Source organism: Arthrobacter sp. NEB 688, from assembly GCF_013201035.1.
In the GTDB taxonomy this organism is placed as follows: domain Bacteria; phylum Actinomycetota; class Actinomycetes; order Actinomycetales; family Dermatophilaceae; genus Phycicoccus.
This window is the reverse complement of the sequence record NZ_CP053707.1, coordinates 2,550,973-2,664,027: the sequence shown is the minus strand read 5'-3', so window position 1 is coordinate 2,664,027 and position 113,055 is coordinate 2,550,973. Positions and strand designations below refer to the sequence as shown.

At 72.9% G+C, this 113,055-nt stretch carries 111 protein-coding genes and 4 tRNA genes (2 of these 115 cut by a window edge); 50 read left to right on the top strand and 65 right to left on the bottom strand.

Annotated features, from left to right (window positions below):
- Positions 1-826, bottom strand: partial view of an acetyl-CoA C-acetyltransferase gene (locus tag HL663_RS12490; RefSeq protein WP_216842561.1) — the 5' portion only. It extends 458 nt beyond the left edge of the window; only the first 826 of its 1,284 coding nucleotides appear in the window; it begins with the start codon at positions 824-826; the stop codon falls past the left edge of the window.
- Positions 827-923: 97 nt separating this feature from the next.
- On the opposite strand from HL663_RS12490, the gene HL663_RS12485 reads away from it, so the two are divergent.
- The gene (locus HL663_RS12485; RefSeq protein ID WP_286175601.1) at positions 924-1,538 is read left to right on the top strand and encodes a TetR/AcrR family transcriptional regulator; all 615 of its coding nucleotides are present in this window, start codon (positions 924-926) and stop codon (positions 1,536-1,538) included.
- Positions 1,539-1,544: 6 nt separating this feature from the next.
- Here the strand turns inward: HL663_RS12485 and HL663_RS12480 are convergent, their stop codons facing one another.
- The 9 genes from HL663_RS12480 to HL663_RS12440 form a co-directional block, all read right to left on the bottom strand.
- The gene (locus HL663_RS12480; RefSeq protein WP_173028684.1) at positions 1,545-2,804 is read right to left on the bottom strand and encodes a class I SAM-dependent methyltransferase; all 1,260 of its coding nucleotides are present in this window, start codon (positions 2,802-2,804) and stop codon (positions 1,545-1,547) included.
- Between the two features lie 18 nt (positions 2,805-2,822).
- Positions 2,823-4,205, bottom strand: a complete 1,383-nt coding sequence (locus HL663_RS12475; RefSeq protein WP_173028683.1) for an FAD-binding oxidoreductase — start codon at positions 4,203-4,205, stop codon at positions 2,823-2,825.
- Positions 4,202-4,546: a hypothetical protein gene (locus tag HL663_RS12470; RefSeq protein WP_173028682.1), complete on the bottom strand. Its 345-nt coding sequence runs from the start codon at positions 4,544-4,546 to the stop codon at positions 4,202-4,204. Before HL663_RS12470 ends, HL663_RS12475 begins: the two co-directional genes overlap by 4 nt.
- A 69-nt stretch (positions 4,547-4,615) precedes the next feature.
- Positions 4,616-4,692: transfer RNA gene (locus HL663_RS12465), tRNA-Val, on the bottom strand.
- 78 nt (positions 4,693-4,770) lie between these two features.
- The gene (locus HL663_RS12460) at positions 4,771-5,214 is read right to left on the bottom strand and encodes a TIGR02611 family protein (RefSeq protein WP_173028681.1); all 444 of its coding nucleotides are present in this window, start codon (positions 5,212-5,214) and stop codon (positions 4,771-4,773) included.
- The gene (locus tag HL663_RS12455) at positions 5,211-6,056 is read right to left on the bottom strand and encodes an aminotransferase class IV (protein WP_173028680.1); all 846 of its coding nucleotides are present in this window, start codon (positions 6,054-6,056) and stop codon (positions 5,211-5,213) included. The genes HL663_RS12460 and HL663_RS12455 overlap by 4 nt, the downstream gene beginning before the upstream one ends.
- Complete coding sequence (locus HL663_RS12450; RefSeq protein ID WP_173028679.1) at positions 6,053-7,093, bottom strand: chorismate-binding protein; 1,041 nt, start codon at positions 7,091-7,093, stop codon at positions 6,053-6,055. Before HL663_RS12450 ends, HL663_RS12455 begins: the two co-directional genes overlap by 4 nt.
- A gap of 81 nt (positions 7,094-7,174) precedes the next feature.
- Positions 7,175-9,028, bottom strand: a complete 1,854-nt coding sequence (locus HL663_RS12445) for a phosphoenolpyruvate carboxykinase (GTP) (protein ID WP_173028678.1) — start codon at positions 9,026-9,028, stop codon at positions 7,175-7,177.
- Between the two features lie 232 nt (positions 9,029-9,260).
- Positions 9,261-10,055 (bottom strand): lysophospholipid acyltransferase family protein, encoded by a 795-nt coding sequence (locus HL663_RS12440; protein WP_173028677.1) that lies wholly within the window; start codon positions 10,053-10,055, stop codon positions 9,261-9,263.
- A gap of 78 nt (positions 10,056-10,133) precedes the next feature.
- Here HL663_RS12440 and HL663_RS12435 point away from each other — a divergent pair, with 78 nt between their 5' ends.
- Positions 10,134-10,814, top strand: a complete 681-nt coding sequence (locus HL663_RS12435) for an alpha/beta hydrolase (protein WP_173028676.1) — start codon at positions 10,134-10,136, stop codon at positions 10,812-10,814.
- A gap of 9 nt (positions 10,815-10,823) precedes the next feature.
- Here HL663_RS12435 and HL663_RS12430 read toward each other — a convergent pair whose 3' ends face one another.
- The 3 genes from HL663_RS12430 to HL663_RS12420 are packed head-to-tail and all read right to left on the bottom strand — an operon-like array spanning position 10,824 to position 15,564.
- Entirely contained in the window at positions 10,824-11,051 is a 228-nt protein-coding gene (locus HL663_RS12430) for a hypothetical protein (RefSeq protein WP_216842559.1), read from the bottom strand.
- Complete coding sequence (locus HL663_RS12425) at positions 11,048-12,496, bottom strand: glycosyltransferase family 2 protein (RefSeq protein ID WP_173028675.1); 1,449 nt, start codon at positions 12,494-12,496, stop codon at positions 11,048-11,050. The genes HL663_RS12430 and HL663_RS12425 overlap by 4 nt, the downstream gene beginning before the upstream one ends.
- Complete coding sequence (locus HL663_RS12420; RefSeq protein WP_173028674.1) at positions 12,493-15,564, bottom strand: bifunctional diguanylate cyclase/phosphodiesterase; 3,072 nt, start codon at positions 15,562-15,564, stop codon at positions 12,493-12,495. Before HL663_RS12420 ends, HL663_RS12425 begins: the two co-directional genes overlap by 4 nt.
- 351 nt (positions 15,565-15,915) lie before the next feature.
- Between HL663_RS12420 and HL663_RS12415 the strand changes: the two genes are divergently transcribed.
- The 6 genes from HL663_RS12415 to HL663_RS12390 all read left to right on the top strand — a co-directional run bounded on the left by HL663_RS12415 (position 15,916) and on the right by HL663_RS12390 (position 22,086).
- Positions 15,916-16,863 (top strand): sulfate ABC transporter substrate-binding protein, encoded by a 948-nt coding sequence (locus HL663_RS12415; protein WP_286175599.1) that lies wholly within the window; start codon positions 15,916-15,918, stop codon positions 16,861-16,863.
- 164 nt (positions 16,864-17,027) lie between these two features.
- Entirely contained in the window at positions 17,028-17,765 is a 738-nt protein-coding gene (gene cysT / locus HL663_RS12410; RefSeq protein WP_286175597.1) for a sulfate ABC transporter permease subunit CysT, read from the top strand.
- The gene (locus HL663_RS12405) at positions 17,762-18,571 is read left to right on the top strand and encodes a sulfate ABC transporter permease (protein WP_173028671.1); all 810 of its coding nucleotides are present in this window, start codon (positions 17,762-17,764) and stop codon (positions 18,569-18,571) included. Before cysT ends, HL663_RS12405 begins: the two co-directional genes overlap by 4 nt.
- The gene (locus HL663_RS12400) at positions 18,568-19,572 is read left to right on the top strand and encodes a sulfate/molybdate ABC transporter ATP-binding protein (RefSeq protein WP_173028670.1); all 1,005 of its coding nucleotides are present in this window, start codon (positions 18,568-18,570) and stop codon (positions 19,570-19,572) included. Before HL663_RS12405 ends, HL663_RS12400 begins: the two co-directional genes overlap by 4 nt.
- On the top strand, positions 19,569-20,087 hold the full coding sequence (locus tag HL663_RS12395) for an RrF2 family transcriptional regulator (RefSeq protein ID WP_173028669.1): 519 nt from the start codon (positions 19,569-19,571) through the stop codon (positions 20,085-20,087). The genes HL663_RS12400 and HL663_RS12395 overlap by 4 nt, the downstream gene beginning before the upstream one ends.
- 121 nt (positions 20,088-20,208) lie before the next feature.
- Positions 20,209-22,086 (top strand): methyl-accepting chemotaxis protein, encoded by a 1,878-nt coding sequence (locus tag HL663_RS12390; protein ID WP_173028668.1) that lies wholly within the window; start codon positions 20,209-20,211, stop codon positions 22,084-22,086.
- Here HL663_RS12390 and HL663_RS12385 read toward each other — a convergent pair.
- Both HL663_RS12385 and HL663_RS12380 read right to left on the bottom strand, forming a co-directional pair.
- Positions 22,083-23,363, bottom strand: a complete 1,281-nt coding sequence (locus HL663_RS12385) for a competence/damage-inducible protein A (protein ID WP_173028667.1) — start codon at positions 23,361-23,363, stop codon at positions 22,083-22,085. The two genes, HL663_RS12390 and HL663_RS12385, sit on opposite strands and share 4 nt — an antisense overlap.
- A gap of 86 nt (positions 23,364-23,449) precedes the next feature.
- Positions 23,450-23,638, bottom strand: a complete 189-nt coding sequence (locus tag HL663_RS12380) for a hypothetical protein (protein ID WP_173028666.1) — start codon at positions 23,636-23,638, stop codon at positions 23,450-23,452.
- Positions 23,639-24,385: 747 nt separating this feature from the next.
- Here HL663_RS12380 and HL663_RS12375 point away from each other — a divergent pair.
- From HL663_RS12375 to HL663_RS12365, 3 genes are all read left to right on the top strand, one after another.
- Positions 24,386-24,766, top strand: a complete 381-nt coding sequence (locus HL663_RS12375; RefSeq protein WP_173028665.1) for a hypothetical protein — start codon at positions 24,386-24,388, stop codon at positions 24,764-24,766.
- 364 nt (positions 24,767-25,130) lie between these two features.
- The gene (locus HL663_RS19165) at positions 25,131-25,808 is read left to right on the top strand and encodes a hypothetical protein (protein WP_216842558.1); all 678 of its coding nucleotides are present in this window, start codon (positions 25,131-25,133) and stop codon (positions 25,806-25,808) included.
- A 214-nt stretch (positions 25,809-26,022) separates the two neighbouring features.
- On the top strand, positions 26,023-27,291 hold the full coding sequence (locus HL663_RS12365) for an IS110 family RNA-guided transposase (protein WP_173028664.1): 1,269 nt from the start codon (positions 26,023-26,025) through the stop codon (positions 27,289-27,291).
- Between the two features lie 1,195 nt (positions 27,292-28,486).
- Here HL663_RS12365 and HL663_RS12360 read toward each other — a convergent pair.
- Positions 28,487-29,290, bottom strand: a complete 804-nt coding sequence (locus tag HL663_RS12360; RefSeq protein ID WP_173028663.1) for a TIGR02569 family protein — start codon at positions 29,288-29,290, stop codon at positions 28,487-28,489.
- 59 nt (positions 29,291-29,349) lie between these two features.
- On the bottom strand, positions 29,350-30,177 hold the full coding sequence (locus tag HL663_RS12355; protein ID WP_173028662.1) for an IS5 family transposase: 828 nt from the start codon (positions 30,175-30,177) through the stop codon (positions 29,350-29,352).
- Positions 30,178-30,374: 197 nt separating this feature from the next.
- Between HL663_RS12355 and HL663_RS12350 the strand changes: the two genes are divergently transcribed.
- From HL663_RS12350 to HL663_RS12340, 3 genes are all read left to right on the top strand, one after another.
- On the top strand, positions 30,375-30,746 hold the full coding sequence (locus tag HL663_RS12350; RefSeq protein WP_173028661.1) for a hypothetical protein: 372 nt from the start codon (positions 30,375-30,377) through the stop codon (positions 30,744-30,746).
- A 317-nt stretch (positions 30,747-31,063) separates the two neighbouring features.
- Positions 31,064-31,753 carry a TIGR02391 family protein gene (locus HL663_RS12345; protein ID WP_173028660.1) on the top strand — a complete coding sequence of 230 codons (690 nt, stop codon included), beginning with the start codon at positions 31,064-31,066 and terminating at the stop codon, positions 31,751-31,753.
- Between the two features lie 108 nt (positions 31,754-31,861).
- A complete protein-coding gene (locus HL663_RS12340) occupies positions 31,862-32,677 on the top strand; it encodes a hypothetical protein (RefSeq protein ID WP_173028659.1) in 816 nt (271 codons plus the stop codon).
- Positions 32,678-33,079: 402 nt separating this feature from the next.
- Here the strand turns inward: HL663_RS12340 and HL663_RS12335 are convergent, their stop codons facing one another.
- The 9 genes from HL663_RS12335 to HL663_RS12295 form a co-directional block, all read right to left on the bottom strand.
- Complete coding sequence (locus HL663_RS12335) at positions 33,080-33,418, bottom strand: DUF7668 domain-containing protein (RefSeq protein ID WP_173028658.1); 339 nt, start codon at positions 33,416-33,418, stop codon at positions 33,080-33,082.
- 446 nt (positions 33,419-33,864) lie between these two features.
- On the bottom strand, positions 33,865-34,128 hold the full coding sequence (locus tag HL663_RS12330; protein WP_173028657.1) for a DUF7660 family protein: 264 nt from the start codon (positions 34,126-34,128) through the stop codon (positions 33,865-33,867).
- A gap of 522 nt (positions 34,129-34,650) precedes the next feature.
- Positions 34,651-34,947: a putative quinol monooxygenase gene (locus tag HL663_RS12325; protein ID WP_173028656.1), complete on the bottom strand. Its 297-nt coding sequence runs from the start codon at positions 34,945-34,947 to the stop codon at positions 34,651-34,653.
- 608 nt (positions 34,948-35,555) lie between these two features.
- On the bottom strand, positions 35,556-35,798 hold the full coding sequence (locus tag HL663_RS12320; RefSeq protein WP_173028655.1) for a helix-turn-helix domain-containing protein: 243 nt from the start codon (positions 35,796-35,798) through the stop codon (positions 35,556-35,558).
- Between the two features lie 505 nt (positions 35,799-36,303).
- A tRNA-Val gene (locus tag HL663_RS12315) sits at positions 36,304-36,378 on the bottom strand.
- A 17-nt stretch (positions 36,379-36,395) separates the two neighbouring features.
- Positions 36,396-36,466, bottom strand: a tRNA-Cys gene (locus HL663_RS12310).
- Positions 36,467-36,488: 22 nt separating this feature from the next.
- Positions 36,489-36,561 (bottom strand) — tRNA-Gly (locus HL663_RS12305).
- 108 nt (positions 36,562-36,669) lie between these two features.
- Positions 36,670-37,791: a YihY/virulence factor BrkB family protein gene (locus HL663_RS12300; RefSeq protein ID WP_173028654.1), complete on the bottom strand. Its 1,122-nt coding sequence runs from the start codon at positions 37,789-37,791 to the stop codon at positions 36,670-36,672.
- Positions 37,792-37,855: 64 nt separating this feature from the next.
- Positions 37,856-38,827 carry a polyphosphate kinase 2 family protein gene (locus HL663_RS12295; RefSeq protein ID WP_173028653.1) on the bottom strand — a complete coding sequence of 324 codons (972 nt, stop codon included), beginning with the start codon at positions 38,825-38,827 and terminating at the stop codon, positions 37,856-37,858.
- A 39-nt stretch (positions 38,828-38,866) separates the two neighbouring features.
- Between HL663_RS12295 and HL663_RS12290 the strand changes: the two genes are divergently transcribed.
- The gene (locus HL663_RS12290; protein WP_173028652.1) at positions 38,867-39,613 is read left to right on the top strand and encodes a dihydrofolate reductase family protein; all 747 of its coding nucleotides are present in this window, start codon (positions 38,867-38,869) and stop codon (positions 39,611-39,613) included.
- 25 nt (positions 39,614-39,638) lie between these two features.
- Here HL663_RS12290 and HL663_RS12285 read toward each other — a convergent pair whose 3' ends face one another.
- Both HL663_RS12285 and HL663_RS12280 read right to left on the bottom strand, forming a co-directional pair.
- Positions 39,639-40,823, bottom strand: coding sequence for an alpha/beta hydrolase family protein (locus tag HL663_RS12285; RefSeq protein ID WP_286175595.1), 1,185 nt, complete (start codon positions 40,821-40,823; stop codon positions 39,639-39,641).
- On the bottom strand, positions 40,820-42,988 hold the full coding sequence (locus HL663_RS12280; RefSeq protein WP_173028651.1) for an ATP-dependent DNA ligase: 2,169 nt from the start codon (positions 42,986-42,988) through the stop codon (positions 40,820-40,822). The genes HL663_RS12285 and HL663_RS12280 overlap by 4 nt, the downstream gene beginning before the upstream one ends.
- Positions 42,989-43,069: 81 nt before the next feature.
- On the opposite strand from HL663_RS12280, the gene msrB reads away from it, so the two are divergent.
- Complete coding sequence (msrB, locus tag HL663_RS12275; RefSeq protein WP_173028650.1) at positions 43,070-43,501, top strand: peptide-methionine (R)-S-oxide reductase MsrB; 432 nt, start codon at positions 43,070-43,072, stop codon at positions 43,499-43,501.
- A 137-nt stretch (positions 43,502-43,638) separates the two neighbouring features.
- On the opposite strand, the gene HL663_RS12270 is transcribed toward msrB, so the two are convergent.
- The 3 genes from HL663_RS12270 to hemG form a co-directional block, all read right to left on the bottom strand.
- Complete coding sequence (locus HL663_RS12270; protein WP_173028649.1) at positions 43,639-44,559, bottom strand: type IV toxin-antitoxin system AbiEi family antitoxin domain-containing protein; 921 nt, start codon at positions 44,557-44,559, stop codon at positions 43,639-43,641.
- A gap of 201 nt (positions 44,560-44,760) precedes the next feature.
- Positions 44,761-45,486: a hydrogen peroxide-dependent heme synthase gene (gene hemQ / locus HL663_RS12265; RefSeq protein ID WP_173028648.1), complete on the bottom strand. Its 726-nt coding sequence runs from the start codon at positions 45,484-45,486 to the stop codon at positions 44,761-44,763.
- On the bottom strand, positions 45,483-46,955 hold the full coding sequence (hemG, locus tag HL663_RS12260) for a protoporphyrinogen oxidase (protein ID WP_173028647.1): 1,473 nt from the start codon (positions 46,953-46,955) through the stop codon (positions 45,483-45,485). The genes hemQ and hemG overlap by 4 nt, the downstream gene beginning before the upstream one ends.
- Positions 46,956-47,128: 173 nt before the next feature.
- Between hemG and HL663_RS12255 the strand changes: the two genes are divergently transcribed.
- Entirely contained in the window at positions 47,129-48,091 is a 963-nt protein-coding gene (locus HL663_RS12255; RefSeq protein ID WP_173028646.1) for a DUF4349 domain-containing protein, read from the top strand.
- A gap of 4 nt (positions 48,092-48,095) precedes the next feature.
- Here HL663_RS12255 and HL663_RS12250 read toward each other — a convergent pair whose 3' ends face one another.
- From HL663_RS12250 to HL663_RS12235, 4 genes are read right to left on the bottom strand one after another with little or no spacing between them, the layout of a single operon-like run.
- Entirely contained in the window at positions 48,096-48,605 is a 510-nt protein-coding gene (locus HL663_RS12250) for a GNAT family N-acetyltransferase (RefSeq protein ID WP_286175594.1), read from the bottom strand.
- A gap of 4 nt (positions 48,606-48,609) precedes the next feature.
- Positions 48,610-49,065, bottom strand: coding sequence for a DinB family protein (locus HL663_RS12245; RefSeq protein ID WP_173030147.1), 456 nt, complete (start codon positions 49,063-49,065; stop codon positions 48,610-48,612).
- Positions 49,066-49,097: 32 nt separating this feature from the next.
- Entirely contained in the window at positions 49,098-50,156 is a 1,059-nt protein-coding gene (gene hemE / locus HL663_RS12240) for a uroporphyrinogen decarboxylase (protein ID WP_173028645.1), read from the bottom strand.
- Between the two features lie 47 nt (positions 50,157-50,203).
- Positions 50,204-51,028: a DMT family transporter gene (locus tag HL663_RS12235; protein ID WP_173028644.1), complete on the bottom strand. Its 825-nt coding sequence runs from the start codon at positions 51,026-51,028 to the stop codon at positions 50,204-50,206.
- A 435-nt stretch (positions 51,029-51,463) separates the two neighbouring features.
- Here HL663_RS12235 and HL663_RS12230 point away from each other — a divergent pair, with 435 nt between their 5' ends.
- Together HL663_RS12230 and HL663_RS12225 are read left to right on the top strand one after the other, a co-directional pair.
- Positions 51,464-52,048, top strand: a complete 585-nt coding sequence (locus HL663_RS12230) for a DUF3000 domain-containing protein (protein ID WP_173028643.1) — start codon at positions 51,464-51,466, stop codon at positions 52,046-52,048.
- Positions 52,049-52,103: 55 nt separating this feature from the next.
- Positions 52,104-53,312 (top strand): HRDC domain-containing protein, encoded by a 1,209-nt coding sequence (locus tag HL663_RS12225; protein WP_286175593.1) that lies wholly within the window; start codon positions 52,104-52,106, stop codon positions 53,310-53,312.
- A 30-nt stretch (positions 53,313-53,342) separates the two neighbouring features.
- Here HL663_RS12225 and HL663_RS12220 read toward each other — a convergent pair whose 3' ends face one another.
- Entirely contained in the window at positions 53,343-53,978 is a 636-nt protein-coding gene (locus HL663_RS12220) for a pyridoxamine 5'-phosphate oxidase family protein (protein ID WP_173028641.1), read from the bottom strand.
- Between the two features lie 130 nt (positions 53,979-54,108).
- Between HL663_RS12220 and HL663_RS12215 the strand changes: the two genes are divergently transcribed.
- The 5 genes from HL663_RS12215 (at position 54,109) to HL663_RS12195 (ending at position 59,780) form a co-directional block, all read left to right on the top strand.
- Entirely contained in the window at positions 54,109-55,320 is a 1,212-nt protein-coding gene (locus HL663_RS12215) for a thiolase family protein (RefSeq protein ID WP_173028640.1), read from the top strand.
- A gap of 3 nt (positions 55,321-55,323) precedes the next feature.
- Positions 55,324-57,450 carry a 3-hydroxyacyl-CoA dehydrogenase NAD-binding domain-containing protein gene (locus HL663_RS12210; RefSeq protein ID WP_173028639.1) on the top strand — a complete coding sequence of 709 codons (2,127 nt, stop codon included), beginning with the start codon at positions 55,324-55,326 and terminating at the stop codon, positions 57,448-57,450.
- Positions 57,451-57,591: 141 nt separating this feature from the next.
- The gene (locus HL663_RS12205) at positions 57,592-59,133 is read left to right on the top strand and encodes a helix-turn-helix domain-containing protein (protein ID WP_286175592.1); all 1,542 of its coding nucleotides are present in this window, start codon (positions 57,592-57,594) and stop codon (positions 59,131-59,133) included.
- Between the two features lie 10 nt (positions 59,134-59,143).
- Positions 59,144-59,485: an antibiotic biosynthesis monooxygenase family protein gene (locus tag HL663_RS12200; RefSeq protein WP_173028637.1), complete on the top strand. Its 342-nt coding sequence runs from the start codon at positions 59,144-59,146 to the stop codon at positions 59,483-59,485.
- Between the two features lie 52 nt (positions 59,486-59,537).
- On the top strand, positions 59,538-59,780 hold the full coding sequence (locus HL663_RS12195) for a hypothetical protein (protein WP_173028636.1): 243 nt from the start codon (positions 59,538-59,540) through the stop codon (positions 59,778-59,780).
- Between the two features lie 20 nt (positions 59,781-59,800).
- On the opposite strand, the gene HL663_RS12190 is transcribed toward HL663_RS12195, so the two are convergent.
- The 3 genes from HL663_RS12190 to HL663_RS12180 form a co-directional block, all read right to left on the bottom strand.
- The gene (locus HL663_RS12190; RefSeq protein ID WP_173028635.1) at positions 59,801-60,250 is read right to left on the bottom strand and encodes a hypothetical protein; all 450 of its coding nucleotides are present in this window, start codon (positions 60,248-60,250) and stop codon (positions 59,801-59,803) included.
- A gap of 273 nt (positions 60,251-60,523) precedes the next feature.
- A complete protein-coding gene (locus HL663_RS12185) occupies positions 60,524-61,033 on the bottom strand; it encodes a hypothetical protein (protein WP_173028634.1) in 510 nt (169 codons plus the stop codon).
- A 224-nt stretch (positions 61,034-61,257) separates the two neighbouring features.
- Positions 61,258-61,920: an NAD(P)-dependent oxidoreductase gene (locus tag HL663_RS12180; RefSeq protein ID WP_173028633.1), complete on the bottom strand. Its 663-nt coding sequence runs from the start codon at positions 61,918-61,920 to the stop codon at positions 61,258-61,260.
- Between the two features lie 77 nt (positions 61,921-61,997).
- Here HL663_RS12180 and HL663_RS12175 point away from each other — a divergent pair, with 77 nt between their 5' ends.
- Positions 61,998-62,411 (top strand): winged helix-turn-helix transcriptional regulator, encoded by a 414-nt coding sequence (locus tag HL663_RS12175; protein ID WP_173028632.1) that lies wholly within the window; start codon positions 61,998-62,000, stop codon positions 62,409-62,411.
- A 119-nt stretch (positions 62,412-62,530) separates the two neighbouring features.
- Here the strand turns inward: HL663_RS12175 and HL663_RS12170 are convergent, their stop codons facing one another.
- On the bottom strand, positions 62,531-63,202 hold the full coding sequence (locus HL663_RS12170; RefSeq protein ID WP_173028631.1) for a DsbA family oxidoreductase: 672 nt from the start codon (positions 63,200-63,202) through the stop codon (positions 62,531-62,533).
- Between the two features lie 174 nt (positions 63,203-63,376).
- Entirely contained in the window at positions 63,377-63,898 is a 522-nt protein-coding gene (locus HL663_RS12165) for a hypothetical protein (protein WP_173028630.1), read from the bottom strand.
- Positions 63,899-64,061: 163 nt separating this feature from the next.
- Here HL663_RS12165 and HL663_RS12160 point away from each other — a divergent pair, with 163 nt between their 5' ends.
- The 5 genes from HL663_RS12160 to HL663_RS12140 all read left to right on the top strand — a co-directional run bounded on the left by HL663_RS12160 (position 64,062) and on the right by HL663_RS12140 (position 66,241).
- On the top strand, positions 64,062-64,427 hold the full coding sequence (locus HL663_RS12160; protein WP_173028629.1) for a hypothetical protein: 366 nt from the start codon (positions 64,062-64,064) through the stop codon (positions 64,425-64,427).
- A 61-nt stretch (positions 64,428-64,488) separates the two neighbouring features.
- Positions 64,489-64,857: a hypothetical protein gene (locus HL663_RS12155; protein ID WP_173028628.1), complete on the top strand. Its 369-nt coding sequence runs from the start codon at positions 64,489-64,491 to the stop codon at positions 64,855-64,857.
- 76 nt (positions 64,858-64,933) lie between these two features.
- Complete coding sequence (locus HL663_RS12150; RefSeq protein WP_173028627.1) at positions 64,934-65,500, top strand: hypothetical protein; 567 nt, start codon at positions 64,934-64,936, stop codon at positions 65,498-65,500.
- 86 nt (positions 65,501-65,586) lie between these two features.
- Positions 65,587-65,817 (top strand): hypothetical protein, encoded by a 231-nt coding sequence (locus HL663_RS12145; protein WP_173028626.1) that lies wholly within the window; start codon positions 65,587-65,589, stop codon positions 65,815-65,817.
- Between the two features lie 112 nt (positions 65,818-65,929).
- The gene (locus tag HL663_RS12140) at positions 65,930-66,241 is read left to right on the top strand and encodes a PLD nuclease N-terminal domain-containing protein (RefSeq protein WP_173028625.1); all 312 of its coding nucleotides are present in this window, start codon (positions 65,930-65,932) and stop codon (positions 66,239-66,241) included.
- 57 nt (positions 66,242-66,298) lie between these two features.
- On the opposite strand, the gene HL663_RS12135 is transcribed toward HL663_RS12140, so the two are convergent.
- The gene (locus tag HL663_RS12135) at positions 66,299-66,538 is read right to left on the bottom strand and encodes a hypothetical protein (protein WP_173028624.1); all 240 of its coding nucleotides are present in this window, start codon (positions 66,536-66,538) and stop codon (positions 66,299-66,301) included.
- A gap of 89 nt (positions 66,539-66,627) precedes the next feature.
- Here HL663_RS12135 and HL663_RS12130 point away from each other — a divergent pair, with 89 nt between their 5' ends.
- Together HL663_RS12130 and HL663_RS12125 are read left to right on the top strand one after the other, a co-directional pair.
- Positions 66,628-67,095 (top strand): helix-turn-helix transcriptional regulator, encoded by a 468-nt coding sequence (locus HL663_RS12130; protein ID WP_173028623.1) that lies wholly within the window; start codon positions 66,628-66,630, stop codon positions 67,093-67,095.
- A 22-nt stretch (positions 67,096-67,117) separates the two neighbouring features.
- Complete coding sequence (locus HL663_RS12125; protein WP_173028622.1) at positions 67,118-67,561, top strand: VOC family protein; 444 nt, start codon at positions 67,118-67,120, stop codon at positions 67,559-67,561.
- A gap of 28 nt (positions 67,562-67,589) precedes the next feature.
- Here the strand turns inward: HL663_RS12125 and HL663_RS12120 are convergent, their stop codons facing one another.
- Positions 67,590-68,174 (bottom strand): DUF1349 domain-containing protein, encoded by a 585-nt coding sequence (locus HL663_RS12120; RefSeq protein WP_286175590.1) that lies wholly within the window; start codon positions 68,172-68,174, stop codon positions 67,590-67,592.
- 67 nt (positions 68,175-68,241) lie between these two features.
- On the opposite strand from HL663_RS12120, the gene HL663_RS12115 reads away from it, so the two are divergent.
- On the top strand, positions 68,242-68,580 hold the full coding sequence (locus tag HL663_RS12115) for a putative quinol monooxygenase (protein ID WP_173028620.1): 339 nt from the start codon (positions 68,242-68,244) through the stop codon (positions 68,578-68,580).
- Here the strand turns inward: HL663_RS12115 and HL663_RS12110 are convergent.
- Genes HL663_RS12110 through dxs form a run of 4 tightly spaced genes read right to left on the bottom strand, consistent with a single transcriptional unit; the run spans position 68,570 to position 72,478 of the window.
- Positions 68,570-68,899, bottom strand: coding sequence for a VOC family protein (locus tag HL663_RS12110; RefSeq protein WP_173028619.1), 330 nt, complete (start codon positions 68,897-68,899; stop codon positions 68,570-68,572). The two genes, HL663_RS12115 and HL663_RS12110, sit on opposite strands and share 11 nt — an antisense overlap.
- Positions 68,896-69,900 carry a hypothetical protein gene (locus HL663_RS12105; RefSeq protein WP_173028618.1) on the bottom strand — a complete coding sequence of 335 codons (1,005 nt, stop codon included), beginning with the start codon at positions 69,898-69,900 and terminating at the stop codon, positions 68,896-68,898. Before HL663_RS12105 ends, HL663_RS12110 begins: the two co-directional genes overlap by 4 nt.
- A gap of 53 nt (positions 69,901-69,953) precedes the next feature.
- A complete protein-coding gene (locus HL663_RS12100; RefSeq protein WP_286175588.1) occupies positions 69,954-70,601 on the bottom strand; it encodes a class I SAM-dependent DNA methyltransferase in 648 nt (215 codons plus the stop codon).
- 8 nt (positions 70,602-70,609) lie between these two features.
- The gene (dxs, locus tag HL663_RS12095; protein WP_173028617.1) at positions 70,610-72,478 is read right to left on the bottom strand and encodes a 1-deoxy-D-xylulose-5-phosphate synthase; all 1,869 of its coding nucleotides are present in this window, start codon (positions 72,476-72,478) and stop codon (positions 70,610-70,612) included.
- A gap of 200 nt (positions 72,479-72,678) precedes the next feature.
- Between dxs and HL663_RS12090 the strand changes: the two genes are divergently transcribed.
- Together HL663_RS12090 and HL663_RS12085 are read left to right on the top strand one after the other, a co-directional pair.
- Positions 72,679-73,311 carry a thioredoxin-like domain-containing protein gene (locus tag HL663_RS12090; RefSeq protein ID WP_286175587.1) on the top strand — a complete coding sequence of 211 codons (633 nt, stop codon included), beginning with the start codon at positions 72,679-72,681 and terminating at the stop codon, positions 73,309-73,311.
- Complete coding sequence (locus tag HL663_RS12085) at positions 73,308-73,922, top strand: DUF305 domain-containing protein (protein WP_216842556.1); 615 nt, start codon at positions 73,308-73,310, stop codon at positions 73,920-73,922. Before HL663_RS12090 ends, HL663_RS12085 begins: the two co-directional genes overlap by 4 nt.
- Before the next feature lie 335 nt (positions 73,923-74,257).
- Here HL663_RS12085 and HL663_RS19380 read toward each other — a convergent pair whose 3' ends face one another.
- Positions 74,258-74,716, bottom strand: coding sequence for a hypothetical protein (locus tag HL663_RS19380; RefSeq protein WP_286175586.1), 459 nt, complete (start codon positions 74,714-74,716; stop codon positions 74,258-74,260).
- Positions 74,717-74,824: 108 nt separating this feature from the next.
- Here HL663_RS19380 and HL663_RS12075 point away from each other — a divergent pair, with 108 nt between their 5' ends.
- Positions 74,825-76,534 carry a nitrite/sulfite reductase gene (locus HL663_RS12075; RefSeq protein WP_173030145.1) on the top strand — a complete coding sequence of 570 codons (1,710 nt, stop codon included), beginning with the start codon at positions 74,825-74,827 and terminating at the stop codon, positions 76,532-76,534.
- Complete coding sequence (locus HL663_RS12070) at positions 76,531-77,256, top strand: phosphoadenylyl-sulfate reductase (RefSeq protein WP_173028614.1); 726 nt, start codon at positions 76,531-76,533, stop codon at positions 77,254-77,256. The genes HL663_RS12075 and HL663_RS12070 overlap by 4 nt, the downstream gene beginning before the upstream one ends.
- 25 nt (positions 77,257-77,281) lie before the next feature.
- Here HL663_RS12070 and HL663_RS12065 read toward each other — a convergent pair whose 3' ends face one another.
- Both HL663_RS12065 and HL663_RS12060 read right to left on the bottom strand, forming a co-directional pair.
- Complete coding sequence (locus HL663_RS12065) at positions 77,282-78,556, bottom strand: NupC/NupG family nucleoside CNT transporter (protein ID WP_286175585.1); 1,275 nt, start codon at positions 78,554-78,556, stop codon at positions 77,282-77,284.
- A gap of 82 nt (positions 78,557-78,638) precedes the next feature.
- Positions 78,639-80,747, bottom strand: coding sequence for a glycogen debranching N-terminal domain-containing protein (locus HL663_RS12060; protein WP_173028613.1), 2,109 nt, complete (start codon positions 80,745-80,747; stop codon positions 78,639-78,641).
- A 92-nt stretch (positions 80,748-80,839) separates the two neighbouring features.
- Between HL663_RS12060 and HL663_RS12055 the strand changes: the two genes are divergently transcribed.
- Genes HL663_RS12055 through HL663_RS12040 form a run of 4 tightly spaced genes read left to right on the top strand, consistent with a single transcriptional unit; the run spans position 80,840 to position 85,230 of the window.
- Positions 80,840-81,859: a LacI family DNA-binding transcriptional regulator gene (locus HL663_RS12055; protein ID WP_173028612.1), complete on the top strand. Its 1,020-nt coding sequence runs from the start codon at positions 80,840-80,842 to the stop codon at positions 81,857-81,859.
- A 43-nt stretch (positions 81,860-81,902) separates the two neighbouring features.
- Positions 81,903-83,153, top strand: a complete 1,251-nt coding sequence (locus tag HL663_RS12050; RefSeq protein ID WP_173028611.1) for an extracellular solute-binding protein — start codon at positions 81,903-81,905, stop codon at positions 83,151-83,153.
- Positions 83,150-84,307, top strand: coding sequence for a carbohydrate ABC transporter permease (locus HL663_RS12045; protein WP_286175584.1), 1,158 nt, complete (start codon positions 83,150-83,152; stop codon positions 84,305-84,307). Before HL663_RS12050 ends, HL663_RS12045 begins: the two co-directional genes overlap by 4 nt.
- A complete protein-coding gene (locus HL663_RS12040; protein WP_173028610.1) occupies positions 84,304-85,230 on the top strand; it encodes a carbohydrate ABC transporter permease in 927 nt (308 codons plus the stop codon). Before HL663_RS12045 ends, HL663_RS12040 begins: the two co-directional genes overlap by 4 nt.
- An 85-nt stretch (positions 85,231-85,315) precedes the next feature.
- On the opposite strand, the gene HL663_RS12035 is transcribed toward HL663_RS12040, so the two are convergent.
- From HL663_RS12035 to HL663_RS12020, 4 genes are all read right to left on the bottom strand, one after another.
- Positions 85,316-88,096, bottom strand: a complete 2,781-nt coding sequence (locus HL663_RS12035; protein WP_173028609.1) for an aconitate hydratase — start codon at positions 88,094-88,096, stop codon at positions 85,316-85,318.
- 147 nt (positions 88,097-88,243) lie between these two features.
- Positions 88,244-89,089 (bottom strand): alpha/beta hydrolase family protein, encoded by an 846-nt coding sequence (locus HL663_RS12030; protein ID WP_173028608.1) that lies wholly within the window; start codon positions 89,087-89,089, stop codon positions 88,244-88,246.
- Positions 89,086-90,381 carry a class I SAM-dependent RNA methyltransferase gene (locus tag HL663_RS12025; protein WP_173028607.1) on the bottom strand — a complete coding sequence of 432 codons (1,296 nt, stop codon included), beginning with the start codon at positions 90,379-90,381 and terminating at the stop codon, positions 89,086-89,088. Before HL663_RS12025 ends, HL663_RS12030 begins: the two co-directional genes overlap by 4 nt.
- Complete coding sequence (locus HL663_RS12020; protein ID WP_502709025.1) at positions 90,381-92,387, bottom strand: APC family permease; 2,007 nt, start codon at positions 92,385-92,387, stop codon at positions 90,381-90,383. Before HL663_RS12020 ends, HL663_RS12025 begins: the two co-directional genes overlap by 1 nt.
- A gap of 88 nt (positions 92,388-92,475) precedes the next feature.
- Here HL663_RS12020 and HL663_RS12015 point away from each other — a divergent pair, with 88 nt between their 5' ends.
- Both HL663_RS12015 and HL663_RS12010 read left to right on the top strand, forming a co-directional pair.
- Entirely contained in the window at positions 92,476-93,138 is a 663-nt protein-coding gene (locus HL663_RS12015) for a potassium channel family protein (protein ID WP_173028605.1), read from the top strand.
- A gap of 17 nt (positions 93,139-93,155) precedes the next feature.
- On the top strand, positions 93,156-93,848 hold the full coding sequence (locus HL663_RS12010) for a potassium channel family protein (RefSeq protein WP_173028604.1): 693 nt from the start codon (positions 93,156-93,158) through the stop codon (positions 93,846-93,848).
- Between the two features lie 24 nt (positions 93,849-93,872).
- Here HL663_RS12010 and HL663_RS12005 read toward each other — a convergent pair whose 3' ends face one another.
- From HL663_RS12005 to HL663_RS11975, 7 genes are all read right to left on the bottom strand, one after another.
- Positions 93,873-94,589 (bottom strand): DUF3159 domain-containing protein, encoded by a 717-nt coding sequence (locus tag HL663_RS12005; RefSeq protein ID WP_173028603.1) that lies wholly within the window; start codon positions 94,587-94,589, stop codon positions 93,873-93,875.
- Positions 94,586-94,945 (bottom strand): OB-fold nucleic acid binding domain-containing protein, encoded by a 360-nt coding sequence (locus tag HL663_RS12000; RefSeq protein ID WP_030528994.1) that lies wholly within the window; start codon positions 94,943-94,945, stop codon positions 94,586-94,588. The genes HL663_RS12005 and HL663_RS12000 overlap by 4 nt, the downstream gene beginning before the upstream one ends.
- Positions 94,945-95,694 carry a DUF3710 domain-containing protein gene (locus HL663_RS11995; RefSeq protein WP_173028602.1) on the bottom strand — a complete coding sequence of 250 codons (750 nt, stop codon included), beginning with the start codon at positions 95,692-95,694 and terminating at the stop codon, positions 94,945-94,947. The genes HL663_RS12000 and HL663_RS11995 overlap by 1 nt, the downstream gene beginning before the upstream one ends.
- Before the next feature lie 35 nt (positions 95,695-95,729).
- Positions 95,730-96,200 (bottom strand): dUTP diphosphatase, encoded by a 471-nt coding sequence (gene dut, locus HL663_RS11990; protein WP_173028601.1) that lies wholly within the window; start codon positions 96,198-96,200, stop codon positions 95,730-95,732.
- Between the two features lie 14 nt (positions 96,201-96,214).
- On the bottom strand, positions 96,215-96,514 hold the full coding sequence (locus HL663_RS11985) for a DUF4193 domain-containing protein (RefSeq protein WP_173028600.1): 300 nt from the start codon (positions 96,512-96,514) through the stop codon (positions 96,215-96,217).
- A 158-nt stretch (positions 96,515-96,672) separates the two neighbouring features.
- On the bottom strand, positions 96,673-97,527 hold the full coding sequence (locus HL663_RS11980; RefSeq protein ID WP_353654100.1) for an inositol monophosphatase family protein: 855 nt from the start codon (positions 97,525-97,527) through the stop codon (positions 96,673-96,675).
- An 11-nt stretch (positions 97,528-97,538) separates the two neighbouring features.
- The gene (locus HL663_RS11975) at positions 97,539-98,645 is read right to left on the bottom strand and encodes a ferrochelatase (protein ID WP_173028598.1); all 1,107 of its coding nucleotides are present in this window, start codon (positions 98,643-98,645) and stop codon (positions 97,539-97,541) included.
- A gap of 108 nt (positions 98,646-98,753) precedes the next feature.
- Here HL663_RS11975 and sepH point away from each other — a divergent pair, with 108 nt between their 5' ends.
- Positions 98,754-99,893 (top strand): septation protein SepH, encoded by a 1,140-nt coding sequence (sepH, locus tag HL663_RS11970; protein WP_173028597.1) that lies wholly within the window; start codon positions 98,754-98,756, stop codon positions 99,891-99,893.
- A 309-nt stretch (positions 99,894-100,202) separates the two neighbouring features.
- Here the strand turns inward: sepH and HL663_RS11965 are convergent, their stop codons facing one another.
- The 4 genes from HL663_RS11965 to HL663_RS11950 are packed head-to-tail and all read right to left on the bottom strand — an operon-like array spanning position 100,203 to position 105,332.
- The gene (locus tag HL663_RS11965; protein WP_173028596.1) at positions 100,203-100,880 is read right to left on the bottom strand and encodes a thymidine kinase; all 678 of its coding nucleotides are present in this window, start codon (positions 100,878-100,880) and stop codon (positions 100,203-100,205) included.
- A gap of 11 nt (positions 100,881-100,891) precedes the next feature.
- On the bottom strand, positions 100,892-102,025 hold the full coding sequence (locus HL663_RS11960; RefSeq protein ID WP_173028595.1) for an alkaline phosphatase family protein: 1,134 nt from the start codon (positions 102,023-102,025) through the stop codon (positions 100,892-100,894).
- A gap of 3 nt (positions 102,026-102,028) precedes the next feature.
- A complete protein-coding gene (locus HL663_RS11955; RefSeq protein ID WP_173028594.1) occupies positions 102,029-102,619 on the bottom strand; it encodes a DUF5998 family protein in 591 nt (196 codons plus the stop codon).
- A gap of 49 nt (positions 102,620-102,668) precedes the next feature.
- On the bottom strand, positions 102,669-105,332 hold the full coding sequence (locus tag HL663_RS11950; RefSeq protein ID WP_173028593.1) for a bifunctional acetate--CoA ligase family protein/GNAT family N-acetyltransferase: 2,664 nt from the start codon (positions 105,330-105,332) through the stop codon (positions 102,669-102,671).
- Positions 105,333-105,386: 54 nt separating this feature from the next.
- Between HL663_RS11950 and HL663_RS11945 the strand changes: the two genes are divergently transcribed.
- From HL663_RS11945 to HL663_RS11920, 6 genes are all read left to right on the top strand, one after another.
- The gene (locus HL663_RS11945; protein WP_173028592.1) at positions 105,387-105,992 is read left to right on the top strand and encodes a nitroreductase family protein; all 606 of its coding nucleotides are present in this window, start codon (positions 105,387-105,389) and stop codon (positions 105,990-105,992) included.
- A 95-nt stretch (positions 105,993-106,087) separates the two neighbouring features.
- Positions 106,088-108,532, top strand: coding sequence for a DNA gyrase/topoisomerase IV subunit A (locus HL663_RS11940; RefSeq protein WP_173028591.1), 2,445 nt, complete (start codon positions 106,088-106,090; stop codon positions 108,530-108,532).
- 171 nt (positions 108,533-108,703) lie between these two features.
- Complete coding sequence (locus tag HL663_RS11935) at positions 108,704-110,077, top strand: ABC transporter substrate-binding protein (protein WP_173028590.1); 1,374 nt, start codon at positions 108,704-108,706, stop codon at positions 110,075-110,077.
- A gap of 90 nt (positions 110,078-110,167) precedes the next feature.
- Positions 110,168-111,187, top strand: a complete 1,020-nt coding sequence (locus tag HL663_RS11930) for a carbohydrate ABC transporter permease (protein ID WP_173028589.1) — start codon at positions 110,168-110,170, stop codon at positions 111,185-111,187.
- Positions 111,188-111,190: 3 nt separating this feature from the next.
- On the top strand, positions 111,191-112,141 hold the full coding sequence (locus tag HL663_RS11925) for a carbohydrate ABC transporter permease (RefSeq protein WP_173028588.1): 951 nt from the start codon (positions 111,191-111,193) through the stop codon (positions 112,139-112,141).
- 73 nt (positions 112,142-112,214) lie between these two features.
- Positions 112,215-113,055, top strand: the 5' portion of a protein-coding gene (locus HL663_RS11920; RefSeq protein WP_286175583.1) for a LacI family DNA-binding transcriptional regulator. Its footprint extends 128 nt past the window's final position; 841 of the gene's 969 nt are visible here — the first part of the coding sequence; it begins with the start codon at positions 112,215-112,217; the stop codon falls past the right edge of the window.

Here is a 113,055-nt window from a genome sequence, read left to right as displayed (position 1 = left end):
ACTCCTCGGAGCCGAGCAGGACCGCCGACGCCCCGTCCGAGAGCGGCGTCGAGTTGCCGGCGGTCATCGTCGCGTCGGGCCCGGAGCCGAACGCCGTTCGCAGCGAGGCCAGCTTCTCGAGGGTGGTGTCGGGCCGCAGGTTCTGGTCGCGCGTCAGGCCGAGGTACGGGGTCACGAGGTCGTCGAAGAAGCCGCGCTCGTACGCCGCGGCCAGGTGATGGTGGGAGGCCAGCGCCAGCTCGTCCTGCGCCTCGCGCGTGATGCCCCAGCGGGCGGCGGTGACGGCCATGTGCTCGCCCATCGACATGCCGGTGCGCGGCTCGCTCGCCACCGGTACCTGGATGCCGAGGTCGGTGGGGCGCAGGGCGATCGCCGCGCGGGCGCGGTCGGCCGGGGTCTTGGCCCGGCTGAGGCGCAGCAGCTTGCGGCGCAGCTTCTCGGGGACGACGACCGGGGCGTCGGACGCCGAGTCGACACCACCCGCGATACCCGAGTCGGCCTGCCCGAGCGCGATCTTGTTCGCGACGAGGATGGTGGCCTCGAGGCCGGTGCCGCAGGCCTGCTGGATGTCGTACGCGGGGGTCGCGGGCGCCAGGCTCGAACCGAGCAGGGCCTCGCGGGTGAGGTTGAAGTCGCGGCTGTGCTTGATGACGGCGCCGGCGACGACCTCCCCGACGCGCTCCCCCGCGAGCCCGTGGCGGGCGACCAGGCCCTCGAGCGCGGCGGTGAGCATGTCCTGGTTCGAGGCCTCCGCGTAGGGGCCGAACTGGCGGGCGAACGGGATGCGGTTGCCGCCGAGGACGGCGGCGCGGCGGGTGGTGGTCACCGGGTGGCTCCTGGGTGTGCCGGGCGACGGGGGCCCCGTCGCTGTATCCGGTACCGAAGGTAACAGGTACCGCCGGTCCCTGCTACCGTCGGGTCCCGTGACCTCGACCGCACCCCCCGACGGCCGCAGCGCCCGCTGGGACGAGCACCGGCTCGCCCGGCGACGCGAGCTGGTCGAGGCGACCGTGCGCGCCGTGCGTCGCCACGGGGCCCAGGTGGGGATGGACGAGATCGCGGCCGAGGCCGGGACCTCCAAGACCGTCGTCTACCGCCACTTCACCGACCGCGCCGGCCTCTACGCCGCGGTCGCGGACCGGGTCGACGGCACGATCATCCGCGGCATCACCCGCGCCGCCGGCGACGCGGGCAACGTGGCGCCCACCCGCGACGTCGTCCGCGCCGTCATCGGCGCCTACCTCCACCTCGTCGAGGACGACCCCGAGGTCTACCGGTTCATCGTCAACGCGCCGATCCTGCCGGCGGGCGAGCGGCCCACCGGTGACGTCGCCGCGGGGATGACCGGCCGGATCGCCGACCACGTCGCGGGCATCGTCGGCGCCGGGCACCTGTGGGGCGTGGCGCTCGTCGGGATGGTCCGGGCGACCGCCGACGCGTGGCTCGCCGACGGAGCGGCCTCGGCCGGTCGCACCGCCGACGAGCTGTCGGACGACCTCACCGACCTCGTGTGGGACGGGCTGCGTCCCCGCGTCTGACCGCTCTCAGGCCGACCACCACGGGCGCAGCGGCAGGTCGTGCCGTCCCTCGGCGTCGGTCTTGACGGCGAGCACGTGGTGCAGCTGGATCTCGTTGCGCTCGAACCCGAGCCGCGACCCGGCCATGTAGAGGCCCCACACCCGGGCCGTGCCCTCCCCCACCTCGGCGACCGCCTCGTCCCAGTGCTCCACGAGGTTGGCGCACCAGCCGGCCAGCGTCAGGGCGTAGTGCTCGCGCAGGTTCTCCTCGTGGAGCACCTCGAGCCCGGCGTCCTGCACCTCGCTGACGATCCGGCCGGAGCCGGTCAGCTCGCCGTCGGGGAAGACGTACCGGTCGATGAACGCGCCGGTCTCGGTGCGCCGGTTGTGCGGACGGGTGATGCAGTGGTTGAGCAGCCGACCCCCGGTGCGCAGCCGGTCGCGGACGAACCCGAAGTAGGTCGGGTAGTTGCGCACGCCGATGTGCTCGGTCAGGCCGATCGAGGACACCGCGTCGAAGCCCGTGTCGCGCACGTCGCGGTAGTCGCAGTGCCGGACCTCGGCGAGGTCCGCCAGCCCCTCGTCGGCGATCGCCTTCTGCGCCCACAGGGCCTGCTCGCGCGAGAGCGTCGCGCCGACCACGGTGACCCCGCGCCGGGCGGCGTAGCGGACCATCCCGCCCCAGCCGCAGCCGAGGTCGAGCAGCCGGTCGCCCGGCTGGAGGCGCAGCTTGTCGAAGACGAGCCGGTACTTGTTCTCCTGCGCCTCCTCCAGCGTCGCGTCCGCCGTGGGGTAGCACGCGCAGGTGTAGGTCATCGAGGGCCCGAGGACCATCTCGTAGAACCGGTTCGAGACGTCGTAGTGGTGGTGGACGGCGTCGGCGTCGCGCACCGCCGAGTGCCGCAGCCCCTCGGCCAGCCGGCGCCACCGCGGCAGGCTCTCCTGCGGCGGCGGGGGTGGCGGCGTGAAGCCCTTGACGCCGAGCATCCGCGACAGCTCGAGGACCTGCTCGCGCCCCGGGCGGCGGAAGCGGATGCTCGACATGGCCGCGAGCACGTCGTACGGGTCGCCCGGGTGCACGCCGTGCACCGTGAGGTCGCCGGTGACGTAGGCCCGCGCCATGCCGAGGTCCCCGGGCGCGGTCGCGAGGTAGGACATCCCCCGCGGGTTCTCGATGCGCAGCCGGACGTCGGCGCCGAGGGGCCCCACGCTGGACCCGTCGTACGCCTCGACGCGCAGGGGCAGGGGTCCGTCGACGACGGACTCGACGATCTGGGCGATGCTCACGCTTCTCCTCCGAGGTGGTCAGGCACCGCGCACGGCCTTCGCGTAGAGGTCGGGCAGCCGGTGGCCGGGGTCGTAGCGCTCCTTGAGCGCCGGGTAGTGGTCGCCGCCGTAGTGGCGCCAGAAGGTCTCCTCGTCGTAGAACGCCTCGGAGTACAGCGACTTGTGGCCGCCGAGGGCGTCCACGGCGTCCTCGATGCGGCGGTTGGCCGCTCCGCGCGGCTGGGTGGGGTCGACGGGCACGGTGGACCAGAAGCCGACGTTGACGTACCGCTCGCCGGGCCGCAGCGGGTACAGCGTCCAGGTGCGCTCGTCACGGAGCTGCAACGGGCACAGCCAGATCGGCTCGATGGGGACCTCCCGCAGGAACCACCGCAGGAACTCGGCGGTGCGCCCGAGCGGGATCTCGACGTCCTGGACGACCCGCTCGCGCGCCGGCCGCCCCCGGCGGGCCTCGAGCCGGTCGGCGACGTCGAGGCGGCGGTCGAGGGCGACGAGCCGCCAGTAGGCGCTCGAGCGCAGCCAGCGTCGGGGCCAGACGCGCCGCAGCGCGGGGTGCTGGGCGCCGAAGGCCCGCGAGCACCAGAACCAGTCGGTGTCCCAGCGCCAGAGGTAGTCGAGGGTGCTCAGGGTGTCGCGGGTCGGGCGCGGGCGGTCGTGCCGGATCGACCGGTAGAAGACCTGCTGCCCGGTGTAGTCGCTCGTCGGCCCGGGCTCGTCGCTGCGCCGCCCGAGGACGAGGTAGGACTCGGCGGCGCTGAAGACGACGCCGTCGACGTAGTCGACGTCCTCGCCGTCGTACGCACGGTTCGTCATCACCTCGTCGACCGCCGCGAGGAGGGCGTCGAGGTCGTGGAAGCGGACGTGGCGCAGCGAGACCGTGCGGCCGACGGGCTCGAGCTCGATGCGCAGGCGGGTGGCGTAACCGAGCGTGCCGTAGGAGTTGGGGAACCCGTGGAAGAGGTCGGGGTGCCGGTCGGTGGCGTCGCAGGTGAGGACCTCTCCGCTGCCGGTCAGCACGTCCATCTCGAGCACCGACTCGTGCGGCAGGCCGTTGCGCCACGAGGCCGACTCGATGCCCAGCCCGGTCACGGCCCCGCCGAGGGTGATGGTGCGCAGCTGGGGCACGACGAGCGGGGTGAGCCCGTGCGGGAGCGTCGCGTCGACGAGGTCCTCGTAGGTGCACATGCCCTGGACGTCGGCCGTGCCGGCGTCGGGGTCGACCGACACCACGCCGCCGAGGCCGCTGGTGTCCAGGCCCGGGACCCCGGTCGGGGTCCGCCCGCGGAAGAGGTTGCTCGTGCGCTTGGCGAGGCGCACCGGCGCGCCCGCGGGAATGGCCCGGTGGCTCGCGAGGAGCCGCTCGACCCCCGCGTCGTGCGCGGTGACGGCGACCGTGCTCACGCGTCGTGCTCCACGAGCTCGACGACGTCACCCACCCGGACCGTGCCGACGCGGCCGACCGCGGCGTAGAGCCCGGCGCACGCGTTGCCGGTGCCCTCGACCGCGAGGAGGGTGTCGCCGATCCGGACGACGGCGCCGGCCAGGCCCTCGACGTCGGCGGTCGGCGCGCTGAGGACGAGGTTGGCGCGGGTGTGCGGGGAGTCGTGGCCGACGATCGAGACGGCCGCGCGCTTGCGCCGGTCCCCCTCGAGGCCGTCGGCCGCCACGGCGACGGCGTCGTGCTCGACCGCTGCGCCACCCCGCTCGGGGAAGGTGTGGATGGCCCGGACGTTCAGCTGCATCCTCCATGGATACACCCGGACGCCGACGTCGGGCCCCTCCGTTTGTCACGGGTCGTGCGGTCGTGCTGGTGGTGGATGTGGAGGGGCTCGAACCCCCGACCTCTCGCGTGTGAAGCGAACGCTCTGACCAACTGAGCTACACATCCGCGCCGTGCGGCCTGCCGAGGATACCCGGCGCCGGGCGCCCGGCGGAAATCGGGGTGGGGCCGGGCCGCGGCGGCCCCTCAGAGGGCCAGGTGACCGTGGATCCAGGCCTCGAGACCGTCGGGCAGGAACGTCGGGACCCCGGTGAGCCGGAACGTCACCCAGAGGACGGCGACGACGAAGAGGAAGGTCGCGAGGGCCACGAGCGCCTGCACCCCGCGGGACTGCCGGCGCATCCACTGCTCCCACCGGCGCACCTGGCGCTTGACCCACTCGAGGAGGTCCGACGCCGGCTCGATCTCGGAGGCCCACACCCCGAGCCCGAGGATGACGATGAGCCAGCCCGGGCCGGGCAGCGGGACGAGCGCGAAGCCCCCGAGGACGAGCACGAGACCGACGACGGCGACGACGAGGCGCAGGGCGATGCGCGTTCCCGGGTTGGCCCGCAGGCGGGCGCGCCACGCCCACTCGTCGTGGTCGTCGGCGGGGCGGAAGAACGGGCCGCGGGTGCGGGTCTCGGTCACGGGTCGACTCCTTCGGCGGCGGCGTGACGGGCCCAGGCGGCCCGGACGGCGGTGGTCAGCGGGCCGGGGGCCGGCAGCGGCCGGCCGTCGACCGCGGAGACGGGCATGACGTCCTTGACGGACGAGGTGAGGAAGAGCTCGTCGGCCTCGGTGAGCACCGACAGGGGCAGGTCCTCCTCGCGCACCTCGACCCCCTCGGCGCGGCACCACTCGAGGACGAGCTCGCGCGAGATGCCGGCGAGGCAGCCGCTGGAGAGCGGCGGCGTGCGCACGACCCCGTCGGTGACGACGAAGACGTTGCTGCCGGTGCCCTCGCACAGCTCGCCCCGGGTGTTGGCGAAGAGGGCCTCGACGGCTCCCTGGGCCTGCGCGCGGGCGAGGGCGACGACGTTCTCGGCGTACGAGGTCGTCTTGAGGCCGGCCGTGGCCGAGCGCTCGTTGCGGACCCACGGCACGGTGACGACCGCCCCGGTGGCGGGCGGACGCGCGTGCTCGACGGCGGTGACGATGTACGTGAGGCCGGCGTCCAGCCGGTCCGACCCGAGCGGGCCACGGCCACCCGTCACCGTCCAGCGCAACCGCCCGAACGGGATGGCCGGGCCGTCGAGCACGGCGGCGATGCCCTCGCGGACGCGGCCGTGGTCGGCCGGGGGCAGCCCGAGCCCGGCGAGCGAGCGGTCCATCCGGGCGAGGTGCCGGCTCACCGCGTACGGCGTCCCGGCGTCGATCTTCGCCGTCTCGAACGCGCCGTCGCCGACGGTCACGCCGTGGTCGACGGCACTGACGGCGGGACCGTCGGCCGCCACCCGGGCACCGTCGACCCACACGCGGATGTCGTTCATGCGCACACTGTCCCAGACGGGAGCGGCCCCCCGCCCGCAAGGGCGACGAGACGCGCCGCCTTGAGCTCGGTCTCGGCCCACTCGCCCTCCGGCGAGCTCCCCCACGTGATGCCGGCGCCGGTGCCGAACCTCAGCACGCGACCCCGCGTGCCGGTGCGGGCGGCCCAGAAGGTGCGGATGCCGACCGCCAGCTCGGCCTCGTCGCGGTCGGCGTCGACCCAGCCGACCGCGCCGCAGTAGGGGCCCCGCGGCACGGGCTCGAGGTCCGCGACGGCCTGCAGCGCCGTGTGCTTCGGTGCGCCGCTGACCGACCCGGGCGGGAAGGTCGCCGCGAGCAGCTCGCGCCACCCGGTGCCGGGCCGCAGGCGGCCCGCGACGTCGGAGGTCAGGTGCACGAGCCCGGGGTGCTGCTCGAGCCGGCACAGCGCCTCGACGTCGACCGTCCCCGGGCGGCAGACGTGGCCGAGGTCGTTGCGGACGAGGTCGACGATCATCACGTTCTCGCTGTAGTCCTTCGCGAGCAGCGCGTCGGCGGTCGGTGCCGTCCCCTTGATCGGCCCCGACTGCACGAGGTCACCGCGCCGGTGCAGGAACAGCTCCGGTGAGGCACAGGCGATCTCGAGACCCGCCTCGGGGAGGTCGAGCGTCGCCGAGAACGGCGCGGGGTTGCCCCGCTCGAGCAGGGCGCCGAGCGCGAGGACGGAGGCGTCGTCGGGCAGATCGTGCTCGAGCACCCGGCAGACGTTGACCTGGTAGACCGTCCCGGCCGCGATGCGTCGCCGCACCTCCTCGACCGCCGCGACGTAGGCGGCACGGTCCAGGCTCGTGCGCCACTCCCCCGCCAGCCCGGTCCAGGCACCCGCCGCCGGCTCCGGCGCGTCGCGGCGGACCTCCCCCATCCGGACCGCGGTCAGCTCGCCCTCGAAGGTCACGACGACGGCCCAGAAGCCGCTCGTCAGCTCGCCGGGGTCGTGGACGACGGCCTCGACGCCCAGGGCCTCGAGGCCTGCGAACCGCGCGACCGCCACGCCGAGCATCGTAGGGGCGCACGCAGCGGGCCCGAGACCGGTGGGGTGCTCACCCCACCGGTCCCGGGCCCGTCGTGCGTCGTCGGCGCGTCAGGCGCGGACGGTGGCGTCCGCCTCGAGGGCCGCGGCGACCCGGCGGTGCGCCTCCCAGATCTCCTCGGGCAGGTTCGCGAACTGCTTGAGGTGCTCCTCGCGGTGGCCCATCTCCTCGCGCCAGCGCTGCACGTCGACGTCGAGGATGGTGTCGAGGTCGTCCTCGTCGATCTCGAGCCCGGCGAGCTCCAGCTCGTCCTTGGTCGGGATGATGCCGACCGCCGTGCGGCGACCGGTGACCTCGCCCTTCTTCAGCTGCACGAGCCAGAGGAGGGCGCGCAGGTTCTCGCGGTAACCGGGCCAGAGGAAGTGCCCGTCCTCGTCGTCGCGCTGGAACCAGTTGACGTGCGCGAAGATCGGCTGGTCCTTCGCGGCGCCGACGATCTTCAGCCAGTGCGCGGCGTAGGGGCCCTCGGGGTAGGACATGAAGGGGCGCATCGACATCGGGTCGTAGCGCAGCTTGCCGTCGACGCCCTCGGCGGCGAAGGTCGCCTCGGCGCCGAGCGTCAGGCCGTCGTAGACGCCCTCGGCGAGGTCGGTGATCGCGCGGACCAGCGGCTCGCGGTCGCGGGTGCGGCCGCCGAAGATGATGGCGTCGATCTTGACGCCCTTCGGGTCCTCGAAGTCCGGCGCCACGTTGGGCACGTTCGCGAGGGTCGTCGTGAACCGCGAGTTCGGGTGCGCCCAGGGGTCGCCCGCCTCGTCGGGGCTGCGGTCGGCGATGACCTCGCCCTTCCAGTCCCGCCAGCCGGTGACGTCGGCGGGGCGCTCGGGGGTCTTGCCCTCCCACCACACCTCGTGGGTGCTCTCGTTGTACGCGACGTTGGTGAAGAGCGCCTGCGTGCCCTCGGCGATGGAGTCCAGCGCCGTCGGGTTGGTCTTCTCGTTGGTGTCCTTGGCGACGCCGAAGACCCCGTTCTCGGGGTTGAGGCCGTAGAGCTGGCCGTCGCTCGGGTCGACCCAGAGCCACGCGATGTCGTCGCCGTAGAAGCTGACGTGGTAGCGGTCGCCGAGCGCGTCCGGCGCCAGCGTCATCGCGAGGTTGGTCTTGCCGGAGGCGCTGGGGAACCCGCCGCAGACGTGGTGGGTCTCGCCGGTCTCCTTGTCGGTGATGCCGAGGAGCATGAACTGCTCGCCGAGGAACTCGCCGGACGCCCAGCCGTCGTAGGCCGCCTGGCGCAGGCCGTGGGCGATCTTGCCGAGGAGGGCGTTGCCGCCGTAGCTGCTGCCGAAGTGGAGGATCGTGCGCTCGTCGGCGACGGTCACGAAGTAGCGCTTGTCGTCGGGCGTGCCCTGGCCGAGGTTCGGCAGGTCGCCCGTCACGTGGACGGCGCGGACGAACATCTCCTGGTCCGCGAGCGAGTTGATGTGGTTCACGCCGACCCGCGCCATCCGGATCATGTGGAGGCACACGGTGCGGTTGTCGGTGATCTCGACGCCGGCCGCGAACCGCTCGAGCGGGCTGCCGGGAGGCGCCATGAGGTAGGGGATGACGTACATGGTCTTGCCGGCCATGGCGCCCTGCATGTGGCCCTCGACGACCGGGCGGATCTCGTCGCTGTGGCGCCAGTTGTTGTAGACGCCCTCGTCCTCGGGGCGGCTCGTGGCGACGATGGTGCGCTCCTCGGAGCGGGCCGTGTCCTTGGAGTAGCTGCGCGAGTAGTAGAGCCCCTCCCCGGCCGGCTCGATCTCCCCGGCCTCGAGGGCCTCCCGCACGAGGCGGGCGTCGTCGGACGCGGAGACCACCTCGATGCGCTCGGCGCCGAGGAAGCCCGCCCAGTGACGGACGTACTCCCGGACGCTCTCGTTGGTCAGTCCCGCTTCATCCAGGGACTTCTCCAGGTCGGCCACAATGCTCACCCTTTTCGGTCGTCACGCAGGTCGGCCCGAGGGCGGCACCACGACACCGTGCATCCCGCCCTGCGAGACAGCCATTGCACCGTAGGCCCCGGTGGCTGGTCCACGGTCGAAGCGTTTCGACGCGGGAGTCCTTCGTCACATCCGCCGACGCACCAGAGATCCTGCTCACACCTACCGGTCGGTTACGTGTGATGTAAACGATTTCGCCTGTGCGACAACGATGTCAGCGGCGTCGCGCGAGCCGGCGGGCCGCGTGGTCGTCGGCCTCCGCGATGGCGTCGCGGTCGAGACCGGCAGCGGTCGTCGCGTCCGGCGCCCCACCCCCACGGACCGCAGGCCACCACCATGCGGACGCCGGGTCCGCCGGCGGGTCGGGGTAGCGGTCGACGAGCTCCTCCACGAGGGCCGCCAGCCGGGCGTGCAGGCGGTCGGTCAGCTCCTCCTCACCCTCGCCCGGCAGCGGCCGCAGCGGCTCGCCGACGACGACACCCACCCACCGCCCGCGCCGCAGCGAGAACCGCCCGCCGACCGTCAGCACCCGGTGCAGGCCCCAGTGCGCGACGGGCACGAGCGGCGCCCCGGTCTCCAGCGCCAGCCGGGCCGCTCCCGGTCGCAGGTCGGCGCGCTCCTTGAGCGTGAAGGCGTGGCCGATGGTGGCCTCGGGGTAGACGCCGACGACCTCGCCGGCGCGCAGCAGCCGCAGCGCCCGCACCGCGGCGGCCGCACCGGCCCGCCGGTCGACGGGCACGTGCCCCATGGCCCGCATCAGCCACCCGGCGAGCGGCGCCCGGAAGACCGACTCCTTGGCGAGGAAGCGCACCAGCCGCCCCCGGCGCACGGCGGGCAGGCCGACGACCGCGAAGTCGGCGAAGCTCTGGTGGTTGGCCGCGACGACGACGGGCCCCGAGACCGGCAGGCGCTCGGCGCCGCGCACCTCGACCCGCAGGCCGAGCACGCGGAAGAGCACCTGCGCCGTGGCGACCACGGCGCGGTAGGGACGGTCACGGCGGGCGCTCACGCAGGAGGTTCGTCCCGACCGGGCCGGTCGGATCGCCCGGCACGCGTGCGGGGTCCCCCACCCGGGTAGACAAGACCCGTGACCGACGTGCGCAGCCGCCTCGAGGAGACGACCACCCCCGACCACCCCGAGGGGGCCGTCGTCGTCCTGCACGGCGGCGGGAGCCGGGCCGCCGACGTGCCCGTGAGCCCGACGCAGCTCTCGGTCCTGCGGATGGTGCCCGTCGCCGGGCGCCTGGCCGCTGCCGGACGTCGGCGGCTCGCGGTGTGGCGGCTGCTCAACTCGACGCGCGGCTGGGCCGGCCGGCCGAACCCCGTCGACGACGCCCGCTGGGCGCTCGACCGCGTCACCGAGCGGCTCGGGGACGTGCCCGTCGCCCTCGTCGGCCACAGCCTCGGCGGCCGGGCCGCGCTGCTCGCCGCCGACGACGAGCGCGTGCGGGCCGTCGTCGGGCTCGCGACGTGGCTCGCACCCGGCGACCCCGTCGGCCCGCTCGCGGGCCGCGACGTCCTCCTCGTCCACGGCGACGCCGACCGGGTGGCCCGCCTCGCCCCGGCGCGCGAGGTCGCCCGCGCGCTCTCTCCCGAGGCGCGCGGCGGCCTCGTCACGGTCCCCGGCGGCAGCCACTCGATGCTGCGCCACCTGAGCACGTTCGACGGCCTGGCGGCCCGCTGGGTGACGGCCTCGCTCCTGCGCGACGACCCCGGCCCGACCCTCGCTCCCCTGCTCGAGCGCCGCGAGCGCGAGGTCACCGCCTGAGCGCGCCGCTCAGGCCTGCGGCGTGCCCGACCGGCCCTCGGCCACCTCGGGGTGGATGCTGCGCGACTGGGCGCGCTCGTAGCGCCGGGGCAGCCACTCGCGGGGGTCGACCTTCGGGAGGATCTTCGCGATCGCCAGCGCCACGTACATGACGGTGTTGAGCGCGACGAACACGCTGAGCACGCCGAACCACGTGGAGAAGATGGTCTCCTGGGGGAAGAGGATGCCGGTGGTCATCGGCCGTCCCCGCCCGTGACGAGGACCTTGCCGTCGGCGGTCCGGGTGACGTGCGACCACTGGGCCTGGCGCCCGACGAGGATGTCGGCCACGCCCTTGAGGAACACGAGGGTGAGGAAGGTCGCGTAGACGAGCTCCGGGAAGAGGGTGAGGGCGACCAGGCGCGCGCGCCATCCGCCGCGCCACGCGGTGACGACCCGCTCGACGACGAACAGCCCACCGACCCCGAGCCAGAACGGGAACCAGACCCACTCGTCGAGCGACATCGCCATCGTGAAGATCGCGGCGTAGTAGCCGAGCAGCGCGACGGCGCCGTACCCGATCCCGAACTGCTGCACCCAGTACCGCGAGGTCTGCGGCGTGATGCCGTAGGCGCCGAGGTTCTCGAGGGCGCCGCGCTGCCAGCGCAGCCGCTGGTGCCAGATGGCGCTCCAGGTCGGCATCACCTCGGTGACCACCGTGCACTGCTCCGGGGAGGTCATGAGGGCCCCGAGGGACTTGAGCGCGAGCGTCAGCTCGTTGTCCTCCGTCAGCGCGACCGTGTCGTAGACGTCGCCGGGCACGCCCGGCAGCAGCCGGCCGCGCTGGTCCGCGACCTCGCGCAGGGCGGCCGAGCGGAAGACCGACGCCGTCCCGGTGAGGACGAAGAGGCGCCCCCGACGCCGGCGGATGTCGCGGCTGTAGCGGATGTACTCGTTGCGCTGGAACTGGCCGAGGAGGCCGTGGCCGTCCTCGCCCATGAACAGGCCGCCGATGGCCATGAGCGCGCGGTCGTCGGTCATCCGCCGCTTGGCGGTCTCGATGTACTCCCGGCCGATGACCGTGTCGGCGTCCATGACCATGACGGTGTCGTTCTCGCCGAGCTCGGGCAGGTAGCGCGTGAGCGCCTGGTTGAGGCCGCCGGCCTTCTTGAGGGTGTTGCCGACCGTCGCGAAGACCTCGACGCCCGCCGCGCGGGCGAGCTCCTCGGTGGCGTCGGTGCAGTTGTCGGCGACGACGACGACCCGGTCGGGACGGGTCGTCTGCTCCTGCAGCGACGCGAGGGTGGCGACGATGCGGTCGGCCTCGTTGTGCGCGGGGATGAGGACGGTCACCGTGACCGGCCCGTGGAAGACCCCCTTGGTGCGGGCCATGACGAGCTTGGGCGCCAGCGGCGTCTCGCCCGAGTTCTCCGAGCGCCGGTAGCGCTTGGTGATCCGGCTCTCGACCAGGGCGACCCCCGCGGCCAGGAGCAGCGCCAGGGCCACCGCGGCGACGAGCAGCTGGGTCGACGGGGCCTGGGTGTCGTAGAGCACCTGCCACACGCCGAAGACGGCCCCCTCGGTCGGCGGGCGCCGCGCCGCCGGGTCGGTCAGCGTCAGGGCGAACCACAGCATCCCCGCCGCGGCCGCCGCCATGAGCACCACGAAGATGCCCGTCCCCCGCTGCAGCCGGTTGCCCTTCATCGGTCGTCCCTCCCGTGGGTGGCCGCGTCCGCGGCCCGTGTCGTCACTCCTGCGGTGCTCCGGGCAGCGACGGCCGGGGACGTGAGGTCCAGCAGGTGCCTCGCGACGAAGTCGTCGAACGGGACCGGCTCTCCGAGAAGGAAACCCTGAGCGTAGTCGATGCCCAGGTCACGGACCACGTCGAGCGTCTCCCAGCGGCCGACGAACTCGGCGACCGTGCGCTTGCCGAGGAAGTGCGCGATGCGCACGATCGACTCGAGGATCGCGCGGTCGGTGTCGCTCTGGTCGGAGTCGGCGACGAACTCGCCGTCGATCTTCACGACGTCGAAGCGCATGTGCTTGAGGTAGGAGAACGACCCGAAGCCCGTCCCGAAGTCGTCGAGCGCGAACCGGACCCCCAGCGCCCCCAGGCGGGCGGCGAACGCCCGGGCGGCGGGGACGTCGGAGACCGCCGCCGTCTCGGTGACCTCGATGACGAGCGACCCGGCGTCGATGGCGTGGAGGGCCAGCCCCTCGACGAGCTCGGCCTCGACCCCCGGGTCGCCCATCGAGCGCCCGGAGAGGTTGACCGCCAGCGTCATGCCGGGAGCGGCGTCCTGGAGGCGCCGCAGCATCGCGATGCCGTGCCGGACCACCCACGCGTCCATGAGGGGGGCGAGCCCCGTCCGCTCGGCGATGTAGACGAAGCGCCCCGGCGGCACCGGCTCCCCCTCGTCGACGAGCCGCAGCAGCGCCTCGGCCCCGGTGACGCGGTTGGTGCGGACGTCGACGATCGGCTGGAGGTGGAGCTCGAAGAGGTCGTGGTCGATGGCGTTCTCGAGCCGGGAGCGCCACGCCAGACGGGCACCGGAGCGCGGCTCCGACCGGGCGGACTGGCCGAGCAGGACGTACCGGTTGCGCCCGTCGTCCTTGGCGTCGTACATGAGCATGTCGGCCAGGGCGAGGATGTCGGAGTCCTGGCTCGCGGCGTCCGCGAACGTCACGACCCCGACGCTCGCGGTGACGCGCCGGTTGACGCCGTCGAGGGTCGAGGTGTGCGCGCGCACCCGCTCCACGATGTCCGCGGCGACGCGCTCGGCGGCCTCGCGGTCGGCGTCGGGCAGGAGCACCGCGAACTCGTCGCCTCCCAGCCGGGCGACGAGGTCGGACGCCGGCACCGTGGCCCGCAGGACATGACCCGTCGAGACGATGAGCTGGTCGCCCGCGGCGTGGCCGAGGGTGTCGTTGACGTCCTTGAAGTTGTCGAGGTCGAGGAGGATGAGCGCGCCCGTCGGCCCGTAGCGCTCGCAGCGGCCGTGCTGGCGCTCCAGGTCCTCCTCGAAGCGACGGCGGTTGGGCAGCCCGGTCAGCGCGTCGTGCTCGGCGAGGTGGGTGAGCCGCTGCTCGTAGCGGTGCCGCTCCGAGACGTCGATGACGTTCATGACGACGACGCCGTCGGCCTCGTCGCGCTCCTCCCCGGCCGAGAGCACCCGGCTGGTGAGGCCCACGCGCACGTCGACGCCGTCGGGCCGCGTGAGGACCCACTCGTCGCGCACGAGCCGCCCGTTCTCGTGCACGACCCGCTCGAGGTGGCGGGCCACGTCGTCCGGGTGGCGGGGCGAGAGCCGGTCGACCGGCAGGCCGACGAGCTCGTGGAGGGCGTGGCCGGTCACCTCGGCGAGGCTGTCGTTGGCGCGGAGGATGCGCCCCTCGCGGTCGAGGACCGCGATGCCGTGGGGTGCGTCGGCCACCAGCCGCTCCGAGCGCTCGCGGGCGGCGTCGAGCTCGGTGACGCGGCGGTGCTCCTCCGTGCTGTCGTGCAGGACGACGAGGGCGCGGTCGGGGGCGCGGGTGTCGAGGTCGCGCAGCGGGACGGCGTGCACGGTGACCATGCGCGGTTCGCCGCTCTCGACGTCCTCGAGGATGACGAGCTCGTCCACGACCCGCTCGCCGCGCAGGGCACGGCCGGGGGCGCCCGGGTCGCCGGAGACGCCGCCGTCGGTGAGGGCCGCCGGCGGGCGCGCCGCGAACCCGTCCGGCAGCGGCGGGCCGAGCCAGCGCTGGGCCGCCGTGTTGAGCGGACGCATCCGACCCAGGCGGTCGACCACGGCGAGGGCGTCCGGGATGGTCTGGGTGATGGTCACGAGGTCGGCCGCCTGGATGCGCGCCGACCGCCGCGAGACCGAGAGCGACTCCAGGAGGCGGTCGCGATCGGCCTGCACGGTCGCGACGACCACGGCGAGCCCGGAGGCGAGGATCATGTACGCCTGCAGCACGAGGGCCCGTGCGGCGTCGTCCTCGATCGCCCCGAACGGCCCGCCGCCGGCGAAGCGGACGAGGAAGAAGGCCCCGAGGGCGACGACCGCCCCGTGCGCTCCCGCGAGGGGCACCGGCAGCCGCAGGCCGCTCCAGAGCAGGAGGGCCACGGGCAGGAAGGCCAGCGGGAGGGTGTGGTCGGTCCCGAAGACGGCCCACACGACCGGCAGCGTCACCGCGACGACGACGGCGAACTCGACGAGCTGGGCGTAGCTGACCCGACGGCCCAGCCGCCGCATCGTCAGCCCCGGGCCGGTGAGCACCGCGATCGCGGCGCCGTTGCGCAGCACCCACGCGAGCGCCGTCGACACCGTGACGGACGACGCGTCCCCGAGGTGGAGGGCGAGGACCGCGACGAGCGCGCTGACCACCGTGGCGACGAACCCGGCGAGCAGGAGGCGCCAGAAGTCCGACAGGCCGACGTAGCGCTCGGCGCCCCAGCGCTCCCCCGCCCCGGCTCGGCGACTCGTCCGGACACGCGTCTCGCTGAACGCCAGCCGCGTGCCCACCGCGACGACCGCGTTGGCCACCCCGAGCCCGAGGGCGGTCGGCCACGCGAACCCGGTGAGCCCGTTGCCGACCGCGGCGACGACGCCCGCCACGACACCCACGAGGGCCAGCTCGCGCCGGTCGCGGGCCAGCAGCCCCCACAGGGCGCCCACGCCGGCGGCCGGCCAGAACAGCGCGAGACCGGTCGCGGGGTCGACGGCGCCACGTCCGAGCACGGTGGCCACCAGGTAGGCGGCACCGAAGGACAGGGACCGGAGCAGCATGCAGGACCTCGGGAGACAGGGAGACGAGGGTCGGGCCCATCATGGCCCGACACGGCCGAGTCGGCAGGTCGGGGCGCGCGGGCCTCCCGCTCCTATCGGGCGCGGGGCGCCGGACCTGAGGCCGTCGGAGCCGCCGTCCACGACGTGACCGCACCCCCTCGATCTCATTCTCCGAAAGCGCTGCGCGAAGTCCTAGCAAACCAATAGGCTTTGTATGGCGGGCAGGGGTCCGCAACCACACGAGCTGTGCAGGAGCAGATGATGACGAGCCGACGTACCGCGATTGCCGCAGCCCTCACGGGGGTCACCCTCCTGGCGAGTGCCTGCGCCGGGGGCGGTGCCAGTGACACGGTGGGCGCCGCCGGCGACGCCGGTGGGGGTGGGGCCGCCACGACGACCCTCAACCTCTACGCCTACGCCGTCCCCAAGGTCGGCTACGACAAGCTGATCCCCGCCTTCCAGGCGACCGCCGCCGGCAAGGGGGTGCAGTTCCAGCAGTCCTACGGCGCCTCCGGCGACCAGTCGCGCAAGGTCGCCGCCGGGGCCGAGGCCGACCTCGTCAACTTCTCGGTCGAGCCGGACATCACCCGGCTCGTCGACGCCGGCCTCGTCGACAAGGGCTGGAACGCGAACGAGCACCAGGGCATCCCCTTCGGCTCCGTCGTGACCATCGTCGTGCGCAAGGGCAACCCCAAGGGCATCAAGGACTGGGACGACCTGCTCGAGCCGGGCGTCGAGGTCGTCACCCCCAACCCGTTCAGCTCGGGCTCGGCCAAGTGGAACCTGCTGGCGCCGTACGCCGTGAAGAGCAACGGCGGGAAGGACGTCCAGGCCGGCCTGGACTACGTGGGCTCGCTCGTCAAGGAGCACGTCAAGGTCCAGCCCAAGTCCGGTCGCGAGGCCACCGAGACCTTCCTCCAGGGCAGCGGGGACGCCCTGCTCAGCTACGAGAACGAGGCGCTGTTCATCGAGCGCAACGGCGACCCGGTCGAGCACGTGACGCCCCCGCAGACCTTCAAGATCGAGAACCCGGTGGCCGTGCTCAGCACGAGCAAGAACGCCGCGAAGGCGCAGGCCTTCGACGACTTCCTCTACACGCCGGAGGCGCAGAAGCTCTGGGCCGAGGCCGGGTTCCGCCCGGTCGACCAGACCGTCGCGGCCGACTTCGCCGCGGACTTCCCGACGCCCGAGAAGCTCTGGACGATCGCCGACCTCGGCGGGTGGAGCACGGTCGACAAGGCCCTGTTCGACAAGGAGAAGGGCTCCATCGCCACGATCTACAACGACGCGACCCAGTGAGCTGAGCCGTGTCGACCACCACCCAGCCGGTCGGGGCTCCCCCGACACCGGCTCCACCATCGGCCGCCCCGGCCGGCGCCCCCCACCAGGGAGGGGGGCGCCGCCGGGGCGGTCCCGGGGGCCGCGGCCTCGGGCTCGGCGTCGTGGGGCTGTGGCTCAGCGTCATGGTGCTGCTGCCCCTCGCTGCGCTCACCGTCCGCTCCTTCGACGACGGCCTGTCGGGCTTCTGGGACGCCGTCACCGCCCCGGCCGCGCTCGCGGCGCTCGAGGTCACCCTCGGCGTCTCCGTCGTCGTCGCCCTCGTCAACGCCGTGATGGGCACGCTCGTCGCCTGGGTGCTCGTCCGCGACACCTTCCCCGGGCAGCGCGTGGTCAACGCCCTCATCGACCTCCCGTTCGCGCTGCCGACGATCGTCGCGAGCATCGTCCTGCTCTCCCTCTACGGGCCGAACAGCCCGGTCGGGGTGCACCTCAACGCGACCCGCTGGGGTCTGGGGGTCGCGCTCGCGTTCGTCACGCTGCCGTTCGTCGTCCGGTCGGTCCAGCCGGTCCTCATCGAGCTCGACCGCGACGTCGAGGAGGCGGCGGCCTCCCTCGGGGCCTCCAACGTGACGATCTTCCGCCGGGTCGTGCTGCCCTCGCTGGGCCCCGCGCTCATCTCGGGCACCGGGCTGGCCTTCGCGCGGGCCGTCGGCGAGTACGGCTCGGTCGTCCTCATCGGCGGCAACATCCCGCGCGAGACGCAGGTGGTCTCGCAGTACATCCAGCAGCAGATCGAGATCGACAGCCCGGTCGCCGCGGCCGCGGTCTCGGTCGCCCTGCTGTCGGTCTCCTTCCTCACCCTGTTCGTCCTGCGGCTGTGGGCGACGCTGAGCCAGCGACGGGAGGCGAGCACCGCATGAGGACCTCACGCCGCGCCACGCTCACCCTGCGCACGCTCGCCCTCGTCTACCTCGTCGGGCTCCTGGCGGTGCCGATCGTCGTCATCCTGTGGCGCACCTTCGGCGAGGGGGTCGGGGCGTTCCTCGGCTCGATCCAGACGCCGGCCGCCGTCTCCGCGCTCAACCTCTCGCTCCTCATCGTCGCGATCACGGTCCCGCTCAACGTCGTCTTCGGCGTCGTCACGGCCATCGCCCTGGCCCGCTGGCGGGTGCCGTTCCGCGGCGTCGTCCAGGCCGTGGTCGACCTGCCGTTCGCGGTGTCCCCCATCGTCGTCGGCGTCTCGCTCATCATGCTGTGGGGCGCCGGCGGGTGGTTCGGGGGTCTCGAGGCGAGCACCGGCATCAAGGTGATCTTCGGGCTGCCCGGCATGGTCATCGCGACCGTGTTCGTCACGCTGCCGTTCGTCGTCCGTGAGGTGGAGCCCGTGCTCCACGAGATCGGCACCGAGCAGGAGCAGGCCGCCGCGACCCTCGGTGCCACCGGCTGGCAGACGTTCTGGCGGATCACCCTGCCGGCCATCCGGTGGGGGCTCACCTACGGCGTCGTCCTCACCGTCGCCCGCGCGCTCGGCGAGTTCGGCGCCGTGATCATGGTGTCCTCCGGCTTCCCCGGCGTCAGCCAGACCCTCACCCTGCTCGTCCACTCGCGCTACATCGACGACCACAACACCTACGGCGCGTACACCGCGGCGACCCTCCTCATGGGGCTCGCGCTGCTCACGCTGCTCGGCATGACACTGCTCGACCGGAAGAGGACCTCCCGATGATCACCGTGACCGACGCCCGCAAGACCTACGGCGACTTCGTCGCGCTCGACTCCGTCGGGCTCGAGATCCCGGCCGGCTCGCTCACCGCCCTCCTCGGGCCGAGCGGGTCCGGCAAGTCGACGCTCCTGCGGTCGATCGCCGGGCTCGAGGACCTCGACGGCGGCGTGGTGCGGATCAACGGCGAGGACGTCACGCACCAGCCGCCGCAGCGCCGCGGGATCGGGTTCGTCTTCCAGCACTACGCCGCGTTCAAGCACATGACCGTCCGCGACAACGTCGCTTTCGGCCTGACCATCCGCCGGCGCCCCAAGGCCGAGGTGGCCCGCAAGGTCGACGACCTCCTCGAGATCGTCGGGCTCGACGGCTTCCAGCACCGCTACCCGGCCCAGCTCTCGGGCGGCCAGCGGCAGCGGATGGCGCTCGCCCGGGCCCTGGCCGTCGACCCCCAGGTCCTCCTCCTCGACGAGCCGTTCGGGGCGCTGGACGCCAAGGTGCGGGCCGACCTGCGCCGCTGGCTGCGCCGCCTCCACGACGAGGTGCACGTGACGACCGTCCTCGTGACCCACGACCAGGAGGAGGCGCTCGACGTCGCCGACCGGATCGCGGTGCTCAACAAGGGCCGGATCGAACAGGTCGGCGACCCGGTCACCCTCTACGAGCGGCCCGAGAACGACTTCGTCATGTCCTTCCTCGGCGCGGTGTCACGGCTCGGCGACCGGCTCGTGCGGCCGCACGACATCGTGCTCGAGCGCGACCGCGCGACCGCCCTCTCGCGGCAGGCCGCCGAGGGGGCCACCGGGCCCGTGGTCGAGGCCCGGATCGAGCGGGTCGTCCGCCTCGGCTTCGAGGTGCGCATCGAGCTGACCGCGGCCGACGGCGAGCGGTTCGTCGCCCAGGTGACCCGGGGCGAGGCCGAGCACCGGCGCTTCGCGGCGGGCGAGGACGTGCTCGCGTGGGCCCTGCGCAGCGAGGAGCCGGTCGGGGCAGAGCCCGTGGCATGACGGAGGGCCTCTGTGCAGGGACGCCTCGTCCCGCCCGCCACAGCGCGGTCCTCGGCATCTCGGCGCGCACCGACTACGCCGTCCGGGCGATGCTCGCCCTCGCCGACGCGCGGGCGGAGGGCCTCGCCCGGACGAGCGCGGAGCAGCTCGCGCAGGGGCAGGGCCTCCCCCGCAAGTTCCTCGAGGCCATCCTCCTCGAGCTGCGGGTCGCCGGTCTCGTCACGAGCCGGCGCGGGCCGCGGGGTGGCTACGTCCTCGCGCGACCCGCACCGGACATCACGCTCGGGGACGTCTTCCGGGCGGTCGACGGCCCGCTCGCCGAGGTGCGCGGGCTGCGACCGCAGGACACCGCCTACGAGGGCGTCGCCGAGCACCTCCCGGCCCTGTGGGTCGCGGTGCGCTCCAGCCTGAGCGGCGTGCTCGACGGGACGTCGCTCCAGGACCTCCTCGACGGCGACCTCCCGCCCCACGTCGCGCGCCTCGTCGAGCAGCCCGACTCCTGGGGCGGCCGCTGACCGGGACCCGGCCTGAGCGGATCTTGACCGAACCTTTCTGGAGCGGGGCCGGCGACGGTCGATGAGGTAGCGACCCCACCGGCACGGGCCGTCGTGGGGCACCAGCAGAGGGACGGACCCCATGAGCGCTGCACCGCTGACGTCGACGAGCACCCGAGGCCTCGGCTCGGTCCTGCTCGCCCCCGTGGTGGCGGTCGTCGGTCGCCTGCGCCTGGCCTCGCGCCTGCTCCTGCTCACGGCGGTGCTGCTCGTGCCGACCCTGCTGCTCGGCCACTCCTACCTCGCCCTGAGCGGTCCGGACATCACCTTCGCGCAGGCCGAGCGCGAGGGCGCCGCGGTGCTGCACCCGGCCCTCGAGATGATGGCGCAGCTGGCGAGCGGTCAGCGGCCCGACGTCACGGCCCTGCGCAGCGCGGTGGCCGAGCACCCCGGGCTGGACCTCCAGGACGAGATGGCCGCGGTCGACGCCAAAGTCGCCGCGGCGGCGACCCCGGCGGGGGCGGCCGCGGCCGCGCAGGCGCTCGCGGAGCTGGTCGACTCGACGCTGACGTCCTCGTCGGCCCTCCTCGACCCCGACCTCGACTCCGCCACCCTCGTGGACGCCACCTTCGTCGAGCTGCCCGACCTCCTGCTCGAGGCGACGCAGGCCCGGGTGCCGGCCCAGGGCTCGCTCGACGAGCGCGTCGCCGCGCGGGCGCTGCTGGCCGGGGCGCTGCGCAAGCACGCCAAGGACCTGCTCGACGACGTCGAGACCGTCCTCGCGAGCACCGAGCGCACGACGCTGTCCCGGGAGGTCCAGGGGCTGCGCGACGTCGCCGCGGCGGCGGACGCCCTCGGACGGGCCGTCGCCGGCGACCTCGAGAGCGAGTCCGCCGTGGACGTCGCCACGCTCGCCGCGACGACGACCGGTGCGGTGGGGCCGTCGGTCGACGCGTTCGACGCGCTGCTGGCCACCCGCCTGCAGGAGCTGTCCACCGCCCAGCGCGAGGACCTCGTCGCCACCGTCGCCTCCCTCCTCCTCGCCCTGTGGCTCGTGGCCGGCACCACCGTCCTGACCCGCCGCGAGGCCGGCCGCACAGTCCGCGCCGTCCAGGCCCTGGCCGACGGCGACCTGCGCCCCCAGACCCTGCCCGAGGGCCGTGACGAGTTCGGCGACGTCGGCCGCTCCCTCGAGGCCGCCGTCACCCGGCTGCGCACCATGATCGGCTCCATCAGCGAGGACGCCGTCACCCTCGCCGCCGCCAGCGAGGAGGTCTCCGTCGCCTCCGCCTCCATCGCCTCCGCCGCCCAGCACACCAGCGCCCGCGCCCAGGTCGCCTCCGGCGCCGCCGCCGAGGTCTTCGCCCACATCGACTCCCTCTCCGCCGCCTCCACCGAGTTCGGCGCCTCCATCGGCGAGATCTCCCACTCCGCCTCCGAGGCCGCCCGCGTCGCCCAGCAGGCCACCGACCTCGCCCACCAGACCAGCACCACCGTCGAGCAGCTCGGCCGCTCCTCCGCCGAGATCACCGACGTCATCGGCCTCATCCGCGCCGTCGCCGAACAGACCAACGTCCTGGCCCTCAACGCCACCATCGAGGCCGCCCGCGCCGGCGAGGCCGGCCGCGGCTTCGCCGTCGTCGCCGGCGAGGTCAAGGACCTCGCCCAGAAGACCGCCGCCGCCACCGCCGACATCACCGACCGCGTCCACCAGATCCAGACCGACGGCGCCGCCGCCGCAGCCGCCATCGGCCAGATCACCACCGTCGTCGCCCAGATCACCGACCACCAGACCGCCATCGCCGGCGCCGTCGAGCAGCAGAGCGTCACCGCCACGGAGATCAGCCAGCGCGCCGTCCAGGCCGCCACCCGCTCCGGCGACATCACCGACTCCGTCGGCGTCGTCGCCGAGACCGCCCAGGTCACCAGCGGCTCCGCCGCCGACTCCCAGACCGCCTCCCTCGAGCTCGCCCGGATGAGCACCCAGCTGCAGACCCTCGTCGCCCAGTTCCAGCACTAGGACGACACGGCGTCGCCGAGCACCTCCCGCAGGAGGTGCAGGCACTCGGCGACCGTGCGGGCGCGCACGGCGTCGCGCGAGCCGCCGAGGAGCAGCCGGCGGTGCTCCGTCCGACCGGCGCTGCTCGCGCAGACGTGGACGAGGCCGACCGGCTTCTCGGGGGTACCGCCACCGGGGCCGGCGACACCGGTGACCCCGACGCCCCACGTCGTCCCGAGGCGTTCGCGGGCCCCGCGGGCCATCGCCTCGGCGACCTGCGGGCTCACGGCGCCCACTTGCCGCAGCAGGTCCTCGGGCACCCCGACGAGGGCGGTCTTGGCCGCGTCGGCGTAGGTGACGAAGCCACCGACGAGGTGGGCGGAGGAGCCCGGGACGTCGGCCACCCGTCCCGCGAGCAGCCCGGCCGTGCAGGACTCGGCGAGGGCCAGCGTCGCGCCCGTGCTGCCGAAGAGATCGAAGACGACCTCGTCGACGGTGCGCCCGTCGGTGCTGTAGACGGCGCCCCCGAAGGCGGCGACGAGGGCCCGCTCGAGGGCGTCGTAGGCGGTCTGGGCGTCGGGTGCGTACCGCGTGACGACCTCGAGCTCGCCCTCGCGCAGGCAGGTCGTGATCTCCAGGCCGTCCAGCCCGTCGGCGTCCTCGTGCCCGCGCAGGACCTCGGCGAGCTCGGCCTCGGGCGGACCCCAGATGCGCACCGTCGCCTGCCGCAGCTCCTCGCGACCGCCGAGCGCCGCGAGGACGAGGGCGTCGCCCACGGCGTCCTCCCACATCGGGCGCAGCTCGCCGGGCGGTCCCGGCAGGACGAGCACCGGCGGGCCGTCCTCCGCGGGCACGACCAGCCCCGGCGCGGTGCCGACCGGCTCGAGGACGCGCGCACGCTCGGGCACCATCGCCTGCTTGCGGACGCCCCGCGCCATCGTCTCCGACGGGGTGCCCCACCCCCGCGCCGCCGTCAGCGACGCCACCCGCGCGGCGATGCGCGCCTCGAGGTCGGGGTCCAGCCGCAGCGGCCGGCCCTGCACCTCGGCGACCACCTCGGCGGTGAGGTCGTCGGCGGTCGGGCCGAGCCCACCGGTCGTGATGACGAGGTCGTGGCCCACCGCCAGGTGGCGCAGGGCGGCCGCGAGATCCTCGCGGCGGTCCCCCACGACGACGACCTGGCCGACGTCGACCCCGAGCAGCCGCAGCCGCTCGGCCAGCCACGGACCGTTGCGGTCGGTGACCCGGCCGGTCAGCACCTCGGTGCCCGTGACGACGATGCCCGCGCGCGCTCCCATGCGCCCGAGCCTACGTGCGCGTCACCCGGACCAGGACGGCTCACGCCGGCGTGCGACGGCTCCGGCCGGGTCGAGGTGACCGGTCGTCACCGGGCGACGACGGGCGGCTCCGCGTCGACCTGCCGCTGCTCCAGCACACCGCTCTCGGCGCTGAGGACGGTCGCCTCGAGCCAGAAGGCGTACGCCTGCCCGCTCGCGAGGCCCGTCAGGCGGGTCGTCACGCGTCGGCAGCCCGCGCCTGCCGTCATCGTTCGCCAGCGGACGAGCGGCTCCATGAGTGGGTCCTTGGCCCGCCGCGGACGTTGCCCGATGCCGCAGCAGGTGCCACGCCATCGTGCAACGTCTCCGGCATCACGGTCATGGCGCGGACGTCGGCTGGTGACGGGGATGCAACCCCGCCATCTACCGCTTTCCCCGCCATCACTGAGATGACGCGGAAGTTCCCGCACCAAGGCATGAGCGCTGAGCTCAGCCTGCCCCTTTCGCCTCGACCCGGATCAGCCGACCGCTCGGATACGCGGACAGCTCCCCGCCGCGATCCGTCGCCGCAGAGTCTTGACGCTCACCCCCGTCGTCCGGCCGGCCGCCGTGGCCAGGGACTCCAGGCGTCGATGTGCAGTGATGGGCACATGGCCACCTCCTCGCTCACCGAGGCACCGGGCCAGGTCCGGGTGGACCTCGGCGCCCCGACGACGACGCCGAGCCCCGGGACGGTGTTCCGCGCAGATCGGGTCATGGTGCTCGGCTCGGTTCGACACGGATCCGACGAAGAACGGCCCTTGACCTGCATCTCTGCAGGTCAAGGGCCGATCTCTTTCAGAGCGACATCCTCGAGCAGCTCCCCATCAACGAACGGTGACGGCGGCGGCGATCGTGAGCCGCCCCGGGGTTGATGGAGGGTCTGAATCCGCGAAGGATGATGACCATGCCAGCACCGAGGAAGTACCCGCAGGGGCTGCGAGAGCGAGCGATCAGGCTCGTGAGCAGGACCCTGAGCTGTCGGTCAACGTAGCGGTGTGGCGATGTCGGTCCCCGCCGGTTCACAGGCCGCCACCGGGTTCTACCTCACCGGCTGCCTCGACTTCTCGTCCGGCATCTGCCGCCTCGGTGTTCCCGCTCCCTCAAAGCCGGCTCTGTTCATGGCCACCGACCCGGAAGGGCACCCGGCGACCGGACTCATGTTCCAGACGCTCGGACAGAGCGGGCAGGCCAGCCTTCCGCTGCAGCAGCCAGCCAACGGCCCCGAGCACAACCCCGCCGCCGCTACCCTGAGCATCAGCGGGAACAACGTCACCCTCGACACCACCTCCGGATTCCAGCCAGCCGACACCATCGACGCCTGGCTGGTCTCCCACGGCACCGCCGTCCAAGCCCGCTCGATCAAGGTCGGCGGCGGCAACTGACCTCGCAGACACTCGTGCCTGTCGCCCAGCACCATCAACCCCTCCAATGTCGCGGCCAGCCCCACTCCGACGCACGTCGCGTCGCGCCCCGCCACCGTCACACCGAACGCCGCCAAACCCAGCCGGGTCTCCGGACCGGCAAGAGGCAGCTCATAGGCAAGTCCGCGATGAACTAAACGCCGTCCCCTTTGGGCGCCCACGTCGAGACTTGATCGAGTCGGCCAACGGGCCGGGGCGGAACACCATCGTCAGCCGCGATGAGTTCGACCGGCTGGCTTGCGAGACCGAGTGACAAGGTCCCGGAACTCATCCGCCGGGACGCGCAACGCGGCATGAGCGGACGCGGTCATGGTGTGATTTGCCGGTGATCAGCTCTGCCGACGAGTACAAGGAGTGGTTCGACGCACCGGCGTCGGATGAGCGGGTCAGGAAGCTCAGGGAGCCGGCCACGCAGGAGACCTGGCTTGAGGTGATCGAGCGGTTTCCCGAGTGCCGGGCAGAAGTAGCGCGGAGTCGCGAACTGCCGCTCGCTGCGTTGGAGATCTTGCGACACGACGAAGACGAGAACGTTCGTTGGCGTGTTCGGATCTGCGCCTCGTGGCTCGAGGCCCACCCGGACGACGGTGAGCCCTGGAACGACGACCCCAGCACTCCGATTCAGTTCCGCTTGTCGGATGACGAAAGAGCTCTGCTCCGCTTCGGCCTCAGCGAGTGGGGAGGCCCAGCAGATTGCACCGAGGAGTTTGCGGTTGCGATGGGTTTCGACAACGTTGCCGACCTGTTCGCCAGCGGCACCCGGATCGGCGAAGCTATCGCGGCTGGAGTGCCACTGAGCAGAACCGACTGGACCCGGGCTCTGCTCGCGACAGAGGTCGTCTTCGCAAGCGACGTCATTGGCTCTGGTGGAGATTGGCAGATCACCACTGGCTTCGGCGATGAAGCCACGCTCGGGATGTTGCGGTCACTTCAACGACGCATGGTCATGTGCCGCGGAGTCGTCGGCAAGGTCTTCGGGACGCGGCCCGCTCGGCCCCACGCGTAGGTATCCACTCATCGGCAAAGCCGATCTCAACGCGGCATAGGAAGACGTTGAGCGTCTTCGGTCTGGCGTGGCGAACGTCCTCCTGATGCGCTTGTTCGGGCTTGGTGTCCCAGAGCGCAGAAGGAGGACGTTCATGAGCAACGGTAGTAGTGGTGTCTCTCGAGGGGACCGGAACCGCAACGCGAGGCTGGCCCGGTTGCGAGCAGCGGTGCCGGTGTCGAACGCGATCGTCGGGATCGACCTCGCGGACAGGAAGCAGATGGTCGTGGTGACTGACCACGACTCGAAGGTGCTGGCTCGTCGCACGTTCCGGGTGAAGGCGTGGGAGCTTGGGGCGGCGTTGGACTGGGCCGCCGAGCGCGCTGGCAAGGACGGGTTCGTGGGGGTGACGGTCGCGTGTGAGCCGACCGGTCACCGTTGGCAGGTTCTGGGCCAGCTGGCTGCCGACCGTGGTATGCCGTTCGTGTGCGTGCAGCCGGCCGCGTCGGCGTACGCCCGCCGCGCTGAGGACCTCACCTTGGACAAGACAGACGACAAAGACGCCGTCCTGATCGCCCGCCTGACCGCGCAGCTGACCTGCTACCTGCCCGAACCGCTGGATGCGACCTGGGCCCGGCTGCGGCACCTGGGCGCCCGCCGAGAGCAGCTGGTCGAGGAACACGTCGCGTGCGTGCAGCAGGTCCGCGACCTGCTGGAGTGCGTGTGGCCCGCAGCCCTGGAGACCGCGAAGCAGCCGTTCCGCTCCAGCACGTGGGTCGCCGCGCTGGCCGTGGTCGTCGGCCGCGACGGCGGAGACCTCGCTCGCACGCGCCGCCTGGGAGCGGCCCGGTTCGAGAGCGCGGTCCGGCGTGAGGTCACCCGCCGCGGCGGGGCCCGGCCGTGCCTGCGGATCGCGCGCCGCCTGTTCGCCGCACTGACCGACCCGGCCGGGGTCACCACCCACCGCACGGCCACCTTCGAGCGGGTCGCGTGGGTGCTGCAGGACTGGGACCACGCCCGCACCCGCCTGGTCGAGGTGCAGGCGCGAATGGTCGCCGTCCTGGACGAGCTGGAGCTGACCGCCTTGGCGACCTCGATCGATGGGCTGTCCGCGGTCGGTGCTGCGGCGATCCTGGCCGAGACCGGCGACCTGACCCGGTTCACCTCCGCCCGGGCCGTGGTCAAACACGCCGGCCTTGCCCCCAGGGAACGCAAGTCCGGGGCGTTCACCGGCCGGGCCCGCCTGTCCGGCGCCGGCCGACCACGGCTGCGGGTCGCGGCGTGGCGGGCAGTGTGGGGGTGCCTGCAGACCAACCGGGTGTACGCCGCCCGCTACCGGTACCTGACCACCCGCGAGGACAACCGGCTTACCCCGACCCAGGCCCAGAGCGCGGTCGCCGGGGCCATCCTGCGCCAGCTCCACCACGTCATCACCCACCGCCAAGCGTGGGATCCGACCGTCGCCGCCCACGGCGCCCCGATCGTCGAAGTGGTTGCGGCATAGGCTGATTCGACTCACTAGCGCTCCACGCTGACGCGTCCCCAAGGGCTGGGGCGGGGCGAGCCTTCCGCGGCATCGAGAACCAAACCGGTATCTCGTCGCTCATCACAGGCCGCCCCGTCCCGTCGTCGACACAACCCGATCACACGCTGCCGAGCCCACCTCGATTAGCTATGCAGGGACCGACGACGGAAGACACCGGGCACCCGCCCACCCCTTGACGCTAAACACCTCACGCTGATGAGCGGTCACTCGGCCAGTAGGTTCTCTCGCATGGAGAGCCCGACTCCCCGCATGCTCGCCAACCTCATCCGAGCAGTCGCTGTCTTGTCTCTCCCCGCTGCTGATCAGGTGGCTTGGATCGACTCCCTTGGGGTGGGTCCTGCAGTGGATGAGCTCGCCCTGGAACTGGGCGATGGCGTGCTGCTGGCCCCTCAGTTCGTAAAGTCGGGATGGTTAGGTGCTGATGTCCTGCCGCCCTTGCGAGTTCTGGATGCGCTTCTCCGCGACATGAGCGGACCCGAGAACGCCCAGCTGTGGCACACCTCGTCACTGGCATCCTCACCTCGTTGGGCCGCAGCCCGGGCGCAGGCGAATGAGGTCCTCCGCGCGATCCGTTAAGAGCGTGGGCTAACGCTCTGCGGCATGAGCGATCGATGCCCTGGCAGGTCCACGAGGGCGCTGCGCATCCCATGAGGCGCGAAGAGCTGCGCCCCGTATTCGATGACGAGCCAGACATCGTGTGTCACGATGCGGCAGGTCGATAGGAAGCCCACGAGGAGCCGAAGAGCGTGCAGTCAAGTTCCGGGGCAACGCGCCTTAGTCGGATTGCCCTCGCGGTAGCGACCTTGTTGGCGGTCGCCCTCGTGTTCACCCGACCGGATCTACGCGACGACTGGCTCTTGGCCTATGACTCCGTTTTGCTCTTCGCGATCTTAGCTTTGATGGCCCTCGCGACGGACCGAGCGGCCCTCCTATTAGCTGCTGGTGTCACTGGGGTCGTGGGGGTCGCAACCATTCTGGCGCTCCTGGGGATTGAGGCAGTCAGCGTTCGTTGGCCTGCAGCCATTCTCTTGCTCGCTGTCTGGCTTGGGGTTGCGGCAGGATGGCGGCTCCGCGATCAGCGTGCAGTTACTGGGTGTGTCCCATTTGGTCGGGCGTGATGGTGGCGGGTGTGTTCGTTGAAAGCGCGGGAAGGTCAGAGCCCGATGGCTGCGGCCGCGTGGTCGTACCGCCTCAGGTCGGCTTCCACATCGCCGCGGGCTCTTCCGGCGGATGCGGCCTGACTGGTCGTCGCCATGCGGAAGAGTAAGGCGCGGGCGACCGCCGCCACGGACACGCCTGCCTCGTCCAAGAGCGATGCTTGCGCGCTGTGCCAGCACAGCGCGTCAGCAACAACGACACCTTCGGCGTACTCCGGTGGACGCCAATAGGGCGAAATGTCGATGACGGCAGGCGGCAGCGTGGGACTGAACATCACGTTGCCCGTCAGATCTCCGTGCACGATTTGCGACGCTCCAAGCGGCTCAACTGCGCCGTGCAGCCGTCTGCCAAGGGCCGCGAACTCGGGGCGGAACCGGATGTTGTGCTCGCCCCATGCGACTCGATCCGCGATCGCCCACCAGTCATTGCGCGCGTGAAGACAATCCGGTCGGCGCAGGTGCGCAACTGCTTGGTGGAACGCCCGCCCGGCTTCGATGATCTTGAGCCAGGTCGACTCCTTCGTTTGGTCGGGCTCGGTGCCTTCGACCCACTGGGTCGCTGACCAGCCGTCCCAGGACCATGTGCCGTGGATGGTCCGGACAGGAGTCGCAAGACGGAACTCCGCGGCTGATACACCCTCAAGCCCCTCGCCCAGCCACGCGTGAATGGGACCGCTGCCCGGCTTGAGCACCAGACCACCGGAGCGCCACGATGTGCCCTGCCCGCCAGTCAGGAGCCGCGGTGGATCGTCCGCACCGAAAGCTTCCAGCACACTCGCTGGCACGTGTTCAGCGGTCACAGAGGCACGGTAAGACACCGGGGCCATGCCGTCGGTATGCATCTAGCGCGATACAAGGTTCATGATGCGGCTGCCAGCACCAGCGCGCGCGTCCGGGCGCTGGCGATGTGCCGCAGAGTGGTGGCGATGCAGACGACCTGGAGCCAGCCGGTCGCTGAGGCGGTGGTGTTCTCGAAGGACTTGGCGAGTCGGCGGCTGCGGCCCAGACGTCCGTGGGCCACCTCGACGCGCCAGGCGTGCCGGATAGGGCGAAAGACCGGCTGCTTGTCATCCCACCCGACCCGGCGAACCTCCACACTGTGCCGACGGCCCAACTTGTCCGCCGCCCGCGCGCTCACGCCACGGTCGACCAGGACCAGCTCCAGCCGCTCGGTCACGCCCTGCCGGGCGAGGTGGTCGAGCACGACCCGGGTGGTCTCGTTCTCGTGCATGGAGGCCGGCACGACCAGCCCGGTCACCGGCAGCCCGGTGACGTCGACCGCGACGACCCGCTTGGCACCCTTCGTCCGACCGAACGGGCCGCCCCGGTCGTGAAACGTCGCCCCGCCGTTGGACCCGCCGCGGGCCAAGTGAGTGTCGATGACCACCATCGACGGCGTGGCCTCGGCGCGTCCCTCGGCCTTGCGGGCAGCGGTGTGCAGCACGGTCAGCGCGCGGGCCCAGGTGCCGTTGCGTGACCAGCGGCGAAACTGCGACCAGACCCGGGTCCAGGGTCCGAACGACTCGGGCAGGTACCGCCACTGGCAGCCGGTCTGCGCGATGTACAGCATCGCGTCCACCACCAGGCGCAGGTCGTCACCGTGCTTGCGGCCCCGCTTGCCCGGAGCGTTGAGCACCGGCTTCAGCAGCGCCCATTGCTCATCGGTCAGGTCACTTGGATACGCCATGCCGCGCACCGTGCCGACCAACGGCCGGGCGGCAATAGGGACACACCCAGTTAGCACCTGGGTGGGCCGCGTCTAGTCCCTGGGCGTGGTTATGGCGCCCAGGCGACCCCTTGGTTGTAATCGCCCGAGCAGCGGCATGAGCGAACGTTCGTGACTAATGCGGCTTTCAGTCCGGGCTGTCGGCGAGGATTACTGCCATGCAGATCAGGGTCTTGCGAGTCGGGGAGCCACCGCCACTCGTTGTCGATTGCGACGGCCCCGGTGGTCGGCTGATCGGCGAGTGGCGGGGCGACGCCGCGCCGGCCGTCGGTGATCTCCTCGATGTCGAGATCGACCTCCTCGGTGACCTCTCCTGGGATGGGCATGCACATCCCACGACGGAGGGCGAGGGCTTCGATGGGCACGTGGCGATCGGTGTCGTGGAGGACGTCCTTGCTGAGTGCGTCACCCTCCGAGTCGCAGGAAGCGTCGTCCTGTTGGAGGCGGCTGGAACTCCGCCCGCAGACGTAGTTGGCCAGCGCATAGCTTGGGTGACGCAGGGCTTCGCTCTCTGGCCTACCGGTACTTAGCTCTGCCACTCGCGGCATGAGTTGACGTGTCCTGGGCCGTTGGGTCCCGCGGAACTCATGCAGGACCTCAGTCAGTCTCGCGGACGTGGCGGTGACCCAACGGGAACCAGAGATGCACCGGTGACCTCGTCGTCACGGGCACCATCCACGGTCCCCGACAACGCCACCGACAGGAAGACCTTGGCGCAGTGAGCGGACGGGTGTGCATGATGCGCGGCAGCGATGGGCCCGTGCCGTCGGGTAGCTCCTCCGCCCATCGGACTCCGGCCGCTACCCACACCGGCCCTGAGCCAGTCGGGTTAGGGAAGACTCGCCACATGCAGGAGTGGACGCTGGAATCCGACGCCATCATTGGCCTTCCTATCGATGATCTAGCCATGCGCGTTCTCGATGACGCGAAGGCCAACGGTGAGTGGAACTGGAGGAACTGGCTGCTGAGTGCGCAGCAGACCTACGGCAAGAACTCGCAGGCGATGCTGGCTCTAACGGAGGCTTGGGCATGGCTCGCGAATCGCGGCTTGATCGTTGCGGACGTGAACCAGTCGGCGGAACAGGCCTTCTTGATCAGTCGTGCAGGGCATCAGGCACTCGAGGAGGGACTGCCTTGGCTGCGTGCCGTTCAGAGACTGGACGTTGAGCTGGTCATGGAGCTCGAGGCGCGAGCCCGTCCGCAGTTCCTTCGCGGCGACTTTGAAGCTGCGGCCTTCATCGCCATGAAGGAGGTGGAAGTTCGAGTCCGTGAGCTGTCCGGCCTACCGAACGAACTTGTCGGCGTGGACTTGATGCGGCAGGCATTTCGCCCGGGGCGAGAGGGCAAGGAGGGGGGCCCTCTTTGGAAGGAGGAAGGGCACGCGGGCGAAGCCGTAGCCGTGATGGAGCTGTTCGCCGGGGCTCTCGGGCTCTTCAAAAACCCTGCCAGCCACCGACGCGTCGACTTCAGCGATCCGACTGAAGCAGCTGAGGTGGTCCTCCTCGCGGACCTTCTCTTGCGACAACTCGCGAAGTAGCTCAGCCCGTTGGGCACGATCTCAGAGTGCCGGGCTGCTAGGCGCGACCACCTCGCGGCATGAGCGGAAGTGCCTACTGGTCCACCTCGGTTCGTGGAGGATGTGATCGTGGACAACGTGGTTGAGGACGCCTGCGCTGTGATGACAGCAGCGTTCGACGGCCTCTTGGTGGCATTGGACACCGATGGCGACGTCGCTACGGCGGCCCGAACGGCAGAGGACGGGCTGGAGTTTCTGCACATCGTTCTCGAGCAGCGCTACGGGATGGGCCTCATCTCCGATTGGACAGACCCGGACGATAGACCCTTCGATGGGCCGGTAGTCCGAGTTCGTCTGGTGCTCGATGTGGTCGATGAAGAGCATCGCGACGGCGTGATGAGCTCCGTCGACGAGGAACTTTGCCATGCGTTAGACGAAGGCAGGTTCAGGATCCTGTCCACTACCCGGGTCTTCCCCGGCGCCCGAGGCAGTGCCGCAGACAACGTCGGTGGCGAGGCCGCTGATGTGCCAGCCCTGTCATATGGCGGTCCGGTCCCGGTCCCGGCGCCGGAGCTCAGCGGAAAGCTCGAGCGGCAGCGACAGCGTCTCGCACACGCCCTGCAACGGCTTCTCGGCGCGCTCGCCACGGACGGCGAGAGCCCTCGAAACAAGAATCGACGCCGGGTCTACGAGCGCCAAGAACGATTCGAGGCACGAGTCGAGTGGCTCCACCGGAGGGTGCTCCGTCGCTCGGGCGCACCGCTCGTGACGAGTTGGGCGTATATGTGGGACGACCTGCCTTGGACTGGCCCAGTGGTTCTTCGAACCGTCTTCGACGTGAACGACGAGGCCCGCGAGGACCTGCTACCGGCTATCGAGCGGACGCTCGACGGGCTTGCGCCGGCGAGCTTCAGGCTCGTCTCCGCTGCCGCCACTGCGCAGTAGCCCGATCCGCGGCATGAGCGCACGTTGGATCCGGCCCGTGTAGACGGTGAGCACTCACTACGGTTCTGCCATGGCCTGGACATAGACCCATGTCTTCATGGATCCACTCGTGGACCTGCGATCGAAGCCGGACCGTGCCAATGCCCTTGCCGCGGAGCTCCTGTGTGAGATTGGCCGAGGTCATGTGCTGGATGGGCAGCTATGGAGGATGGTTGCCGAAGCCATCCCGCAGGATGAAGTGCTGGTCGCGCTGGGGAGACAGCCTTCCTCGTTCACCTCACGTGGACTGGGCACGCTGAAAGCCCGCCGTGGCCTGCGGCGGAGCGCGTCGACAGCGCTGAGGCGCTCGAGCGTCTCATGGAGTTCAGGTACTGAGGAAACGCGGCATGAGAGAACGAATCGTCAGGGCACGTAGGCCAGTTCGACCGTGAACCGAGGTCCGTCTACTTCCTCGCGCACGCTGACCTCCAGAACGAGGTCGGAACGGCCCTCTTGAGTGGTCCACAGGTCGATGTGGCAAAACCACCGTTCGCCCCGCCGCTGGCAGACCGACGTCTCCCACGAAGTCGCCGGAAGGGAGATGAAGTCGACGTCGCCATAGTCCTCGAGCGCGTCGCGACACTGCGACCAGACGACGTCCGAGACTGGCTCCAGTCTCTTGATGTGGCGACCTTGGCTTCCGTCCCCTCGCACGAGCTGGTCAACGATCTCGCCCAGCGCTGGCCGCCAAGCAGCAGGCACGGAAGTCACCTCGGCCCCGTCGTCCAGTCCCCTTGGAAGCATGACCCGACGATAGGGCGAACTGTCTATCGACTCTTTCTCAACCAGACTGTTAGCGGCACGTGAGTGCGGATCGGGTGGCACTCTGCAGCCGTGGCGAGGCGGTGGTTCAAGCGGCGTTGGGATGAGTCGCGCGGCGACGAGTTTGATTCGTGGGGTGGGTCGACGTGGTTCTTCGAGGTCGGCGACGATGGCTGGCCGACGCGCCAAGTCGAGGTTTACGACGATGGCCCGATCCTGCGATACGGACCGGGCCGCACTGAGGACGAGTACGGGGGGCTAGGAGCCGCCCGACTGGATGCCCTCGAGGACTGGACTCGTTGGGTCATATCAGCAGCAGAGTTCGAGGAAGCCTGGTCCTCCGCTTCCTGACGCAGAACCGCGCTTGATGCCGCATGAGCGGGTGCTCACTCGTAGCCAGTAGCCGCCACGATCATCTCCGCGAACAGCCGCCAGCTGGCATCGTCTTGGTCGTCACGGCCGACCACGCGGGCCTCGGCGAACGCGGCCAGGGCTCCCAGAAAGGCCGCGAGGCTCGAGTTCTCCCACTCAAGTTCCCCGCCGCCGACTTGAAGATCACCTAGCACGGCCTCGAGAAAGTCCCCGAAGCTATCCCGGTCGGTGACCGACGCCGGATCCGCGGTCGTCGAGCGTCCGGTCTCGTAGTCCATGTCGGGGATGCTGTCATGGGTGACAGCGGACGCGAGCTCATCGACCGGAAGGGCCATCACCCGATCTGCGGCATGAGCGCTCCTTTCCGCTACCGTTCCCGCATCCCGACAACAGGTTCCCAGGGGAGCCCGAGGCGAAGAGCCGAAGCGGCAGGCGTAAAGGGCGGCAGGCGGGAGGCCCGCGCGACGAGGTCAGCGATCGTGACCCCAGGTAGTCCCTGCCGCACCCTGGCCCCCTTACCGCGGCGACAAGGCCCCACTAAACGCGGCATGAGCGGGCCCGTCGGCCCGCCGCGGACGTTGCACGATGCCGCAGCAGTTGCCAGGCCATCGTGCAACGTCGCTGTCGTCACGGTCATGGCGCGGACGTCGGCTGGTGACGGGGATGCAACCCCGCCATCTGCCGCTTTCCCCGCCATCACTGGGATGTCGGGGAACCTCGCGCTCATCGGCATGAGCGATGACTTGCAACTGCGTCATTTCGCCGCGATCGGGCGACGACCCAGCCGAGCGGACGGATCGCTATTTGACCGCGAGCACGTCGATCGGTGAGATCACGGCATCCTCAGCCAGCAGGTCTGAGGCGACATCCTGAAGTGCCGCCGGGATCTGGCCGTTGACGTGGGCCTGACGAGCGTCTTCGCTCTCGAAGGTGTCGAAGATCCCGTACGTCGTATCGTCGAGTCGGAACGCGTACCAGGTGACAGTGCCATCCTCCTGGACTGCCAGCTCTCGGCCTTCCCTCAGGAACTGTCCTAGCTCATCCCCCTTGCCGGGCTTGGCCTTCAACGTCGCCAATAGTCCTCGGTCGACAGCCATGTCTTGGTCCTCTCCTCGAGATACCCCGCAACCGGCGGTGCGATGTCGAGTGTGGCATCGCTACTCGGCGGGATTTGACCGTACGCCCTCAGACACGCACGAGACCTCTCACGAGCTCGCGGGTCCATGCCACCAACGGGTCGTGCCCCGGCGACGCTGATCACACGATGTGCCTCCCCCGCCGGACCGCAAGCGCCTGCGCGACCGGACTGGTCCTTGACGCAAATTGGGACCATCGGCTGATCGATGCGTCAGGCGTTCGGCGCTGTGCAGCGGCACAGGGGTGTGCGACGGGCTCACCCGGCCGGACTGCCGTCGAGCTTGATCACTAGGTGGTGGTCCATGGCTTCCTGCAGTGCATCGCCCGAACTCACGAGACCGCCCCTAGCGACGCTGTCCAAACGCACGCTCATGGGCTGAGAGAGCGGACACGGCCACCTGCGTCATACCGCCGCCTTCTGTCGCGGTGCAGGGAGGCTTGGCCCCGGATGGTGCAACCAAAGCGCCCCACGATGCCTTCGCGCGCCGCCCACGCTCGAGCGGCGTCGAGCTTGCCGCGCGAGCGCCGTCGCCGGCGCCGGCATCCCAGGGATCGCCCGCGACCGTTGCTAGGCCGTCGAGCCCCGCGCGTCGCTCCAGCGGACAGGCTGAACGTCCCGCACCGAGCGAAACGTGGGGATCTGGACGAACAGGGCGTCTACGTCACTCGCCTCGACCCGGATCAGCCGTCCGCTCCGGTAGGCGGACAGCTCCCCCGCCGCGATCCGTCGGCGCAGGGTTTTGACGCTCACCCCCGTCCGGTGAGCAGCCGTGGCCAAGGACTCCAGGTGTCGATCTGCAGTGATCGGCATACGACCACCTCCTCGCCCCCCAAGGGACCGCACCAGGACCTGGGTGGACCCCGGAGTCCCCATGAGGCCATCCAGGGCGCCGGAGACCGGCAGGGCCCCACTAGGGACGCCAGACGGCAGCGGCGCGCCCCGACGCTCCGACACGGTTGACATCTGAGTCGGCGACCGTGCCCAGCGTCACGGGGGAAGTCCTCGATCCCACAGACGGGTCTATCGGGCCATTGAGATGGCCCTAGGCCGGCAGAGGCCTCGCTCAGAAGGTCCCGGGCCATCGTCGCCGGCCCAAAGCAACTCCGAGCTCGTGGCCAGCGCATCGGTGCGCCGATAGCCGCTGTTTCCTCGGAGTGTCAGGTCAACATCGAGACCCAAGGCGGTGGACGACGCAGAGCGTCGGGTCAACCCACGGCGTGCGTGCGATGTCCGGAGCGGATAGCACGCGGATCGCACGGGTCGAGATGAGAACGGCCCCTGCCCTGCATCTCTGCAGTTCAGGGGCCGTTTCTCGTGGTGGGCGATACTGGGTTTGAACCAGTGACCTCTTCCGTGTCAAGGAAGCGCGCTACCGCTGCGCCAATCGCCCGTGTCGGGTCCTACTCGAGGTGGAGACGGGATTTGAACCCGTGTACGCGGCTTTGCAGGCCGCTGCCTCGCCTCTCGGCCACTCCACCATTGGGGGCGGCTAACCCTCCGAGCGGATGACCGGGTTCGAACCGGCGACCTCAACCTTGGCAAGGTTGCGCTCTACCAACTGAGCTACATCCGCGCGCGACGGAAGCGATCCCTTTCGGCATCCCCTCTCGGCGTGCTCCGAAACAGTATCCGACCCGTGCCGCGAACTCCAAACCGGGGCCGGAGGAGGCGAGCCGGAGCCTCAGCGGTCCTTCTCGGAGCCCGCGAGGACCTCGCGCGAGGCCGGCGTCTCGGCGGGCTCGGCGGCGTTGGCGAGCGGCGTCAGCGGCTGCTGCGCCGCGGTCCGCAGGCTGCGCAGGTCGAGCTCGTCGGTCTCGCCCGTGCGGCGGTAGTCGCCGAACGGGTCGTGCGGCGCGACCGGGGCCGGCACGGCGCGGTGCCGGATCCGGTCGAGCAGCCGGGTGTGCAGGGCGCGCCGCTCGTCGGCGGGCCACAGCTCGCGGATCGCGCCGTTGAGGGCGGCCCCGATGAGCACGGCGATGGCGAGCGCGTAGAGCCAGATGAGGATGACGATCGGGGCCGAGAGCGGGCCGTAGATCGAGGTCCCCCCGAGCGAGGCGGCGATCGAACCGCGCACGACGAAGGACGCCAGCGCCCAGATGACGAGGGTGAGCACGGCGCCGGGCACGTCCCGGGTCCACGGCGACCGGTGGGGGGTCGACACGTGGTACAGGCTCGTGAGGCCGCCGACGGTGAGCAGCGTGACGAGCGGCCAGTACAGCAGCGTCAGCGGGTGCCACGCCGTCGGCAGGAGGTCGCCGAGCAGCGTCGGCCCGAGCAGGACGAGCGGGATGGTGACGATGCCGAGGAGCAGGGCCACGACGTACAGGGAGAAGGACAGGGCGCGGGTCTGGATGATGCCGCGCACCCCCGACTGCCCGTACATGATCGAGATGGTGTCGACGAAGACGTTGACGGCGCGCGAGCCGGACCAGAGGGAGAGGACGAAGCCGATCGAGAGCAGGTCGAAGCGGCCACCGCGCAGGACGTCGTCGACGGTCGGCCCGAGCACGCTGTCGATGACCTGGGGTGTGAGGAACTGCGTGGCGTAGCGCAGGATCGCGACGCGGACCTCGTCGACGGTGTCCGGGCCGAGCGCGCCCCCCAGGTAGCCCAGGCCGCCGAAGAGCCCGAGGACGAGCGGCGGGAGCGAGAGCAGCGCGAAGAACCCGGCCTCGGACGCCAGCCCGGTCACCCGGTAGCGCAGGCAGATCCGGGTCGTCACGACCGTGAGCCGGGCGACCGCCAGCGCCCCCGGGACCTGCGCGAGGGCCCGGCGCACGCGGCGCTTCGCGTCGGTCATGCGGCCCACGGTATCCGCCGTACCCGGCATCGGGGTGCACCCGCGACGCGACCGACCGTCCGCGTCAGGGGCTGAGCTCGAGCCGCTCGCGCTCGGCCTCGACGTCGAAGTCGGCGGCGGGCCACTGCGGGTCCATCCGCTCGAGCGCCTCGAGGAGCAGGTTGGTGACGGCCAGCCGCGCGTACCACTTGCGGTCGGCGGGGACGACGTGCCAGGGCGCCGCGTCGGTCGAGCAGCGCTCGAGGGCGACCTGGTAGGCCTCCATGTAGTCGCTCCAGCGGGCCCGCTCGTCGAGGTCGCCCGGGTTGTACTTCCAGTACTTGTCGCCGCGCGAGAGCCGCTCGCCCAGGCGCGCCTTCTGCTCCTCGGGCGAGAGGTGCATCATCACCTTGACGACCGTCGTGCCGTCGGCGACGACCTGCTCCTCGAACCGGTTGATCTGGCCGTACCGGCGCGACCACGTCGTGCGCGGCACGAGGTCGTGGACGCGCACGATGAGCACGTCCTCGTAGTGCGAGCGGTCGAAGACGCCGATGAGTCCCGGCGTCGGCAGCGCGCGACGGATGCGCCACAGGAACGGGTGGCGCCTCTCCTCGGCGCTCGGGGCCTTGAAGGACGTGATGCGCACACCCTGCGGGTCCACGGCGCCGACGACGTGGCGCATGATGCCGCCCTTGCCGGAGGTGTCCATCCCCTGGATGACGAGGAGCACCGAGCGCGTGCCGCCGCCCTTGGACTCCGCGAAGAGCCGCTCCTGGAGGTCGGAGAGCCGCTGCTGGAGCTCGCCCATGACCTCCTCCCCCTCGGCCTTCTTCCCGTCGAAGCCCGGCGTCGAGCGGGGGTCGAGGTCGACGAGGCGGAAGCCCGGTCGCACCCGCAGGGCCTGCGACCACGACGCCGCCTCGACGGCCTCGTCGGCGCGCGCCTGCGCGGCGGCCTCCCGCTTCCGGCGGGCCTTCGTCGCGGCCTTGCCCTCGAGGTCGGCCGCCTCGACGGTCCGCGCGGCCTTGGTCCCCTTGCCCTTGCGCTTGCCCATGGCGGCATCCTCGCAGAGCAGCCCTGCTTGGATGACGGGATGCGCGTGCTCATCGACCCCCGCCGCCCCGCCTCCCCCGGAGGGCGCGTCGCGGCCGCCGACCTCGTCGGCCTCTACGCCCCGCCGGCGCGACGGCGCTGGGTGCGCTCCAACATGGTGACGACGCTCGACGGCTCGGCGACCGGCGCCGACGGGCGCAGCGGCTCGGTCAACACCCCCGCCGACCACCGCGTCTTCGCCGTGCTGCGCGACCACGCGGACGCCGTCCTCGTCGGGGCGGGCACCGTCCGCGACGAGGGTTACACCCGCGTCCGTCCGACCCGCGGCTCCCCCGTCCCGGCCGCGCTCGTCGCCGTCACCCGCAGCGGCCGCGTGCCGGAGGGTCTGCGCACGCCGACCGAGGGGCGGGGCGCCGGCCTGCTCGTGACGTGCGCGTCCGCCGGGGACGCCGCGCTGGCCCGGGCCCGGTCCGTGCTCGGCGAGGAGTCGGTGCTCGTCTGCGGCGACGCCGAGGTCGACCTGGCCGACGCCCTCGACCGGCTCGCCGAGCGCGGGCTGCGCCACGTCCTGCTCGAGGGCGGGCCGTCGCTGCTCGGCACGGCGCTGGCGGCCGGGGTCGTCGACGAGATGGCTCTGACCCTCGCCCCCGTCGTCGTCGGCGGCGGCGACTTCCCGCGGATCGTCGGCGGCCCGCCGCTGGCTGCCCCGGACGGGGTGGCCCTCAGGCCGCACCTGCTGCTCGAGGAGTCCGGCACGATGCTCGGTCTCTGGCGCGTCCGCTCCTGACCGCCCGGCTCGTCACCGGTTCGCCTCAGCCGGAGGCGAACTCCCCGACGAGGCGCTCCCAGCGCTCGGGGTCGGTGTTCCACTCCTTGCAGTGCCGGGCCAGGCGCCACTCGTGGAACTCGACGAGGTCCGGGCGGGCCTGGGCGAGGGCGAGCGAGGGGCCGAAGGGCACGAACTCGTCGTCGGCCGAGTGGATGAGGAGCACCCGGTGGTGCAGCTCGTCGGAGCGTCGGACCCAGTCGGTGAGGGCCAGGTCGACCCCCTCGTGCACCCCGACGAGCCGGTGGCCGAGGCGGTGGCGCATCAGGAGGCGCGCGAGCGAGCCGACCGGCGGCGGGATGTGGTGCTGGTGCGCGTGGTGGGCGAGCACGTGCCCCCAGTCGACGACCGGCCCGTCGAGGACGACACGGCTGACGAGGTCGGCGCGCGGCGAGCGGTCGAGCGCCTGGAGCACGATGGCCCCGCCCATCGACCAGCCCACGAGCAGCAGCTCCTGGGCACCCCGCTGCACCGCGTGGCCCATCGCGGCGTCGATGTCGCGCCACTCCGAGAGCCCCAGCGCGTAGCGCCCGTCGGGCCCCGCGGGGACGCCCTCGTCGTTGCGGTAGGTCGGCGCGAGGCAGGTCCATCCCGCGGCGAGCAGCGGTGCCAGCGCCCGGACGGTCTCCTCGCGCCGGGCGCCCCGGCCGTGGACGAGGACCGCCCACCGCGTCGTGGGCCGGCCGTCGGGCGCGACGACCCACGCGGGCATCGGCCCGAGCTCACCGTCGTAGGTGACGTGCACCGTCGGCAGGTCGAGGCTGTCGTCGGGCGCGCTGCCGAAGTAGTACGGGTTGAAGCGCGCCGTGCCCGGGCCGAGGACACCGCGGTCGACCCCGAGCAGCTCGCGCCGGACCTGGCCGGCCGTCGCGTCGAGCTCGAGCACCTCGCCGTACCGGGCGTGCCCCAGCCCGCCCTCGAGCCAGAGCCCGTAGCGGCCCGGCACGACGGTCTCGGCGGTCGTGCCGAGAACGACGGTCCGGGAGTCGGCCGAGTGGACGACGACGTCGTCGGGACGGGCGCGCTCCGGCGTGACGACCCGTCGGGCGAAGTAGGCCGCGGCGGCCACCGAGCCGCCACCCGACGCGAGGGCCGCCGTCCCGCCGACCGCGGCGCCGGCCAGGGCGAGGCGGCGGGCCCGACCGGCGCGGGCGGGGTCGCGCTCGCTCACGTCGGCTCCCCCGCGAGGACGGCCGACAGGTCGTAGGACACCGGCTCGTCGAGCTGCGTGTAGGTGCAGTCGGCGGGGTCCTTGTCGGGGCGCCAGCGCACGAACTGGGCGGTGTGCCGGAACCGGACCCCCTCCATGTGGTCGTAGCGCACCTCGACGACGCGCTCGGGCCGCAGCGGCGTGAAGGACAGGTCCTTGCCCGCGGCCCACCGGCTGCCGGCGGAGCTCTGGGGGGTCCGGTGGCCCTCCTCCTGCTTCGCCCAGGCCCACGGGTGCTCGTCGAAGTCGGTGACGAGCGGCTGCAGCTCCGCGAAGAGCTCCTGGCGGCGGGCCATCGGGAATGCACCGATGACCCCGACCGACACGAGCGTGCCGTCGGCGTCGTGGATGCCGAGGAGCAGGCTGCCGATGACGTCGTCGCCGGACTTGTGGGTGCGGTACCCGGCGACGACGCAGTCGGCGGTGCGCTCGTGCTTGATCTTGAGCATCGTGCGCTTGTCCGGCTCGTACGGCCCGTCGGCCGGCTTCGCGACGAGACCGTCAAGCCCCGCCCCCTCGAACTCGGTGAACCACCCGGCGGCGACCGCGGGGTCGCGCGTCGCGGGGGTCAGGTGCACCGGGGCCTGCGCGTCGGCGAGGGCCTCCTCGAGCAGCGCTCGGCGCTCGGCGAAGGGCCGGCCGGTCAGGTCGTCGTCCCCGAGCGCGAGCAGGTCGAAGGCGACGAACCGGGCCGGCGTCTCGACCGACAGCTTCGTGACCCGGCTGGTCGCCGGGTGGATGCGCTGGCTGAGCAGCTCGAAGTCGAGCCGGTCCTCCCCCGGCCGGACGACGATGATCTCGCCGTCGACCACGCAGCGCTCGGGCAGGTTGGCGAGGGCGGCCTCGACGACCTCGGGGAAGTAGCGCGTCATCGGCTTCTCGTTGCGGCTGCCGATCTCGACGCGGTCGCCGGAGCGGAAGACGATGGAGCGGAAGCCGTCCCACTTCGGCTCGTAGACGACCTCGGTGTCGTGCAGCACTTTCGCGTCGAGGCCCTTGACCGGCTTGGCGAGCATCGGCGCGACCGGGGGCACGACGGGCATCCCCCACTCCTCGCGCGCCGCGGCGTCGCGCTCGGCCTTGGGGGCCATGTACTCGGCGTCGGCCTTGTCCTGGCGGCGCTTGCTCGGCTGCACCCGCGGCGGCTCGCCGGGCATCTTCGGGTAGTCCGGCGGGAAGTTGAGCTCGCCGAGCCCACGCTCCTCGACATCCCTGTCCCACAGGGCGATCGCGGTGGTCACGTCGCCCACGGCGTCGTCGATGCCCGCCCAGGCGTCGCCCCGGTCCTCGAGGACGTCGGGCACGGTCAGCACCGTGAAGTCCCCCGGCGCGACGGTGCTCAGCTCCTCCCACGTGACCGGCATCGAGACGGGGGCGCCGGGCAGCGGTCGCGGGCTGTACGCCGACGCGATGGTGCGGTCGCGGCAGGCCTGGTTGAAGTCGACGAAGACGCGCTCGCCGCGCTCCTCCTTCCACCACGAGGAGGTGACGAGGTCGGGCAGGCGGCGCTCGAGCTCGCGGGCGATGCCGATGACCCCGTGGCGCACGTCGAGGAACTCGTGCGTCGGCGCGACCCGCGCGTAGACGTGCACGCCCCGGTTGCCGCTCGTCTTCGCCCAGGCCGTGAGCCCGAGCTCGCCCATGAGGTCGCGCAGCGCGAGGGCGGCCTCGACCGCGTCGGGGAACCCCCGTCCGGGCTGCGGGTCGAGGTCGATGCGCAGCTCGTCCGGCCTGTCCGTGTCGGCGGTGCGCACCGGCCACGGGTGGAAGGTCACGGTGTTCATCTGCACGGCCCAGACGGCGGTGGCGACCTCGTCGACCACGATCTGCGGGTGGCGCCGCCCGCTCGGGTAGCGGCAGCCGACCGTGCCGACCCACTCGGGCATCCCCTTCGGCGGGTTCTTCTGGTAGAACTCCTCGCCCTCGATGCCCTCGGGGAAGCGCTGGAGCGTGACCGGGCGGTCGCCGATGTGGCGCACGAGGCAGTCGCCCACGGCCTGCACGTACCCCGCGAGGTCGCCCTTGGTGATGCCCGCGTCGGGCCACATGAGCCGGTCGGGGCTGCTCAGGCGGACCTGCCGGACGCCGTGCGGCCCCTCGACCTCGACGATCTGTGCATCGGCCATGTCCCGGAGCCTAACGACGGGCTCCGACGGACGGGCGGAGGCGACGGGAACCATCGGGGCGCGCGTGGTGTTGGGACGGACATGACGATGAAGCCCACCGGTCACGAGTACACCGTCCGCAAGACCGACGCCGAGTGGCGCGAGCAGCTCTCCCCCGCCGAGTACCAGGTGCTCCGCGAGGCCGGGACCGAGCGCCCTTGGGTCGGGGAGTACACCGACAGCAAGACGACCGGCGTCTACGCCTGTCGGGCGTGCGGCGCCGAGCTCTTCGAGTCCGACACGAAGTTCGAGTCGCACTGCGGCTGGCCGTCGTTCTGGAGCCCGCTCGCCGGCGAGTCGGTCGAGCTGCTCGAGGACCGCTCGATGGGCATGAAGCGCGTCGAGGTGCGGTGCGCCTCGTGCGGCAGCCACCTCGGGCACGTCTTCGAGGGCGAGGGCTTCGACACCCCGACCGACCAGCGCTACTGCATCAACTCGATCAGCATGACGCTGCGCCCCGCCACCGACGCCTGACCCGAAGCGCGTCACCAGACCCCACGTCTCGCCTGATCCCACGCGTCACACGCGTATCGGGTCACCCGATACGGCCTCGCTTCACCCGAGTTCCGTTCTCGGGTGAAGCGCGTTCTTGTCCGGGAAGGCGCGTCGCGTCAGACGTCGGGCCAGCGCTCGGCCCGTGCTCGCGCCGCCACGAGCCGTGGCCCGAGCACCGCGGGGGCATCGAGCTCGGACCAGATGATCCGTTCGAAGAGGTAGCCGGCCCGCCGGCCGCGGTCCTCGCGACGCTTCTCCTTCCAGAGGGCGTCGGGGTCGCTCGCGTACTTGACGCGACCGTCGAACTCCAGGACGAGCAACGTGCCGTCGACGCCGAGGTCGCCGTAGCCGAAGACCCCGCCGGCGTCCCGCAGCGGCAGCTGCGGCGTGACGCTCCATCCCAACCCGACGACGAAGAGGCGGGCGAGCGTCTCGCCCACCGACTCGGAGCGTCCGTCCATGAGGGCGAGAGCGGTCCGCACCCGCCCCGACTCGGGCCATCCCTCGACGCGGTCGGCGACCGCGGTGATCTGCTCCCGGGTCACCAACCGATGCTGCAGCGCGTGGTCGGCGGCCACGACCGCCGCGACGTGCCCGTGGTCGAGCGCGGACTGCACGACGGCCGCCGCGATCCTCGTCGATGCGTCCGGCGCCGGCTCCAGGGTCCGGAGGGCGGGGTGCGGCGGGCGGATCCGGCAGAGGTCGGTCAGCACCTCACGATGGACGGGCCGGACCACGTCCGCGCGGTCGGAGGGCACGCCGTGCACGGGGGCACCCGCGAGGACGAGGGCCGACACCCCCACCGCCCGGGCGTCGGGGTACAGCGCCAGCGCCGCGCGGGTCCGCACGAGGAGCCGGGCATCCAGCCGGCCGTCCCGCCAGGGGCTCGTGCTCGACACCGAGCGAGCCACCGTGTGCACCTCGCGGTCACGCCGCAGGCGCGCGAGGCCGCGGTCGCCCACCCCGACGCGTCGCGCCTGGGTCGTCGTGAAGACACCGCCCTGGGCGTCGGCCAGCGATCGGAGTGCGTCGTTCATCGGGCCAGCGTCGGCTGATGGGCGGCGGCTCGTCACCGGGCCCGGACAGATCTGTGGACGGCGCCATCCCAGGACCGGCCCTGTGGATGACCGCCGTCGCCCCGGACAACGCTGCGCCTCACCCGACAACGGTTCCCGGGTGAGGCGCGGTCGTATCGGGTGACCCGATACGCGCGTGACGGGTGGTGCTCGCGGAACGGGTCAGCGCAGGCGGGCGACGAGGTCGGGCACCGCGACGAGGGGGCCGGTGTAGAAGGGGATCTCCTCGCGGACGTGCAGGCGCGCCTTGGACGCCCGCAGCTCGCGCATGAGGTCGACGATGCGGTGCAGCTCCTCGGCCTCGAAGGCCAGCACCCACTCGTAGTCGCCGAGGGCGAACGCCGCGATCGTGTTGGCGCGGACGTCGGGGTACTCACGCGCCATCTGCCCGTGCTCGACGAGCATGTCGCGGCGCTCCTTGTCGTCCATGACGTACCACTCGTACGAGCGGACGAAGGGGTAGACGCAGACGTACTTGCCGGCCTCCTCGTCGGCCATGAACGCCGGGATGTGGCTCTTGTTGAACTCGGCCGGGCGGTGCAGCGCCGCCACCGACCACACCGGGTCGAGGTGCTGGCCGAGCTCGGTGCGCAGCAGCGCGTGGTACGCCTGCTGCAGCGCCTCGATGGTCGAGGCGTGCCACCACACCATGACGTCGGCGTCGGCGCGCAGGCCGGCCACGTCGTAGACGCCGCGGACGACGACGTCCTCGGCGCCGAGCGAGGCGAACAGCTGCTCGACCTCGTCGGCGAGGTCGGTGCGGTCGGCGTCCCCGAGCGGCTCGGCGAGGGCGAACACCGACCACATGGCGTAGCGGATGGTGTCGTTGATCTCGCGGATGCGGCTCGCGCCGGGCTTGCTCGGGGCGGGACGGCTGGGGGTGCTCATCGCGACTCTCCTCGGGGTGCTGCGGTGCTCGCCGCGCCTGCCGCGGCGGAGGTCAGGTGCGCGACGACGCCGTGGGCGGCGGTCGTGGCGGAGGCGATGACGGCGGGGACGCCGACACCGTCGTAGGTGGCGCCCGCGACCTCGACGCCCGCGAGGTGCGCGACGTCCTCACGCACGGCGGCGACGCGGTCGACGTGGCCGACGGCGTACTGCGGCAGCGCACCGCCCCAGCGCTGGACGTGGTGGTCGACGACGGGGGTCAGCGGCGCCCCGAGCGCCTCGCCGACGTCGGCGACGGCGAGCGTCACGAGGTCGGCGTCGTCGCGCTGGAGGACGGCCTCCTCGCCGGCGCGGCCGAGCGAGGCGCGCAGGTGGACGACGTCCGGGGACAGCGAGCCGACCCAGGCCCACTTGTTCGCGCTGAAGGTGCTCGCCTTGATGGACCGCCCGTCGACGGGCGGCACGAGGAAGCCCGAGCCGGGCAGGTCGGGCAGGCCCTCGCGGCGGACGGCGAGGGTGACGACCGCCATCGACGCGGTCTCGACCTCGCCGAGCAGCCGCGCGGTGGCGGGGGCGAGGTCGGCGAGCAGGCGGGCGGTGGGGGCGGGCGGCAGGGCGAGGACGACGGCGTCGGCCTCGAGGGTGACGGGGTCCGCCGCCGAGCCGACGACCAGGCGCCACCGGGCGCCGTCGCGCTCGAGGCCCCGGACGACGGCCCCGGTGCGCAGCAGGGCGCCGCGCGTGCGCAGGGCCTCGGCGACCTCCTCGGGCAGCCGGCCGATGCCCCCGCGGATGCCCGCGAAGGGCTGGCGCGGCGCGGCGGCCGGGGCGTCCGGGCCGGGCTGCTGCGCGGAGGGCGGCGCCGTGGGCAGCCCGCCCGCGACGGCGCGCAGCCAGAGCGCCGGCATGGTCGCGCGCAGCGAGAGGCGGTCCGCGTGACCGGCGTACACGCCGCCGAGCAGCGGCTCGACGAGCCGGTCGACGACGGCGCGACCCATCACGTGGCCGACGTAGTCGCCGACGGAGACGTCGTCCGTCACCCCGCCGCCGGGCCAGGGCTGCGGGTCGGCGGCGCGGGCGACCTCGTCGTCCGACAGCACGCCGCGGGCGGAGGCCGGGTCGGTCGGGACCCCCATGAGCGTGCCCTGCGGCAGCGGGCGCAGGACGCCGCGCGACCAGAGCGTGGCCGACGTGGTCGCCGGCGTGACGAGGTCGTCCTCGGCGATGCCGACCCGGCGGGCCAGCGCGAGAGCCTCGGGACGGACGGCCAGGAGCGACTCGGCGCCGACGTCGACCCGGTGCCCCGCCACGGCGTCGGTGCGCAGCTTGCCCCCGAACCGGTCGCCGGCCTCGAGCACCGTCACGTCGGCGTCCGGCAGCGCGTCGAGGACCTCGAGGGCCGCGGTGAGGCCGCCGATGCCGCCTCCGACGACGGCGACGTGCGGCCGGGTCGTGGGGGCGTCGGGCATGCCCTCAGGTTCTCACGCGGCCCCGGCGCGGACCTGCGCGGGTGCCGGGCGGCCGGCCTCCCGACGAGACCGGGCCGATGCGCACCCGTGACCACATCGAGACCGCACGCCGGGAACTCCGGCCCGCGGCGACGCGCCCCAGCGGAGACCGAGCCACCGACGAAGGAGTCACCGTGCCCACCACCTCCCTCCCCCCGTCCCGACGCCTCGCCGCCGCCCTGGCCGCGGGCGTCGTCTGCGTCACCGCCCTGGCCGCGTGCAGCGGGTCGGACTCCGGGGGCGCGTCGTCCGTCACCGGGGGTGTCGCGGCCGACTCCCCGGCGGGCGACGCGAAGGCTCGCGACGAGGCCTCCGTCACCCCCGAGCAGCAGTCGGGGGGCGACCGGGCCGCGACGTCCGGCGGGACGGCCGCGGTCGTGGCGGCCGTCGCCCAGCGGAAGCTGGCGCGCCGGGCCGACGTCTCGCTCGAGGTGAAGGACGTGACCCGCGCGGCGTCGGACCTGCGGGCGATTGCAGCCCGTCAGGGGGGTCTGGTCGTCGCGGAAGAGGTGTCGAGCGACCCTGCGGCGCAGAGCAGCTGGGGCACCATCACGATCTCGGTGCCGACCGCCAAGCTGGACGCGACGCTCGACGAGGTCGCCAAGGCCGGGAAGGTGCTGTCGCGGCAGACCAGCACCGACGACGTCACCGCGCAGTACGTCGACACCTCCGCCCGCGTCGAGACGATGAAGGCCAGCGTCGAGCGGGTGCGCCTGCTCATGGGGCGGGCCGACCGGCTGGCCGACATCGTCAGCCTGGAGTCGGAGCTCTCGCGCCGGCAGGCGGACCTGGAGTCGATGGAGCAGCAGCTGGCCGGTCTGGACGACCGGGTCACCCTCTCCCCCGTCACCGTCCGGCTGGCGACGGGCGACGTCGCCGCGCCGACCGAGGAGCCGACCGGCTTCGTCGCCGGCCTCGCGGCGGGCTGGGGTGCGTTCACCCGCTCGGTGCAGCTCGTGCTGACCCTGCTCGGCGCGGTGCTGCCCTTCGGTGTCGCCGTGGCCGTCGTCCTCGGACCGCTCCTCGCCTGGCTGCGTCGGCGCCGTCCGGCCGTCGTCGCGACGTCCTCGACGCCGCCGGTCGCCCCCTCGGCCTGAGGCGTCAGCGGCCCGGGACCTCCAGGGACCAGCGGGTCTCGCCGTCGACGACGACGTCCGTCGGCCCCATCCCGAGCGACCGGGCCACCGCCTCCGACGGCGCGTGGCCCGGTCGTACGTGGGCGACGACCGTGCCGACGCCGCGGCGCGTGACCTCGGCGAGGACGAGCGCGGCCGCCCGCCGCGCGATGCCCCGGCCCTGCCACGGCGTGCCGACGACCCACGCGAGCTCGGCGCACGCTCCGTCGCCCGTCAGCGTCGCCTGGACGAACCCGACGAGGGGCCCGTCGTCGCCGTCGCGGACGACCCAGGTGCACCACTCCTCGTGGGGGTCGTCGGGGCCGCGCAGCTGCCGGGTGTAGCGCTCGCGCAGCTCGTCGGTGCTGGCGGGCCGCCCGCCGGTCACCGTGTGGAGGGCGGGGTCCGCGAGGGCGAACGCCATCACGTCGGCGTGCTCGACGCGCAGCGGCTCGAGGGTCAGCCCGTGGCCGGCGAGGACGCGGTCGGCGGGCACGGGGTCAGGCGTCCCGGGCGTCCGCGGCGAGCACCTGCTCGCGCAGGATGTCGGCGTGGCCGGCGTGCTGGGCGAGCTCGCGCAGCAGGTGCAGCTGCACCCAGCGCATCGGGAGCGGGCCGCGCCGGTTCCCCAGCACGGTGTCGTCGAGGTCGACGGTCGCGGCGATGGACCGGGCTGCGGCACAGGCCTTCTCGTGGTCGGTCAGGACCGAGACGACGGTGTCGTCGTCCGCGAGCTCGAAGGTCTCGTCGACGCTCGCCGGCAGACCGATCCCCGTCCGCGGCCGGCGCAGCACGGCCTCCTCGGACCACACCCGCTCGACGAAGGTCACGTGCTTGAGCAGCCCGAGCAGCGTCGTGGCCGACGGCACGAGCCGCCGCCGCGCCTGCTCCTCGGTGAGCCCGGCGAGCGCCTCGCGCAGACCGGCCCGGTGTTCGTCGAGGAACGCGTCGAGCATCGCCCGCTCGCTCGCCGCCGGCGCCGGGTCGGTCACCGGGCCGAGACCTCGTGGACCAGCTCGACGACGCGGGTGAGCACGTCGGGGTCGGTGTGCGGCAGGACGCCGTGGCCGAGGTTGAAGACGTGCCCGGGCGCGGCGCGGCCCTCCTCGACGATCTCGACGACGCGACGCGAGAGGGCCTCCCACGGGGCGAAGAGCAGCGCGGGGTCGAGGTTGCCCTGCAGCGGCCAGCGTCCGCCGGTGCGCTCGAGGGCGTCGGTCAGCGACACCCGGTAGTCGACCCCGACGACGTCCGCGCCGGCCTCGCCCATGAGGGTCAGCAGCTCGCCGGTGCCGACCCCGAAGTGGATCCGGGGCACGCCGAGGTCGGCGACGGACGCGAGCGCGGCGGCGGAGTGCGGGGCGACGAAGCCCTCGTAGTCGGCGCGGCTGAGGAAGCCGGCCCAGGAGTCGAAGAGCTGGAGGGCCGAGGCGCCGGCCTCGCCCTGCACCCGCAGGAACGCGCCGGAGATGCGGGCGAGCCGGGCGCACAGGTCGTGCCACAGCCCGGGGTCGCCGTGCATGAGGGCCTTGGTGTGCTCGTGGTTCTTCGACGGCCCGCCCTCGACGAGGTAGGACGCGAGGGTGAACGGCGCGCCGGCGAAGCCGATGAGCGGGGTGGTGCCGAGCTCGGCGGTGAGCATCCGGACCGACTCGGTGATGTCGGGGACGTCCTCGGGGACGAGGTCGCGCAGCCGCTCGAGGTCGGCGCGGGTGCGCACCGGCTCGGCGACGACCGGGCCGACCCCGGCGACGATGTCGAGGTCGATGCCGACGGCCGCGAGCGGGACGACGATGTCGGAGAAGAAGATCGCCGCGTCGACGCCGTGGCGGCGCACCGGCTGGAGCGTGATCTCGGTGACGAGGTCGGGGCGCCGGCAGGACTCGAGCATCCCGACGCCCTCGCGGACCTTGCGGTACTCCGGCAGCGAGCGGCCGGCCTGGCGCATGAACCAGACGGGGGTGTGCGGCACGGGCAGGCCGCGGGCGGCCCGCACGAGGGCGGAGTCGGAGGCGGGCGCGGCGGCCGGGCTCGGGGAGGTCGTCACGGCTCGACATCCTCCCACCCGCCGGGGGTGCGTCCGTCCGCCGGCGGCTACAGGGCGATGAGCACGGCCCCGCCGACGGCGAGGACGACGCCGGCCTGCTGGACGCGCCGCAGCCGCTCCTTGATGACGACACGCGCCAGGACGATCGTCACGACCGGGTAGAGCGACCCGAGGACCGACGCGATGCTCACCTCGCCGCGCGAGGACGCGATGCCGAAGAGGAAGTTGGCGCCGAGGTCGCCGCAGCCGATGAGCAGCAGGCCGGGCACCTCGCGCGGGGTGACGCCTCCGGTCGAGCGCACGAGCAGCGCGACGACGAGCAGGATGCTCACCGACGTCAGGCGCATCCCCCAGAGCGTGAGGAGCGCGGAGTCCCGGGCGCCCCGGTCGATGCAGTACAGGGCGAGGCCGAAGCCGAGGGCCGCGACGGAGGCGAGCACGACCGGGCGCGGCGAGACGTCGCCGGTCAGCTCCGGCCCGCTGGCGAGCGTCACGCCGACGATCGCGACGAGCATCCCGACCCACGCCCACGGCGAGGGCGTGTCGCCGCCGGCGACGCCGAGGACGACCGGGACGACGACGCCGAGCGCGGCGATCGGCGCGACGACGCCCATGGTCCCGGCGGACAGGGCCGAGTAGAAGCAGACGAGGCCGGACATCCCGGCGAGGCCGGCGGCGACCGACCACAGGGGCCAGCCCTCGAAGGTGACGGTGTCGCGCCGGAGGAGGACGATGACGGAGACGACGAGGAGGGCCAGGCCCTGCGTCCAGCCGACGACCGCGACCGGCGGCCGGCGCCGCGAGGCGAGGCCGGCGAAGAAGTCCGAGGTGCCCCAGACCGCCGAGGAGGCGAGGGCGAGCAGGCTGACCACAGCCGCAGGCTAGGCCAGCGACGGGTTGGGTCGGGGCGGCGTCCCGCGGCGCGGCCGGCGGACGGGTCGAGGTATCAGGCCACCGTCCGGCGACGGCCGGATACCTCGAACGGCTCGCACCAGCGGGGTCGAGGTGAAACGAGACCGCCTCGTGGTCGGACATCACCTCGAACGGGCGGAGGGCCGGTCGGGTCGAGGTGAGACCCGACCACCTCGCTGTCGGACATCACCTCGACCCAGCCGCCCCGCCCACGGGAGGTTTTCCTGCACCGGCGCAACCACACGGTTGCCGCGCGGGAGGTTTCCCTCCCACCACGGGAGGGATTCATCGTGCAGCGGAAGGAACACCGTGCGCAGCGGGAGGGGTCGACCGGACGGCTGCTGATCGGCGCGCCCTGCCGCGCTGGGGCGGGCGCGCGTCCTACTGTGCTCCACGTGGCGCGCAGCACCGTGACCGGGAAGGATTCCCCGGACTTCACCCAGGCACTCGACGAGCTGCACCGTGCCCGCCTGCGGCCCGAGGTGCGGCTGACCGAGGTGCCCGCGCCCCAGCGGATCGCCCCGCACGCCGTCGCGCTGACCGCCGACGTCATCGACCCGCACGACCCCGACTCCGAGCTCGCCTCCGGTCGGTTCGTCCTGCTCCACGACCCCTCCGAGCCCGAGCCGTGGGGCGGCGCCTGGCGCGCCGTCACCTTCGCGCGGGCCGAGCTCGAGGAGGAGTTCGCGACCGAGCCGCTGCTCGGCGAGGTCGGCTGGAGCTGGCTGACCGACGCCCTCACCGCGCGCGGCGTGCCGTTCATCGCCGAGGCCGGCACCGTGACCCGCGTGGTCTCCGAGAGCTTCGGCGGCCTCGCCGACCGGCCCGCGAGCGTGGAGATGGAGCTGCGCGCGTCCTGGACCCCGCTCGGCCCCGAGGCCGGCGAGCACCTCCTCGCGTGGTCCGACCTCCTGTGCACGATCGCCGGGCTGCCTCCGCTGCCCGATGGCGTCGTCGCCCTCCCGGGCCCCCGACGGTGACCGCCGGATGAGCCAGGAGACCCCCAGCACCGACCCGATCCCGGAGGATGACCACGTGTCCGCCAGCCCCGTCGCGGAGCCCGTGCCCCTCGAGGAGCCGGCCGAGGGCGTCCCCGCCGTCGTCGAGTCCGAGCGGGCGCTCGACCGGGCCGCCGCCGCGATCGCCGCCGGCGTCGGGCCGGTCGCCATCGACGCCGAGCGCGCCTCCGGCTACCGCTACGGCCAGCGCGCCTACCTCGTGCAGCTGCGCCGCGAGGGCTCCGGCACCTGGCTCATCGACCCCGTCGCGGTCCCCGACCTCACCCCCGTCAACGAGGCCATCGGCGCGGCCGAGTGGATCCTCCACGCCGCGACCCAGGACCTCGCCTGCCTCGCCGAGGTCGGCCTGCGCCCGCGCCAGCTCTTCGACACCGAGCTCGCGGCCCGCATTCTCGGCCTGCCCCGCGTCGGCCTCGCCGCCGTCGTCGAGCACTACCTCGGGCTGCGCCTGGCCAAGGAGCACTCGGCCGTCGACTGGTCCACGCGCCCCCTGCCCGACCCGTGGCTGCGCTACGCGGCGCTCGACGTCGAGGTCCTCGGCGAGCTGCGCAACCTCATGGGCGTCGACCTCGCCGCGCAGGGCAAGGACGAGTGGGCGCGCCAGGAGTTCACCGCGCTCCTCACCTGGACCCCGACCGAGCGCGTCGACCCGTGGCGCCGGACCTCCGGCATCAACACGCTGCGATCGCGCCGGGCCGTCGGGGTCATCCGCGAGCTCTGGTACGCCCGCGACGCCATCGCCCGCGAGCGCGACACCTCGGTCGGCCGCGTGCTGCCCGACGCCGCGCTCGTCGACATCGCGACCGCCCTCCCCCGCGACACCGGCGCCCTGCCCTCGGGCCACCGCGCGATCAAGCGCTACGGCCGGCAGTGGGTCGAGGCGGTCGAGCGGGCCGTCGCCCTGCCGGAGGACGCGCTGCCCCCGCGCACCCTCCCCTCGGACGGCCCGCCGCCGCCGCGGGTCTGGGCCGACAAGAACCCCGCCGCCGCAGCCCGCCTGTCGCAGACCCGGGCCGCGCTGACCGAGTTCGCAGAGGAGCACAGCATCCCCGTCGAGAACGTCTGCTCGCCCGACCCGCTGCGCCGCGTCGTGTGGACGCCGCCGGAGCAGCGCGACCTCGAGGGCTTCTCGGCCGCGCTCGCCGCCTACGGCGTCCGCCGCTGGCAGTCCGACGTCCTCGCCCCGATGCTCGTCGCGGCGTTCGAGGCCCACCCCGACGCCTGAGCGGCGACCGCCGGCCTTGAGCCGCGGCGCTCAGCGGTACAGGCCCTCGGCGTACGCGGGGCCGTAGTAGGCGTCGAGCTCCTCGAGGGTGCGCCCGTCCGGCTCGACGTCGTGGGCGATGGCCGCCCGCCGCGGCACCTCGTCGAAGGGGCGCCACGTCTCCGGCTCCCAGAGGCCGGCGCGCAGGAACGCCTTGCTGCAGTGGAAGAACACCTGCTCGACCTCGACGACGAGGGCGAGCAGCGGGCGGTGGCCGCGCACGGTCATCTCGTCGAGGAACGGCGCGTCCGACACCAGCCGGGCCCGGCCGTTGACCCGCAGCGTGTCGCCGCGTCCGGGCAGCAGGAAGAGCAGCCCGACGTGCGGGTTGGCCAGCACGTTGCGGTAGCCGTCGACGCGGCGGTTGCCGGGCCGCTCGGCGACGGCGAGGGTGCGGCGGTCGATGACGTGGACGAGGCTCCCGGCGGGGTCGCCCTTCGGCGAGGCGTCGCACGCGCCGTCGGCGTCCGCCGTCGCCAGCACGCAGAACGGGGACGCCGCGAGCCACTCGAGGTCCACGTCCAGCAGGTGGTCGCGCTCCTTCTCGACGGCGCGCCGGGCCGGCTCACCGACGAGGGCGGCCAGCGCCTCGGCGTCGTCGACGGTCGTCCATCCGCGCTCGTCCATGGCGCTCAGGCTACGACGCGTGACCCCGGTCACCCCGGGACCTCTCGATGACTGAGCGCTTGCTTAGTACGATCGACGCAGCCCGGTCCCCGCCGGGCGGTCCCACGTCCCCGACCAGGGAGGCCACCTCGTGCCCCGTGAGCTCCAGGAGGTCGTCTTCGTCGACGGCGTCCGCACCCCCTTCGGCAAGGCCGGCGAGAAGGGCATGTACGCCCAGACCCGCGCCGACGACCTCGTCATCAAGTGCGTCCGCGAGCTGCTGCGGCGCCACCCCGAGCTGCCGACGGAGCGCGTCGAGGAGGTCGCCATCGCGGCGACCACGCAGATCGGCGACCAGGGCCTGACCCTGGGCCGGATGACCGCCCTCCTGTCCGGGCTGCCGAAGTCGACGCCGGGCTACTCCATCGACCGGATGTGCGCCGGCGCGATGACCGCCGTGACGACCGTGTCGTCCGCCATCGGCGTCGGGGCCATCGACATCGCCGTCGCCGGCGGCGTCGAGCACATGGGCCGCCACCCGATGGGCGAGGGCGTCGACCCCAACCCGCGCATCGTCGCCGAGCGCCTCGTCGACGAGTCCGCCCTCGTCATGGGCAAGACCGCCGAGAACCTCCACGACCGCTTCCCGCAGCTGACCAAGGAGCGCTGCGACGCGTTCGCCGTGGGCAGCCAGCGCAAGCTCGCCGCCGCCTACGAGGCCGGCAAGGTCCAGCCCGACCTCGTCCCCGTCGCGACCCGCCACGCCGAGAAGGGCTGGGGCCTGGCGACCACCGACGAGCCGCCGCGCCCGGGCACGACGCTCGAGGAGCTCGCCGCCCTCAAGACCCCGTTCCGCCCCCACGGCAACGTGACCGCCGGCAACGCCGCCGGTCTCAACGACGGTGCCACCGCTTGCCTCCTCGCGAGCCAGTCGGCCGCCGACGAGCTCGGCCTCCCGGTGCGGATGCGCCTGGTCTCGCACGCCTTCGTCGGCGTCGAGCCCGAGGTCATGGGCATCGGCCCGGTCCCCGCGACCGAGAAGGCCCTCGCCAAGGCGGGGCTGACCATCGACGACATCGGCCTCTTCGAGCTCAACGAGGCCTTCGCCGTCCAGGTCCTCTCCTTCCTCGACCACTTCGGCATCGCCGACGACGACGAGCGCGTCAACCCGTGGGGCGGCGCCATCGCCACCGGCCACCCGCTCGCGTCCTCCGGCGTGCGCCTCATGACCCAGCTCGCCCGCCACTTCGAGGAGCACCCCGAGGTGCGCTACGGCCTGACCGCGATGTGCATCGGCATCGGGATGGGCGGCTGCGTCATCTGGGAGAACCCGAACCATGCGGACTACCGGAAGGACGCCTGAGCCATGACCACCACCACCCAGGCCCCCGCGCTGCCCGCCGAGGTCGTCACCCGCACCCCGGTGCAGGACGTCGCGCTCCCCGGCGGCGCCGGCACCCTCGCCCTCGTCACGCTCGACAACGGCAAGGACCACACCCGCCCGAACACCTTCGGGCCCGAGGGCGTCGCCGGTCTCCAGGCCACGCTCGACACCCTGCGGGCGCGCGCCGAGGCCGGCGAGATCCAGGCCGTCGGCGTCACCGGCAAGCCGTTCGTCTTCGCCGTCGGCGCCGACCTGTCCGGAATCCCCTACGTCACCGACCGCAGCCAGGCCGTCGAGATCGCGCGGGCCGGCCACCGCGCCTTCGCGACCCTCATGGACCTGCCCGTGCCGACGTTCGCGTTCGTCAACGGCGCGGCGATGGGCGGTGGCGTCGAGCTCGCGCTCGCGGCCGACCACCGGACCATCTCGGCCGGCGTCCCCGCGTTCGCCCTGCCCGAGACCTTCCTCGGGCTCGTCCCCGGCTGGGGCGGCTGCTGGATGCTGCCGAACCTCGTCGGCGCCGAGGCCGCGCTCAAGGTCATCATCGAGAACCCGCTGTCGCAGAACCGGATGCTCGCCGCCAAGGACGTCGCCGCGATGGGCATCGCCGACGTCCTGCTCCCCCCGGCCGACTTCCTCGAGGACTCGCTGCGCTGGGCGGCCGCCGTGCTGACCGGTGCCGTCACGGTCGACCGTGACGAGGTCGACCGGTCCGCCGAGGCGTGGGACGCCGCGTGCGACCGCGCCGGCAAGGTCGTCGTCGCCAGGACGGGTGGCCGGGCCCCCGGCGCCCTGCGGGCGGTCCAGCTCGTCCGGGCGGCGCGCACCGCGTCGCGCGAGGACGCCTTCGCCGCCGAGGACGAGGCGCTCGGCGACCTCATCATGTCCGACGAGCTGCGGGCCGGCCTCTACGCCTTCGACCTCGTCCAGAAGCGGGCCAAGCGTCCCGCCGGCGCCCCCGACAAGGCGCTCGCCCGCCCGGTCACCAAGGTCGGCGTCGTCGGCGCCGGGCTGATGGCCAGCCAGCTCGCGCTGCTCTTCGCCCGCCGCCTCGGGGTGCCGGTCGTCATGACCGACCTCGACGAGGACCGCGTGACCAAGGGCGTCGACTACGTGCACCACGAGGTCGACCAGCTGCTCGCCAAGCGCCGCGTCTCCCCCGACAAGGCGTCCTTCCTCAAGGGCCTGGTCACCGGCTCGACGTCCAAGGACGGCTTCGCCGACGCCGACCTCGTCATCGAGGCCGTGTTCGAGGAGATGTCGGTCAAGCAGCAGGTCTTCGCCGAGGTCGAGGCCGTCGTCTCCGCCGAGTGCGTCCTCGCGACGAACACCTCGTCGCTCTCGATCACCGAGATGGCCAGCGGCCTCGCCCACCCGGAGCGGGTCGTCGGGCTGCACTTCTTCAACCCGGTCGCGGTCATGCCGCTGCTCGAGGTCATCCCCGGCGAGCGCACCGACGAGGCGACCCTCGCCACCGGCTTCGCGGTCGGCAAGGGCCTGAAGAAGACGTGCGTCCGGTCCAAGGACTCGGCGTCGTTCGTCGTCAACCGCCTGCTCGGCCGCTTCATGGGCGAGTACTCGCGCATCGTCGACGAGGGCACCCCGGTGGCCGTCGCGGACCGCGCCGTCGCCGGCCTCGCGCCGATGCCGCCCTTCGTCCTGCTCGGCCTCGTCGGCCCGGCGATCGCGCTGCACAACAGCGAGACCCTGCACCGCGCCTTCGGTGACCGGTTCTTCGTCTCGCCGACGCTCCGGCGCGTCGTCGAGGCGGGCAAGCGCGGCTTCTACGCGACCGACGAGCGCGGCCGACCGGTGCCCGACCCCGAGGTCGAGGCGATGCGCGAGCAGCCCGCCGAGCCGGTCGAGCTCTCCGTCGACGAGGTGCGCGAGCGGGTGCTCGGCGCCATCGCCGAGGAGGTCGGGCTGATGCTCGCCGAGGGCGTCGTCGAGGCCCCGATGGACATCGACCTCGCGATGATCACCGGCGCCGGCTTCCAGTTCTGGAACGGCGGGATCATCCCCCTGCTGGACCGCGAGGGCGTGACCACCCGGGTGCTCGGCCGCCGGGTCCTCCCCCACGGCGTCGCGAGCGTCCCGGCCACCGCCTGACCGCCCGCACGACCCTCACGACGACGGCACGGACCCCACGGTCCGTGCCGTCGTCGCAGGTCACGGGCATGCCTGAGAGAGCCCCCAGGACGCGCGGCTCCGGACGTCGCGATATCTCATATCTGATCTACCATGGGTGACGTGACGACCTCCACCGACACCTACCTGACCCGGATCGGCACCCTCATCCGGGACGCCCGCCGCCACCAGGGGCTGACCCAGAGCGAGCTCGCGGAGCTCCTCGGCACCAGCCAGAGCGCGGTCGCCCGGATCGAGCAGGGCAAGCAGAACCTCTCGCTCGAGATGCTCGCCCGCGTCGGCGAGAAGCTCGACAGCGAGTTCGTCTCGCTCGGCCACTCCGGTCCCCAGCACCTGCGGATCGTCGGGGGGCGCAAGCTCTCCGGCTCGATCCCCGTCAAGACGAGCAAGAACGCCGCCGTCGCCCTCCTGTGCGCCAGCCTGCTCAACAAGGGCCGCACGACGCTGCGCAACCTCGCGCGCATCGAGGAGGTCAACCGGATCATCGAGGTCCTCACCTCGATCGGCGTCAAGGTCCGCTGGCTGCCCGACAGCAACGACCTCGAGATCGTGCCGCCGGCGCGCCTGGACCTCGACGGCATCGACATCGACGCCGCCCGCCGCACGCGCACCGTCATCATGTTCCTCGGTCCGCTGCTCGCCGAGTACGACGCCTTCCAGCTGCCCTACGCCGGTGGCTGCGACCTCGGCACGCGCACCGTCGAGCCGCACCTGTCGGCGCTGCGCCACTTCGGGCTCGACGTCACGGCGACGCACGGCTTCTACGAGGCCGCGGTCGACCGCAACCGCCACCCGAAGCGCGCCATCGTCCTCACCGAGCGCGGCGACACCGTGACCGAGAACGTCCTCCTGGCCGCTGCCCGGTACGAGGGCACGACGGTCATCCGCAACGCCTCCCCGAACTACATGGTCCAGGACCTGTGCTTCTTCCTGCGCGGCCTCGGGGTCGAGATCGACGGCATCGGCACGACGACCCTCACCGTCACCGGTGTCGGCAAGGTCGACACCGACATCGAGTACTTCCCCTCCGAGGACCCGATCGAGGCGATGAGCCTCATCGCGGCCGCCGTCGTCACCGAGTCGACGATCACCATCGAGCGCGTGCCGATCGAGTTCCTCGAGATCGAGCTGGCGACCCTCGAGGAGATGGGGCTGACGTTCGACCTCACCGAGGAGTACCTCGCGAACAACGGGCACACCCGCCTCGTCGACCTGACGATCCACCCGGGCCCGCTCACCGCGCCGGTCGACAAGATCGCGCCGATGCCCTTCCCGGGCCTCAACATCGACAACCTGCCGTTCTTCGCGCTCATCGCCGCGTGCGCCGAGGGCACGACGATGATCCACGACTGGGTCTACGAGAACCGCGCGATCTACCTCACCGAGCTGACGAAGATCGGCGCCCAGGTGCAGCTGCTCGACCCGCACCGGGTGATGATCAGCGGCCCGACGCCGAAGTGGCGCGCCGCCGAGGTCATGTGCCCGCCGGCGCTGCGTCCCGGCGTCGTCGTGCTCCTCGCGATGCTCGCCGCGCCCGGCACCTCGGTGCTGCGCAACGTCTACGTCATCAACCGCGGGTACGAGGACCTCGCCGAGCGCCTCAACGCCCTCGGCGCGACGATCGAGACCTTCCGCGACATCTGAGGGTCCTCCCGTGACCGGCGTCGAGCGCCCGCTGCCGGGCCAGGTGGTGACGGTCTTCCGCAACCGCCTGCGCCCTGAGCACGAGGGCGCCTACCGGGACGAGCTCGCCGTCGTGGCCGAGCTCGCCCGGTCGATGCCGGGGTTCGTCGAGACCAAGACCTTCGTCGCCGACGACGGCGAGCGGGCGACGATCGTCACGTTCGCCGACGCCGCGTCGCACCGGGGGTGGCGTGACCACCCGCGCCACCGCGAGGCGCAGCGGCACGGCATCAGCGACTACTACGCCGAGTACTCCATCGCCGTCGGCGAGACGTCGTACGCGTCGTCGTTCACGCACCGCACCGACGCCTGAGCGCTGCCTCGCCCTCTCGACAGGGACCGCTCCCCCGGCGCACACTGCGGGGATGGAGCGCTCCGTCCCCGGTCGCAGCGCGGTCGTCCCCGACGCCCGCGGCGAGGGGCGTGCGCTGCGCGTGACGTGGCACCCCGAGGCCGGCGTCGTCGTCCTGTCGGTGTGGCGCGACAACGTCTGCGTCGCGACGACCCGGCTCTCGCCCGACGAGGCCGCCGGGCTGGTCGAGGTGCTGGCCTCCGGCCTCGCCGACGGCTACGACGGCGTGCCGCAGGCGCATCCCGAGGCCGGCTGAGCCCTTCCCTCGACCCGTCGTCAGGGGAAGTCGGGCCCGGCCTCCAGCCGCAGCCGGAGCAGCACGTCGAGAGCGACCGAGTCGCCGTCCCGTCCGCCGGCGCCGACCTGGAGCGGGGCGTCGGTCGGCTCCACGTGGATGCCGGTCAGCCGCCCCCGCAGGCTCGGGGCGACGACGAGGACGTACCAGCGGCCGTCGGCGCCGACCGCGGCCCGGTGGTCCCGACGCACGTACCAGCCCTCGACGTCGGTGCGCAGCGTGCCGCTGCCGCTGTACGGGTGGGCCCGCAGCCGGATCGGCTCGACGCCCGCCGCGCGCATCGCCTCGGCGAACTCCGCCACCATCGGGGCGGTGCGACGCGCCTCGGCCTCGGCCGCGCGGGCGGCGGCCGCGTGGTGGTACTCGGCGTTCTCCCGGGCCTGCCGGCGGCGCTCGGCAGCAAGGTCGGTCGGGTCGCTCTGCGAGGTCACCGTCCGATCATCGCAGCGCTGTGCGCAACCACGGCGTCGGCGGCGGGTCGGATGCAGGCCGAGCCTGCGCGCATCCGTCCTCTCCTGCCGAGGAGCGCGAGGTTCCCCGTCATCCCAGGGATGGCGGGGAAATCGGCTGGTGACAGGGTTGCATCCCCGTCACCAGCCGACTTCCGCGTCATCACTATCACGACGCGGTTGCTCGGCCGCCCGTCCTCATCTGCCGCCGGCCGTGCAGGACGAGCGCCTTCGAGCGCGGTGTCGTTGAGCCGGTCAGGTCCGCTCGGGCCACGGCCACTCGACCGTCATCGACCTACCGACGTCGAGCGCTCGCCATTGCCGTGACAGCACGTCGAGACGCTCGAACGCCCGGTCGAGCTCGCTGGCCGTGAGGTCGGTCGCCGGTGGGTCCTGGCGCACGGAGTGACTGCCCGGCACGTGACCGCTGTGGCGCAGCCAGCGCGGGTAGACCTGCGCCGCGAGGTCCTCCGAGCGCCCCATGTCGCCTCCGGTGGACCTGTTGCGTCGCTCGACCTGACGTGCCCACGCCTTGGTCCGCAGCTCCTGGGTCGGCACGAAGGTCCCGGCGTTGCCGCCCGCGGCGAGCTGGCCGAAGATCCCCTGCCGCAGACCGATCTCCTGCTCAACCACGAGGTGCACCAGGTCGTGAGGGATCAGGTCGGAGTAGCCCGGCGCGGGGTCCAGGCGGAGGTCTCCGTGCAGCGTGCGCAGGACGGCGACCGCGTACCGCCGGTGGGCGGTGCGCTCGAACCTGACCTCCATGCCGGTCACGCTAGCTCTCCGACACAGCCCGTCCCAACAGCATTTCGGCGCTGCTGCAGCACGGGCGAGATCGCCCGCGTCTGTCGTCCCAGACCACAGGATGCGGCGCGCGCCCAGCAGCGCATCGTCCGGTGCGCGCCTCCACGGTCAGCGCCTCACCATGCTCCGAAGGCCCTCCCCGGCCGGCGCCGACGACCTCGGATCCCGCACGGCCATCCCCGGCGTCACCGACGGGCGTTCCAGACGAGCGGCGCCCGGCGGACCCAGGCGTCGTTCTCGACGGTATCGACGAGAAAGCCTGCGAGGTCGCTGCGGTTGACGAACCGCCCCGGCTTCCCCGTGCCCGGGACAGCGGCATGCAGGGGTCCGCGGGCGGGTCTGTCGGTCAGGGCGACGGCGCGGGCGAGGGTCCAGTCGACGTCCGAGGCGCGCAGGGCTGCATCGACGCCGTTGTGGTCGGCGAAACCCACCTTGATGTTGGAGTGGGTGATCAGGCCGCGCATCAGCGGGCTGATCCGCCGCCAGTCCTCCGCGACACCCTGGCTTGAGGTGGCCACGATGCGGGTGATGCCCTGCTCGCCCATGACGGTGAGGGTGGAGCGGGCCGCGTCGGTCATGAAGGTCGGCGGGCTGACGGGCGCGGCCCACGGGTTGTCCGAGGCACGGCCGTTGTTGAGGACGCTGATGACCGCGTCCGCGCCTTCGGCGGCTCGGCGGATGTCGTCGATCCTCGCGGGGGTGCCGGTGATCAGCTGCACCCCCTCCGGTGCGGCCACCCGGGAGGGGTCGCGGACCAGCGCCCGGACGTGGTGACCGCGGGCGACGGCGTGCGCGAGGACGTGGATGCCGGTGCGGCCGCTGCCGCCCAGCACGAGCAACGTGCTCATGGAGGGGCTCCTTCTGGGGGATGGTGACGGGTTGCCGTTGGTGCGGTAACAGTCGTCGGTGTGTGAATCGAGTGGTCATGGCGGTTCGGCGGAAGCTCTCGGGCCCGTGCACGGCCTGGCCGGAGGACAGCGCGTTCATCCGGGAGGTGCTGGACCGCATCGGCGACAAGTGGACGGTGCTGGTGATCAGCACCCTGGCCTCGGGACCGCTGAGGTACTCCGACCTGCACGCGAGCGTGCCGGGAATCTCGCAGCGCATGCTGACCGTCACGGTCAAGGAGCTCGAGCGCGACGGACTCGTCACCCGGACCGCCTACCCCGAGGTGCCTCCACGCGTGGTGTACGAGCTGACCGAGCTCGGCCAGTCGCTGCGGGAGGCGGTGCTGGCCCTCGCCGGCTGGGCGGCCGGCCACCACGAGGCGGTCGCCGCCCACCGGGCGCAGCACGTGCTCACCGGCGTGGGTCGGGCCGCGGCTGCGGGACCTCGCTGAGCTCCGTGGCCGGCTCCGCGCGAGCCGGCCCCGCCGGAGCGGGGACGACGCACTGACCGGTCCCGGGGTGGCAGACGCCGACGGGATCGCCCGCGATGACGACAAGGGGCTGCACCCGCTCAGTCACGGGCCGCCGCCTCGGACGACGGGCCGGCGACCTGATCGAGGAGCTCGCCGTACACCCCGGCCGGCTGCGCACCCGGCACCGCCACCCGTCGGTCGACGACCACGAAGGGGACTCCCGTCAGCCCCAGCGCGGCACCCTCGCGGCGGTCGGCACGAACGGCCTCGGCGTACTCGCCACCGGCCAGGACGCGCCGGACCCGCTCGGCGTCCAGACCCACCGACTCCGCGACCCGGGCCAGCTCGTGGCCGTCGAAGGGGTTGACCGCGCCGGCGAAGAACTGGTCCTTGAGTGCGGTGAAAAGGACTGTCCCGAGGCCCTGTTCGCCGGCGTGGTGCAGGAGGCGGTGGACGTCGAACGTGTTGGCGTTCAGCCGGTCGAGCGAGAACGCCAGCCCCTCGCTCCGGGCGAGCGCCTGGATGCGTCGTTCGGCCTCCAGCACGACCGAGGCGTCACCGCCGTGGGAGCGAATGAACGCGCTCTCGATGGTCTCCGGCTCCCGCGGCGCGTCCGGGTTCAGCTCGAAGGACCGCAGTCGCACCTCGAACCGGTCCGCATCGCTCCGCCGGTCGATCGCCGCGCGGAGCCGGTGCGTGCCGACGTAGCACCACGGGCAGCCCAGGTCGGTCCACACCTCGACCACCACCGACGCGTCCTGCACGCCCATCCGTCGCTCCTCCCACGCTCGTCACGAACGACTGGTTCGTCACGCCATCGTGCGCGACCTCGGGAGGGCGTACAAAAGGCACCTCGGCGTTCGTCGGCCGACGCCGTCAGCGCTCACCCGCGCACACGAGATGCCGGTGCGACTCCTCGACCGACCTCGACGTCCGGAGCGAGCTCACTCGTCGCTCTCGCACAGGACCGTGACGTCCGCGACGCACACGGCGACGTGGACGTCGAACCGCTGGGAGCTGCGTTTCCCGTCGACGAGGTAGTCCACGACCAGACCGTCCGAGGACCATCGGCCCTCTCGCAGACCGGTGACGACGAGGACCAGCCCCCACCGGTGACCGGCCCGGATGACCACCCCCGCCGGCTCGGCCAGCGTCCAGCCGCCGGGGACTCCCGACTCCCTCCCGTCCAGCTCGTCCGCGGTGATCGCACCGATGCCGCCCGCTGGGCCGACCTCGTAGGCCCGGACCCCGTCGTTGCGAGCCACCCGCGGGTCCATCCCCGAACCCTCCACCCGAGCCCCCAGCAGCTGCACCCGCCGCCCCGGGTCGGCCAGCACCAGCTGATCCAACCCGAGCACGACGGTGTCGCCGACAGGGCGCGTGAACCCGACCCCGCCCTCACCGCCCACCGAGAAAGCCAGCGGCGCCGACTGCGTCACCACCAACCAGCCGGTCAGCAGGACCACCGCTGCCGACACCACCCGCCTCCGCCGCAACGACGCCCACCCCATGCGGCATTCATAGCGCCTTCACGAGCACGTGCGCTGGTGAACACGACGACGGGACGGCAACGCCACCCTGAACGCCTGGGCGCGGCCGGGTCGGCCTCTGCCCGAGTACCGTCGGCACGTGGCCGACCCCGAGGTCTCGAAGGTCAAGCTCGCGCTGGGACTCGTCCTGGGTCTGGCGGGTGCGGTCTTCGTCGCCCTGTTGTTCGGCGTGGGCGAACAGCACACCGGCATCAACGGGGTCGGGGGTCGGCCCGACTCCACGCGCTTGGACCTCGCGGTGGAGAGCTGCAACCAGAGCCCACGGGTCGAGGTCGTCGAGACCGAGTCGCAGGTCAGCGTGAGCGCGTTCATCCGCCGGCCCGGCCTGCTGGATGGTCGAGGCGACTGCCTCGACCTCGTGCGCGTGACGCTGGACTCCGAGCTCGGTGACCGCACGGTCGTCGACACCGCCTCCGGACGGCAGCTGGTGCCGCAAGCCGAATAACAGGTTCGAACTGCACCGCATGACCGCGCTCCTCGTCCTGGGCGCTGCAACACTTCCTGCCGTGACCGTCACCGCTGCCGTCGTCGCCACGCTCGTCCTCGTCGCGATCTCCGGCGTCCAGGTCGCAGCGGCAGCCGGGCGACCCGTGGGCCGCTTCGTGTGGGGCGGACAGCACGAGGTCCTGCCCCACAGGCTGCGGGTCGGCAGCGCCGTCTCGGTCGTGATCTATGCCGGGATGGCGATCGTGCTCATCGCTCGAGCGACCGGGAGGCACGGGGCGTTCGGGGTCATCACCTGGGTGCTCGTCGGCTACTTCGCACTGGGCGTCGTCATGAACGCACTGTCCCGGAGCCGGTCGGAGCGCCTGGCCATGACGCCGGCCTGCGCCGTCCTCTCGGGCTGCTCCGTGCTGGTGGCCCTGGGCGCCTGACCTCCTGCGGCCCGGACCAGCCCGCGGCTCCGGCGAATCCCACAACGCTGCGCACGCGCCGTGCCACAGTGGACGGGTGCACAGGGGACGGATGCTCGCGGCGTTGGCGGCAGTCCTCGTCCTCGGAGGTTGCGGCAGCGGAAACACAACGGAACCCGTTGGCCCGCAGAGCAGCTCGACGACCGGCTCGACGAACGAGACATCGGCGGACGGCGCGGACCTTCCCGACGCCGACCCGGCCTTCGCCGAGCACTTCACCGACCCGGTGTACGACGACCCGGCAGGAGAGTTCGCACCGTTCGGGACGGACGAGGGATTCGATCTCGTGTGGGAATGGTCCGACCGGCGGGACGAGCTGGGACCGACGACCACGGTCGCCGACCTCGTGGACGGCAGTGGTCTCGCCGATGTCGCGTCGCAGCTCGACGTCCCGGAGCGCGCCGGCATCCCTGCAGCCGGCGGACAGGTGGACGCGGCCACCATCACCATCGGCGCCGGCTTCTCCCTGCTGCGCCTGACCGGACACATCGACGACGACGGACGTCGCCGGACGCTCCAGGCACTCGACGTGCTCATCGACCGCTACGACGCCCCCGTCGAGCTCGTCCACCAGCGAGCGGACCTGGAGTCCTGGCCCACCTGAGCAGGACCGGACTCCAGCGCATCGCGACGACCCCCATCCGCATCGAACGGGCCACGGACGGACCGCGCGCCGCCTACGCTCCGACCATGGCCGGTTCTGTCGAAGGGGACGAGTCGCGCGTGCTCGACGCCGCGGACTCGCGCATCTACGGCGTCGTGTGGCTCGGGCTGCTGGCCGCCGCCGTGGGGACGGTGATCGGCCTGTGGCTGGCCCTCTCCGACGAGGGCTCCCTCGCGATCGGGGCTGCGGTGACCGCCACGTCCGTGGCCCTCGGCGCACTCGTCTACCTGGTCAGCAAGGTGCTCGACCGGCTCTGAGGCCGCGGCTCCTCGGCCGGGCCCGGCCAGGGCCGGGACGGAAATCGGCGTCCCCGTCGGCCTCTCCCCCGATCGCGTGACGCCGCACCCGCCGAGGTGCGACGATGCCGCGATGATCCGCTACCTGCCGGTGCTGCTCGAAGTGGCGTTGACGGTCTACTGCCTCATCGACGCCATCCAGACCGACGAGCTGGTCATGCGCAACCTGCCGAAGATGGCGTGGATCCTCATCATCCTGCTCTTCCCGATCGTCGGGGGCGTGGCGTGGCTGGTCGCCGGCCGACCCACCCGGGACACCTGGACGGGACGCACCCAGCAGCAGCGCTGGGAGGACCACCGTCTCGACCAGGAGTGGCGCCGCGAGCAGGAACGACGCCGCTCCCGCGGGCCGGACGACGACCCGGACTTCCTCAAGGGCATCTAGGGTCCGGACTCGTCGACCGGGCGGGAGCACAGTGGACACCGCCCGACCTCCGCTGCGTCAACCGGTCGGTGCGGCTCGTGAGGACGAGGCCCGGGCGAGAAGACCGGTGACCAGCCCGCCGACGAATCCGAGCAGGCAGGCCGGCACACCGACCTCGAGGACGGCGAACCACGCGGTGGGTGGGTAGGCGACCAGGCCCAGGACGAGGCCGACCAGGGCTCCGAGCAGACCGACGACCACTGCGCCGGTGACGGCGTGGCGAGCCGGGGTGGGGAGCGCTCGCAGTGCGTCGACCATCTCGATACCCCTCTCGTTCGGCCCTCCCAGTGTGGACCGCGCGCCGGTCGGGCGGAAGGCCCCACCATCTCCGCCGTACGGTGGTGCGTGTGGCGAAGGAGCAACGGCGGGTCCCGGGCGACGCGCTGGTGCACCTGCGCCGGGCGCGCGACGTCATCGACCGGCGCTTCGCCGAGGACCTCGACCTCGAGCTGCTCGCCGCGACCGCCCTCATGAGCAAGTTCCACTTCGTGCGCAGCTTCGCGGCCGTGTACGGCACGACGCCGGTGGCCTACCTCGGCGAGCGCCGCGTCGAGCGGGCGCAGGACCTGCTGCGCACGACGAACCTCACGGTGACGGAGGTCTGCCACGCCGTCGGCTACTCGAGCCTCGGGTCCTTCTCGGCGCGATTCCGCGAGGTCGTCGGCGAGACGCCCCGCGACTTCCAGAGCCGCTACGCCCGCGAGGGGGCTCCGCGCATCCCGGGGTGCTGGGTGTTCATGACCGGCCTCGTCGAGCGGCGCGAGCCGACGGGGGCGAGACCGAGGACGAGCAATCCGGGAGAAGCGTCGGGCTGACGTCGGCTCGTAACGTCGAGCCATGATCACCAACGTCTCCCTCGTGTCCGTCTGGGTCCAGGACCTCGACGAGTCCCTCGCCTTCTACACCGACGTCCTCGGGTTCACGCCGCAGGACGACATCACCCTCGGCGAGGACTTCCGCTGGGTCACCGTGACCCACCCGTCGCAGCCCGAGCTCTCCCTGCACCTGACGACCCCGAGCAAGCCGCTGTCCGACGAGCTCATCGCCGCCATGCAGCGGGCCCAGCGCGACGGCGGCCTCCCGGGCGTCGGCCTGCAGGTCGACGACTGCCGGCGGACGGTGGAGGAGCTGCGGGCCAAGGGCGTCGAGTTCCTCCAGGAGGCGCAGGAGCGCCCCTACGGCGTGGAGGCGCTCATGCGGGACAACTCGGGCAACTGGATGGTCCTCGTCGAGCCTCGCGAGTTCACGCCCGAGGACTTCGAGGGCTCCGGCATCGGCTGAGGTCTCCCCCATCAGCCCTGGCGCCGAGTCAGTGCAGGGTGGCGTCCGCCGGGGTGACGCGCCACGCGTGGAGGCGGACGGTGAGCCCGGGGCGGGTGGGCGCGCAGACGAACGGACCCGCCTCCACCGCCAGGTCCTCGTCGAGCGGCAGCACCCGGATCATGACGAAGGGCTCGCCCTCGACCTTCGCGCGGACGGTGACCGCGTCCCCGGTTCGGCTGGCGCGCACCGTCACCCGGCGCCCCGCCCAGTCGGGGACCGGGAAGGCGGACCAGTCCGAGCGGTCGCGGGTGGCGACCACCCCGACGCACGGGACGCCGTCGACGAACTCGACCCCGGCCTTGACCCACTGCGTCGGTGAGGCGCGCAGGAACACGCCGGCCTGGTCGAACTGGTCGGTGAAGGCCACCGTGAAGGTCACCTCGACCGCGCGGTCCGGGTCGAGGGGACGCAGGAGGGCGTGCTCCGAGTCGTGGACGAACCCGTACGAGGTGGTCCGCCACGCGTCCGACCCCTCGGACGCCGTCACGAGGAGGTCCTGGCCGTCGACCTCGGCGCGCACGGGCTCGTGGGTCCACGACCCCTCGGACCACGGGATGCTCACGGTCGACACGGCCCCAGTCTCCCCCGTGCGGCGGTGCTCGGACGTGAGAGGGTCGGTGCGTCCCGAGGAGGAAGACATGACCCAGTACGCCCTGGTCGTCCGTTTCGCGCTCCGGCCCGGGCGGGCCGCGGACTTCGACGCGATGATGCGCGACACGGTCGCGGGCATCGCGGCCCACGAGCCCCGCACGCTGGCCTACGCGGTGCACGAGCCGGTCGGCGAGCCCGACGTCCGCGTCTTCTACGAGCTGTACGCGGACGAGGACTCCCTGGCCGAGCACGAGTCGCAGCCCACGACGCGGGCCTTCCTCGACCGGGTCGACGACGTCGTCACGGGCGTCGAGGTCCAGCGCCTGCACCTCGTGACGGCCACCGGCGTCGGCGGCGCCGACCCGTCCCGGCGGACTACCGGCTGACGTCGACGACGCAGAACAGCGTCCCCGTGGGGTCCGCGAGCACGACGAAGTCGGCGTCCTCGGGGTAGTCCCACGGCACCCGCTCCGCCCCGAGCCCGACGAGGCGCTCGACCTCGGAGCGCTGCTCGGCGGCGCTGTCGACCCACAGGTCCAGGTGCGTGCGGTCCGTGCCGTCGAGGTGCAGACGGCTCGCCCCACCCTCTCGAGGAGCGAGGAAGTCCGGGTTCGACCCGCGCTCGTAGTCGAGCGCCTCACCCCAGAACGCGCCGGCCCGAGCGGTGTCGGCGGTGTGCACGACGATCGCCCCGATGCGGATCATGGCGTCGCCGAGGTGGTGGCCGGCCCGTCGGCCGCCAGCAGCTGCTCGACCGCGTCGTGCACGAGCCCGCCGCCCCCGGCCGGGCACGCGGCGCCGTCCGGCATCGCGAGCGCCAGGGTGACCCAGTAGGGGTCCGGGACCCCTGCGCCGGAGCCCTCGTCGACGCGTCCCACGGCCGTGCACTCGGACTCGTCGACGAGCACCTCGCCGTCGCGGGGTCGCTCCTCCCGCGTGTACTTCTGCAGGGACAGCGGGCCCAGACCGGTCCCCAGGGTCAGGACGGCCCCGGTGGACGTGCGGGCCTCGCACGCCCGCGAGTCCGCGGTCGTCGGCCGGACCGTGTCGGCCACCCCCGCACCGAGCTCGGTGGCGGTCGCGAAGCGCCGGCAGAGGTCATCGACCGAGACCGACCCGGCGGGCGTGCTCCGTCGCGGCGGACCCGCGGAGAGCGAGGCGCGGACGGCGTCGGTGACGGTCTCGAGGATCGCGCAGCCGCCGCTGACCACCGGCGGGGTGTCGACGGCGATGACGTAGCCGCCCGAGACGACGTGGGCCTGCCCGCACTGCGCGTCGGTGACGACCGTTCCGGCCGGCGAGGTCCTGACGGTGTCGCTCGCCGGGACCGGTCCGACGACGCTCGTCGGGAGGTCCGCGCGGGTCGCCGAGACGCGCCAGGCCACCCACCCCCGCGACCCGGTCAGGACGCACGCGCCCGGTCCGCTGCCGGAGAGCGTGGCGCTCGCCCAGTCCGGTCCGGCCTCGGCGAGGACCGCGTCGACGTCGACCATCGCGCACAGGTCGAGCGAGCGGTACTGCGCGGCACCGGGGTCGGGGCCGAGGTCCACCGTCGCGACGGTCGCGCTCGCGCTGGGACCCCGGCTCGCGGACGGCGACGACGACGCACCGGACGTGCTCTCGGTGGCGCCGCACCCCGTGACGAGGGAGGCGACCAGCGCGAGCGCCGCCGCACCGGTCGCGCGCAGCGTCGTGGACCGGCTCATGGCTCCCCCTGACGTGGACTGTCGCAGAACGTACCGCGCGTCGGGGCCCGGCGTCAGGGCAAGCGGGCGAGGACGAACGCCTGGGCGTGCCGCTCGCGGCCCACCGGCTCGCGGACGAGCCGGGCCTCCTTGACGAAGCCGGCCTCCGCCAGCGCGTCCAGCACCTGCTTGGTGCCGCGGTGCCACCGCACGAGCGAGACGTCGTGCCCGCGCTCGCGCAGGCCGGCGCCGACGTCGTGGATGCCGTCCCCCTTCTGGAACGCCAGCACCACGTGCCCACCGGGCCGCAGCACCCGCACGGCCTCGGCCAGCGCCACCGGCAGCTCGTCGTCGGTGAGGTGGATCAGGCTGTACCAGAACGCGACACCGTCGACGGAGGCGTCGTCGACCGGCAGCGCGGTGATCGACCCCTCGCGCAGCTCGAGGTCGGGGTGGTCGCGCCGGGCCATCGCGAGCATCCCCGGCGAGAGGTCGACCCCGAGCACCGAGAGGCCACGGTCGGTCAGGTAGCGGGCGATCCGCCCGGAACCGCAACCGGCGTCGAGCACCCGGGACCCACCGGCGGCGACGACCCGGCCGACGAAGTGGTCGAGCATCGCGAGGTCGACCGGGGCCTCGGGCTCGGTCGACGGGAAGGTCGCCGCGTAGTCCTCGGCGATCGCGTCGTAGGCGGCGCGGACCTCGTCGCGGCGGCTGTCCACGGCGCCGGTCAGGCCAGGCGCTCGCGCAGGGCGGAGGCGACCGCGTCCGGGGTGAGCCCGACCGCGTCGAGCACCCGTCCGCGCGAGGCGTGGTCGAGGAAGCGCTTCGGGAGGCCGAAGGTGTCGACGGGCACCACGAGGCCGGCGTCGCGCAGGGCCTGGACCACCTGGGTGCCGATGCCCCCGACGACGACGTTGTCCTCGACGACGGCGACCCGACCGGCGACGCCGGCCAGCGAGGTCAGCGCGAACGGGACGGGCAGCGCCCAGACCGGGTCGACGACGCGCACGCGGTGCCCCTCGGCGGCCAGCTTCTCGGCGGCCGCGAGCGCAGTGGCGACCATCGAGCCGATGCCGACGAGCAGCAGGTCGACCTCACCCTCGTCGGGCTCGGACAGGACGTCGACGCCGTCGACGGTGCGCACGGCGGTGAGCGGCTCCCCCACGGTGCCCTTCGGGAAGCGGACGACCGACGGCGCGTCGGCGATGTCGACGGCCGCGCGCACGGCGAGCCCCACCTGCTGGCCGTCGCGCGGGGCCGCGAGGTGCAGCCCGGGCACGACGCCGGAGATCGTCATGTCCCACATGCCGTGGTGCGAGGCGCCGTCCGGCCCGGTGACGCCCGAGCGGTCGAGGACGACGGTGACGCCGGCCCGGTGCAGCGCGGCGTCCATGAGGAGCTGGTCGAAGGCGCGGTTGAGGAAGGTCGCGTAGACGGCGACGACGGGGTGCAGCCCGGAGAACGCGAGGCCCGCGGACATCGTCAGGGCGTGCTGCTCGGCGATGCCGACGTCGAACGTGCGCTCGGGGAAGCGCTCGGCGAACGGCTGGAGCCCGACCGGCATCATCATCGCGGCGGTGAGGGCGACGACGTCGGGCCGCTCCTCGCCGATCTGCACCATCGTGTCGGAGAACTCGTCGGTCCAGCTGCGGCCGGCGATCTCGAGGGGCAGCCCGGTCTCGGGGTTGATGACGCCGACGGCGTGGAACTGGTCGGCCTCGTCGGAGACGGCGGGGTCGTAGCCGCGTCCCTTCTGGGTGATGACGTGGACGAGCACCGGCCCGCCGAAGGCCTTGGCCTTGCGCAGCGCCGCCTCGAGCGCGGGCTCGTCGTGGCCGTCGATCGGGCCGACGTACTTGAGGCCGAGGTCCTCGAACATCCCCTGCGGGGCGACGATGTCCTTGATGCCCTTCTTGACGCCGTGGAGCGTCTCGTACATCGCACCACCGACGACCGGCGTGCGCGAGACGTTGCGCTTGCCCCAGTCGAGGAAGCGCTCGTAGCCACGGGTCGTGCGCAGCGTCGAGAGGTGGTCGGCCAGGCCGCCACGGGTCGGGGCGTACGAGCGCTCGTTGTCGTTGACGACGATGACGAGCGGCAGGTCCTGCTCGGCCGCGATGTTGTTGATGGCCTCCCACGCCATGCCGCCGGTCAGCGCGCCGTCGCCGATGACCGCGACGGTGTGCCGGTTGCGCTCGCCGCGCACGACCCGGCCGGCGGCGATGCCGTGCGCCCACGAGAGCGAGGTCGAGGCGTGCGAGTTCTCGACGACGTCGTGCGGCGACTCGGCGCGGCTGGGGTAGCCGGACAGGCCGCCCTCGGTGCGCAGGCCCGAGAAGTCCTGGCGGCCGGTGAGCAGCTTGTGGACGTAGGACTGGTGGCCGGTGTCGAGGACCACCGCGTCGTGGGGGCTGTCGAAGACCCGGTGGATCGCGATGGTCAGCTCGACGACGCCGAGGTTGGGCCCGAGGTGGCCGCCGGTGCGCGAGACCTGCTCGACGAGGAAGGCGCGGATCTCCGCGGCGAGCTCGGGCAGCCGGTCCGCGGGCAGCGCCTTGAGGTCGCGGGGGCCGGCGATCCGTTCCAGCAGGCTCACGGCGCCTACCTCCTCGTCCTGTCCTGAAGTCCGGGTAACCCGACGAGTCTAGGTGCTGGGGTGGGGCCCACCGGCACCACGGGGCGGGGTGGGAAGGATCTCCACGAGACCTCCACGCAGCGGGAACTCACGGGCTCCGCGGGACGCTGGAGATGGTTGAACCGTCCACCACCCGGTGGACCCGTCCCAGGAGGCTCCCTGTGCCCTCGTCGTCCCGCGCCCGCGCCCTCGCCGAGGTGCAGAAGACCCAGCGCGCCAAGGAGCGCCGCTCGCGCCTCCTCGTCGTCGGCGGGGTCTCGTTCCTCGTCCTCGCCATCGTCGCGACGGTGGGCGTCACCATCTGGCGCGACACCTCCTCGCGCCCGACCCTCGACGCGGTCAAGAGCTACGACGACATCACCGCCAACCACGTGACGACCCCCGTCACCTACGCGCAGACCCCGCCGGTCGGCGGTGACCACAACCCGGTCTGGCTCAACTGCGGCGTCTACCCGCAGCCGGTGCCGAACGAGCTGGCCGTCCACTCCCTCGAGCACGGCGCCGTGTGGGTCACCTACCGCTCGGACCTGCCGGCGGCGCAGGTGGAGACGCTCGTCGACCGTGTCCCCGACACCTACATGGTCGTCTCCCCCGTCGACGGCCTGCGCGCCCCGGTCGTCGCCTCCGCGTGGGGCAAGCAGCTCGACCTCACCGGGGTCGACGACGCCCGCCTCGACGAGTTCGTGCGCGAGTACCGCCAGGGCCCGCAGACGCCCGAGCCCGGCGCGGCGTGCACCGGCGGCAGCGACGGCACCCTCCCGCAGACCGGCGCCGGCGACCAGCCGACCTCGTGACCTCCCCGGCTCGGCCCCGCGCGGTCCTCGTCCTCGTCGCGGTGCTCGCCCTCCTCGCCGGGGTGGGTGGCACGGCGGCGGTGACCCGGCTGACCTCGACGACGCAGGTCACCGACTTCGGCGCGGACGCCGGGTTCGCCCGTGACATGCAGACCCACCACCTCCAGGCCGTCGAGATGGCCTTCGCGGTCCGGGACGACACGACGGACGAGGCGGTGCGCACGCTCGCCTTCGACATCATCACGAGCCAGCAGCAGCAGGCCGGCCAGATGTACGGGTGGCTCGTCCAGTGGGGGCTGCCGCAGACCGCCTCGCGCGCCCCGATGGCCTGGGTCGGCGGCGAGCACGCCGCCCACGGCGCCTCCGGCGACGGGATGCCCGGGATGGCGACGCCCGCCCAGCTCGACGAGCTGCGGGCCGCCCGCGGCGTCGAGGCCGAGCGGCTCTTCCTGCGGCTGATGATCGCCCACCACCGCGGCGGGGTGCAGATGGCCGACGCCGCCCTGGCCGACGCCCGGACCGACGAGGTCCGCACCCTCGCCGGCGCCATCAGCCGCGCGCAGACGGCCGAGATCACGTTGATGGAGCAGATGCTCGCCGAGCGCTCCTAGAGCCGGGGGGCGAACTCGAGGCCGCGCAGGCCGTCGAGTAGCGGCCCGGCCGCGCGACGGGCCGCCGCGTGTGCGCACGTGCCGATGAGCGCGAGGTTCCCCGTCATCCCAGTGATGGCGGGGAAAGCGGCAGATGGCGGGGTTGCATCCCCGTCACCAGCCGACGTCCGCGCCATGACCGTGACGACAGCGACGTTGCACGATGGCCTGGCAACTGCTGCGGCATCGTGCAACGTCCGCGGCGGGCCGACGGGCCCGCTCATGCCGCGGCGAGGCGGGGGCGTCAGCACCTCTTCGTCGAGGAGTGGGCCTCCCATGCCCGACCCGGCCCATGGTCAGAGGCGGGGGACGAACTCGAGGCCGCGCAGGCCGTCGAGCAGCAGCCCGGCCGCGCGACGGGCCGCGACCAGGCGCACCCCCTCGCACTCGAGGTCGGCGAGCACCTGCGTCACGCCCTCGGGGCCGATGTCGTCGACGAGCGCGACCCGCACCTCGCGGTAGGAGGAGCGCATCGCATCGAGCTGGGCGTCGAGGTGGCGCACGGCGAGCCAGGCGAGCGCGACCGGGTGGCGCCGCCACGCCGGGTAGAGCCGGTAGTCCGGCGGGCAGTGGTCGAGCAGCCAGGCGACGGCGCGCTGCTCCCATCCCCGCGTGCCCGGTGGCGGGACCCCCTGCGGCCACCCGGGCGGCCCCCCGGCCCCCGTCGCGCCGGCCCCGGAGCGCTGGCGCACCGGGGCGGCCGGGGTGCCGGCGCGCAGCGGGGGGCCACCACCCGGGGCCACGTCGTCGAACACGTGTTCGATGATACCGACCCCGACCACATGGTGGACCCCGGTGGCGGTGATAATGGAGTGTTATACCTTGGAGAACCAGACGTGATCACCCCCCTGCGTGAGGACCTCATGACCACCACCGATTCCACCCCGTCGCGCGCGCTGCGACCGCCCCGCACCGGGCGGTCCAACGGGCAGTGGGCCGTCGACGGCCGCGAGCCGCTCAACGCCAACGAGGTGTGGAAGCAGGAGGAGGGCGGCCTGTCGGTGCGCGAGCGCATCGAGACCGTCTACAGCCGCGACGGCTTCGGGTCCATCCCGCCCGAGGACCTCGCCGGGCGCTTCCGCTGGTGGGGCCTGTACACCCAGCGCCGCCCCGGCATCGACGGCGGGCGCACCGCGCAGCTGTCCGACACCGAGCTGTCCGACGAGTACTTCATGCTCCGCATCCGCCTCGACGGCGGCGCCCTCACCCTCGCGCAGCTGCGCGTCGTCGCCGAGATCTCGCAGGAGTTCGCCCGCGGCACCGCCGACATCAGCGACCGGCAGAACATCCAGTACCACTGGATCCGCGTCGAGGACGTGCCCGAGATCTGGCGCCGCCTCGAGGCCGTCGGCCTCCAGACGACCGAGGCGTGCGGCGACACCCCGCGCGTCGTCCTCGGCAGCCCGCTCGCCGGCATCGCCGCCGACGAGGTCATCGACCCGACGCCGGTCATCGACGAGATCGTCTCCCGGTTCGTCGGCGACCCCGACCTCGCCAACCTCCCGCGCAAGTTCAAGTCGGCCGTCACCGGGCACCCGAGCCTCGACGTCGTCCACGAGATCAACGACATCTCGCTCGTCGGCGTCGTCCACCCCGAGCTCGGCGCCGGCTACGACCTCTGGGTCGGCGGCGGCCTCTCGACCGCCCCCCGGCTCGCCGAGCGCCTCGGGGTGTTCGTCACCGAGGAGCAGGCCGCCGACGTGTGGTTCGGCGTCATCCGGATCTTCCGCGACCACGGCTACCGCCGCCTGCGCACCAAGGCCCGCCTGAAGTTCCTCCTCGCCGAGTGGGGGCCGGTCGAGTTCCGCCGCGTCCTCGAGGAGGACTACCTCGGGTACGCCCTGCCCGACGGCCCTCCCCCGCCCACGCCGACGACGCCGGGCGACCACGTCGGCGTCCACCTCCAGAAGGACGGCAACCACTACGTCGGCGCCGCCCCGGTCGTCGGCCGCGTCAGCGGCGACGTCCTCGCCGGGCTCGCCGGGCTCATGGAGACCGCCGGCACCGACCGCGTGCGCTTCACGCCGCACCAGAAGCTCGTCGTCCTCGACGTCGCCCCGGAGCGCCTGGACGGGTTCGTCGCCGGGCTCGAGGAGCTCGGGCTCTCGGTGTCCCCCAGCCCGTTCCGACGCAACACGATGGCCTGCACGGGCATCGAGTACTGCAAGCTCGCCATCGTCGAGACGAAGGCGACGGCCGCCACGACCGTCGCCGCGCTCGAGCAGCGGCTCGCCGACGTCACGGCGTCGCTCGACACCCCGATCAGCCTCAACGTCAACGGCTGCCCGAACTCCTGCGCCCGCATCCAGGTCGCCGACATCGGCCTCAAGGGCCAGCTCGTGACGGTCGACGGCGAGCAGCAGCCCGGCTTCCAGGTGCACCTCGGGGGCGGGCTCGCCTCCGCCGACCGCGACGAGGCCGGCCTCGGCCGCACCGTCCGCGGCCTGCGGGTCACCGCCGACGACCTGCCCGACCTCGTCGAGCGCCTGGTCCGTCGCTTCCTCGACCAGCGCGAGGGCAGCGAGTCGTTCTCGTCCTGGGTCCACCGGGTCGACGAGGAGGAGCTCCGATGACCGCGACCGCCCGCACCTCCGACCGCCGCGACACCGGCGCGCTGCGCGCCATCGCCGCGTCGGGCGCCCGCGAGCTCGGCCACGACGCCGCCGCCGACGACGTCGTCGCCTGGGCCGTCGAGGCCTTCGGCGAGGGCCTGGCCGTCGCGAGCAGCATGCAGGACGCCGTGCTCCCCCACCTCGTCTCGCAGCACCTGCCCGGCGTCGACGTCCTCTTCGGCGACACCGGCTACCACTTCACCGAGACCTACGACACGCGCCGGCGCGTCGCCGACGAGCTCGACGTCACCGTCGTCGACGTGCGCCCGCGGCTGTCCGTGACGCAGCAGGACATCCGCGTCGGCCCGCGCCTGTTCGAGCGCGACCCCGCCGAGTGCTGCCGCCTGCGCAAGGTGGAGCCGCTGCGCCTCGCCCTGGCCGACTACGAGTGCTGGGCCACCGGGGTCCGCCGCGCGGACGGCCCCACCCGGGCGAACACCCCGATCGTGACGTTCGACGAGACGTTCGGGCTGGTCAAGGTCAACCCGCTCGCCACGTGGAGCGGCGACGACGTGACCACCTACGCCTTCGAGCACGGCGTGCCGGTCAACCTGCTTCTCTCCGACGGCTACCCGTCGATCGGCTGCGCGCCGTGCACCCAGCGCGTCGAGGCGGGCGCCGACGAGCGCTCCGGCCGCTGGGCCGGCTTCGGCAAGACCGAGTGCGGGCTGCACCCGGCCTGACCCGCCCGACCTCGCGGGCGGCTCCTCACCCGAGGAGGACGCCGGCGATGGCCGCGCTCATGAGGTTGGCCAGCGTCGCCGCCGCGATGGAGCGCACGCCGTAGGTGGCGATCTCGGTGCGCCGGTTCGGGGCCATCCCGCCGAGCCCTCCGAGCAGGATGGCCAGCGAGCCGAGGTTGGCGAACCCGGTGAGCGCGAAGGTGACGATGGCCTTGGTCTTCGCGCTGAACTCGTCGGCGACCGGGCCGAAGTTGCTGAAGGCGACGAACTCGTTGACGACGGTCTTCTGCCCGACGAAGCTGCCTGCGCGCACCGCCTCGTCCCACGGCACGCCGACGAGGAACATCACCGGCGCGAAGAGCCAGCCGAGCAGCTGCTCGAAGGTGAGGTCCGGCTGCCCGAACCATCCGCCGACCGTGCCGAGCAGCAGGTTGACCAGGGCGATGAGCGAGATGAAGGCCAGCAGCATGGCGCCGATGTTGGCCGCCAGCTTCAGCCCCTGGGCGGCGCCGTTCGCCGCCGCGTCGATGACGTTGACGTGCTCCTCCTCCTCGGGCTCGGGCGGCTCCGGCAGGGCGTCGCCGCCGGCGGCCGCCGATCCGCCCCCGGCCCCGACCGGCACCGGCACGCCGTCGGCGTCGACCTTCTCGGTCTCGGGCACGACGATCTTGGCCATGAGCAGGGCCCCCGGCGCGGCCATGAACGCGGCCGCGATGAGCTGGTCGAGCTCCGCGCCGAGCAGCGCGTACCCGACGAGCACCGACCCGGCGACCGTGGCCAGGCCACCGGTCATCACGGCGAACAGGCTCGAGGTCGAGATCCTCGCGAGGTAGGGCCGGATGACGAGGGGCGCCTCGGTCTGCCCGAGGAAGACGTTGGTCGCCGCGTTGACCGACTCGGCGCGCGAGGTGCCGAGGAGGACGTGCAGCCCCGAGCCGAGCACGCGCACGACCCGCTGGAGGACCTTCCAGTGGTACAGCACCGAGGTCAGCGCCGCGAAGAAGACGATGACCGGCAGCACCTGGAGCGCGAAGACCACCCCGTCCTCGGGCACGAGCGAGCCGAAGAGGAAGGCGATGCCCTCCTTCGAGGAGTCGATGACCGCCTGCACGGCCCGCGTGGCGGCGTCGAGGGCCGCCCGCCCCGGGGGCACGTAGAGCACGAGCACCCCGAAGAGCACCTGCAGGCCGAGGGCGGCGGCCACGGTCCGCGGGCGGATGGCCCGGCGGTCGGTCGAGATGGCGACGGCGGCCAGCAGGAGGGCGGCCATCCCACCGAGTCCCCAGAGCACGTCGAGCACGGTCGGTCCTTCCGTCGCGCCGCACGGGCCTGTCCCCCGCCGCGGCCGGACGGTCACGCTAGCAAGCCGACCTCCGCGCGGGTCAGCCCACCTCGACGGTGATGCCGTCGGGCGCGGCGACCCGTCGCACCTGACCCTCGGCGTCGACCTCGACGTCGAGCCGGGCCTCCCCGAGGCGCAGGCCGCGGACGTGCAGCGCACCGAAGGGCGCGTCGGCGAGCGGCGCGAGGTGCAGGGTGCCCCCGGGGACGTCGGCGCGCAGGCCGAGGACCATCGAGACCAGGGCCCCGGCGCTGGCCGCGGCCCAGGCCTGCGGGCGGCAGCTCGCCGGGTAGGGAGCGGGGCGGCCCAGCACCGGGTCGGCGCCGTAGAGCTCCGGCCAGCGGTAGCCGCTCGCGGCGGCGACGTCGACGAGGGCCCGCGCCACGTGACCGGCGGTCTCGCCGAACCCGGTCCGCGCGAGACCGAGCCCGCAGATCGCGGTGTCGTGGGTCCAGACCGACCCCGTGTGGTACCCGATCGGGTTGAACGCCGGGTTGCTCCGGGCGAGGGTCGAGACGCCCAGCGGGCCGAGCAGGTCGGGGCTCGCGAGGGCCGCGGCGACCCGTGCCTCGCCCGCTTCGCCGAGCGTGCCGGTCCCGAGGACGTGGCCGATGTTGCTGCCGAGGCCGTCGACCGGCGCGCCGTGGCCGTCGAGCGCCATCGCGAGCACCCGGCGGCCGCCGGTGTCGGACCAGAACGACGCGTCGACGCGTGCGGCCAGCGCCTCGCTCCAGGCGCGCCAGCGCCCGCCGTCCGCGCCGAGCACCTGCTCGAGGAGGTCGGCGGCGGCCCGGGCCGCCTCGACCGCGTAGGCCTGGGTCTCGACGAGGGCGATCGGCCCCTCGGCGATGCGCCCGCGGGCGTCGCGCATGGAGTCGCCGGAGTCCTTCCAGCCCTGGTTGGCCAGCCCGGTGCCCGTCTCGTCGAGGTAGCGCAGGAAGCCGTCCGGGCTCGACCCCGCCGCGCGCTCCATCCACCCGAGCGCCGCGTGCAGCGCCGGCTCGAGCTCGCGGACGACGGCGGCGTCCATCCCCCAGCGCCAGGCGTCGTGGAGGAGGCAGACCCACAGGGGCGTCGCGTCGACGGTGCCGTAGTACGTCGTCGGGAGGACCATGCCGCCCTCGCTGCCGAAGGCCGTGCGTCGGATCTCGTGCGGGACCTTGCCCGGCGCCTCAGCCGTCACCGGGTCGTCGACGCGGCCCTGGCGCCGGGCCAGCGCCCGCAGCGTGCCCCGGGCGAGGTCGGTGCCGAACGGGAGGGAGAGCCGGGCCGCCCAGAGCGCGTCGCGGCCGAAGAGCGTCAGGTACCACGGGGTGCCGGCGCCGGCGAAGACGTCGCCGGGGGCCAGCGGGTCGCGCATCGCGAGGTGGCGCAGGTCCTCGAGGCCGTCGTGGACCGTCCGGGCCAGGCGCGCGTCGCCGGCCTCGACGTGCACGGCGTCGAACGCGAGGGCGTCGGACCCGGCGTCGGCGTCGAAGACCGTGGCGGCCAGGCGGCGGGCGGAGACCTCGGCGACGACGGTGCGCGCACCGGCGGGCGGGACCTCGAGCGACCACCGGAGCGCCGCGTCGGCGCCCTCGGTCGCCACGAGGGCGCCCTCACCGCGCACGCTCACCGCGTGCCGCTCGTCGGACCAGGAGGCGACCTCGTCGGTCACGAGGACCGGCAGCGGACGAGGCTGTGCCACACCGTGCTTGATGTCGTGCAGGTCGGCGCCGTCACCGGCGACGAACAGCTCGACGACGCAGCGGACGGCCTCGGCCGAGCGGTTGCGGACCTCGACGGACTCGGTGAGGCCGCGGTCGGTGAGCACGCGGTGGCGGGCGACCTCGACCGTGGGGTCGGGGCCGGGGTCGCCGAGGTGGCGCGCGACGGCGAGGGTCTCGGTCGTGCCACCACGGCTCGCGGCGACGACCGGGGTCGGGGCGCGCCCGTCGACCCGCAGGACGAGCCGGTGCACGACGCGCCGGTCGTCGACGAGCAGGCCGGTCGCCTCGCCGCCCTCGCGGCCGGCGTCGACGTCGCCGTCGCGGGTGGCGAGGCAGGTCACCGGCCCGCGGACCGCGACCTCCAGCTCGTGCAGCCACGGCTGGCGCGAGCGCTCGGGGTCGACGGCGGCCTCTTGACTTCCGGTGTCAGGTCGATGCACAGTGACGACCCTATCCATTTGATCGTTCAAATCAACCGTCCGCCCGACGGTTTGAACGTTCACAGGCGCAGGACCCTCGACGAGGAGGAGCGATGACCCCGCAGCCCGGCGACGCCGACCGCGTGACCATCCACGACGTCGCCCGCGCGGCCGGCGTGTCGCGCCAGACCGTGAGCAACGCGGTCAACAACCCCGGCCGGGTGCGCCCCGACACCCTCGAGCGCGTCCGCGCCGCCATCGACGAGCTCGGCTACCGCGCCTCGAGCTCGGCCCAGTCCCTGCGCAACCGCCGCGCCGGCGCCGTCGGCATCGAGCTGCACACCCTCGGCACCCACAACGCGACGACCGCCCCGGTCCTCACCGCCCTGAGCATCGGGGCCGCGCGGCACGGCTGCCACCTCGTGCCGTTCGGTTCGCAGTCCGGGCACCCGATGCTCGAGGGGTACCGCTCGATGTGGGCCGGCCGGCTCGTCGACGCCTTCGTCCTCGCCGAGACCCACCACGGCGACCCGCGCCCCCCGTGGCTCGAGGAGCAGGGCATCCCCTACGCCACGTTCGGCCGGGTCTGGGACGACCCGACGTTCACCCGCTGGGTCGACGTCGACGGCGCCGCCGGCACCGAGGCGGCCGTCCACCACTGCCGCGAGCAAGGGTATGCACGCGTGGCGTTCCTCGGCTGGCCCGAGGGCTCGGTCGTCGGTGACGACCGGCGCAGCGGATGGGCCCGCGCGTGCGCCGACGCGGGTGGCGTCGCCGGTGCCACCGCCGTCGCCGAGCAGGACCTCGACGACGCCACGGCCGCGGCCACCGCCCTCCTGGAGCACCTCTCCCCCGGCGACGCCGTCGTCTGCGCCTCCGACGTCCTCGCCCTCGGCGTCCACCACGCCCTCGTCCGCCGCGGCCTCGAGCCCGGGCGCGATGTCGGCGTCGTCGGCTTCGACGGCTCGGAGACCGCGACGATGCACCACCTCACCTCGGTCGCCCAGCCCTTCGAGGCCATCGCCGAGACGTGCCTCGACCTCGTGAGCGCCGCCCTGGAGGGCTCTCCCCCGCCGGAGCACGGCTCGCTGCTCCGGCCCACCCTGTCCACCGCCCGCAGCACCCGGGCCTGACCCGGCCACCCCCCCGCGCACCACCCCCGACGAAGGAGTCATGATGACGCGCACGACCCGTACGACCGCCCTGGTCCTCGCCCTCAGCGGCGCCCTTGCCCTGTCCGCCTGTGGCGGAGGCGGATTCGAGGAGGAGGGCGCCTCCAGCGCGCCGGCGTCGGCCAGCGGCCCGGTCGACCTGACGATGCTCATCGCCTCCTCCGGCGACGCCGAGACCAACGCCGTCAAGGCCGCGGCCGACGCGTGGGCCAAGAAGTCCGGCAACAAGGTCACCGTCACCGCGGCGAGCGACATGAACCAGCAGCTCGCCCAGGGCTTCGCGAGCGGCAAGCCCGCCGACGTGTTCTACATGGACGCCTCGCGCTTCGCCGACTACGCGAAGAACGGCAGCCTCTACCCCTACGCCGACCAGCTGTCCGACAACAGCGACTTCTACGAGCCGCTGCGCCAGACCTTCACCTACGAGGGCAAGCAGTACTGCGCCCCGAAGGACTTCTCGACCCTCGCGCTCGAGATCAACACCGACTCCTGGGAGAAGGCCGGCCTGACCGACGCCGACGTCCCGACGACGTGGGAGCAGCTCGAGGCCGTCTCCAAGAAGCTGACCACGAAGGACCAGGTCGGCCTCGGCATCGGCGTCGGCATCGACCGGCTCGGCGCGTTCGTCGTCCAGAACGGCGGCTGGTGGCTCGCCGAGGACGGCAAGAGCGCGACGGCGAACACCCCCGCCGTCACCGACGCCCTCGACTACGTGCAGCGCAACGTCAAGGCCGGCAACTTCAAGATGTCCAACCAGCTCGACTCCGGGTGGGGCGGCGAGGCGTTCGGCACCGGCAAGGCCGCGATGACCATCGAGGGCAACTGGATCAAGGGCGCCGTCAAGAACGACTACCCCGACCTGAAGTACAAGACCGTCGAGCTCCCGGCCGGCCCGGCGGGCAAGGGGACGCTGCAGTTCACCCAGTGCTGGGGCGTCGCGTCCGACTCCAAGGCCCAGGCCCAGGCCGTCGACCTCGTGAAGTCCCTGACCACCGTCGACCAGCAGATGGCCTTCGCCGACGCGTTCGGCGTCATGCCGAGCCGCCAGTCGGCCGCCGCCCAGTACCAGGAGAAGTTCCCGGAGGACGCGCCCTTCATCGCCGGCGGTGAGTACGGCCACGGCCCGATCAACGCCCCCGGGATGGAGCAGGTCGTCGCCGACCTCAACTCCAAGCTCGAGAGCTTCGGCAACGCCAACCTGCCGCAGGTCCTCGGCGGCTTCGACACCAACGCCGGCTCCGCCCTCGGCAAGTGAGCACCGCCGACTCCGTCACGGAGCGCGCCACCGTCGCGGGGACCGGCTCCGGCCGGGCCCCGCGGCGGCGGCGCAGCGGCGACGGCCAGCGCCAGACGACGGCGGGCTGGCTGTTCGTCACGCCCACGCTCGTCGTCCTCGGCCTCTTCCTCGCCATCCCGATCCTCATGGCCCTGTGGGTGTCGTTCACCGACTGGAGCGGCCGCGGGAGCCCGTTCTCCTCGCGCGTCGGCTTCGTCGGCACCGAGAACTACCAGGCGCTGCTCACCGAGCAGGGACTCTCGCGGCAGGACTTCATGATCTCGCTGCGCAACACCTTCTACTACGTCGTCGGCGTCGTCCCCCTCCAGACGGTCCTCGCGCTCGGGCTGGCGGTCATCGTCAACCAGCGCTTCCTCAAGGGCCGCACCTTCTTCCGGACGGCGTTCTACTTCCCGTCGGTGGTCTCGTCGGTGGCGATCTCGCTCGTCTTCCTCTTCCTGTTCACCGGCACCGGCGCCGTCAACCAGTTCCTCGGGATCTTCGGCGTCGACGGGCCGACGTGGTTCTCCGACCCCCGGGGCCTCATCCACCTGCTCGGCCAGGGCCTCGGCCTCTGGAGCATCGACGCGCCACCCGGCGCCCTCGCCGACCACCAGGTGATGAGCCTCTCGCTCTGGGACTGGTTCAGCGGTCCGTCCGTCGCACTCTCGGCGATCATGCTCCAGGTCGTCTGGACCACCGCGGGCACCTTCATGCTCATGTTCCTCGCGGCGCTCCAGGACCTGCCGACCGAGGTCGAGGAGGCCGCGCTCGTCGACGGCGCCAACCGCTGGCAGCGCTTCCGGGCGGTCACCCTGCCGCACCTGCGCCCGACGGTGCTGCTCGTCGTCACCCTCGGGGTCATCGGCACCTGGCAGGTGTTCGACCAGATGTACGTCATGACCCAGGGCGGCCCGGCCAAGACCACGCTGACCCCCGCCTACCTGTCCTACACCTCGGCCTTCGGGCAGCAGCAGTGGGGCCAGGGCGCCGCGATCGCCTTCCTGCTCTTCGTCCTCATCTTCGTGCTGACGACCTTCCAGCGGTTCGTCCTGCGCGACAAGGACGAGGCCGCGGCGAAGAAGGCACGGCGCGCCCAGCGGCGCGCGGCGAAGAAGGAGGTGGCGGCATGAGCGAGCTCGGCATCGACGCCCGCACCCAGGCCCAGGCCGTCCAGGACATGCGGCGGCTCGGCCCGACCGACGGCGGAGGGACCTCTCGCGTCCACCGCAGCGGTCGCGGCAAGAAGCTCGCGGTCTACCTCGCGCTCGTCGCGTTCTCGGTCGTCTACATCTACCCGTTCGTCGTCCAGGTCTCGACGTCGCTCAAGACCAACGGCGACGCCGTGGCCAACCCGCTGGGGATCGTCCCGGACCCGTTGACGACCGCCGCGTTCCAGCGCCTGGCCGAGACCGACTTCCCCCTGTGGTTCACCAACTCGGTCATCGTCACCGTGTGCGTGACGGTCGGGCGGGTCTTCTTCAACTCGCTCGCCGGCTACGCGCTGGCCCGGCTGAAGTTCCGCGGCCGGGACGCGGTGTTCACGGCGATCCTCGCCGTCCTGGCGGTGCCCGGCATCGTGCTGCTCATCCCGAAGTTCCTCGTGCTCAACTACCTCGGGATCTACAACACCTACCCGGCGCTCATCGTCCCGCTGCTCGTCGACGCCGCCGGCGTCTTCATCATGAAGCAGTTCTTCGAGTCGATCCCCCCGTCGGTCGAGGAGGCGGCGCGCATCGACGGTGCCGGGACCTTCCGCATCTTCTGGTCGGTCGTCCTGCCGATGGCCCGGCCGGCGGTCATCACCCTGACGATCCTCTCCTTCCAGGGGTCGTGGAACGAGCTGGCGCACTTCATCATCGCCACCGACGACCCGAGCCTCTTCACGCTCACCCGCGGTGTCGGCCAGCTGACGTCGGGCGGTCTGGGCTCGGGCAACCAGTACCCCATCTCGATGGCGGCCGCGCTGCTCATGACCATCCCGTCGGCGATCATCTTCGCGGTGTTCCAGCGCTACTTCACCCAGGGCGCGAACGCGGGCGCCGAGAAGGGCTGAGACCCCTCGCGGCGACCCCGCGAGGAGACGAGCGCGCCGCCCCGGTCGGTGAGGTCCGGGGCGGCGCGTTCGTGTGTCCGGTGCGTCAGCGCACGAGGCTCCGCAGCACGTACTGGAGGATGCCGCCGTTGCGGTAGTAGTCCGCCTCGCCGGGGGTGTCGATGCGCACGACGGCCTCGAACGAGGTCTCCGTGCCGTCCTCGGAGGTCGCGACGACCGAGACCGTGCGCGGCGTCGAGCCGTCGTTGAGCGCCTCGATCCCCGTGACCGAGAACGTCTCCGTGCCCGTCAGGCCCAGCGACTCGGCGTTCTCGCCCTGCGGGTACTGCAGGGGCAGGACGCCCATCCCGATGAGGTTCGAGCGGTGGATGCGCTCGTAGGACTCGGCGACGACGGCCTTGACGCCGAGGAGCGCGGTGCCCTTGGCGGCCCAGTCGCGCGAGGACCCGGAGCCGTACTCCTTGCCCGCGAGGACGACGAGCGGCACCCCGGCCTCCTGGTAGGCGGCCGACGCGTCGTAGATCGACGTCTGCTCGCCCCCCGCGAGGAAGTTGCGGGTGAAGCCGCCCTCGACGCCGTCGAGGAGCTGGTTGCGCAGGCGGATGTTCGCGAAGGTGCCGCGGATCATCACCTCGTGGTTGCCACGGCGCGAGCCGTAGGAGTTGAAGTCCTTGCGCTCGATGCCGTGCTCGGCGAGGTAGCGGCCCGCGGGGCTGTCGCCCTTGATCGAGCCCGCCGGGCTGATGTGGTCGGTGGTCACCGAGTCGCCGAGCTTGGCAAGAACGCGCGCGCCGCTGATGTCGGAGACCGGCGAGGGCTCCATCTGCATGCCCTCGAAGTACGGGGGCTTGCGGACGTAGGTCGACTCGGCGTCCCATGCGAAGGTGTCACCCTCGGGCGTGGGCAGCGACTGCCAGCGCTCGTCACCGGCGAAGACGTCGGCGTAGTCCTTCTCGAACAGGTCGCGCGTGATCGCGCCGCGGATCGTCTCCTCGACGTCGGCCGGGGCCGGCCAGAGGTCGCGCAGGAAGACGTCGGTGCCGTCGGTGTCCTGGCCGAGGGCGTCGGACTCGAAGTCGAAGTCCATCGTGCCGGCGAGGGCGTAGGCGATGACGAGCGGCGGGCTCGCGAGGTAGTTCATCTTGACGTCCGGGTTGATCCGGCCCTCGAAGTTGCGGTTGCCCGAGAGCACCGCGGTGACGGCGAGGTCGTTCTCCTGGATGGCCGCCGAGATCTCCTCGTGGAGCGGGCCCGAGTTGCCGATGCACGTCGCGCAGCCGTAGCCGACGAGGTGGAAGCCGAGCTTCTCGAGGTAGGGCCACAGGCCGGCCGCCTCGTAGTAGCCGGTGACGACCTTGGAGCCGGGCGCCATCGAGGTCTTGACCCACGGCTTCGCGGTGAGGCCGCGGTCGACCGCGTTCTTCGCGAGGAGCGCGGCGGCGATCATCACCGACGGGTTCGAGGTGTTGGTGCACGAGGTGATCGAGGCGATCGAGACGATGCCGTGGTCGATCTCGAAGCTCGTGCCGTCGGAGAGCGTGACCGGGACGCGGCGGCTCGGGCGGCCGGCGGCGGTGCCCTCGTGGGCCGGCGCCTCGCCACCGTTCTGCCCGTCGGGGCTGCCCTGCGGGGTCGGGTCGGACGCCGGGAAGGACGAGGCCTCGCCGTCGGAGCCCTCCTCGTGCGCGACGTAGGTCGGGAGCACCTCGCGGAAGGCGGTCTTGGCCCGCGTCAGCTCGATGCGGTCCTGGGGGCGCTTCGGGCCGGCGATCGAGGGGACGACCGTCGTGAGGTCGAGCTCGAGCTTCTCGGAGAAGCGCGGCTCGGCGGCCGGGTCGAGCCAGAGGCCCTGCTCCTTGGCGTACGCCTCGACGAGGGCGACGTCCTCGTCGGCGCGGCCGGTGAGGCGCAGGTACTCGAGCGTGACGTCGTCGATCGGGAAGATCGCACAGGTGGAGCCGAACTCGGGGCTCATGTTGCCGATGGTCGCGCGGTTCGCGAGCGGGAGCGCGGTGACGCCGGCGCCGTAGAACTCGACGAACTTGCCGACGACACCGTGCTGGCGCAGCATGTCGGTGATCGTCAGGACGACGTCGGTCGCGGTGACGCCCGGGTTCATCTCGCCGGTCAGCTTGAAGCCGACGACGCGCGGGATGAGCATCGAGACGGGCTGGCCGAGCATCGCGGCCTCGGCCTCGATGCCGCCGACGCCCCAGCCGAGGACGCCGAGGCCGTTGACCATCGTCGTGTGACTGTCGGTGCCGACGCAGGTGTCGGGGTAGGCGACGCCGTCGCGGACCATGACCGTGCGGGCCAGGTGCTCGATGTTGACCTGGTGGACGATGCCGGTGCCCGGGGGGACGACCTTGAAGTCGTCGAAGGCGGTCTGGCCCCAGCGCAGGAACTTGTAGCGCTCGCCGTTGCGCTGGTACTCGATCTCGACGTTGCGCTCGAAGGCGTCGGCGCGGCCGAAGACGTCGATCTGGACCGAGTGGTCGATGACGAGCTCGGCCGGGGCGAGCGGGTTGATCTTCGAGGCGTCGCCGCCGAGGTCCTTCATCGCCTCGCGCATCGTCGCGAGGTCGACGACGCAGGGCACGCCCGTGAAGTCCTGCATGATGACGCGGGCCGGGGTGAACTGGATCTCGGTGTCGGGCTGGGCGTTCTCGTCCCAGCCGCCGAGGGCGCGGATGTGGTCCGCGGTGATGTTGGCGCCGTCCTCGGTCCGCAGGAGGTTCTCGAGGAGGACCTTGAGGCTGTACGGGAGGGACTCGCTGCCCTCGACCGTCGACAGCCGGTAGATGTCGTAGGACTTCTCGCCCACCTCGAGCGTGCCGTGGGCGTCGAAGCTGTTCGTGCTGGCCACCGGGTCTCCTTCCGGGTCGTTGCGTCGTCGCACGGACCCGCTATTTATCTTGACGTCAAGATATCTAACCACACCGGGTCGGTGGCGTCGAGCCTATGCCCGCACCAGCGACGGAGCGCGGCCACGCGAGGGCCGTTCACCGGGTGGTCAGAGCGCGTCGAGGACCTCGACCGTCCGCGCCCAGGCGTCGGAGCCGACGTCGACCTGGTCGAGGTGGTCGCCCGGGACCTCGACGAGCGTGGCCTCTCCCCCGGCCGCGCGCGCCGCGGCGACGTAGGCCTGCGACTGGGCGATCGGCACCGTCCCGTCGTCCGCGCCGTGGACGCACCACACCGGCACGTCGAGCGGCACGAGGGCCGTGGGGTCGGCCCACGCCCACGCGTCGGGGCGCTCCTGCGGCGAGCCGCCGAGGAACCCCGGGACCGCTCCCCCGCCGAGATCCTCGGCGTCGGCGGTGCGCAGGTCGAGGACACCGGCCTGGGACACGACGTGGGTGGGGACGACCCGCGCGGCCCGCCACCGGTCCAGCCGCGTCCGAGCCGCGGCCCAGACCGCGAGCTGGCCGCCCGCCGAGTGGCCGAGGGTCACGACCCGGCGGTCGCCGAGGCCCCGGTCGGCGAGGAGGTCGAGCGCGGCGGAGACGTCGTCGAGCGTCGCCGGCACGCCTCCCCCGTCGCCGACCCGGCGGTACTCGACGGCCAGCGCCGTCCAGCCGCGGCGCACGAGGTCGGCCGCGAGCGGGCGCGCCAGCGAGACGTCGTACTCGGCGAGCCAGAAGCCGCCGTGCAGCACGACGACGACGCCCCGCGAGTCACCGACGGGACGCGTCAGCTCGACGAACTGCGCCGGGTGCGGGCCGTAGGGGATGCGCTCGGCCGCCGGCGCTCCCGGGGACGCGTCGCCGGCGTCCGGCGACGACGAGCAGCCGGCGGCCAGCAGCGGGGCCCCGAGCGCGGACGCCAGCAGGGCGCGCCGCCCGGGCCGCCCGCTCACGCCGACGCGGGCTCGAAGAGGGCGACGCACTCGACGTGGTGCGTCATCGGGAAGGCGTCGAAGGCTCGCAGCGACACGAGCCGGTACCCGCGCGCCAGCAGAGCCGCGGTGTCGCGGGCGAGGGCGGCGGGGTCGCACGCGACGTAGGCGACGGCCCGCGGGGCGAGGTCCGCGACGGCCCCGACGACGGCCGGGCCGGCCCCGGTGCGCGGCGGGTCGAGGACGACGACGTCGGCCCGCTGCGGCAGCAGCGGCGAGCGGGCCGGTCGCCGCCCACGGCTGCGTCCCGTCCCGCGGCGCCGGTCGGTGCGCGCCAGCCCGAACGCGTCGTCGACCCGTGCCCCGAGGACGGCGACGTTGCCCGCGGGGCCGAGGTCGGCGCTCGCGCGCTCGACGGCGTCGCGGTCGGCCTCGACGGCGACGACCTGGCCCTCGTGGCCCACGGCCTCCGAGAGAGCGGCGGCGAACAGGCCGACCCCGCTGTAGAGGTCGAGCGCGCGCTCCCCCGGCCGCACCCGCAGGCCGTCGAGGACGGCGGTGAGGAAGGTCGTCGCGGCGCCCGGGTGCACCTGCCAGAAGCCGCGGGCCGACACGGTGAAGTCGTGGGCGAAGCCCGGGCGACCCTCGGTGGCCGCGACCTCGACCCGCTCGGTGACCTCGGCGACCGGCCCGCCGGGCACCTCGACCGCGACGGGCGCACCGACGGAGGGCGCGACGGCGTCGACCGCCTCGGCGCCCGGCCAGGTGCGCTCGGTGACGCGCAGCACGTCGACCCCGGGGGCAGCGATGCGGCAGTGGTCGACCGGCACGACCTCGTGCGAACGGTGGCGGCGCAGGCCCGCACGACCCTCGGCGTCGACGGCGAACTCGACGCGGGTGCGCCAGTCCAGGCCGCCGTCGTCGCCGGGCACCGGCTCGACCTCGACGTCGACCTCGAGCCCGGCGAGGCGGCTCATCTGCTCGCGGACGACACCGGCCTTGAGGCGGCGCTGGCCGTCGAGCGCGACGTGCTGGAGGTCGCAGCCGCCGCAGCGGCCGGGGCCGCTCCACGGGCAGGGCGGCGTCACGCGGTCCGCGGAGGCCTCGATCACCTCGACGGCGTCGGCGCGCACGAAGCGTCCGCCGGAGCCGAGCTCGGTGACCCGGGCCCGCACCCGCTCGCCGGGAAGTGTGTGCCGCACGAAGAGGACCTGGCCCGCGGCCCGCGCGATGGAGTGGCCGCCGTGGGCGAAGGCCGTGACGTCGACGTCGACCTCGTCGCCGACCGCGAGGCCCTCGGGGTGCTCCGCCATCACTCGCCGCGGCGGACGTCGCCGGCGACCGGGCCGTCCATCCGCTCCTCGGCGCCCTCGGACGACGCGAGCTGCCACGGCACCGACGACACCATGACGCCGGGCGTGAAGAGCAGGCGGGTGCGCAGCCGCAGCGCGCTCTGGTTGTGCAGGATCTGCTCCCACCAGTGCCCGACGACGTACTGCGGGATGTAGACGACGACGATGTCGCGCGGGTTGTCGGTGCGGATCGACTTGACGTAGTCGAGCACCGGCCGGGTGATCTCGCGGTACGGGCTGTCGAGGGCCTTGAGGGGCACCGGGATGTCGCGCCGGTCCCACTCCTGCTGCAGGCCCTTGGTCTCGTCGGCGTCGACCGAGACGGTGATCGCCTCGAGCACCGACGGCCGGGTGGCCCGCGCGTAGGCCAGCGCCCGCAGCGTCGGCTTGTGGATCTTCGCCACGAGGACGATGGCGTGGACGCGCGAGGGCAGCATCTGCGCCTTGGTGTCGCGCTCCTCGACGCTCAGCTCGTCACGGACGTGGTCGTAGTGCTTGCGGATCGCGAGCATGAGGAAGAACAGGACCGCCATCGCCGCGATCGCGTAGCCCGCGCCGTGGGTGAACTTCGTGAGCAGCACGACGACGAGCACCGTGCCCGACATCGCCGCCCCGATGGCGTTGATGACGCGGCTGCGCATCATCCGGGCCCGCGCCGACGGGTCCCGCTCGACGCGCAGGAACCGGTTCCAGTGCCGCACCATCCCGATCTGCGACAGCGTGAACGACACGAAGACGCCGACGATGTAGAGCTGGATGAGCCGGGTGACGTCGGCGTTGAACACGACGACGAGCGCGGCGGCCGCGCCGGCGAGGATGAGGATGCCGTTGGAGAAGGCGAGCCGGTCGCCGCGGGTGTGCAGCTGGCGCGGCAGGAACCCGTCGCGGGCGAGGATCGAGCCGAGGACCGGGAAGCCGTTGAAGGCCGTGTTCGCGGCGAGCACGAGGATGAGGCCGGTGACGATCGAGACGACGACCACCCCGAGGTGGAAGTCGGAGAAGACGGCCTTCGACACCTGGCCCATGACGGTGTCCTGGATGTAGCCGTCGCCGACCGGGACCCCGTCGCGCAGCAGCTGGTTGGCCTCGTCGTCGGCGTAGTGCACGCCGGTCCAGGAGGCCAGCGTGATCATCGACATGAGCATCGTCACCGAGACCACGCCCATGAGGAGCAGGGTCGTCGCGGCGTTGCGGCTCTTGGGCTTCTTGAACGCCGGGACGCCGTTGGAGATGGCCTCGACGCCGGTGAGCGCCGCGCAGCCGGACGAGAAGGCGCGCAGCAGCAGGAAGGCCATCGCGACGGTGCCGAGCTCCTCGAAGCCGCTCTCGGCGCGCAGGGTCAGCGAGGCGCTCTCGGCGAGCGGGAGGTCCCCGGAGACCTTGCGGAAGAAGCCGAACGCCGCCATCCCGAGGACGCTGGCCATGAAGAGGTAGGTGGGGATGGCGAAGGCCGTCCCCGACTCGCGCACGCCGCGCAGGTTCATCGCCGTGAGCGCGACGATGATGAGCACCGCGACGATCGCCTCGTGCCCGCGGACGAACCCGAAGGCGGCCGCGGCGTTCTGCACGCCCGACGAGACGGACACCGCCACGGTGAGGACGTAGTCGACGAGCAGCGCGCTCGCCACCGTCAGGCCGGCGCGCGGGCCGAGGTTGACGCTCGCGACCTCGTAGTCACCGCCGCCGCTGGGGTAGGCGTGCACGTTCTGCCGGTAGCTCATGATGACGATCGCCATGACGACGACCACGACGAGCGCGATCTTCCACGACTGCGTCAGGGCGAGCGTCCCGCCCGCCAGGCCGAGGGTCAGGAGGATCTCGTCGGGGGCGTAGGCCACCGACGACAGCGCGTCGCTCGCGAAGACGGGCAGGGCGAGCTTCTTCGGCAGGAGCGTCTCGCCGAGACGGTCGCTGCGCATCGCCCGCCCGAGGATGACGCGCTTGACGAGACGTCCGGGTGTTGACACGAGGACAACTGTAGGCAGAACCGCACGCCACGCGTGCACGTCCCGGACTGCGGTCCGTCCGCTGCGGGCGCGTAGTAGCGTCCCTGTCGTGCACTTCGTGATCATGGGCTGCGGCCGTGTCGGCGCCTCGCTCGCCCGAGCCCTCGAGCGAGCCGGCCACGAGGTCGCCGTCGTCGACCAGGAAGAGGACGCCTTCCGGCGCCTCGGCACCTCCTTCGAGGGGCGCACGGTCACCGGCGTCGGCTTCGACCGCGACACGCTGCGGGCGGCCGGCATCGAGGACGCCTACGCCTTCGCCGCGGTCTCCAGCGGCGACAACTCCAACATCCTCGCCGCCCGCGTGGCCCGCGAGAAGTTCGGCGTCGAGAACGTCGTCGCGCGCATCTACGACCCCGGTCGCGCCGAGATCTACCAACGGCTGGGCATCCCCACCGTCGCCACGGTCAAGTGGACGAGCGACCAGATGCTGCGCCGGCTGCTCCCGCAGGGCCACGTGCCGGAGTTCACCGACCCGTCGGGCCACGTCGTCATCGCCGAGATCCCGGTCACCGCCGCGTGGATCGGCCGCCGCTTCAGCGAGCTCGAGACGGCCACCGAGGGCCGGCTCGCCTACGTGACCCGGCTCGGCGACGGGTTCATCCCCGGCACCGACACCGTCTACCAGGAGGGCGACCTCGTGCACCTCGCCCTGCTGCGCGAGCACCTCGCCACCGCCGAGCGCGTCCTCGACGCGCCGCCCCCCGCCCACTGACCCCGAAAGGCTCCTTCATGCGCGTCGTCATCGCCGGAGCGGGCTCGGTCGGGCGGTCCATCGCCCGCGAGCTCATCCGCAACGGCCACTCGGTGCTCCTCGTCGACCGTGAGGCCGACGGCGAGCGCGTCTCGAAGGTCCCCGACGCCAGCTGGCTGCAGGCCGACGCCTGCGAGATCGACACCCTCTCCGAGGCCGGGCTCGCCGAGTGCGACGTCGTCGTCGCCGCGACCGGTGACGACAAGGTCAACCTCGTCCTCTCGCTCCTCGCGAAGACCGAGTTCGGCGTGCCGCGCACCGTCGCCCGCGTCAACAACCCGAAGAACGAGTGGATGTTCGACGAGGCCTGGGGCGTCGACGTCGCCGTCTCGACCCCGCGCCTGATGACCGCCCTCGTCGAGGAGGCCGTGAGCGTCGGCGACCTCGTGCGCATCTTCGAGTTCCAGCAGGGCCGGGCGATGATGGTCGAGATGACCCTGCCGCTCGGCAGCCCCTACGCCGGCGCGCGCGTCGGCGACGTGCCCTTCCCCGCCGACACCGTCCTCACCGGCATCATCCGCGACGGGCACCCGATCGCGCCGAGCCGCGACGACGCGCTCGAGCCGCTCGACGAGCTCCTCTTCGTCACCACGCCCGAGGCCGAGTCCGACCTCGAGTCGCTGCTCTCCCCCGGTCGCCGCCAGAAGCGCGAGGAGGACGAGGGCGCCTGAGCCGCAGGCGCCTTCGGACGCCGCTCAGGCGTCGCGACCGGCCAGCGGCTCGTCGGCGCCGTCGCCCGCGGCGGGCCCGCGACCGGGCTCCAGCGGGGTGTGGCCCGAGACGAGCAGCCAGCCCATGACGGCGATCCCGCCCACCCACAGCGGCCAGCCGAGGACGACCTTGGCGACACCCAGCAGCGCCACCTGCTCGCCGAGGTAGAGCGGCACCATGACGGCGAGCCGGATGACGTAGAGCGCGACGAGCACCCACGTGAGCCGGACGCAGACGCGGACCATCCCGGCGTCGCGGCGCCAGCCGAACGGGTCCTCGGCGGCGCGGGGGTCCCCGGCGCCGACGATGAAGCCGACGGCGGGCCAGCGGGTGAGGATCGAGACGACCGTCGCGACGAGGAAGCCGGCGCTCGTGAGGATGCCGGGCAGGAAGGCGTCCTGGGCCTCGCCGGAGCGCAGCGCGAAGAACGCCGCGATGCCGGTCGCGAGGACCGCCCCCAGCACGTGCTGGAGCGAGGAGCGCTGGACGAGGCGCAGCACCGCGAGGACGAGCGCCACGCCGATCGCCGTGATCGCCGCGACCTTGACGTCGTGGTCGGTCACCGACCACGCGACGACGAAGACGACCGTGGGCAGGGCGGTCTCGACCGAGCCACGCCACCCGCCGAGCGCCACCGAGAGGCGGTGGCGGATCAGCGCCTCGACGGTCTCGGCCGCGGGCGCAGGCGTGGCGGCGCTCACTGCTTCGGGAGGATCTCGTAGGCCGGGTTGAAGATCGTCTGCACGCCCCGGACCGTCGTGACCCGCCCGCGGGCCCGGACGAAGGTCCCCGGCTCGATGCCGCCGATCGAGCGACGGCCGACCCAGACGAGGTTGACCGCGCCCTTGCCGTCCCAGACCTCGGCGACGAGGGCGGGCACGCTGCGGCGCGGCGGCAGCGTCACGGCGCGGACCGAGCCGCACACGCAGGCCGAGAAGCGCGGCGCGAGGGCCGACAGGTCGTCGCCGCCCTCGGACGCCGACTGCTGCTGGAGCTCGTCGGCGTCCTGCTCCAGCGGCGTGCGCGAGAGGTCGCGCAGGCGCTCGCGGAGGGTCATCACCGCACCTCGGTGATCTCGGGGCCGCGCTCGAACGGGTCGAGCGTCGTGGTGCCGTCGGCGTCGTCGGCCTCCTCGACGGGGGCCTGCTCGTCGGGGCCGTCGGTCGGCAGGCGCAGCGGCAGCAGCTCGCGCGGGGCCATCGGGTCCGTGCCGCGGACGACGACGACCTGGCGCAGGACCTCGAGGAGCGGCTCGGCCGCCTCGTCGTCGATGGCCGCGCGGCCGGAGAGGACCCCGCGCAGGAACCAGCGGGGGCCGTCGACGCCGACGAAGGTCGCGGGCGCGAAGACGGTGCGCCCGTCGGGGCCGGCGGAGGGCAGGCGCGTGCGCAGCCGGGTGCCGAGGTCGCTCACGACCTCCTCGACGGTGCCGCCCTGGCGCTCGACGGACATCGCGATCTCGCGGCGGATGTCGGTCCACAGGCCCTCGGTGCGGGGTGCGGCGAAGGCCTGCATCTGCAGGGCCGAGTCGCCGACGACGGCGGTCGCGGCGTTGACGACCTGCGTCTCCTGCTCGACCTCGAGGCGCAGCTCCATCCCCGCGACACCGCGCACCCAGAGGGCGCCGAGGTCCAGGCGACCGTCGCGGCCGTCGACCTCGCTGACGTCGAAGGGGCCGCCGGTGCGGTCGGCCGACTCGGCCTCCGGCGCCTCGGTGGCGTCGTCCTCGACGGTGGTGGCGTCCTCGGCCTCCGGCGCGGACGCCGGCTCGGTCTCGGTGCGCTTGCTCCTGCGGAAGATGCTCACGGCGGTGGTCCTCGAAACGTGTGGTGGTCGGTGGGTCAGGCGGTGTCGGTCGGGCCGAAGCCCCCGGTGGACCCGTGTCCAGTCTCTCCCCGGGCGCTGCCGGGAAGCGAATCGGCGGCGGAGAAGTCCGCGTGGAGGTACTCCTGGACGACGAGCTGGGCGATCCGGTCACCGACGCGCACCGTGAAGCTCTCGGTGGGGTCGAGGTTGACCAGGTTGACCAGGACCTCGCCGCGGTAGCCGGAGTCGACGGTGCCGGGAGCGTTGACGATGCTCACGCCGTGCCGGGCCGCGAGGCCCGAGCGGGGGTGCACCAGCCCCACGGTGCCGGGGGGCAGCGCCAGCGCGATGCCCGTCGGGACGAGGGCCCGCTCCCCCGGGGCCAGGGTCACCTCGGCGACGCTGCTGAGGTCGGCCCCGGCGTCCCCCTCCCGGCCGTAGCGCGGGAGGACGGCGTCGTCGTGCAGCCGCCGGACGGCGACGGGCACACGGGTCGGGCCTCCCACGGGTGCGGTCGTCCTCAGGCCGCGCAGTCGCGGCAGACGAGGGCGCCGCCGGCGTCGCTCGCGAGCTGGCTGCGGTGGTGGACGAGGAAGCACTGCGAGCAGGTGAACTCGTCCGCCTGGCGCGGGAGCACCCGCACCGAGAGCTCCTCGCCCGAGAGGTCGGCGCCGGGCAGCTCGAAGCCCTCGGCCTGCTCGGTCTCGTCGATGTCGACGCTGGAGGAGCGCGAGTCGACGCGCCGGTTCTTCAGCTCCTCGATCGAGTCCTCGGAGACGTCCTCCTCGGTCTTGCGAGGAGCGTCGTAGTCGGTAGCCATCTGGGTTCCACCCTTCGTCGTGGCGATCGGCCCGGACAACGCACGGGGTGGCGTCTTTGTGCCCGGTGGGACGATCGTGCGCGCCAGATTGTGCACCATCCCCCGACGCCCCCGCCACGCGGGTCCAGCCCCCGACCCGGGCCGGCCGGGCCGGTGCGTCAGGCGGGCTGCCCGAGGCTCCCGACGTGCCGTGCGGTGAGGGGCCGCACGAGCGCCGCGAGGGCCTCCGCGAGCCCCGGGGCGGCGGCCCAGGTGAGGTCGCGCGAGGCGACCTCGTCGGTGCTGCCGCCGACGACGGCGCCGGCCTCGCGGGCCACGAGCTCGCCGGCGGCGCGGTCCCAGGCGTTGAGGCCGCTCTCGTAGTAGGCGTCGAGCCGGCCGGTGGCGACGGCGCAGAGGTCGAGGGCGGCGCTGCCGTGCCGGCGCACGTCGCGCACGCGCGGGAGGACCTCGGCCAGGACGGTGGCCTGCCGGGCGCGGACCGCGGCGTCGTAGCCGAACCCGGTGCCGACGAGCGCGAGCGCGAGGTCGTCGGTGGCGCGGACCCGCAGGCGCCGGGTGCCGGCGCCGCTCGTCAGCCAGGCACCACCCCCGAGGTGGGCGTGGTGCAGCTCGTCGCGCTCGGGGTCGAGGACGGCGCCGGCGACGCCGCGCCAGGCCCCCGGCCGGGTCGGGTCGCCGACGACGGCCGCCACCGAGACCGCGTACGCCGGCACGCCGTAGAGGTAGTTCGTCGTCCCGTCGATGGGGTCGACGACCCACGTGACCCCGCTGGTCCCCTCGCGGCCGCCCTCCTCCTCGCCGAGCACGGCGTCGTCGGGGCGCAGCGCGCCGAGGCGCTCGAGCAGCAGCTCCTGGCTGCGCTGGTCCATCTCGGTCACGACGTCGGTGCCCGTGGACTTGGTGCTGAAGCCGAGGTCGGCCGGCCGCTCGTCGCGCACGAGCGCGCCGGCCTCGCGCGCGACGCGGCAGGCGACGTCCTCGAGGTGGGCGAGGTCGAGCCCGGCGGGCACGTCGGGGAGCATCAGTCGCTGCCGCAGAGGGCCGGCTTCGCGACCCGCAGGTTCGGGCAGCACCCGGGTGCGCAGGTCGAGGGCCGGACGTCGCCGGGCAGCCACGACTCGGGGACGACGACCTCGCCGCGCGCCTCGGCGGCCCGCTCGAGCAGGAGGTCGACGAGGCCCTCGACGAACTCGTCGTCGGCATGCGGCGTGGGGACGCGGACGAAGGGCACCCCGACGCGCTCGGCGGTCTCGGCGGCCTCGGTGTCGAGGTCGTGGACGACCTCCATGTGGTCGGACACGAAGCCGATCGGGACGCAGACGACGGGGGCCTTCGACTCGGCGGCCAGCTCCTCGATGCGGTCGTTGACGTCCGGCTCGAGCCACGGCTGGCTCGGCGGGCCGGAGCGCGAGCAGAAGACCAGCTCGCCGCGCAGCTCGACGCCCAGCTCGGCGCCGACGACCTCGTCGAGCCGGCGGCCCAGGCGCAGGTGCTGGTCGGTGTAGAGGTTGCCCTCGCCGTCGCCCGGCCCGGACGTGTCGTCCATCGCGAGCGGGATCGAGTGCGTGACGTAGAGGATGCGCGCGGCGGCCGGGTCGTCGAGGCCGCGCAGCGCGGTGGCGAGCGCCCGGGCCCACGCGGCGCCCAGGCGCGGGTGGTGGACGTACTGGCGCACCTTGTCCACGTGGAGGCCGTCGCCGGCCGGGCCGACCTGCTCCATCGCGCTCGCGAGGTCCTCGCGGTACTGCCGGCACGAGGAGTAGCAGGAGTAGGCGCTCGTGAAGAGCGAGACGACCCGCGTGGCTCCGCCGTCGAGGGCCTCGTGCAGGGCGTCGGCGAAGAAGGGCTCGGAGTTGCGGTTGCCCCAGACGACCGGGACCTCGATGCCGCGCCGCTCCAGCTCGGCCCGCAGGCGGGCGAGGAGGTCGCGGTTGAGGTCGTTGATCGGGCTGCGGCCGCCGCGGGCGTAGTAGTGCTCGCCGACGGCCACCAGCCGCTCGTCGGGGATGTTGCGGCCGGCCGTCACGCGCCGGAGGAAGGGCATCACCTCGTCCTCGGACTCGGGCCCCCCGAAGGAGCCCAGCAGGACGACGTCGTAGGGGGCGAGGTCGCCGGTCGCAGCGGTCATGGCACGAGGTTATCCGGGCAATCGACGGACACCCGGCGTGGGCTCCACCCTCGACATGCGCGAGGGTGGCATCGTCATCCCCACGACCAGCGACCCGGGAGTACGGACATGCAGGACCTTCGCCTCATCGGCGTCCACGAGGACGGTCAGCACCTCCTGCTCGCGGACGCCGAGGGTGGCCGGTTCCGGCTGCCGCTCGACGAGCCGCTGCGCGCCGCCGCCCGGCGCGACCGCCCCCGCCTCGGCCAGCTCCAGATCGAGATGTCCGGCGGCATGCGCCCGCGCGAGGTGCAGGCCCTCATCCGTCGGGGACTGTCGGCGCAGGAGGTCGCCGAGCGCTCCGGCTGGCCGGTCGAGAAGGTCCACCGCTTCGAGGGGCCGATCCTCGCCGAGCGCGAGCACGTCGCCCGTGTCGCCCGCCGCTGCGCCGTCGGCACCCGCGGCCCGGCCCCGGTCACCCTCGAGGACCGCGTCGCCGAGCGGCTGCGCGACCGCGACGTCGACCGCGACGCCGTCGAGTGGGACTCCGCCCGTGACGACGAGGGCGTCTGGCAGGTGTCGATGGTCTTCGGCGCCGGCGGTCGCCAGCGCACCGCCACCTGGCTCTACGAGCCGCTCGGCGGCTCGGTCACCCCGACGAACGACGAGGCCCGCTGGCTGAGCGAGGACACCGTCTCGGGCCTGGTGCCCACGCCGCACCGCGCCCCGACCCCGGGCGACCTCGACGTCTACGACGTCGACGCCGACGGCGGCATCGAGCGGTCCGGTGGCTCGTCGGCGCCGCGGGCCCGCGAGGCCCACGAGCCGATCGACCTCATGGCCGCGATGCGCGAGCACAGCGCGCGTGGTCGTCGTTCCAAGCGGCGCACCTCCCCCACGGCCACCCCCGGCGAGGACGACGCCCGCCCCGACGCGCTCCCCATCGAGGAGCTCGCCCTCGACCCGGTGCTCGCGCCGCCGCCGCCCGCGGCCCGCGCCCGCAAGCCGGTCCAGGAGCACCTCGAGGAGCCGACCGCGTCGAGCGAGGTCGTCGGCGGCTTCCCCGAGGACGACGCCCGCGAGGAGGCCGAGGCCGCGGAGGCGGAGCGCGCCGTCCGCGAGGCTCCCGTGACCCCGCCCGCGCCGCCCGCCGCTCCGCCGGAGCGCCCGGCCGCCTCGGCCCGCCCGTCCTCCGGCCGCAAGGGTCGTCCGAGCGTCCCCAGCTGGGACGACATCGTCTTCGGCACCAAGGGCTCCGGCCCCAGCTGACGCTGCGCCTCGTCCCGCCACCCACGGGCGGTTCGAGGTGAAGGAGGACCCTCTCGCGGTCGGGTTTCACCTCGTCCCGCCACCCACGGGGTGGTTCGAGGTGAAGAGGGACCCTCTCGCGGTCGCGTTTCACCTCGACCGGTGGGTCCGAGGTGCTGCGACGGGGTCGAGGTATCCGGCCGTTCCCTGGCACCGGCGAGATACCTCGACCGGATGCTGACGTCGCCGGGTCGAGGTGAAGAGGGACCCTCTCGCGGTCGCGTTTCACCTCGACCCGGGGATTCCTCGACGCGTCGAGGGGCCGATGGGTCAGGCCGGGGGCGGGACCGGGCAGGCGTCGAGGTCGAACGGCAGCACGTCCGGCGTCGGGGAGGCCTGGCGTGCGGCGTGGCTGTTCATCCGCCGCATGTGGTGGCGCCGGCAGAGCACCTCGTACTCGACGAGGCCCTCGCTCGCGGTCGCGGTGTCGCCGACGACGACCTGCGCCCCCTCGACGACCATGACGCCGTCGACGATGCGCGCGTTGTGCGTGGCCCGGCGGCCGCACCAGCACAGGGCCTCGACCTGGAGGACCTCGACGCGGTCGGCGAGCTCGATGAAGCGGCGCGACCCGGGGAAGAGCTCGGTGCGGAAGTCGGCGGTGATGCCGAACGCCGTGACGGAGATGCCGAGCTCGTCGACGAGCCGGGCCAGCTGCTCGACCTGCCGGGGCGTGTAGAACTGCGCCTCGTCGCAGATGACGTAGTCGACCCGGGCGCCGACGGTCAGGCGCTCGACGACGACGTCCCAGAAGTCGAGGTCGTCACCGACCTCGACGGCGCTCGTCTCGAGCCCGAGGCGCGAGGAGAGGACCGACTCCCCCGCCCGGTCCAGCTTCGTGAAGATGATGCCCTGCCGGTCGCGGGCGCGCTGGTTGTGGTCGATCTGCAGGGCAAGGGTCGACTTGCCGCAGTCCATCGTCCCCGAGAAGAACACCAGATCCGCCACGGGCGAACACCCTAGGCGACGCGGGCCGGGGCGTGGACCACCGGCACGTCGAGCTCCTCGGCGGTCAGGGCGCCGTGCATCCCCGCGAGGGCGAGGAGCTGCGGGCGCATCCGGGAGGAGTCGACGAGGCAGAAGTCGTCGTGCGCGACGACGACGAGGTCGCCGATGCGCGGCAGGTGCGCCGGGTCGACCGGCCCGAACCAGCCGGCGGCCACGGCGTCGGCGCGGTGGACCACGCTCGCGCGCCCGCCGAGCCACGCCGACCAGGCGGCGGCGACGTCGTCGGCGGCTCCGGGACGGCAGTAGACGTGCGTGGCCCGCGGCTCCCCGCCGAGCAGGTGCACCCCGTCGAGCATCGCGGGCTCGTGGGCGACGTCGAGGCGGTTCTCCTGCGGGCAGAGCACCATCCCGTGGTCCGCGGTGACGGTGAGCGAGGCGTCGCCGGGCAGGCCGGCGGCCAGGCGCGCGAGCTCGCGGTCGACGGCCTCGAGCTCCTCGGTCCACTCGAAGGACTCCGGGCCGTGGACGTGGCCGAGCTTGTCGACCTCGCCCCAGTAGAGGTAGACGAGCGAGCGGGGCGAGGAGCGGACGGCCTGGAGCGCGACGTCGACGCGGGCCGCGAGCGCGTCGGCGGCGCGGAACCTGCCGCCGCGCAGGGCCGCCCGGGTCAGGCCGGAGCCGTCGAAGAACCCCGGGCCGATGCGCGTGACGGCGACCCCGTCGGCCTGCGCCCGCTCGAACCACGTCGGCAGGCTCTGCCAGCGCTCGGGGACGGGACCGTCCTCCCAGGACAGCTCGTTGAAGACGCGGTCCTCCCCCGGCACCATCACCTCGTAGCCGAGCATCCCGTGCGCCCCCGAGGGCGAGCCGGTGCCGAAGGTGCCCATCGACGTCGCCGTCGTCGAGGGGAAGCCGGCCGGCACCCGGCGGGTCGAGCCGGCGAGCGAGCGCAACCAGGGCGCGTGGCCGAGGCGGCGCGAGAGCTGCGCGGCGCCGAGGCCGTCGACGAGGACGACGACGGCGCGGCGGGCCGGCGCGAGCCCGAGGGCGCCGACGGCGCCGGGGACGCCGAGCGACGCGCAGATGCTCGGGAGGACGTCGGCGAGGCTGCCGGAGGCGTAGTCGGGTGCGGCGGGGAGGGGCACGCGTCAGCGCTGCCCGATGGCGCCGGACAGCTCGCGCGCGAACGCCAGCGCCCGCTGCAGCTTGTCGTCGCCGTCGGCCGCGGCCGAGATGCGCAGCGCGATGTCGTCGCCGGTGATCGTGCCCTCGTAGCCGTGGTCGGCGTCGCAGTCGGGGTCGCTGCACGTGGCCGGGACCATGTCGACGCGCGCGACGGTGCCCCAGCCGAGGGTGAGCGTCACCTCGCGGCCGAGCGTGCCGGGCACGTAGGACTCGGGCTTCTCGACGACGTGGGTGAGCATGACGCCCTTGACCGCCGAGAGCGGGATCGACTCGGTCGTCGCGGTCGCGACCTCCTGCGGCGCCGGCGGCTCGTCGGCGTGGTCGTCGGCGTGCGCGATGAGCAGCCGGGTCGGGGTGAGGACCAGCACGGTGATGTGGCGCCGGACGACGTCGCGGTCGAAGGTCGTCTCGAGGTGCACGAGGTGGTTGTCGATGCGCTCGGTCCCCAGCGCCGCCGAGACGACGTCCGCGACGAGCGCCGGGAAGTACCCGGCGCGGTCGATCGAGGAGATGAGGTCCGCCGGGAGGGCGGGAGCGTGGTGGGCGCTGGTCATGGGGGCCATTGTGCCGCGCCCCGGCGACGGTCCCCGCCGACACCGCCGATCAGGTGAGCGAGCGGCGTCCGGGGTCGATCCGCCGGGGCGCCGGCGCGACGGAGATCTCGGCCCCGAGCACCTCGACCCCGCCGGGGTGCGCGTTGACCGGGTTGAGCACGAGGGAGGCGACCTCGGGCATGTCGTCGGCGAGCACCGAGATGCGCGCGATGAGGTCGGCGAGCGCGGCGCGGTGCACGGGCGTCTGCCCGCGGTAGCCGTGGAGGACCGGGGCGGCCTTGACCGACGAGATGAGCTCGGAGACGGTGACGTCGGTCAGGGGCGGGATGCGGTAGGCGACGTCGCCGAGAAGCTCGGTCGGCAGGCCGGCCACCGAGAAGCCGATGACCGGGCCGAAGAGCGGGTCCTCGTCCGACGAGACGACGCACGCCACGCCCTGGCTGGCCATCCGCTGGACGACGAAGCGGTCGGCCTGCAGCGGGGCGAGCCGCTCGCTGAGCGAGGCCCAGGCGGCGCGCAGCGAGCGCTCGCCGTCGAGGTCGACGCGCACGCCGCCCGAGCCGCCCTGGTGGCGGACCATCGGGGCGACGGACTTGAGGACGACCGGGTACCCGACCCGCTCGGCCGCGGCGACGGCGTCCTCGACGGACGCGACCTCCTGCTGGCCCCAGAGGTCGACGCCGTAGGCCGACAGGAGCGCGGTCGCCTCGTCGTGGGTGAGCCGGCGGCCGTTGGGGTGCACCGACAGGACGGTCTCGACGACGTCCTCGGCCACCCGCCGGTTGATGCCGACCGGCGCGACGGGGGTGCCGTGCTCGCGGGCCCGCCACTGCCCGTAGCGGGTCGCGGCCGCGAGCGCGCGCACGGCGTCCTCGGGCATCGCGTAGACGGGGATGGCGCGGCTCTCGCCGCCGGTGCCCGTCACCGAGCCGCGGTCGTCGACGCCGCGCAGCCCGAGGAAGGTCGCGACGCACGGCTTGTCGGAGTCGGCGGCCGCGGCCCGCACGGCGGCGGCGACGTCGGCGTCGCCGGTCGCGAGCGGCGGGATGAAGCACGAGACGACCGAGTCGACCCCGGGGTCCTCGAAGGCGCGGCGCAGGGCGGCGTGGAAGTCCTCGGCCGAGGCCTCGCTCGGCAGGCTGACCGGGCCGTGCGCGACCGTCAGCCCCCAGCTGGCGCAGGCGTCGCCGGTCAGCGCCCCGAGCGCGGCGGAGTTGCCGACGACGGCCACCCGGTCGCCCGCGGGCAGCGGCTGGTGGACGACGAGCTGGCCGACGTCGAAGAGCTGGTGGACGTTCTCGACGCGGATGACGCCGGCCTGGTTGAGCATCGCCCGGAAGACCTCGGGGCGGGCCTTGGTCTCGCGCACCTCGTGCCCCGGCGGCACCCCGAAGCGCGAGACGCCCGACTTGACGACGATGACCGGCTTGATCCGCGCGAGCTTGCGCGCGATCCGCGAGAACTTGCGCGGGTTGCCCATCGACTCCAGGTAGAGGCCGACCGCGTCGGTCGAGGCGTCGTCGATCCAGTACTGCATGAAGTCGTTGCCGGACACGTCCGCCCGGTTGCCGGCCGAGCCGAAGGTCGAGATGCCCAGGTTGCGCCGGGCGGCCGACGCGAGCACCGCGATGCCGAGCGCCCCCGACTGCGCGAACAGCCCGAGCCGGCCCGGCGGCGGAAGGGTCGGGGCGAGCGTGGCGTTGAGCCGCACCCCGGGGTCGTTGTTGATGATGCCGAACGAGTTCGGCCCGATGACGCGCATCCCGGCCCCGCGGGCCCGCCGGACGAGCTCGGCCTGCCGCGCGGCGCCCTCCGGCCCGTCCTCGGCGAAGCCCGCGGAGACGACGAGCAGCGCCTTGACCCCGACCTCGGCGCAGTCGTCGACGACGTCGAGGACCGCCTCGGCGGGCACGGCGATGATCGCGAGGTCGACCGTCCCCGGCACGTCGCGCACCGTGGGGTAGCAGGTGAGCCGGCGCACCTTCTTCGAGCTGGGGTTGACCGGCACGACGCGCCCCGCGAACCCCGACTCCAGGAGCCGGTCGAGCAGCTGCCCGCCGAAGGTGTCGGTGCGCCGGCTCGCGCCGACGACGGCGATGGTGTCGGGGGTGAGGACCGAGCGCAGGCTCTGGGCCTCGGCGCGGTGCTCTCGGCTCATCTCGACCGCGCGCGAGCGGTCGGTCGGCTCGATGTCGAAGCCGACCTCGACGACGCCGTCCTCGACCCGCCGCGCGACCTCGTACCCCGCGTCGGAGAAGACGGCGAGCATCTTGCGGTTCTGCGGGAGGACCTCGGCGGTGAACCGGGCGATGCCGACGTCGCGGGCGATGGCCGCGAGGTGCTCGAGCAGCACCGACCCGATGCCCTTGCCCTGGTAGTGGTCGCTGATGTTGAAGGCGACCTCGGCGCTGCGGGCGTCGAGCCGGTCGAAGCGCCCGACGCCGATGATCTCCTCGCGCATCGTCACGACGAGCGCGACGCGGTCGGTGTAGTCGACGTGGGTGAACCGGTGCACGTCGGCGTCCGAGAGCCGGCGCAGCGGCGCGAAGAAGCGCAGGTAGATCGACTCGTCGGACTGCGCGTTGTGGAAGCGGCGCAGGGCATCGCCGTCGGCGGGGCGGATCGGGCGGACGCTGGCCACCGTGCCGTCGCGGAGCACCACGTCGGCCTCCCACGCGATGGGGTAGCCCGGGGGGAGCGTCTCCTCCGCCATGCCGCCCATCCTGCCACCCCCGGGTGACGGACGCGTGACGGGCACACTGTCCGCGTGGAGCTCGACGAGGCCGTCCGACGACGGCGCATGGTCCGACGGTTCGACCCCGACGCGCCGGTGCCCGAGGAGGTCGTGCGCGACCTCGTGGCGCTCGCCGTCCGCGCCCCGAGCGCCGGCTTCAGCCAGGGCTGGGACTTCGTGGCGCTGCTGGACGCGGCCGACCGCGAGCGCTACTGGGCCGCCGCGTCGGGACCGGGTGCCCCCGACGCCTGGCTGCGCGGCGTCTCGGCGGCCCCCGTCCTCCTGCTCTGCCTGTCCGACCCCGACGCCTACCTCGACCGCTACGCCGAGCCGGACAAGGGCTGGACCGACCGCGACCCCGCCCGCTGGCCGGTCCCCTACTGGGACACCGACACCGCGATGGCGGCGATGCTCGTGCTCCTCGGCGCCGTCGACCGCGGGCTGGGGGCGCTGTTCTTCGGGGTCCCCGCCGCCCGGCACGAGGCCGTGCTCGAGGCCTTCGACGTGCCCGCCGGGCGCCGCCTCGTCGGCGTGCTGGCCCTCGGCCACGAGGCCGAGCGGGTGTCCGGCTCGGCCCGCACGCGCCGGCGCCGCGGGGTCGACGAGGTGCTGCACCGGGGCCGGTTCGGAGTGTCGTGACGACCCCGACGGTGGCGTTTGTGAGGATGGAGGTGACTCCTGCCGGGGCGTGACTCCCCCGGCCCCCGCACGAGCACGAGGACGGCCGCCACCCCATGGCCAAGCGCACCACCACCCCGCCTCCCCCCGAGGACGCCCTCGGCAAGGTCGTCGACATCGACGTCGAGGAGGAGATGCGCAGCGCGTTCCTCGAGTACTCCTACAGCGTCATCTACAGCCGGGCGCTGCCCGACGCCCGCGACGGGCTCAAGCCGGTCCAGCGCCGCATCCTCTACGGGATGTCCGAGCTCGGCCTGCGCCCGGACCGCCCGCACGTCAAGTCCTCCCGCGTCGTCGGCGAGGTCATGGGCAAGTACCACCCGCACGGCGACCAGGCGATCTACGACGCCCTCGTGCGCCTGGCCCAGCCGTGGACGATGCGCCTGCCGCTCGTCGACGGCCACGGCAACTTCGGCTCCCTCGACGACGGCCCGGCCGCCTCCCGCTACACCGAGGCCCGGATGGCCCCCGCAGCGCTGCTCATGGTCACGAGCCTCGACGAGGAGACCGTCGACTTCGTCCCCAACTACGACGACTCCCTCCTCCAGCCCGGCGTCCTGCCGGCCGCCTACCCGAACCTGCTCGTCAACGGCACGAGCGGCATCGCCGTCGGGATGGCGACGAACATGGCGCCGCACAACCTCGTCGAGGTCGTCGGCGCCGCCCGGCACCTGCTCGACCACCCCGACTGCTCCCTCGACGACCTCATGAAGTTCGTCCCCGGCCCCGACCTGCCCGGCGGCGGCCGCATCGTCGGGCTCGACGGCATCCGCGACGCGTACCTCACCGGCCGCGGCAAGTTCCTCACCCGCGCCAGCGCCCGCGTCGAGAAGCTCACCCCCCGCCGGATGGGCATCGTCGTCACCGAGCTGCCCTACCTCGTCGGCCCCGAGAAGGTCATCGAGCGGGTCAAGGTCCTCGTCCAGGCCAAGAAGCTCCAGGGCATCTCCGACGTCAAGGACCTCACCGACCGCAAGAACGGCCTGCGCCTGGTCTTCGAGGTCAAGAACGGGTTCAACCCCGAGGCCGTCCTCGAGCAGCTCTACAAGCACACGCCGATGGAGGACTCCTTCGGCATCAACAACGTCGCGCTCGTCGACGGCCAGCCGCAGACCCTCGGGCTCAAGGAGCTGCTGCGCGTCTACGTGCAGTTCCGCACCGACGTCGTGCGCCGGCGCACCGAGTACCGCCTCGGCAAGCGCAGGGACCGCCTGCACCTCGTCGAGGGCCTGCTCGTCGCGATCCTCGACATCGACGAGGTCATCCAGCTGATCCGCGCCAGCGACGACGCCTCCGCCGCGCGCGCCCGCCTCATCGACGTCTTCGACCTCTCCGAGGTCCAGGCCGAGTACATCCTCGAGCTCCAGCTGCGTCGGCTCACGAAGTTCTCGCGCATCGAGCTCGAGGCCGAGCGCGACGAGCTGAAGCGCCTCATCGAGGAGCTCGAGGCCATCCTCGGCGACGAGAAGCTGCTGCGCCGCACCGTCTCCGGCGAGCTCGCCGACGTGGCCAAGGCCCACGGCACCCCCCGCCGCACCGTGCTCCTGGAGTCGGCCGGTACGCCCGTCACGCAGACCACGCCGCTCGAGGTCAGCGACGACCCGTGCTGGGTGCTGCTCTCCTCGACCGGTCTGCTCGCCCGCACCTCGACCGCGGAGCCGATCCCCGCCGACGGTCCCCGCGCCAAGCACGACGCGATCATCGGCGCCGTGCGCACCACCGCGAGAGGCGAGTTCGCGCTCGTCACCTCCCGCGGCCGGATGGTCCGGATGTCCGCCCTCGAGCTGCCGGCGCTGCCGCCGCTCGGTGGCTCCCCCAGCCTCTCGGGCGGTGCGCCGCTGGCGGTCTACGTCGACCTGCCGCGCGGCGAGGAGCCGCTGACCATCGTCTCGCTCGACCCCTCCGGCCCGGGGCTCGCGCTCGGCACGGCACAGGGCGTCGTCAAGCGGGTCGTGCCCGAGTACCCGAAGAGCCCCGACTGGGAGGTCGTCTCGCTCAAGGACGGCGACTCCGTCGTCGGGGCGGTCGAGCTGCGCGACGGCGCCGAGGACCTCGTCTTCGTCTCGAGCGACGCCCAGCTGCTGCGCTTCCCGGCCGCCTCGGTCCGCCCGCAGGGTCGCGCCGCCGGCGGTATGGCGGGGATCCGCCTCTCCCCCAAGGCTTCCGCCGTGTTCTTCGGAGCCATCGACCCCGCCGCCGAGAACGTCGTCGTCACCTCCTCCGGGTCGTCCGACGCGCTGCCCGGCACCCAGGGCGGCTCGATGAAGGTCGCGCCGTACACGGAGTACCCGGCCAAGGGGCGGGCGACCGGAGGCGTCCGTGCGCACCGGTTCCTGCGCGGCGAGGACGCGCTCGTCCTCGCATGGGTCGGGGCCCTGCCGGCCCGCGCCTCCGGGGCCGGCGGCGTCGCCCTCGAGCTGCCCGCGGCGACGGGCAAGCGCGACGGCTCCGGCACGCCGCACGCCGCGGTCGTCGCGGGCATCGGCGCGCCCGTCCGCTGACCCGAGCGGCCGCGGGATCGCCACCCGGGCGGCGGCCGTGTTACGTAATCGTTACCGCACACGCTCCACAGGCCGTTGACCCGCATGTGTAAACGCTTTTACGTTACTCCCGGTTCCCCTCACCGCCGAGGCATCCCGCCTCGGTGCGACCCAGTGAAATGGAGGCGGGCAATGGCCCTCATCTCGACGCGCCGCGCCCTGGCGTTCTCCGGAGTCCTGGCGGTGGCCCTCAGCGCCACGGCCTGCGGCTCCGGTGACTCCGGCGGTTCCGGCGACACCGCGAGCAGCGGTGGCACCAGCAGCATCGACTGCGCGCCCTACACGGCGTTCGGCGACCTCAAGGGCAAGACGGTCTCCGTCTACACCTCGATCACCGCGCCCGAGGACGGGCCGCACATCGCCTCCTACAAGCCGTTCGAGGAGTGCACCGGCGTCACCATCAAGTACGAAGGCTCCAAGGAGTTCGAGGCGCAGCTCCCGGTCCGCGTCAAGGGCGGCAACGCCCCCGACATCGCGTACCTGCCGCAGCCCGGCCTGCTCCAGACGATGGTCGCCACCGGCGCCGTGAAGCCGGCCCCGGCCGAGGTCACCGCCAACGTCGACAAGAACATGCCCGACTTCAAGGAGTACGGCACCGTCGACGGCACGTTCTACGCCGCCGCCCTCGGCGCCAACGTCAAGTCCTTCGTCTGGTACTCCCCCTCGGCCTTCGCCGACAAGGGCTACCAGATCCCGACGACCTGGGACGAGCTCCTCGCCCTGACCGACAAGATCGCCAAGGACAACCCGGACGCCAAGCCGTGGTGCGCGGGCATCGAGTCCGGCGACGCCACCGGCTGGCCGGCGACGGACTGGGTCGAGGACGTCATGCTCCGCACGGCGGGTGCGGAGACCTACGACAAGTGGGTCAAGCACGAGATCCCCTTCAACGACCCGTCGGTCGCCACCGCCCTCGCCGAGGTCGGCAAGATCCTCAAGAACCCGGCCTACGTCAACGGCGGCTTCGGTGACGTCAAGACGATCGCCTCCACGTCCTTCCAGGACGCGGGCCAGCCGATCCTCGACGGCTCCTGCTACATGCACCGTCAGGCCTCGTTCTACGCGGCCAACTGGCCCGAGGGCACCAAGGTCGCCGAGGACGGCGACGTCTGGGCCTTCTACCTGCCGTCGAAGACCGCGGAGGACCGCCCGGTCCTCGGTGGTGGCGAGTTCGTCGCCGCCTTCGCCGACCGTCCCGAGGTCAAGGCCTTCCAGACCTACCTCTCCTCGGTCGAGTGGGCCAACGAGCGGGCCAAGACCTGCGGCTCCGGTGGCTGTGTCACCGCCAACAAGAACGCCGACGCCTCGCTGCTGAAGAACCCGGTCGACAAGCTGTCGGCCGAGCAGCTGACCGACGCGAACGCCACCTTCCGCTTCGACGGCTCCGACCTCATGCCGGGCGCCGTGGGTGCGGGCACGTTCTGGAAGGGCATGACCGACTGGATCACCGGCAAGGACGACGCGTCCACGCTGGACTACATCGAGCAGTCCTGGCCGAAGTCCTGACCTGAGCACAGGTCCACGAGCCGGGGTGGGGTGGGCGTACCCACCCCACCCCGGCTCCCCCTGTCCGAGCCACCCCGAAAGGCGGTCGTGATGGTGTCCAGCGTGCTGCAGGCCCTCCCGGTCGGAATCCTCCCCGAGCCCCTCCTGCGTGCCGAGAGCACCGGCGGCAAGTTCCTCCTCATGGCCTTCGCGGTCCTGCTGTTCGCCGCGATCTTCGGCCTCGTCCTCTTCCTCGCCTCGCTCTTCAAGGGCCGCGAGGGAGAGAAGGTCCAGGGCTTCCTCTTCGCCCTCCCCGCGATCTTCCTGCTCGCCGTCGGCCTGCTCTACCCGGCCATCCTCACGATCATCCAGTCGCTGCGCGGCCGCTCCGGCGAGGCCGGCTTCACGCTCGACAACTACGTGCAGATGTTCACCCAGCCCGAGCTGCTGACGGTGCTGCGCAACACCGCCCTCTGGGTGGTCCTCGTCCCGTTCCTCGCGACCGCGATCGGCCTGCTGTACGCGATCCTCATCGACCGCGCCCGCGGCGAGGCCTTCGCCAAGGCCCTGATCTTCCTGCCGATGGCCATCTCGATGGTCGGCGCCGGCATCATCTGGAAGTTCGTCTACCAGTACAAGCAGACCGAGCGGCCGCAGATCGGCCTGCTCAACGGCGTCCTCAAGGCGCTGGGCTTCGAGACCCAGCAGTTCCTCCTCGACGCCCCGGTCAACACGCTCATGCTCATCATCGTCATGGTCTGGATCCAGGCCGGGTTCGCGATGACCGTCCTCTCCGCCGCCATCAAGGCCATCCCCGACGACATCATCGAGGCCGCGCGCCTCGACGGCGTCTCGGGCTTCCGGATGTTCCGCTTCATCACGCTGCCGAGCATCCGCTCCGCCCTCGTCGTCGTCCTCACGACGATCGGCATCGGCACGCTCAAGGTCTTCGACATCGTCCGGACCATGACGGCCGGCCAGTTCGACACCTCGGTCGTCGCCAACGAGTTCTACAACCAGAGCTTCCGCTACAACGCCCCCGGTCTCGGGGCCGCGCTCGCGGTGCTGCTCTTCATCCTCGTCGTCCCGATCGTCACCTACAACATCGTGCAGATGCGGAAGGAGGCCTGAGTCGTGAGCACCCTCCAGCCCGCCGCCACGCCAGAGTCCGTCACCACCGAGAGCGGCGTCACCGTCACCGGCAAGCGCCGCAAGAAGTCGGCCGCCGGCAACGCCGCCAAGGCGATCACCTCGCCCTGGGCCTCCCTCGTCGCCGTCGTCATCGCGGTCCTGTGGACCCTGCCGACGATCGGCCTGTTCGTCACCTCGTTCCGCCGGCAGATCGACATCCAGCGCACCGGCTGGTGGACCGCCTTCAGCAACCCGGGTGACTTCACGCTCGAGAACTACCGCCAGGCGCTCGCGCCGAGCAGCACCTCGAGCTTCAGCCAGTACTTCATCAACACGATCGTCATCACCGTCCCCGCGGTGCTCCTGCCGATCTTCCTCGCCTCGCTCGCGGCGTACGCCTTCGCGTGGATGCCGTTCCCGGGCCGGGACTTCCTGTTCGTCGCCGTCTTCGCGCTGCAGATCGTGCCCCTGCAGGTCGCGCTCATCCCGCTGCTCGACATCTACGTCAACAAGCTCGGGTTCGGTGCGTCCTACTGGAGCGTGTGGTTGTCGCACACGATCTTCGCGCTACCGCTCGCGACGTTCCTCATCCACAACTTCATGAAGGAGCTGCCCGGCGAGCTCATGGAGGCCGCCCGGGTCGACGGTGCGGGGCACGTGACGATCTTCTTCAAGATCCTCCTGCCGCTGCTCACCCCGGCCCTCGCGGCGTTCGGCATCTTCCAGTTCCTCTGGGTCTGGAACGACCTGCTCGTCTCGCTCGTGTTCCTCGGTGGCACACCGGACGTCGCCCCGGTGACCGTCCGCGTCGCCGAGCTCTCGGGCTCGCGCGGCAGCGCCTGGTACATCCTCTCGGCCGGTGCGTTCATCTCGATGGTCGTCCCCGTCGCGGTGTTCCTCGCCCTCCAGCGCTTCTTCGTCCGCGGCCTGCTCGCGGGCGGGCTCAAGGGCTGAGCGGCGCCGAGCACCGGGAAGAGGTGTCGACATCAGCACCATCACGGACGTCGCGCGGGCGGCCGGGGTCTCCGTGGCCACGGTCTCCCGCGCGCTCCGGGGCCTGGACCGGGTCTCCCCCGAGACCCGGCAACGGGTCCTCGAGGTCGCCGAGGAGCTGCACTACGTCGCGTCGCCGACGGCGACGTCCCTCGCCTCCGGGCGGACCAGGGTCGTCGCCGTCGTCGCGCCGTTCCTCACCCGCTGGTTCTTCGCGACCCTCGTCAGCGCCATCGAGAAGGAGCTGCGCTCGCACGGGCACCACGCGATCCTCTTCGACCTCGAGGACGACAGCTACGACCAGCGCCTGCCGCTGACGCAGAACATGCTCTGGAAGCGCGTCGACGGCGTCATCACCCTCAACGTGCCGATGGAGCCCGAGGAGGTCGAGCTCGTCGACCGGCTGGGCCTGCCGCTCGTGGCCATCGGCTCCGCGGTCCCCGGCCGCGCGTGCGTGCGCATCGACGACGGCGCGACGATGCGCACCGCCGTCGAGCACCTCATCTCGCTCGGGCACCGCCGGATCGGCTACATCGGCGACGTCCCCCGCAACGTCGCGCACGTCCAGACGCCGCAGGACCGCCTCACCGCGTTCCGCACGACGATGGCCGAGTCGGGCCTCGAGGTCGTCGAGGAGTGGATCCTCGGCTCGGACTGGACCGCGGAGGCCGCCGCCCGCGACAGCGCGGTCCTCCTCTCGCACCCGCAGCGCCCGACGGCGGTCGTCGCCGCCTCCGACGAGATGGCCATCGGCGTGCGCGAGAGCGCCCGCAAGGGCGGACTGCGCGTGCCGGAGGACCTCTCGGTCATCGGCATCGACGACTACGTGCTCTCGGGCGTCCTCGGCCTGACGACCGTCCGCCAGGACGTCGCCG

Excerpts from the sequence above, each read along its gene's own strand:
- HL663_RS12470 (WP_173028682.1), bottom strand. The coding sequence starts at position 4,546 with ATGCAGCTGAACGTCCGGGCCATCCACACCTTCCCCGAGCGGGGTGGC.
- HL663_RS12455 (WP_173028680.1), bottom strand. The coding sequence starts at position 6,056 with ATGAACGACATCCGCGTGTGGGTCGACGGTGCCCGGGTGGCGGCCGAC.
- HL663_RS12450 (WP_173028679.1), bottom strand. The coding sequence starts at position 7,093 with ATGCTCGGCGTGGCGGTCGCGCGGTTCGCAGGCCTCGAGGCCCTGGGC.
- HL663_RS12430 (WP_216842559.1), bottom strand. The coding sequence starts at position 11,051 with ATGACCACCGGCATCCTCTTCCCCCAGGAGACCATCTTCTCCACGTGG.
- HL663_RS12425 (WP_173028675.1), bottom strand. The coding sequence starts at position 12,496 with ATGAAGGGCAACCGGCTGCAGCGGGGGACGGGCATCTTCGTGGTGCTC.
- HL663_RS12420 (WP_173028674.1), bottom strand. The coding sequence starts at position 15,564 with ATGCTGCTCCGGTCCCTGTCCTTCGGTGCCGCCTACCTGGTGGCCACC.
- cysT (WP_286175597.1), top strand. The coding sequence starts at position 17,028 with ATGGTGCTGCTGCCCCTCGCTGCGCTCACCGTCCGCTCCTTCGACGAC.
- HL663_RS12405 (WP_173028671.1), top strand. The coding sequence starts at position 17,762 with ATGAGGACCTCACGCCGCGCCACGCTCACCCTGCGCACGCTCGCCCTC.
- HL663_RS12400 (WP_173028670.1), top strand. The coding sequence starts at position 18,568 with ATGATCACCGTGACCGACGCCCGCAAGACCTACGGCGACTTCGTCGCG.
- HL663_RS12395 (WP_173028669.1), top strand. The coding sequence starts at position 19,569 with ATGACGGAGGGCCTCTGTGCAGGGACGCCTCGTCCCGCCCGCCACAGC.
- HL663_RS12390 (WP_173028668.1), top strand. The coding sequence starts at position 20,209 with ATGAGCGCTGCACCGCTGACGTCGACGAGCACCCGAGGCCTCGGCTCG.
- HL663_RS12385 (WP_173028667.1), bottom strand. The coding sequence starts at position 23,363 with ATGGGAGCGCGCGCGGGCATCGTCGTCACGGGCACCGAGGTGCTGACC.
- HL663_RS12380 (WP_173028666.1), bottom strand. The coding sequence starts at position 23,638 with ATGGAGCCGCTCGTCCGCTGGCGAACGATGACGGCAGGCGCGGGCTGC.
- HL663_RS12375 (WP_173028665.1), top strand. The coding sequence starts at position 24,386 with ATGTCGGTCCCCGCCGGTTCACAGGCCGCCACCGGGTTCTACCTCACC.
- HL663_RS12355 (WP_173028662.1), bottom strand. The coding sequence starts at position 30,177 with ATGGCGTATCCAAGTGACCTGACCGATGAGCAATGGGCGCTGCTGAAG.
- HL663_RS12350 (WP_173028661.1), top strand. The coding sequence starts at position 30,375 with ATGCAGATCAGGGTCTTGCGAGTCGGGGAGCCACCGCCACTCGTTGTC.
- HL663_RS12345 (WP_173028660.1), top strand. The coding sequence starts at position 31,064 with ATGCAGGAGTGGACGCTGGAATCCGACGCCATCATTGGCCTTCCTATC.
- HL663_RS12330 (WP_173028657.1), bottom strand. The coding sequence starts at position 34,128 with ATGGACTACGAGACCGGACGCTCGACGACCGCGGATCCGGCGTCGGTC.
- HL663_RS12325 (WP_173028656.1), bottom strand. The coding sequence starts at position 34,947 with ATGGCTGTCGACCGAGGACTATTGGCGACGTTGAAGGCCAAGCCCGGC.
- HL663_RS12320 (WP_173028655.1), bottom strand. The coding sequence starts at position 35,798 with ATGCCGATCACTGCAGATCGACACCTGGAGTCCTTGGCCACGGCTGCT.
- HL663_RS12300 (WP_173028654.1), bottom strand. The coding sequence starts at position 37,791 with ATGACCGACGCGAAGCGCCGCGTGCGCCGGGCCCTCGCGCAGGTCCCG.
- HL663_RS12295 (WP_173028653.1), bottom strand. The coding sequence starts at position 38,827 with ATGGGCAAGCGCAAGGGCAAGGGGACCAAGGCCGCGCGGACCGTCGAG.
- HL663_RS12290 (WP_173028652.1), top strand. The coding sequence starts at position 38,867 with ATGCGCGTGCTCATCGACCCCCGCCGCCCCGCCTCCCCCGGAGGGCGC.
- HL663_RS12280 (WP_173028651.1), bottom strand. The coding sequence starts at position 42,988 with ATGGCCGATGCACAGATCGTCGAGGTCGAGGGGCCGCACGGCGTCCGG.
- msrB (WP_173028650.1), top strand. The coding sequence starts at position 43,070 with ATGACGATGAAGCCCACCGGTCACGAGTACACCGTCCGCAAGACCGAC.
- HL663_RS12270 (WP_173028649.1), bottom strand. The coding sequence starts at position 44,559 with ATGAACGACGCACTCCGATCGCTGGCCGACGCCCAGGGCGGTGTCTTC.
- hemQ (WP_173028648.1), bottom strand. The coding sequence starts at position 45,486 with ATGAGCACCCCCAGCCGTCCCGCCCCGAGCAAGCCCGGCGCGAGCCGC.
- hemG (WP_173028647.1), bottom strand. The coding sequence starts at position 46,955 with ATGCCCGACGCCCCCACGACCCGGCCGCACGTCGCCGTCGTCGGAGGC.
- HL663_RS12245 (WP_173030147.1), bottom strand. The coding sequence starts at position 49,065 with ATGCTCGACGCGTTCCTCGACGAACACCGGGCCGGTCTGCGCGAGGCG.
- HL663_RS12220 (WP_173028641.1), bottom strand. The coding sequence starts at position 53,978 with ATGGACGAGCGCGGATGGACGACCGTCGACGACGCCGAGGCGCTGGCC.
- HL663_RS12210 (WP_173028639.1), top strand. The coding sequence starts at position 55,324 with ATGACCACCACCACCCAGGCCCCCGCGCTGCCCGCCGAGGTCGTCACC.
- HL663_RS12195 (WP_173028636.1), top strand. The coding sequence starts at position 59,538 with ATGGAGCGCTCCGTCCCCGGTCGCAGCGCGGTCGTCCCCGACGCCCGC.
- HL663_RS12185 (WP_173028634.1), bottom strand. The coding sequence starts at position 61,033 with ATGGAGGTCAGGTTCGAGCGCACCGCCCACCGGCGGTACGCGGTCGCC.
- HL663_RS12180 (WP_173028633.1), bottom strand. The coding sequence starts at position 61,920 with ATGAGCACGTTGCTCGTGCTGGGCGGCAGCGGCCGCACCGGCATCCAC.
- HL663_RS12175 (WP_173028632.1), top strand. The coding sequence starts at position 61,998 with ATGGCGGTTCGGCGGAAGCTCTCGGGCCCGTGCACGGCCTGGCCGGAG.
- HL663_RS12170 (WP_173028631.1), bottom strand. The coding sequence starts at position 63,202 with ATGGGCGTGCAGGACGCGTCGGTGGTGGTCGAGGTGTGGACCGACCTG.
- HL663_RS12145 (WP_173028626.1), top strand. The coding sequence starts at position 65,587 with ATGGCCGGTTCTGTCGAAGGGGACGAGTCGCGCGTGCTCGACGCCGCG.
- HL663_RS12140 (WP_173028625.1), top strand. The coding sequence starts at position 65,930 with ATGATCCGCTACCTGCCGGTGCTGCTCGAAGTGGCGTTGACGGTCTAC.
- HL663_RS12135 (WP_173028624.1), bottom strand. The coding sequence starts at position 66,538 with ATGGTCGACGCACTGCGAGCGCTCCCCACCCCGGCTCGCCACGCCGTC.
- HL663_RS12125 (WP_173028622.1), top strand. The coding sequence starts at position 67,118 with ATGATCACCAACGTCTCCCTCGTGTCCGTCTGGGTCCAGGACCTCGAC.
- HL663_RS12115 (WP_173028620.1), top strand. The coding sequence starts at position 68,242 with ATGACCCAGTACGCCCTGGTCGTCCGTTTCGCGCTCCGGCCCGGGCGG.
- HL663_RS12110 (WP_173028619.1), bottom strand. The coding sequence starts at position 68,899 with ATGATCCGCATCGGGGCGATCGTCGTGCACACCGCCGACACCGCTCGG.
- HL663_RS12105 (WP_173028618.1), bottom strand. The coding sequence starts at position 69,900 with ATGAGCCGGTCCACGACGCTGCGCGCGACCGGTGCGGCGGCGCTCGCG.
- HL663_RS12075 (WP_173030145.1), top strand. The coding sequence starts at position 74,825 with ATGACCACCACCGATTCCACCCCGTCGCGCGCGCTGCGACCGCCCCGC.
- HL663_RS12070 (WP_173028614.1), top strand. The coding sequence starts at position 76,531 with ATGACCGCGACCGCCCGCACCTCCGACCGCCGCGACACCGGCGCGCTG.
- HL663_RS12055 (WP_173028612.1), top strand. The coding sequence starts at position 80,840 with ATGACCCCGCAGCCCGGCGACGCCGACCGCGTGACCATCCACGACGTC.
- HL663_RS12050 (WP_173028611.1), top strand. The coding sequence starts at position 81,903 with ATGACGCGCACGACCCGTACGACCGCCCTGGTCCTCGCCCTCAGCGGC.
- HL663_RS12040 (WP_173028610.1), top strand. The coding sequence starts at position 84,304 with ATGAGCGAGCTCGGCATCGACGCCCGCACCCAGGCCCAGGCCGTCCAG.
- HL663_RS12025 (WP_173028607.1), bottom strand. The coding sequence starts at position 90,381 with ATGGCGGAGCACCCCGAGGGCCTCGCGGTCGGCGACGAGGTCGACGTC.
- HL663_RS12010 (WP_173028604.1), top strand. The coding sequence starts at position 93,156 with ATGCGCGTCGTCATCGCCGGAGCGGGCTCGGTCGGGCGGTCCATCGCC.
- HL663_RS12000 (WP_030528994.1), bottom strand. The coding sequence starts at position 94,945 with ATGACCCTCCGCGAGCGCCTGCGCGACCTCTCGCGCACGCCGCTGGAG.
- HL663_RS11985 (WP_173028600.1), bottom strand. The coding sequence starts at position 96,514 with ATGGCTACCGACTACGACGCTCCTCGCAAGACCGAGGAGGACGTCTCC.
- HL663_RS11975 (WP_173028598.1), bottom strand. The coding sequence starts at position 98,645 with ATGACCGCTGCGACCGGCGACCTCGCCCCCTACGACGTCGTCCTGCTG.
- sepH (WP_173028597.1), top strand. The coding sequence starts at position 98,754 with ATGCAGGACCTTCGCCTCATCGGCGTCCACGAGGACGGTCAGCACCTC.
- HL663_RS11955 (WP_173028594.1), bottom strand. The coding sequence starts at position 102,619 with ATGACCAGCGCCCACCACGCTCCCGCCCTCCCGGCGGACCTCATCTCC.
- HL663_RS11950 (WP_173028593.1), bottom strand. The coding sequence starts at position 105,332 with ATGGCGGAGGAGACGCTCCCCCCGGGCTACCCCATCGCGTGGGAGGCC.
- HL663_RS11940 (WP_173028591.1), top strand. The coding sequence starts at position 106,088 with ATGGCCAAGCGCACCACCACCCCGCCTCCCCCCGAGGACGCCCTCGGC.
- HL663_RS11935 (WP_173028590.1), top strand. The coding sequence starts at position 108,704 with ATGGCCCTCATCTCGACGCGCCGCGCCCTGGCGTTCTCCGGAGTCCTG.
- HL663_RS11930 (WP_173028589.1), top strand. The coding sequence starts at position 110,168 with ATGGTGTCCAGCGTGCTGCAGGCCCTCCCGGTCGGAATCCTCCCCGAG.